This is a genomic window from Nitrincola tibetensis (assembly GCF_003284585.1).
Classification (GTDB): domain Bacteria; phylum Pseudomonadota; class Gammaproteobacteria; order Pseudomonadales; family Balneatricaceae; genus Nitrincola; species Nitrincola tibetensis.
In genome coordinates, this window is sequence record NZ_QKRX01000003.1 from 287,674 (window position 1) to 403,016 (window position 115,343).

Below are 115,343 nucleotides of genomic sequence, written 5' to 3' on the forward strand. Positions count from 1 at the left end.
AAGACTGGCCGAGCCAAAAGCTCGACTAGCCGTGGCCTGCGAAGCGTCAAAAAAGAAAAACTAGCGGCTTAGGTCGCTGGTTTGGAAGCTCTGCCGCTTTAGCGGCGAGTAGTTCACGTATCACCATACAGAAAACGATACTCTAGATCTGCGATAGTGCTAACCAGGCCGAGTTTGCGAAGCTGAGTAGCCAGTTCCTTCTGATCTACTAGTGCCCCCTTCGTTTCCATGGGTTCGTCCTCGGTTTATGCGCTCGGAAGTGAGAGGTGCTGTTCAGAATATAGATGCCTAGCTGATACGTTGGGCCATGGGCAAATACAAGCGCTTACGTGGCCGTAAGCGCCGTGCTTTTGTCTGGCTTGAAAGGATCAGAAAAGAGTGGGCTAGTCTATTTGTTCACTGGTCAGCAGGCTTCTCTCGATGGGCTGGATGATGGGAGCCGGATGAATCGAGAGGTTCACGTCCGGTTCTGAGAGCGGCCAAGGAGGAGGTTTCCTTGGCCGACTCACCTGTGGGGGGCTCAGTAATGGGTCGTTCTACCACGATTACCTGGCCGAAAAAAGAGGCATTGATTGGTACATTAATCAGTCATCTAATCGTTTCATTGCGCTACGGTAAACATCACTTCGCTCTCGTTTTCCAACTGCTAAGACCGTTACCACGATAACGTCATCTTTTACTTGGTAAACAAGACGGTAGCCAGACTGACCTAGCTTTATTTTATACATGTTATCAGCGCCAGAGAGTTTTGATGCTGGTACATGTGGGTTTTCTAAGCGTTCAATTAGTTTCTTTTTAAATTGCTGTTGTAGTGTAGAGCCAAGTTTTTTCCATTCTTTTAACGCGCTCTTTTTGAAATCAAGTTTATAGGTCATCGATGATTACCGAAATGCTTTCTTCAGACTCTCGTTCTCTTGCAATAGCTAATAGTTCGAGATCATCGAGTCGATCCATCATCATTTCGTATGCTTTTGCTGGAACACAGTAAAAAGCAGGTTCGTTTCGGTTAAGTACAGCGACAGGTTCACCATATGCACTTGTTGCAACTTTCATTGGATTAGCTTTTAATTCAGTAATACTTGCAGCCACATCGGCTAAGATTCTAGCGGTCATTTATTGAGTCCTTTAAGTGGTCTTTATAAAGGTCATTCTAGCGCTATAAGAAGGGTATAACAAGGCGTTCAAGGGGGACAGCCAACGCGTGGCATTTTTATTATGCGTTGGTTTTTGTGATTATGGTGTTATGCGGAAGCTTGGTTTATCAGCCTATGGAAATAGCGTTTAAGTAAACACCTTTATAAAAACTCAAACCATAAAACACATACGAGCCGCATTGAGTACAGGACAAGGAAATCGCCCAGTACTCAATCGACTCTAAATCAACAGTCGGCAAAGTGCGTATCCGCTAACCTCTTACACTGTCAAATACTGCTTAATCAATGCCTCATCAAGTGTTGGCATATCGCCTTCAGCCACCTTACGCCCACGGTCGAGAATGCAAAAGCGATCTCCAACTTTACGGGCAAAGGGCAGTTTTTGCTCGACCAGCAACACTGTGAGTCCCATTTCACGATTGAGCTTGCGAATGATATCGCCGATTTCCTGCACTACGTTCGGCTGTATCCCTTCCGTCGGCTCATCGAGAATCAGAAGTTTAGGGTTCACCACTAACGCACGACCGATGGCGAGCTGTTGCTGTTGCCCGCCGGATAAATCGCCGCCACGACGGTTCATCATCTGTGCCAGAACGGGAAAGAGGTCAAAGATATAATCGGGAATCTTGCGCTGCCCACGTGGCAATACAGGCAACCCGATTTGTAGATTTTCTTCCACGGTCATGAGTGGAAAAATCTGCCGTCCCTGAGGCACATAGCCGACCCCTAAACGAGGGCGCTGTTCGACTGAGACTTTCACCAAGTCATGTTCACCTGCGAGCACAATGCTACCGGTTTTGACTTTTTGATGGCCCATAATGCATTGCAGCAGAGTGGTTTTACCCACGCCATTACGACCCATTAATACGGTGCATTGCCCCTCGGGAATCTGCATGTCGACATCCCAGAGGGTATGACTTTGACCGTAAAATTGATTAAGTCCCTGAATTTTAATCATGTTTATTCTCCCAGATAGACTTCAATCACTTTGCGGTTATTCTGAACTTGATCCATGCTGCCCTCAGCCAACACGCTGCCTTGATGCAACACCGTCACGGTACGATCTTTGCCCGCTAAGTGACGAACAAAGTCCATATCATGCTCGACTACGACCACTGAGTGCTTACCCGAGAGCGAAATCAGCAGCTCCGCTGTGCGGTCCATTTCTTGATGCGTCATCCCCGCAACGGGTTCGTCGACCAACAAGAGGCGAGGGCGTTGCATCAGTAGCATGCCAATTTCCAGCCACTGTTTTTGACCATGAGAAAGGCTGCCCGCTTGCAAGAGGGTTTGCTCTTTTAAGCCAATAATCTCCAACACTTCATCAATGCGATCACTCTGTTCACCCGTTAAGCGCGCGGTCAGAATACTAAACACCTTACGCTCTTCAGGCATAGACAGAAGCAGGTTGTCACGCACACTCAAAAACTCAAATACGGTGGGTTTTTGGAATTTACGACCAATGCCTGCTTGGGCAATGGCCGGCTCATCCATCTCCAATAGGTTAATGGTTTGCCCAAACCAGGCAGACCCCGTATCGGGTTTGGTTTTACCTGTAATGATGTCCATCATCGTGGTTTTGCCCGCGCCATTGGGGCCGATAATGCAGCGCAGCTCACCATCATTGATATAGAGGTTCAGGTTATTAATGGCTTTAAAACCATCAAAACTGACTGACAAGCCTTCCAAGTAGAGCAGGACGTTTTTGCTGACGTTCAGCGTGGGCGCTTGTTGAGTGTGCATAAATGAGAAGACATGATTTTTGTCTTTTATTTCATCGAGTAAGCGTGCTTGGCTCATGCGCTGGCCTCCTTACGACGAAACAGACCAGCAATCCCCTTGGGTAAAAACAAGGTGACTAGCACGAAAATAGCGCCCAATGCGAACAACCAGACATCCGGTAATTCGGTGGTGAACCAGGTTTTGGCGTAGTTAATAAACAAGGCACCCGCGACAGCACCATAGAGTGTTGCACGGCCACCCACAGCCACCCACACCACAATTTCAATTGAGTTTAGGGGGGAAAATTCATTCGGGTTGATAATGCCGACTTGCGGAACATACAACGCGCCCGCAACCCCAGCAATCATGGCCGAGAGGGTGAATACCCACAGCTTGACGTTCTCAACACGGTAGCCCAAAAAGCGTGCGCGAGATTCGGCATCACGCACGGCGACACAGACCTTGCCCAGTCGGCTTTGGATGACCGCACGACTGATTAAATAGCCCAGTGCTAAGGCAACCGCTGAGGCGACAAACAGCCCAACTTTTGTTTCGCGAGCTTGTAAGCTAAAGCCTAAAATATCTTTAAAGTCCGTTAGGCCATTATTGCCACCGAAGCCCATTTCGTTGCGAAAAAAGGCCAACATCAGTGCGAAGGTTAAGGCTTGCGTAATAATCGATAAATAGACGCCAGATACACGTGAACGGAAGGCCAAGGCACCAAAGATAAACGCCAATAGGCCAGGCACCAGTATAATCAGAATGGCCGCGAACCAGAATTGGTCTAATCCCGTCCAGTACCAAGGCAAGCTGTCCCAGTTCAAGAACACCATGAAGTCTGGGAGTTCAGGGTGTCCATAGACACCACGCTCGCCGATCTGACGCATCAGATACATTCCCATGACGTAGCCGCCAAGTGCAAAGAAGGCACCATGACCTAGGGTGAGTATGCCTAAATAGCCCCACACCAAGTCAACGGACAGTGCCAACAGTGCTAAGGTCAAGTATTTGCCGAGCAGGGCCACCGTGTAGGTGGGAATATGCAAGGCATGATCAGGGGGTAAGGCATTGAGCATAGGGACTGCAATAATGGCAATCGCCAGTAGCAGTAGCAATATCTGCCCACCCCGATCTTCTTTAATAAGATTCCATAACATCATGGCTTAACCCTCTGCCGCACGACCGCGTTGCGGAAAGAGTCCGCGCGGTTTTTTCTGGATAAAGAGAATAATGAAGACGAGGACTAAAATCTTAGCCAATACCGCACCCGCCCAAGGCTCCATGATTTTGTTGGCAACGCCCAGCGTCATCCCTGCGACCAGAGTTCCCCAAATATTGCCGACACCGCCAAAGACCACCACCATGAAGGAGTCGATAATGTAGGCTTGTCCTAAGTTTGGTCCGACGTTTGTGATTTGAGACAGCGCCACTCCTGCAATGCCCGCCACCCCTGAGCCTAAGCCAAATGTCATCATATCCACACGCTCAGAACGCACGCCCATGGCACGGGCCATTGCACGGTTTTGAGACACGGCTCTGACTTGCAAACCCAACGCGGTACGTTTCAAAATCATTAAGAGTGCGAAGAAAACCAGTAAGCAAAAAATAATGATGTATAAGCGGTTGAGGGTGATGGCGAACACTGGGTTAAATTCCAACATGCCACTCATCCACGAAGGTGTTTCGACGGTTTTATTCAAGGGTGAGAAAATGGTACGCACAGCCTGTTGCAGGACAAGGCTGATACCAAAGGTTGCCAGCAGTGTCTCTAATGGACGGCCATATAAAAAGCGAATGACGCCACGTTCAATGGCAATGCCCACAAGACCTGATACTACAAAGGCTGCCGGTATGGCAACCAAAACAGACAGGCCAATGTGGTTGGGCATCAACTGTTGGATAACAAAGGTGGTGTAAGCACCAATCATGATTAACTCACCATGGGCCATGTTAATGACGCCCATTACACCAAAGGTAATGGCCAAACCTATGGCGGCTAATACCAAGACAGAGCCTAGGCTGAGTCCGAAGTAAACGGTTTCGAGGCCTTTATAAAATTTAATCTTTTGTTCAATGCCAATCAGTCCCTTTTCAGCCAACTCTTTTAAGGATGCATTATCGGTTTGGCTGACAAATTGATTTAAGGCGTTGCGCGCGCGGGGTTCTAACGAGGTAGATAAGGTGTCAATGGCATCTCGCTGTGCGGCTTCATCCGTCTGTGTCACTGTGTCAATGGCAATCGCAACCGCCATGAGTTCACGAACCTTCCCATTCGTTTCAGAGGTGTAGGCAGCACGAATCAGGCTTAGGGCTTCTGGATCGGGGTCACCCATCATTTGCCGAACGGCTTTCATTCGAATTTTGTTGGAGTCTGCTGTTAAGCCTGTTTGAGCCATGACTCTGCGAATCTGAGTACGTTGTGCATTGTTAAGTGCAACGCGACGAAAATCCCGAGGGCGCTCAATCGTAACATCGCGTTCATCTAAGAAATGTAAGGCGCTTTGTCCAGCCTCGGCACGATCAACTAAATAGAGTTGATTGTCGGTGCGATTAAAAAAGAACTTGCCCTCTAACAGTAAACCGTAAATGTCAAAGGCCAACTCATGTTGTGACTGTGTCAAAAGCTCAATAGCTTTTGTTCGGTCTTGGTTATTCGATGAGACCAACAGCGTCTGTAATTCAAGCAGCACGGGGTCGTCAGATTTGGCGAATGCAGGTTGTACAGCACAGAGCAGGAGAACCAGCAGGCCTAAAGCGCACATTAGGTGCTTAATCCGGCTTTTCATAATTGAATATCCCAGAAAAGTGGAGCGAGAAGTCGCTGCATGCATTGAGCGCATGCAGCGAAGTACACTTGCGATTATTCGAAGTTCTGACCTGAGCAGGTTTTGGTGACTACGTTGTAGTTACCGCATGAGAGTGGCTTGCGCCAATCTGAAATAATATCTTTTGAACCTTCTAAGAAATCAGACCACGCATCGCCAACAACGGTGCTAGGTGTTTGCCAAACCACTTCAAACTGACCATCGGATTGAATCTCACCGATAAAGACAGGCTTGGTGATGTGATGGTTTGGCATCATGGCGGCATAGCCACCTGTTAAATTAGGAACGGTGACGCCGATAATGGCTTCTTGCACGGCTGATGGATCCGTGGTGCCTGCTTTAGTAACGGCTTCAACCCACATGTTAAAGCCGATGTAATGGGCTTCCATTGGGTCATTGGTGACACGATTGGTGTCGCCCGTAAAGGCATGCCAAGTGTCGATAAACTCGTCATTCGCTTCAGTGTCGATGCTCATGAAGTAGTTCCAAGCCGCTAAGTGTCCGACTAGGGGAGCGGTATCTATACCCGATAGTTCTTCTTCACCCACCGAGAAGGCGATGACTGGGATATCTTCTGCAGACACCCCTTGTGCGCCTAACTCACGGTAGAAGGGTACATTCGCATCACCGTTAATGGTGGATACAACGGCTGTTTTCTTGCCTTCACCACCGAAGCGACGAACGTCAGAAACGATGGTCTGCCAATCAGAATGACCGAAAGGCGTGTAGTTAATCATGATGTCGGCTTCTGCAACCCCTTTGGATTTCAAGTAGGCTTCAAGAATGCGGTTGGTGGTACGTGGGTAGACATAATCAGTCCCAGCCAGTACCCAGCGCTCAATACCCAGCTCATTCATTAAGTAGTCAACGGCAGGGATGGCTTGTTGGTTAGGTGCGGCACCTGTGTAGAAAACATTTTTGGATGACTCTTCACCTTCATACTGAACGGGGTAGAACAAAAGTCCATTGAGTTCTTCAACAACGGGTAAGACGGATTTACGTGAAACAGATGTCCATGCACCAAAAATAGCCGCTACCTTATCGCGTTCAAGCAGCTCACGGGCACGCTCTGCAAACAATGGCCAATCCGATGCAGGGTCAACAACAACGGCTTCTAACTGCTTGCCTAAAACGCCGCCTTGCTTGTTTTGCTCTTCAATCAGCATCAACATGGTGTCTTTCAGTGTGGTTTCACTGATGGCCATGGTGCCGGATAAAGAGTGCAACACGCCTACTTTGATCGTGTCGGAGGCTTGAGCGGTGATTGCCGCAATTGACAGAGCTAGAGCACAGGTTGCAGTGGCCAGTTTCTTGTTCATCTGTTTCATCGGTCAAATCCTATCTGGTTTAAGGTTTGATGTGATACAGCATTAACTGTGCCAATTCTTTGAACTCCCTGTAATTGAAGGCTGTGGACCTCATTAGCGTTGATTGGATTATGATGCTTTTAAAAGGCTTGCCCTGTGTTGGTGCGAAAGAGATTTTAATGACGCTCAATTATAGAGCGGAGGCTGATCTCACTACTCATAGATGGTAGTGTATAAGGTTTAGGCTAAGTCTTTGAATAACATTATCTATTTAAAACGAAAGTGTTTAGCTTAGGCTTTTGGGTGTACTTTTTGGTTTAATCGGAGTATTACATATAGAGTTAGCGTATCTAAAATCGGTAGTGCTCAGAGGTGTTGGATGAAAATAGTTGGCTTCCGATTGGAGAATATCGCGGGCTTGAGTCAGTTAAACGTGACGATGCCTGCTTATTTAGAGGACTCGGGTCGTGTGACTTTGCTCAGTGGCGGTTGTGGTACAGGTAAGTCGGCCGCCCTTAGAGCGTTGGCTTATGGGCTGACCTGGTTTTCTGCACGACTAAAGAATGACAAACTGAACGGTAAAATGTTTCCGATTAGTGACCTAAAAGAGGGCGCGGATCATTGTTCAATTGAAATTCGAGCGGAAGATTCCAGTGTTGAAGGCACGTTGAGCTGGGCGCTGACGCGCAAGAAAAAGGGCGCTGGGTTTGCTGATCGAGCCGAAATCAGCGAGATGATTGCGGTGACACAGCACTATGCTCAGCAGCTTCAGCGCGATGCAGAGAGCGGTATACCTTTAGTGGCGTACTACCCGTCTGATCGTTCATTTAGTACGCCCAACTTTTTGCCCAAGGGGTCTTTGAATCACCCGTTAAATGTTTTGGATAATAATGTTCCGGATAGCGTCGATTTCGTCACTTTTTTCCATTGGCTGCGTGAGCAAGAAGACCTGGAGAATGAGTTGCGTGGTCGAGCGATGAGCTTAAGTTTAGCCAATGCTCGCCGTCAACACGCGCATCCTGAAATATCCACCCTGTATAAGGCTTTGGAAGTCGAGCGTTGTCAGTCAGCACATCCACCGATGACTGCATTGCGTCAGGTGTGGAAATACGTATTGCCTGAGTTGACGGATATTCGTATAGAGCGCCATCCTGCGCCACGCTTGCTGTTTGATAAACGAGGAGTCACCTTAGAGTTGCATCAACTTTCGAGGTCTGAACGTCAGTTATTGGCATTGAGCGGAGATATCGTTAAGCGTTTATGCCAAACCCATCCATTGAGTCTGACGCCTTTATTGGCCAACGGGATCATCCTGATTGATGATATTGATAACTCGCTTGATGTGAAGATACAGCCGACGATTCTAAAAGCCTTGGCGCATTTATTCCCGAATTGTCAATTTATCGTCAGCGGACAAGCCCTCGCACTTAAGCACACGGATTTACCTCTGGTTCACTATTGTCTGGACAAGAAGGCACAAGGAGAAGCGCAAGAGGGCGGTACCACGCGCTTGTTGGCCGCCCCCTTGGGTAAAATGAGTCAATCCCTGTCGGGAGAGGAGTCTTGATCTAAGATAAGGCGCCCGCGAGGCTGGTCTTGAACGCGTATTTGTTGGCGATCAAACCAGCCTTGATTCACCTCTAAGGCGTAGCGAACGGGTTTGTCTGAACAATGAGTTTCGTCAGACAAAGGCTGCATATCACTCATTTGCAAAAGCGTGAATTGCGCATCGAAAAAACCAATCGATAAGGGAATCAATGTATTACGCATCCAAAAGCAGAGTTGCTCTGGCCTTTCAAAAATGAACAGCATCCCCGCATCTTTTTCTAGGTGTTCGCGCCACATCAGGCCTCTTGAACGTTGCGCTGGTGTTTGAGCCAGTTCAATATTGAGTAGTTTCCCACTGATCTCAAATCTAGCCGTATCAAATGCGTATTGGTCTGCTTTTACCGACGCCGCAAGGCAAAAAAAACCGATCAGGCCTAAAAAGCGAATACGATTCCCTAACAACATTGGTCTTAGTCCTTTTGCTGGGCGACTTTACGTGCCTTTTTTTCGGCTCTGCGTCGTTCAGCGGTTTGAAGCGCATCGGCACCAATATGTGCCTCACCGCGTTTTTTGGCTAAATCCAATTGCTTTTGTCTTGATGCGTAGCGCTCACGCTGCTCCGGGGTTTGTTGATCAAAGCAATGAGGGCAGCTAATGCCTTCTTCGTAATGCGGGCTGAGCTTATCCTCTTCAGACAAGGGGGCTCGGCATCCGGCACAGAGCGAATAGTGACCCGGTTGCAGGTCATGATCAACAGTGACACGATTATCAAATACAAAGCATTCGCCTTCCCATAAAGACTCCTCTTTTGGCACCTCTTCAAGGTACTTCAGAATTCCGCCATGTAAATGATAGACCTCTTCAAAGCCTTGCTCTTTTAAATAGGCCGTGCTTTTTTCGCAACGTATGCCACCTGTACAAAACATAGCGACTTTCTTGTGTTGCTCAGGATCTAAATGTGTTTTGACATAGTCCGGAAACTCACGGAAGGTCTCTGTTTTCGGATTAACCGCTCCTTTAAATGTGCCTATGCCAACCTCATAGTCGTTACGTGTATCCACCAGGATGACGTTTGGATCGCTGATTAAGGCGTTCCAATCTTTCGGCTGCACATAGGTTCCGACGACTCTCTTAGGATCGATGCCTTCAACGCCAAGCGTGACAATTTCTTTTTTCAATTTCACTTTCGTGCGATAAAAAGGCTGTTCGTCGCTTAATGACTCTTTGTAGTCAATTCCAGAAAACACTTCGTATTGCGCAAACCAGTCTTTCAACGCATCAATGGCTTGGCGAGAGCCCGCAACCGTGCCATTAATGCCCTCGGCCGCCAGGAGTAATGTGCCACGTATGCCCTGCTGTTCAAGGGTGGCCTGTAAGGGGGCTCTTAGCGCTAGGTGATCTTCCAATGTGACAAATTTATATAGCGCACAGACAACGATTTTAGACATAGTTTCCTCCAGCTCAACAGTTCTAGCCTAACTGGGCTGATTAGCATAGGAAGACGTGACGTGCGGGCTAGGGCAAGTCTTCCAGAATGAATCGATAAATGAATTGGTCAATATTTTACCAGCTTTGTTTCGTTTGTGCTCGACTCCATAACGCATCTAACTGCGTTAACCATAGGCTCATCCGCGACCAGGCATTTTCGGCTGGATAGGTCGGCAAGTGGTGCATCAGAAATTGGCGTTCCGTTTGTGTTAGTTGCAGCATTCGTTGCAGTGCAATGGCATCTATCCACGGGTTTCCACGTGTCGCATATTCCCAATCGATTAAAATGACTTGTTTATTGCTTAGCAATAAATTTCCTGGATGAATATCTTGATGAATAAAGCACATCATCTCGTCACGCCAAAGATAAGACTCCGCCAAGAGTGATGACGCGAGCGCATCTGTGTCCGCACCATGTCCAGCTAAGTCCGCATAGTTTTTAATCAAGGCTGTGTAGTTCATCTGGTGACCCTGAAAGGGGATTTGCCATAGCTCTGTGATGCTGTGCAACAGATGTTGGCGTTGCGAAGGGGTTAGGGTCTGAGGATCAAATGTATGAGTAGCCTGATCGTAAAATAAAATACCTTCTTCCAGATACAAACACACTTTGGGCGCCCAGCTTCGCCCGTCGAGGCACTGCAAGGCAAGACGCTCGGCGATTTGTGAGCTGCCAGGTTGGTGATGAATACGCTCACGCCAGATATAGCGTTGGCTACCACAGGTTAAACGCCAATGCTGGTTAGCCGTACCTGCACCTATATAGTCGATGTCAGGCAGAGTCTTTAACCAAGTGATTAACTCAGTAGGGAGATGAAGGATGGGTTGGTTTGTCATTGAATGCGTTGGTATACTAAGTCGAGTCTCATCGGGGTGCCAAAACAGTGCAGGTTAAATCTGTAGATCAGTTGGCTGAGAGTATACACCCGTTGAACCTGATCCGGTTAGCACCGGCGTAGGGATTGAGCCATGCTTTGCTTTTAATGCTTGTCTTTGTCTATAGCCGGTAATCCCAACCTCCTTATTTTTGTGGATGCCGTTCGTTATGAAATCATCGTTACGATTATTGTCAGCACTGGGTTTATCACTCTGTTTCACGACCTTGTCAGCCAAAGAACTCACCGTGTATACCTATAGCTCATTTACCAGTAGCTGGGGGCCAGGGCCTCAACTTAAGACGTTATTTGAAGCTCAATGCGACTGTACACTCAACTATGTGAGCAGTGACGACGGGGTTAGTTTATTAAATCGGCTGAGGCTTGAAGGTGCTTCAACGCGGGCGGATGTAGTCTTGGGGCTGGATGATGCGTTAATGGAGCAAACCCGCTCACTGGGCTTAGTTCAGCCCCACCAGTTGGATTTGTCGAATTGGCCGCTTAATCCTGACTTAGCCTGGACAGATACCGACTTCATTCCGTTTGATTATGGCTATTTTGCCTTTATTTACGATACACATAAAATCGAAACTCCAGTGGACTCATTGGAGGCCTTGTTAAACAGCGATGCCAGTATTATATATCAAGATCCAAGAACCAGTACGCCAGGGCAGGGACTGATGCTCTGGATGCAAAAGGTGTATGGCGAAGATGTGCACCAAGCTTGGCAACGTTTAGCACGCAATACCGTGACGGTGACGAAGGGATGGTCGGAAGCTTATGGAATGTTTCTTCAAGGTGAGGCCGATTATGTGCTGAGTTATACCACCTCTCCGGCGTATCATGTGGTTGCAGAAGAGAGCGATCAATATCAAGCTGCTCTTTTTACAGAGGGGCACGTCGCTCAAATTGAATTGGCCGCTGTGACAGCCCCGAGTAACCAAGTGGAGTTGGCGCAGGCATTTTTACAATTTTTGTTAAGCGAGGAGGCACAAACGGTTATTCCAACAACGAATTGGATGCTTCCTGTGCGTACAGACATTGAGTTGCCTGAGGTGTTTTTGCAAACCAAACCTCAGCGGATAGGTTTCTCTCCCGAAGAAACGGAAGCTGGGCGTGAAACTTGGTTAAGGACTTGGCGCAATGCGGTCAGTCGCTAGCTTGATGGAGATCAATAGGTAGGCTCATTCAATGAGCCTTGTACATTATTTAAAAGGATATGTTATGTCTCAGAAGACTCGTCTTGCTTTACGTGGAATGCGTTGCGCTGCCTGCGTCGGTAGCGTTGAAGATGCACTTAAAAAAGTCTCTGGCGTGCAATCCGTTAGTGTCAATTTGGGCGATCGAAGCGCAAGTGTAGAAGGCGATGTTCCCGTTGATGCCTTAGTAATGGCCGTTGATGAGGCAGGTTTTAAGGCAACACCGATGAGTGCAGAGTATGGTGAAGCGGAGCGTCAGGCGGAAGAAGCACAACATCTTCAGGCCATTAAGCGTCGAACTTGGGTAGCATTACTGGTGGGTGTTCCACAGATGCTGTTCATGATGACAGGGCACCTTCCGATGTTAGACGAGGCGCGTCTACTCTGGGCGTTGATTGGGCTTGTGACCCTTGCAATGATGATCTACTCCGGTGGTCATTTTTTTGTAGGGGCTTGGACAGCTCTGAAGCATCGACACGCCACCATGGATACGCTGATTGCCCTAGGAACAGGGAGTGCTTGGCTCTATTCAACCTTAATGGTGATTTGGCCTGAAATCGTGCCAGCTGAAGGCCGACATGTCTATTACGAGGCTGCGGCATTTATCATCGGCTTGGTGAATTTAGGTCAGGTATTGGAGACTCGTGCACGAGGACAAGCATCGCAAGCCATTCGGGCGCTGATGCAGCTACAACCGGATACGGCGACATTGATTCTGAGTAATGGCGACGAAAAGCCCATGCGTTTGGCCTCCTTGCAAGCGAGTGATTTGCTGAGAGTGAAACCAGGTGAGCGTATCCCCGTAGATGGCGTTTTAGCCGAAGGCGAAACTCAGGTCGATGAGTCTATGTTAACGGGAGAGCCGCTTCCTCTACTTAAAGCCAAAGGGGATGTCTTGTCTGCAGGCACCGTCAATCTCTCTGGCAGTATTAAGATGCGTGTTCGAAAGGTAGGGGAGGAAACAACCCTTGCAAGAATTATAGAGCAAGTACGCCAAGCCCAAGCACAAAAACCGGCAATCGGTCGTCTGGCCGATGATATCAGCCGAGTCTTTGTTCCAGTGGTCATCGTGATTGCTCTGTTAACGGCTTTTATTTGGTGGTTAGTGGGTCCTGATCCATCAAGTGCTTATGCATTTACAACCGCAATGGCTGTCCTTGTTATTGCCTGCCCGTGTGCGTTGGGGCTAGCAACACCTATGTCGATTATGGTCGGTGTTGGACGTGCGGCTGGACGGGGAATCTTGATTCGAAAAGGGGACGCATTACAAGAGTCCTCGCGTTTAGATGTGATGGTGCTGGATAAAACGGGCACTGTAACTGAAGGCAAACCACGTTTAGTGCACTTGGAGTGCCTAGCTGAGGATGCATGGCCTGTCTCGCTTGATTATGACGTCGACAAAAACGATTGGCTGTTGGCACATGTAGCAGCGTTAGAGCGAGCATCCGAGCACCCGCTGGCCAATGCACTTGTTCAAGCATCTGAAGAGAAGGGCTTAACGCTTGCCCAAACAGGCATCCCAGAAGTGTTTGCAGGCCGAGGTTTGGTCTATGACGACCAGAATTTGACCTGGGTTGTGGGAAATTTGCGCTTGATGGATGAGCAAGGCATTCATGTAACATCAGCGACTAAAGAGAGAATTGATCTTCTTTCTGATCAGGGTAGTACAGTGGTGATGGTCGGCTTGCAAGGTCAGTTGGTGGCCTTGTTAGGCATTGCAGATCCTATTAAAAACGATAGTTCAGAGGCCATTGCTCGTTTGAAAAAGGCCGGCGTAAGAGTGATTATGATGACGGGCGATAGTGAACGAACTGCTTTGGCGGTGGCGGCTCAAACGGGGATTGACGAGGTGATTGCCAGTGTCATGCCTGCACAAAAATCGGACAAAGTACGAGAGCTACAAGCGCAAGGTCTGCGAGTGGGCATGGTGGGTGATGGTATAAACGATGCCCCTGCCTTAGCGCAAGCCAACGTTGGCTTTGCCATTGGCACAGGAACGGATGTCGCTATAGAAAGTGCTGACATTACTCTGATGCGGGGATCTTTGCAGGGGGTTGCCGATGCCATGATCATTTCACGGGCAACTTTGCGCAATATTCATCAAAATTTGTTTGGTGCGTTTATCTACAACTCATTAGGTATTCCACTTGCAGCAGGCATACTTTTTCCGTTGTCAGGATGGTTGATGAATCCAGCCTATGCCGCCGCTGCTATGGCACTATCATCTGTGACAGTGGTCAGCAATGCAAACCGTTTGCGTCTGATGAAACTCGATTAATCTTTAGGCTTTACCCTTTGCTCCGCCGAAGGGTATAAGGGGACCCTTTTGCCGCGTCTTGATCAACTGCTTGGCCCTCTTCTGCTGAGCTTTCTGCTAGCCGTTAGCGTCGTTGCCTTTTTGGCGTTAATGGGCTGGGGGCGCTCTGCCGCCGATATGAGCTTACTGAGTGAACCTTGGTTTTGGCAAGTGTTGCAGTTTTCTCTCGTGCAGGCTTTGTTAAGCAGTGTCTTGTCGGTGCTCTTGGCGATACCAGTTGCTCGTGCCTTGGCGCTGGATACGGGCTTAGTGGCGAAGGCTTGGTTTTTACGCTGGTGCCTGTTGTGCTTTGTGATGCCCTCCTTAGTTTTGATTACAGGGCTAGTGGCGTTGTTTGGTCGTTCGGGGTATTTAACCCCTTGGCTAGGAGAGCATTGGCGATTTTATGGGCTGAATGGCATTCTGCTGGCACATGTTTTTTTAAATCTACCCTTTGCAATACGGGTATTCTGCCATCGCTGGCAAATGATCCCTGAAACAGCTTGGAAATTATCGTCTCAATTGGGGTTTCGAGGCTGGCAGGCCTTTTGGTTGGTTGAGTGGCCTGTGCTTAGAGGTGTTATTCCGGCTGTGGCGGGCTTCATTTTCTTACTCTGCTTTAATAGTTTTGCAGTGGTCTTAGCCTTGGGGGGAGGACCATCGGCAAGCACCCTTGAAGTGGCCATTTACCAAGCCTTAAAGTATCAGTTCAATCCGGCAGAGGCGCTGTTTTTAGCTTGGACTCAGTTGTTGATTGTTGGCGTGTTGTACTTGCTATTTCGGCGCTTAGGAAAGCTGGAGTGGTTGTCACCTGCTCAGCATACAGGGTGGCGATCTTCTCAAAGTGCAGCGGTGATACTGACTGGGCGTTGCGCCTATGGAATGGCGATCTTGTTCTTGGTGCTGCCCATCCTAACGCTGGTGCCTGCAGCGATGCGTGTTAATTTGGAGACCTTTCCTTGGGGTGAACTGATGCAAGTCACCTTGCGCTCCCTAGGGTTTGCATCACTTGCCAGTCTTTGTTTACTTATCTGTGTAGTGGGCGTGTTTTCGGTGTGGAGACAGTCGACTTCAGAGCGGGTGCGTGGCGTCATTGAAGCCATTGCGCTTCATCATCTGATGATTCCGGGGATGGTGCTTTCCGTGGGTATTTATTTATTCTTTTTACCCTACTTGAGCTGGCATGAATGGGGGTGGGTCGCCATTATCCTTTTAAATACGCTTGTTGCATTACCCTTTGCGTTTACTCAGCTCAAGCCTGCCGTTTTTGAATATGATCAACAGTATCGACGGCTCGTTTCGGATCTTAAACTTGGTGCCTGGAGGCATTTTTATTGTGTATATTTGTCCTATTTACGGCCAACGCTTCAGCGTGTCCTCGGAATGAGCTTTGTGCTGGCGTTAGGGGATATGGCCATTTTTTCAATTTTTGGAAGAGATGAGTGGCGAACCTTGCCTTGGTTAATTTACAGCTTGGCGGGTTCTTATCGAATGGCCGATGCCGCTTTAGCCGCATTATTACTGATGGGGATTTCCATGTTGGTGTTACGAGTATTGGAGCCTAGTCATGAGTCCAAATAAGGTTGGGTTAGATGTGCGTGGCTTGCATATTCGACGCGAATCACTTTCTTGGTGCTATGATTTTCAAATTGCTTCAGGGCAAATTTTGGCGGTTATGGGGGAAAGTGGGTGTGGCAAAAGCACCCTGTTGGATACTCTTGGTGGCTTTTACCCAGCAGACCAAGGGCAGATTATTCTGGGAAAACAGTGTATTCAAACGCTAGATATTCGTTTGCGCCCAGTATCGACTTTATTTCAGCAGTATAATTTGTTTGAACATTTAAGTGTCGAGCAAAACCTTAAATTGGGATTTTCTAAAGCATCACCAACAGCGATTCAATGGCAACAAGTTGAGCAGGCCTTGGCACTATTGGGTGTCCAAGAACAACTTAAACGAAAGCCTTCTTTGTTGTCGGGAGGTCAGCGTCAGCGCATTGCTTTAATTCGAGTGATGCTGCGTGAACAGCCAATCGTTTTATTGGATGAGCCCTTTAGTGCGCTGGATGCTCAAACACGAAAGCTTTGTGGAAACTGGGTGAAACAGATATGCCAAGAGCAGCAAAAAATAGTGCTAATGGTCACACATGAAGCGATGGATGCTGAGGCATGGGCCGATCAGACATTGTGGGTTCAGCCTTTACAGAGAACTGATGCCTGATCGGTTCGGTCAAGAATAACGAACAAGGGACTATTTCCCAACACGCTCAATCGCTTGACCACCTCGTTGAACATCTTTACCAACGCCTTGAATGGTGTTGCAGCCTGCAAGGATGGAAGCGGTTAAAAGTACTAGACAAATTAAAGCCGCTTTTTTTGTATCTTTAAAAGACATAGAACTTTCTCCCAACTGAATCATTTATTTAAGCGATTATAAAGCGAGATAGGGGTAAGCTAAAGTCTTGACTATATTATTTGAGCCTAGACGCTTAGCTCAGGTATGTCTTGCAGGCAAAAGCATCGTGATCATAAACACCTTCGGCAAAAAGTGTGGCAATGCACCCACTTGTTGCCGAAGGATGTCGTTCCGATTACTTCAGTTCAACCGCAAAACCGATTTCAAGACCATAATCATCCGCTTTTATCCAAAGCTCTGTATTCTTATAGAGCGAAGAATAGCGAGATAATTCATTTCCGCTGAGCTCATCACCAAACGGACTCATTTGTTCAGCAAATGGAATCAGGGCTGAGTAAAAATGGTCGGTCAGGTGTCCGTAAAGCATCAGTGGTTCGCTGTTGGATGGAGCCTTCAATGCATCCGAAATGACGGCAGGTGTATCAATACCAAAGCCAACGGTCAGCGCATCTGAGCTCATCGCTGCACTAACACTTGGCATACCTGGTGGTAGCATTTCAGGACTTAGATTTTTGACTTCACCATTATTGCTTAAACCAAGGGCTGCAATTTGAGGAACAAACGAGCTTGCCATGGATAAAAGACCTTGAGCATTCGGTGATGCAAGAGTCAGTAGGCCCGTTCCAGAAGGCTCATAATTCTGGATAAACAGGCTGTCAATACGCAGTTTTAAGCCAGTGATAGCGGGTGCTGACATCAGCAGCATAGGGTTGTTTAACGAGTCGCTGATGTCTGCCCACATGCTGTTAATCCCTTGAAGGTCATCACAGTTAAAGGGAGCTTGTTGTACTTCTAACGCGTAGCGTTGGAAGGTTTGGATGAGGACGGGTAAGTTCAGTCCCAATCCAATACTGGCTAAGCTATCCGCTTGACCGAGCCCAGGAACATTGGCTGCAAAGGTTTTTAAGTCTGCCGCTAATGCCGAATCGGTTTCTAGGATGGTATTCATCTGGAAGCGATCAGGGCCATATTCTTTCATGCCAATCGTTAAACCAGGAAAGCGTTTGATCAGACGATCAATGTCTTGTTGGCACTCACCTGCATCTAAAGCTGGCATTTCGACTGCATTAAATAACGCTTGGGATGCAATGTGTTCAGGTTGCGACAACTCAGAGAATAAGCGAGCAGACGACACTTGTCCCGCACCGTAAGGTGTAAAGGAGTGACGCTGTTCCAATTGAGCGAGCACTTGATTGTTGGCTAGGTTATCCGTTGGTTTGATCTGACCTAAAAGCGTCGCCAGAACATCATTGTCAGCTGTGCTGGGCAGCAACGTAAAGATCGCCTGCTGCTCGTGAATTGCTAAGACCAGCTCAACAGGCCATTCGTCACTGCCACCTAAAGACCAGTACTGGATATCTTCAAAGCGTTTTTTGATAGGAGTGAGGTTGGCATCTGTTAGAACGCGCTGAATCATGGTTTCAAAAGCGCTTTCATCATGTAGCTCTATTCTGAGCACTGGTACTAGGCCTAAACCATAAATAGCGGAGTGAGCGTTAGGTTTTAGTCCCGCATTGTGGAAGTCTTCAAGCGTCTTCAGAGCGGTGAGTTCTTTACCAATGGAGAGAGCAATATCCAGAATCATCGCTTCTTCAGACGAGTTTACTTGATCACGATAGTCACGCAGGGTTGCTAAATCTTCATCTAAGTAGCGGAAATAGCCACTGCGTTCTATGAGTTCCAACGCATCCTTTTCGCTTAGAACTTCTCGGCTTGCGAAGAAGTAAGGGGAGCTGGATGGAATGTAGCTCAGCAACCCTTCTGTGGTTGCGACCGAACTCTGCGGTGTTGATGGAGTCGGAGCTGACGTTTGAGTGTCAGACTCATTACTGCACCCCACCAAAAAGGTTGCGCAAAAAACGGCAGTAGCGAGGGAGCGAGCGTGAAACGTTTTCATAAATGTCATTCCTGTGACCGAGTAAATGTTAAACAATCATTTTAAGATAGGTGCTATTTTAGCTTGCGCTCTGAATAAATCCATGTATTCCTGTTAAAACTATTTGAGAAGCCATCGCAGCTAGAATTAGCCCTGTGATTTTACTCAAAACGTTTAATCCCGTTCGTCCTAGAATTTTCTCCAGCCATGATGCCATGTGTAAACACACGAGGAGAAAGATTAAGGCTAAGAGTAGACCCGCTACTCCATATAAAATTTCAATGCCTTGCAGCTCTGCCCCGTAGACAAGAATGGCACCAATGGATGCAGGTCCGATAATGGTTGGAATGGCAAGTGGAACAACGGAAATATCGTCACGCTGCTCCTGTGGGACTTCGGCATTGGCTCGAACACCATCTCGAACGAGGCTTACAGCTGATAAAAACAGGAGAATGCCGGCGCCGATTCGAAAAGAGTCGAGTGTAATACCTAACACGGTAAATAGTTGAGAACCAAAAAATAGTAAGATTAAACTAATGCAAAGCGCTGCAAAAACGGAGCGATTTGCAATTGAACGTCTGGCTTTGATCGTGTCCATTCGTGTCAGAGATAAAAACATCGAGACGACAAAGAAAGGCGCAAATAGGAATATAAATTTAATCCAGATAGACAGGAGAATGGTCATAGGGGCTTTTAATAGTAAGGTCTGTTGTTAAGATGAGAGATCATCAGCATCTTGTCGATATGTTTGGATATTGACCATTTCAAAACGTGATTTTCCGCTTTTTTTGGCCTTATACATCGCAGTATCGGCTTTTTTGAGTAGATTGTGAAGAGGGATATCGGTTTGTTCAGTATAGACAACGCCTATACTGGCTGTGATGCTAACGGTTTGCTGGTTTGAAAGCGTATAGGGGTGTGCGATGGCATCTAAAATTTTACCTGTGACGCGGGCAGCCTTTTCATCAGAGAGTAAGTCATATAAAACGACAACAAACTCATCACCACCGAGCCTGACACAAATATCGCCTTTTCTAACTGCATTAATGAGTTGAGCGCCAACATGTATTAAAAGCTCATCTCCGGCATCATGTCCGTACTCATCATTGATGGGTTTAAAGCCATCGAGATCGATAAGTATTAAAGCGGTTCCGGCATTCTGAGATTCGGTGAGCAGTCGCTCAAATTTAAGCTCTAATCCTCTGCGGTTTAATAAGCCTGTGAGTTTGTCTACTTGAGCGGCTTCTAACGCCCGTTCTTCAGATAGTTTGGTATTGGTAATGTCGTTAATGACGCCCTGGATATAGCCTTCTTCAACGAGGCTAAGGACTAAGTGTAGCCAGCAAACCTTTTGGTTGGCGGTGAGTGTTCGTAGCTCAGTATGCACGGGCATTTCTGTTGATAATAGGGTTTCTATATTGTGTTGAAAGCGTTTGCTCTCCAGCTTTAATAAGGAATTTAGATGAATTTGATGATGGTCGATACCCTTAATACCAAAAATATTCGCAAACCAAGGGTTCCAGTCGATCAGCTCGCCAGTTTGCTTAAAGGTAAAAATACCGGTTTCTGCATTCTCAAAAATTAAGTGCCATTTACGCTCAGCCAAGGCATGGGTGTCTCTAAGTTCACGTTCAGTGTTTAATAGCTGGCGCATTTGGGTAATGATCAGATTAATATCCGATGAAAGCTTACCGATCTCATCTTTTTTATGCCCTGCAGGGGGAGTGATTTGCAGTTGGCTATCTATATTTAGCTCATGTAAAGCGATTGATAATTGACGGATGGGACGCGTCACAATAAAGGTGACTGCTAAAGCAACGGCGATCAGAAGGCTAGCAACCACAGAAATCAGAATGGCACCGATAAATCGAGAGAAGGTACGTGCATCTTCACGTAAGCGGTCAGCTGCTGGGAGAATTGATAACTCACCTATAAGTTCATTGGCATCAAAGGGGGAGTAAAGTGGCAATGAAATACGTTCCATCCCTCTTGAGGATCTAAGATGAGTTTCCTCAAGAAAAATTAACTGTATTGTCGAATCACGAAGTTCAACTTCCGCTACACTCCTGTTTTGGATGAGTCCTTCTGCGACTTCTTTAGCTAACTGAAAGTCTTGGGCAAAGGCCGCAACTTTTGCGGTTCCCTCTACGGCCAGCATCAGCTCAAAAAGACCTTGTTGCAGGCGTTGGTTTTCTCGATGTTCTATCATATTGTGGCTAATGAAAGCGACTACTAGACCAAAGACTGTTCCAATTAAAAATATGATGAGAGTGGTGCGAACCACGATGCTCGCCTTAAACGACAGAGGTCTATTTTGAGATGTAGAGGTGTCATTATTCAATCAAGGTTACCACTCTGAGTTCGTCAGCTACGAGATCGGCTGGGCTGTAAGAAATGGCATTGTTATATAGTTCTAGTTGATTTTTCAGCTCTTGGAAAGAAAAGACCTGTCTTGGTGGTCGAGTTTTTCCGGAAAAGCGCAATCTTGCCCAGTAGGCGTTGATTTCGGATATGTCTCTATCGACTAAGTCGCGATAAAATTCAGAACGATAGGGTTGAAAGTCGATAACCTCAATGATTCCAGTATGCGGAAGACTTTTAACACGACCAAAAAATAGGTGTACGGCTTGTTGTTTTGTGATTTCAGTAATTTGGCTATTCTTATGAACAACTAGCACGAGATTGTTCGACTCAGCCAATAGTGTCTTCATCGGAGCAGAAGCGATTAGTAGGATCAAAAATGTGTGCACCGCGAAGATCTTGGACTTCATTAGAAAATATAATCCAGTGAAAGAGAGTATAAATTCAGGTTTTTGTTACGCAGTAGTGGCGTGTCGAAATCTTTTAGCAGTGCAGATTTATCGGCCTCTATCCGATCGAATTGAAACTTTAGTGCGGCCGAGGGTGTGACATCATAACGTAAACCAAGGGTTAAGGTTTTTTTATCTGTGGCTAAATAACGCGTTGCCAAAGTATAGGTTGTTTCAGCTTGCGAAAGATCGGGTAGGCCGGGACCGCTAGGAAATGATAAGGGTTTATCTTTCGGAGTAATATTGATGTAAGAAAAGCCAACATATGGCTTAAACTGACCCACGCGATAACTGCTTTCCAACATTGCCGCCCAGCCATCATTGGATGGAAAGGTAGAATAATTAAACTTCGTGGCGATGAAAGTGTGTGAGTAAGGGCCTTTGTCCCATTTTCCACCGATTCCCAAAAAGCTAATCTTACTGTTGCGTTCAAGCTCGTCAGCATAGCCAGTCGCTGCCGACAACCCAGGAAATGGCAAGCGTCCAAGGGCTCTTAAGTCGTTGGCCGTATTTTCGTAATCGTTGGCGTTTCTTCGGTGTATTTGTCCAATAGCGAAGCGCATGGATACGTCGGCACTTGACCAATCGAAGGTTGCACCGTAAACGTATCCCTTACCCGCCGAAAAGGATCGATCTTGAAGAAAGTAATTGCCTCTAACTCGTCCCGCATATACTTTCGTTTTGAAAATAAAATCATTAATTGAAAGCGGGATAACATAATCAAACCCATCAAAATGGTCGTACATAATTTGACCATAGATATCGGGTGAGGGTCGAATGCTTGTATACGCGTAGCCTAAATGACGAGAGTCACCGTCTGTGTATATGTCAAGACTCAAGCGTCCTAATCGTAGTTCATGGCTGTTATCGAATTGATATTTAGTAAAGGCGAAAGGAATCATGGGTGCCCAGCGTCCTTTATCGTCCAGCCTCAAGACCGATTGAGCCATAAAATACAGCTTGGGGTGGGCTTCATATCCAATTTGCAGGCCTAAATTGCTATCGGTATTGGTGTTTAAATGACCACTGCGCGCATAACGAGCTTGCTCAAGATTGCGCCGATAACCCACCCCATCCTGAGTGTGATGTGTGATGCCAAGAGAGCCAAAGCCATTAATGTGCCAAGGACGTTCGTTGGCAGAACTTGCAAAGGAGGCCGTCATACAGAGGGTTGCAATAATAAAGAAAAAAGTCTTCATACGAACGGCCTTTGGTTGCTACAAAAACAGGAAGTTACTGATCAACTCTTTTCCGCCCTCCGTAGCAAATGACTCTGGGTGAAATTGTATACCATAAATCGGATAAGTCTTATGTTTTACCGCCATTATTTCAAAGCTTTCTGCAGAGATAGAGCGAGACGTATCTCGGAGTTCATCAAGTGAAATATCTCCTGTAATGGCCGTGATCTCCAGCTCATTCGGAAAACTGGCGTATTCAGCCATCAATGAATGATAGCGCATGATTTCGAGTTGATCAGGGATGTTACGAAAGAGATCTTGATGATGGTGAGAAATGGCGCTAATTTTGCCATGCATTGGGAGTGGTGCTTTGATGATTTTGCCACCAAAAACATGCACGATGCCTTGCATACCTAAGCATACACCTAATAACGGAATCTTAGGGCCTAGCTCTTTAATGACTTGCGCACAGACGCCAAAGTAGTGCTCATCATCCGGTGAGCCTGGGCCCGGTGAAATAATGATCCTATCCGGTTGCAGTGCTTGGATCTCTTCAAGTGTTATCTCATTGTTGCGTTTGACCCAAACGTCAAACTCACTGATCACTCCAGCATTGCAGGCACTGCTTAAAATCTCACCGATGTATTGGTATAGGTTGTAGGTAAACGAATCATAGTTATCAACAATCAATACTTTCATTTTGCGGATTCCTGGCTGCTCGTGAACATCTCTAATGCCTTACGTGTACCTGCAAACTTACGTCGAATTTCCTCATACTCATCTGCAGGATTCGAGTCATAGACATTGCCGCCACAGGTTTGAACATAGGCTTGGTTGCCTTTGGCAAAGACGGTACGAATTGGAATAGCAAAGGTACAATCACCATTGAATGAGAAGTTCCCCACGGCACCACCGTATGGACCACGACCATCGGTTTCGAGGTCGTCAATGATTTTCATGGCTTCAATTTTAGGGGCACCGGTTAGTGTACCTGCCGGGAAATTACTGGCCAGTGCTGAAAACATGTCTTCTTTTTCGTCGATGATCCCAACAATTTCACTGGAAATGTGTTGTACATGGCTAAAGCGTTTGATGTCCATCAGACTGCGGACTTTGACTGTACCAAAGCGTGCGACACGGCCAATATCGTTGCGGTGTAAATCAACGATCATATTGTGTTCAGCAATTTCTTTAGGATCGTTTAATAGCACTCGGGCTAGAGCTGTGTCCTCTTGAGCATCTTTACCACGTCGAGTAGTGCCAGCGAGAGGGAAGGTTTCCATCTCACCTTGGCGCAGTCTAAACAAGAGTTCAGGGCTGGCACCGATGAGTTTCTGGTCATCAAATTTTAGGTAGTACATCTGCGGTGAAGGATTGACCTCGCGCAGTTGCTCATACATATTGAGTGTGTCACCTTCAAAGCGTAGGTACTTTTTGAAGCCGACTTCGCACTGAAAAATCTTACCTTCAATAATATCCTGCTTAACCTTCATCACGGCCTGAGCATGCTCTTGTTCGGTCATGGTTTCATGTGTGAATTCAATGCGTAAGGGCCCCATACCTTCAAAAGGCGTTGCCATTATTTCGTGAATAAGTTGGATACGATTTTCGCTGTAGTAAAAATAAATGATCTCGCCCGTCATTTTGTCGAGAATCAGTCCATCTTTATAAAGCCCAAAGCGGAAGGATTCAAACCAATCGTTGGTTTTCAGCGATAATGAGGGTTCGAAGTAGCTCATCGCATCGTAGCTAATGTAGCCCGTTAAACCACCGGCATACTTTCGTGAAATGATGTCTTGCGGCATAATTTCGCGCAGCAAGTAGTATGGATTCTCACTCTCGTAGTGCTCTTTGTTGCCTAGGCGATCTTCGATTGTAAGCTGCTTACCCTTGGCGTAGAGCAATTGTTCTGGATCAAAGCCAATAATAGAGTGACGTGAAAAATGACTGTCCTCACCCAAAGACTCCAACATAAAACAATGAGTGAAGCGTTTTTCGATTTTGCAGAACAAATCAAAAAAATCGCAGTCAGTCGTTAGTGTGATGTAGTGTGGCTTACGAGGAAGCTCGATTTTTTTCGGTCGGTTAGACATGATGAACTCTTGTTAGTCACGTTTGAGCGCACGAGCGCCACGGGAAACGGTTGCGATACCCACACCGAGCTGCTCAGCAATTTTGCGCTGAGGAATACCCGCTTGCAGCATTTTTAGAATCTGGAGGCGTTTAGGAATTTCATTAAGTTCAGCGGGCGTGAGCAAACTTTCCAGTAGGCTCATCAGACTATCATGACTATCGGCCGCTAAAATCGCATTCAAAAACGCCTCGGTATAAGGGTCTTTTGTATTCATGTACTAGTACGCTATCACATTATTGTGCAGATTGGTAGCGTTGATGTAAGGTCGCGACGCGATCAACGTAGGCCCGTGTTTCAGGAAAGGGAGGAATGCCGCCATAGCGCTGAACAGCACCAGGGCCTGCATTATAAGCGGCAGTCGCCAGGCGAATATCGCCGTTATATTGACGCAGTAAGGCTGAAAGGTATTTAACGCCACCACCGATATTCTCGCGGGCATCCATGGCATTGCGAACGCCCATATCGGATGCTGTGCCCGGCATCAGCTGCATTAAACCTTGTGCGCCTTTTGGAGAAATTGCACCCGGATTAAATGCTGATTCGGCATGGATCACGGCTCGAATGAGTGCGGCATCGACCTGATGCGTTTGTGCGGCTTGATTGATTTCATCTTGGTAACGGTCTGTGAATAAGCGTGTGCTTCTCCAATTGATACCTGAGTCAACGCGACAGGCGTAACAGTCAAAGCGGAGGACGGTGTAATCAACGCCGTCTAAAGGTCGTTGATCGGTAAATGCAAGGCTACCATCGCGTGTCCTGTAGGAGAACACCGAGCGTGTTTGTGAGCTGCTCGCTTGACCCGAACGTCCGGTATTGGAAAATTCGACTCGGCCGTCAGGGTGGACGATGCGTTCGATGCTGCCGTTAGCGCTTGCCAGTGACGTGGTTAGACCAAGGCTTATGGCTAGGGTTAGTTGTGTAAAAAAACGAGTATCCATACGATAACCTTCAGCGAATGACCTGCCAATCAAAGATAGGAATCATACCTTCTGAGACTTTTGAAGACCATAGGTTTTCAGTCGCGAATACCCCCAACACCTCACTTCAGCTAGCCAATGTGAGCCTTTTTTATGTAGCGGGTTTCCGTCTGCATACGAGCATTCAGCGTCACTTGCCCTATGTAGATCAAGGTGGGCGATTGCAATGCCATTAAGGTCACGCATTCTGTCATTTCGGCCAGTGTGCTTTTGATCATGCGCTCATTTTTATGCGTTCCGTTTTCAACAAATAAAACAGGCCAGTGGGCGGGCAGTCCATGTTTTTGTAACTCTTGGCTGATGGTTGAGACCTTGGATAAGCCCATGTAAAAAACCAAGGTTTCATCGGTTTTCGCTAAGTCGGCCCAATTGATATCACGATCATCACAAAAATGGGCCGTGATCAGTCGAAGTCTGGGTGCGATTCCGCGCTCGGTCAGTGAAAAGCCTAATCCCGCCGCACACCCTGCCGCGGCCGTAATGCCAGGAATGATGCTGTAAGGAATATGAGCGGCTTGCAATGCTTGAATCTCTTCGGTGACGCGGCCAAAAATCAAAGGGTCGCCCCCTTTTAGGCGTACCACCTTAAGACCTTGCTGACCTAGCTCGACCAACAGCTGATTAATGTCGTGCTGTGACATCGAGTGATGGCCTTTGCGTTTGCCTACGTATATCCGTTTGATGTACGCAGGGATCTCGTCGAGCAATTCTTTGCTCACCAGCGCATCGTAAACGAGGATGTCTGCCTCAAGAATCCGTTGCCAGCCTTTGCGTGTGATCAGTTCTGGATCACCGGGGCCTGCTCCAACTAAGGCCACTTGACCTTTGCGCCCGTGTCCACGGAAAAATGATAAGAGCCCACTAAGACCCTTTTCCATCTTTATAGAGGAAAAACGGCTTTGAAAAGCCAAAGGGCTGAACGGATGTAGTGCTGGCATGGCTGACTCCTAAGCATAAAAAAACCCGCAGGTCGTTAGGACGTCAATCCTGTCAACCTGCGGGCTACGTTACCCAATTTCATTGAATGCTAGACTGAACAAGCATCTATGTTTACTTCATGCTTATTGCATATGCAATTTGTAGGCCATTTAATAAATGGCCAGATTTGAAGGTGTGTCGAGCATTTGGCTGCTTTTTTTGCGCTTTGCTGGGGCATTGATGGTTCACTTTGCTATAAATAGAGGCTTAATGCTAAAAGGATGGATCTGCCAAAAACGAGCAATTACGGTAGTATTGGTTTTTTATCTGTCGTTGAATTTAAATAATGTCCAGCACGCCCACTTCCTCCCCTCGAATATTGCTTCTTTCGGCTTACGATGCGGCCAGTCATAAGCGCTGGCGAACTCAGCTTATCACCGCTTTACCTGAAATGAGTTGGCATTCGTTACTCTTATCACCCCGTTACTTCAGTTGGCGTATTCGAGGAAATGCCTTGAGTTGGTTCCAACATCCGCAATTGCGAGAATCATGGGACCTATTAATCTGCACGTCTATGGTCGATCTTGCTGGGCTGCGCGGCTTACATCCTCATTTGGCCAAAACACCGGCCTTGCTTTATATGCATGAAAATCAGTTTGCCTTTCCAGACTCTGGTCGCCAGCATAAAAGTTATGAACCGCAAATGATCAACCTCTACAGCGCCTTGTCTGCCGAACAGATTTTGTTTAACAGTGAGTGGAACCGCCAAAGTTTTATTGAGGGAGCCAGTGCACTACTCAAAAAACTGCCAGATGAAATCCCTGTCGGTTTGATGGATCATATTTTCGAGAAATCATCGATTCTTCCTGTGCCGATTGAGGATGAACTCTTTGCGGCGCGAGAGTTGCCCATTAATCAGACTCAGCCACATCTCTTGTGGAATCATCGTTGGGAGTACGATAAGGGGCCTGATCGTTTAGCGTATTTTTTGGATGCGTTACTGGAGCGCAAGCAAGATTTTTCACTCAGTCTAGTGGGGGAGCAGTTTCGAAAGCAGCCGGAGGCTTTTCAGTGCATACGTGAGCGTCATGTGGAGCGAATCGTGAACTGGGGCTTTATGGCTGACGTATCAGAATATCGTAGGCTTTTAACGCAAGCGGACGTTGTGTTATCAACGGCGCTGCATGATTTTCAAGGATTGTCGATGCTAGAGGCCATGGCCGCAGGTTGTATTCCTTATGCACCAAAGCGCTTGGCGTATCCTGAGTATATCAAGGCACCTTTTTTATATGCGAGTGAGTTGAATGAACCAATAAAGGAGGCGGAGCAGGCGGCCGATCAATTTGTGCAATTATTGCAACAACCACTTGATGCTCAGATGCCAGATCCGTGGCGTTTATCGCAATTGCTGCCTTTATATCGTACCGCCATCAAGGCTTTACTTTAAGAGGAAGGTGGATGACGAGAGATTTATTTGACGATGAGTGTTCACCCGCCCCATGGGTACAAGAGATTGGCGAAGATGCCGTCATTTTAAGACATTTCGCTATTGCACAAGTTGACGCGCTGCTGGAGGATATTCATAACCTTCAAGATTTGTCTCCTTTTCGTCGACAGCAAACTCCCGGTGGGTTTTGGATGTCGGTGGGCATGAGCAATTGTGGTTCCTTTGGGTGGATCAGTGATCGCAAGGGGTATCGTTATGTTGCTATCGATCCTGTGACGGGGAGCCCTTGGCCAGCCATGCCCGATTTATTTTATCAAGTCGCGGTAGAGGCGGCAGAGCAAGCGGGCTTTAAAGACTTTGTGCCGGATGCCTGTTTGATTAATCGTTATGAAATCGGAACAAAGATGTCTTTGCATCAGGATAAGGATGAGCAAGACATGTCACAGCCGATTGTATCTGTGTCGCTAGGGCTGCCCGCTGTTTTTATGTTCGGTGGGCAGAGTCGTCAAGACCCCGTGCAGCGCTTTCCTTTATTTCAAGGGGATGTGGTGGTTTGGGGTGGTCGTTCACGACTCAATTTTCATGGAGTTAGGCCCTTAAAAGCAGATCTGAATGCTCCAAATGGACAGGGAGATGTTCGCTATAATTTGACGTTTCGTAAGGCTTTTTAACACATAGCACTTTCCTCACTAAATTAAGGCTCTCTCTGCTTGCGCCGTCCTTTATGTCCCTTCATGGCCATTTTACCTTGCATCTGCTCATTTTATTAGTAAAATCTAATTTAGATTGTTTTAACTTGCTTCGATTAACTCAATGTAAAAAGGAAGTTCAATGAAACGTTCAATTTTACCCGCTCTTGTTCTCGCATCTTCAGTGGTTTTGTCTCCACTCACTTTTGCTGAAAGTCAGACCGCTGAAAGTGCATTAATTCTACTTAACAGTGCAGATTTACAAACGCAAGGAATGGCGATGGTGCTGGGCAATGCTATGCAAGGTCAAGGAGCGCAAGTGGATGTTCTTCTTTGTGGGCCTGCAGGTGATCTTGCTTTAAAAGCGACGGAAAACGAAACACTTAAGCCTCGCGATGTGACGCCTGAGCAGTTGCTGATGAATTTACAAAAGGGTGGTGCAAAGGTTGAGGTTTGTGCACTCTACTTACCGAACAGCGGCAATACTGAAGATGCATTGCGTGAAGGGATAACCCCTGCGGCTCCACCAGAAGTGGCTACAAAAATGCTGAGCAGCACTAAAGTCTTCTCTTTCTAAGGCTTGCCTAATGCGATGGTCGGATGCGTTCGGTCATCGCCTTTTAATGCGCAAAACTCTTGCATAGATCCATCTGCGTATTGAATGCGCACGTTAAAGCCTCACTCTGGCAGTTCTTGAAAACATCTGATTCACAATAGCGAAAAAACAGTGAATGCTTTATCGTAAGGTGACTACCTTGCCTGATTGTTGAGAAAATTGCGATGAGTGAATTAAACGAAAAAACACTGCATGCCTTAAAAGTAGCCTTTACGTTTATGCCAAAGGCGATTGAAGTCACCCGCTATGAATATGGCGAAGACTACCAACGTATTATTGATGAAATAGAGTTGGTGCGCGAAGCATTGCTCCTCAATGACATCGACCCAGAAGAGGTCGATGGCGATATTCATCCAGATCAAACACCAAATTCGTGTTATTGATAATCCCCCTCTAATCACTTAGTCTAAGGCGTGGTTAAAAAGTGATCAATTTCTTGGCGGGAAATTGGATTTAAACTAGAATGCATCAATAGTTAAGATAAATGAAAAGGAATATTGAAATGTCTTTGTTGAAAAGTTTATTAAATCTAGCCAAAAAACAAGGCGATGTCATTAAAGGGACAAAGCAAAATGACGAGTTTGTTGTTGATGGCAATGTATCCAAAGCGAAATTAGGCGCTGGAGACGACACACTCACCGTAACAGGTGACGCATGGAAGATAAAAGCAGGTCATGGAGATGACACAGTCATTGTTGATGGAAATCTCTGGAAAGCCAACTTGGGTAAAGGCGACGATGTTCTTGAAGTCGGTGGTAGCGCTCATAAGATAAAAGCGGGTGCGGGTGACGATACGGTTGTCGTTGGCGGAGATGTTCATAAAGTCAGCTTGGGTAAAGGCGATGATAATCTCTGTGTAGAGGGCGATGCCAATAAAGTTCGCGCAGGATCTGGGGACGATGTCGTTTATATCGGTGGTGATCTAGGAAAAGCGTCTTTGGGTAAAGGTGATGATTGCCTAGATGTTGATGGAAATGCACAGAAGATAAAAGCAGGCTCTGGTAATGACGTCGTTACTGTGGGTGGTGATGTAGGTAAAGTCAGCCTAGGTAAAGGAAATGATCAGTTATACGTTGGCGGAGATGCCTCTAAGGTTACCGCTTTAGGTCGTGGTGAAAACCAAATCATGATTGAGGGTGATCTGAATAAAGCCTACCTAAGCAAAGGTGACAATGATTTATTTGTTGGCGGCGACGTGACCTCTAAAATTAAAGGCGGAAAAGACGACGATCTGATCTGGGTCAATGGCGATTTAGCTAAGGTATCTACGGGTAAAGGTGAAGACCAGCTGTATGTCGGTCAGAAAGCTGGAAAAGTTGATATGGGCGATGGTAATAATCTTGCCGTTATCAATACATTAGAGTCTTCTTTCAAATCAGGGTCCGGAAACGATCGTCTTGATATAGCTGTGAATAATGGCAAAATCGACACAGGTTCTGGCAATGATACGGTTTATATTGGCTTCCATGCTAAAGACGTTGATCTTGGTAAGGGTGATGATCATTTAATTCTGAACAGCTTTGCCGACGGTAGTTTTGCAGATGGTGGCAAAGGTTACGATGTTTTGACAATCGTTGGTGATGAGTCAAATTATTCGATTACGTCCCACAAAGGTTACAATTATATTACTGATTTAGTCAGTAATTCGACGCTTAAAGCGCGGAACTTCCAAGAAATTAATTTTGTAGAACAGTCTGAATCAGACTACCTTACTGAGTTTGATTTGGGATTTGTTAAGGATCTGAGCTCGCTTAATTGTGGCTGTGGCAAGGATGAGATAACGCTATAAACAAGGTCTATATAACAGCTCTCTAGGCTTAGAGGGCTGTTTTCTTTTTAAAAAAACTTAATTCTGCTGCTGTGCGATGTGTTCCAGTAGCCCGCGGCTTGCTGCTTCAATAATATCCACGACTTCGTGAAAGCCCATGTCTCCATCCGTGTAGTAGGGATCTGGAACCTCAATGCCTTGGAAAGGTGTTGTTGCGAAGTCTGTGAAGAGTGAAAGATGTCCCTTAAAGTCTTTCGGTGCCAAAGCCTTCAAATCATTTAAATTATTTGCATCCATAGCGAGCAGGTAGTCGAACTGTTTGAAGTCTTCTGAACTCACTTGCCTTGCTCTTAACCCACTTAGGTCGTAGCCACGCTTGAGCGCGACAGCCTGAGAGCGTGAATCAGGTGCCTTGCCAATGTGCCATGCGGCAGTGCCGGCAGAATCAATTGTCAATTGATGCGAGCTTTTGTTAGACATCACGCGAAAAACGCCCTCCGCTGTGGGTGAGCGACAAATATTGCCTAAGCAAATAAACAGAATCGATGTGTTTTTCTTCATTTCAAATTGTCTCTGTGAACCTGTTGGTGATACGTTTTGATGATGAATTAAATTGTCAAATTGCATGCCTATGTAGTTTACAAATATTTGGGATAATGTTCTTCTAAACTTCAAGCAAAGCCTCTTAAGAGATAAAAACGTGTTTGACCGACTGAGTTATTTTTTTATTTTGCAAGAGCGTTCTGAGACGTTGGTTGCGGGTCAATATAATGGCTGGCTAGTTGTGCTGTCTTTATTGATCGCGACGGGTGCTTCCATGATGGCATTTCGTGTAGCAGGTTTTGCTAAGCGCGAAAGTGATCCTTGGGCACGCCAGCGTTTTCTAATGATTGGAGCTTTTGCATTAGGCGGTGGAATTTGGTCGATGCATTTTGTTGGGATGCTCGCATTTGAGCTGCCTGCCGAGGTTCACTATCATGGTTTTACGACGCTGCTATCGGCACTTCCTGGTTTTTTTGCCTCTTGGGTAGCGCTGGATTTATTGGCACGTGATCAAGTCAGTAAGCGCCTATTGCTATACGGCGGACTGCTTGTAGGCAGTGGCATTGGGCTTATGCACTACACTGGCATGGAAGCGATGCGGACTGAATTGCAATTAGGTTATGACCCATATTGGTTCGCAGCCTCCATTGTGATTGCCGTACTTTTGGCTGTCCTTGCACTTTGGGTCCGCTTTGGTTTAGCGCGTATCACCAAAATGCCCTTTATGGCTCGTTTATCCATTAGTGGTTTAACTATGGGCTGTGCCATTGCTGGTATGCATTATACGGCCATGATGGCGGCACGCTTTGTAGGCGAGTCCCATACCCCAGCCTCACATGGCTTAACGGATCATATCGAGCTGGCGCTGTTAATCACCTTGGTCACGATTCTGATCAGTGGTGCTGTCTTCGGAACAGTATTGCTGATGCGCTATAAGACGCTGTATTGGCAAGGAAAGGAAACAGCAGCACGTTTATCCGCTATTTTTGATACGGCAGTTGACGGCATCATTACCATTGACCCTGTCGGTAAAATTAGTGCATTTAATCCTTCTGCCGAACGAATCTTAGGCTGGAAAGCCGTTGATGTTTTAGGTAAAAACATTAAATCCCTAATGCCTGAGGTACATGCGCGCCATCATGACCGGTATTTAAAAGATTACTTGAAAACAGGGCATGCGAGTATCATCGGCGTTGGCCGCGAAGTTGAGGCCTTACACAAAGATGGACATCTCGTCCCTATCCGATTAGCGATAGGTGAGACACAAGTACAAGACCAAAAGCTCTTCGTTGGCTTTATTACAGATTTGACGCAGCGTCGTGCCATTGAGCAAGCATTGTTGCAACGAGAGCATCAGTACCGAACCTTGATTAATAATATGCCGGGCGTGACGTTTCGTTGTCGTTATGATGAACATTGGACTGTCTTATTTGTTAGTGAGCAAATCAAAGAGTTAGTCGGTTGGTCCTCGCAGGAGTTTATGGATGCAAAAATTACGTTGGCTGCCTTGGTTCACTGCGATGATGTTGAGCATACTTGGAACGCCGTCTCTAACTCGATTCTAGATGATAAACCTTGGGCAGTTGAGTATCGGTTTGTACACCGTGATGGCAGTATCCGTTGGGTTTCAGAAAGTGCATCGGGCGTTCGTGATGAGCAAGGAGAGCTTGTATGGATAGATGGTGTCATCATTGATGTCACAGAGTCTAAACGCCAAAATGCAATCTTAGATGGGGTCTTATCGGCCGTGAATAAGGCCGTTGCAGTGTGTGAATATAACGAAAAAGGGCGTATCCAGCGGGTAAATGATAACTTTTTAGCCTTAACAGGCTATACAAAAGAGGAATTGTTGTCTCAGCCATATACTCTGCTTAATGATCATAATGAAAGTCAATTTAACTGGGATGAGTTGATAGAGCAAGGCCTCTTAGAAGGCGAGTATCATCGAGTTAGAAAAGACAAAAAGCCATTATGGGTGCGCTCATCCTTTCGTGTGATCCAAGATATCGATCATGGGCACGCTCGTGTCATAGAGCTCGCAACGGATTTGACTGAACGCAAAGATATGGAAATACGTTTACGCCAATCAAAAGAAAAGGCGGAGTTCGCCGCGCAAGTAAAAACGAATTTCTTAGCCAATATGAGTCACGAGATACGAACACCCATGAATGCCATTATTGGGTTTACCGATTTGCTGCTCGATACACCTTTACAGCCGACTCAGCAACGCCACTTAACGACCGTCAGAAGATCTGCCCAGTCCTTGTTATCACTTCTGAATGATATTCTTGACACGGCAAAATTAGAACAGGGTGCGGTTATCTTGGAGTCCATTGATTTTTCGTTACGGGATGTGTGTGATCAAGTGCTGGCAACGCTTGGGCTCTCAGCCTATAAAAAGGATCTTGAACTCATATGCGATTACCCTGAAGATCAGCCCACTTGGTTTAAAGGGGATCCGTTACGGATTCAACAGGTATTAATTAATTTGGTCGGGAATGCCATTAAGTTTACCCATCAAGGACGTGTTCTCGTATCGGTCAGGTATCAAAACGATCTCCTATCGATTAATGTACTTGATACAGGCGTGGGTATTGCCGCTGATCGTCTAGACGCTATTTTTGATCCCTTTTCGCAAGAGGATGCATCCACTACCCGTAAATATGGAGGGACAGGCCTTGGAACCAGTATTTCAAAACAATTGGTTGAGGCGATGAAAGGACATATAGGAGTCGAAAGTGAACTTGGTAAGGGCTCTTGTTTCGCGATAGGTTTGCCACTCCCCTTGGGGAAAAAGCTTACCTCCTCACGGATACGAGCAAGCCAAGCACAACTGCCTAAGTTACGGATTTTGATCGCCGATGATGTACCGCAAAATCTTGAACTCTTGGCTCTGAACTTTGAGAAGGAGCAGCATCAGCTTCAGTTAGTCACGAATGGCTATGAAGCGGTTTTGGCCTTTAAAGAGCATCTGTTTGATTTAGTACTGATGGATGTGCAAATGCCTGAAATGGATGGATATGATGCGACGCGAAAAATCCGCGAATGGGAAAGTGCTCATCAGCAATTGCCGACACCCATTATTGCGCTAACGGCCAATGTATTAGAGCAAGATCGATTAAATGCGGAAAGTGCGGGTATGTCAGGTTTTGCAATCAAACCGTTGAATATGCTGGCTTTACGTGAGGAAATTGTGCGTGTGTTGCAGTTGGAGATGTCTCAGGCTGAACCATCATCCGATGGACGTTTGGCACTCGATGCTGATGAATTAAGAAATGCAGATGTAATTGATTATGGACAGGGAGTGGCGCTCTGGGGATCTAAACATACGCTGCATGATGTGATTAGGCGCTTTTTGGCGCAGAATAAAGGGATGATTAACTCTTTGACGAGTCTAAATCCCGCTGATTTGTTGGATCAGGCACATCGCTTGAAGGGGGCAGCGGGTAATTTAGCGTTAAAATCACTAGCCCAAGCGGCAGATATTTTAGAAAAAGCCTTAAAACAGAGGGCATCAAACCATCATTTTGATGAAGAAATACATGCCCTAACTTTGGCTTTTAAGGAAGTTTATGATCTTTTTGATAGGTTGCCCAATGGCAAGATTTTTGAAAGTAAGATCGAGCTCAATACAAACTCCTTAAAACACGCAAATGCTCTGATTGAGCAGATGCTTGGAAGACTGGCTAAGGGTGAGTTACCCGATGACTGCCTAGATGCTTTGGCAGAATGCTTAGGCAGTCAGGCAGTGCTCGCTTTGACGGACTGTTTAGAGGATTTTGATTTTGAGTGTGCGCAATCTGCTTTGATTGCTTTGCAAAGCAGTCTGGATTCAAATCAGGAGGGGATAAGGATTCATGAGTAGTACCGATGTTCGCCCTAAACTTTTGCTCGTCGACGATGAGCCGACGAATCTACAAGTGCTTCGTCATATTCTACAGGACGAATACCGCTTGGTATTTGCGCGTGATGGCCAAAAAGCCATTAGCTTAGCAAGGGAGCAGAAGCCAGACCTGATCCTACTTGATATTATGATGCCAGATTTGGATGGGCTAGACGTTTGTCGTTGCTTGAAGTCTGAACATTCAACACGCTCAATACCAGTCATTTTTGTAACCGCTTTATCGGATGTCGATGATGAAGCGGTAGGGTTTGAAGTTGGGGGCGTTGACTATATTACTAAGCCTGTGAACGCTGCGGTGGTGAAAGCTCGAGTAAAAACGCATCTGAATCTAGTGCATCTGGATGAAATCCGCGAAACACGTCTGGCTATCGTGCAAAGACTCGGTCGAGCGTCGGAATACAAGGACAATGAAACAGGCATGCATGTGATTCGGATGAGTCATTACTCGCGAATCATTGCACGTGCTGCCGGGTTTAGTGAGCATGAGGCCGATGATTTATTGAATGCGGCCCCTATGCATGATGTTGGAAAAATAGGCATACCTGATTCGATTATTCGTAAGCCTGGTAAACTGGATGCAGACGAATGGCGCGAAATGCAGCGACATGCTGAAATAGGCGCCGAAATCATTGGGCATGATGCTTCTTCTTTGCTGCAAATGGCACGTCGTATTGCACTGTATCATCATGAAAAGTGGGACGGTAGCGGCTATCCAGAAGGGCTTAAAGGTGAGGCAATTCCAATTGAAGCTCGTATTGTTGCCATTGCGGATGTCTTTGATGCCTTAACCAGTGTCAGGCCGTATAAAAAGGCCTGGACCGTTGATGATGCCGTCAACTTGATCGTTTCCGAAAGTGGAAAGCACTTTGATCCAACCCTAGTGAGTGTGTTTGTTCAAGAGATTCCAGCGATCCTTGAGATCAAAGCTCGCTGGGTCGAAACAGAATAACGTTGGTTATACACTTTGTTCTTCAATTTTGAGCGTCACAATCTCCTCAGCCAAGAGTGATGAGAGTTCGGGAATACAAGAGCCACAGCCAGTACCGCAAGCCAGTTTTTCTTTGAGTGAATCCACTGTATGGCAGCCCTTTTCAATGGCTGCTTTAATTGATGCCTCGGTCACTTGGTGGCAACTACAGATGATTTGTGTTGCTTGAGCTCCTTGCTGTGAATTGAGCAACCTATTGCGCTGAGCTGGCGTTAACGCAGGTTTCGAAAAGAGCATATCCACCGATGTTGGATCTGATTGAATCGGGCTTGGACTTATCAATAACACCCAATGCAAGCGATCCTGATCGAAGGCCATAGCCCTCATCTCGCCCGAGGAGGTTTGCACCCAACTGTCGGGGGCTTGACCCAAGTGCTGACGACACCACTCCATCCATGAGTTAGGTTGTTCTGTGTCAGCTAGCAGAAACTGTGTTGAGTGGCGCATTGGAATCTTGGTCCAATAGCCTCTGAGACTTAATTCTGTGTGGTCTTTAATCAGTAACTGAGCGTGCCATTGTGCGGGATAGGCGCGAAGAGCGACGGCTCCCTGCTTGGATTCGGGTTGGCCAGATACGGGGTCACAAAAGCCTTCAAGTAGCGCATTGCAATAGCCATCACCACTGAATTGTTGGTTCCAGTGCATGGGAATAAATACTTCACCTTTTCGTTGCGCTGCGCTGATTCTAACACGACCAATATAGCGACCTTGGTGATTGCTTAATTCAGCCAAGTCTTGATCATATAAATTGTGATGCTTTGCATCCTCTGGGTGAAGGTCTAAAAAGGGCTCTGCACGATGATTAAACAATCTGGCAGCTCGTCCCGTACGAGTCATGGTGTGCCACTGATCGCGAATTCGTCCAGTGTTGAGTTGATAGGGCCACTGAGCCGATGGAAGGGTTTTTGGAGCTTTTGTCTCAGTGGCAATAAATTGCGCCCTTCCTGAGGGGGTAGAAAACTGGCCGTCGTCAAAGAGCCGTTTGCGTCCATACGGAAATTGTTGATTGATCGGCCACTGAACAGGTTGAAGTTGATCGTATTCTTGTTGAGACAAGTGGCTAAGTCCGCTGATATCAAAGCTCCTTTGCCCATGGTTTTCAAACCCGGACAAAGCCGCATGCTCAGCAAAAACTTGAGCGGGGTGGGTAAAGTTAAATCCTTCTTCAAATCCCAGTGCTTTGGCAACATCGCAGATGATTTCCCAATCATGGCGTGCCTCGCCTGGCGCTTTAATCAACCCTTTTTGCCTTGAAATTCGTCGTTCGGAGTTAGTGACTGTGCCATTTTTCTCACCCCAAGTGCTGCTTGGCAGCTGAATATCGGCAAATGTTAGCGTATCCGTCTCAGACATGGCTTCTGAAACAATAACGCAATCACAACGCTTTAAGGCTCGACGGATCAATGCAGTGTTGGGTAAGCTGACCAAGGGGTTGGTGGCCATGATCCATAAAACTTTAATTTCGCCACGGTCAATCGCTTGAAAGAGGTCCAAGGCTTTATGGCCGGGTTGCTGTGCCATACTAGGGGCATTCCAGAAGTCTTGAACTCTGTTGATTGCTTCGGGGGAAAACTCCATATGTGCGGCCAATTGGTTGGCAAGGCCACCGACTTCGCGCCCTCCCATGGCATTGGGCTGGCCCGTTAATGAAAAGGGAGAGCTTCCCGGCTTGCCTATCCGTCCTGTGGCCAGGTGGCAATTGATGAGGCTATTCACTTTATCTGTCCCGGAGCTGGATTGATTGACACCTTGAGAAAAGAGCGTGAGTGTGCGCGGTGTTTTGGTAAACCAATCAAAAAAAGTGTCTAGGTCCGCTAATGGAACATCGGTTAAGGTGGCCGCTGTTTTCAAATCGGGGATGTCTTGGTGCGCAATCGCAACTGCCCTTTTAAATCCTTCGGTGTGCTGGTCAATAAATGGCTGGTCGAGGGCGCCTGAGTGACTAAGATGGACGAGAAGGGCATTAAAAAGAGCGACGTCTGAGCCGGGTTTAATGGCTAAATGCAAATCTGCCAGCTCGCAGGTTGCCGTTGCGCGAGGATCGATGACAACGACTTTAACCTGCGGGCGCTGAATTTTGGTTGCTTGAATTCGTTGAAATAAAATTGGGTGATTCCAGGCTGCATTGGAACCAACCAGAATAATCAGATCAGCCAGTTCAATATCTTCGTAGCAACCAGGAACCGAATCAGAACCAAATGCTCGTTTATGCCCTGCAACGGTTGATGCCATGCATAAGCGCGAGTTGGTGTCGACATGAGACGAGCCTAAGAAACCTTTCATCAGTTTATTGGCAACGTAATAATCCTCTGTGAGCAGCTGCCCCGATAAGTACATTGCGATACTGCCAGGGCCATGGTTTTCTAAGCTATGGCGAATTCGGGATGAGACCGCTTTAATCGCGTCAGACCAGTGCACGTTTTGGCCATCTACGCGTGGCAGTAGTAATCGTTGCTCAGTTTGGGTGGTTTCATGAAGCGTTGAGCCTTTGATACACAGCCGCCCGAAGTTAGCGGGGTGTTGGCTATCGCCTGAGACTGCAATGATTCGTTGATCCGACAGTTCTGCGGTTACACCGCACCCTACACCACAATACGGGCAAGTTGTGTTTTGTTTCATAGTCACTCATCCAAAAAAAAAGCCCATTGCTTCACACACCAATCATGTGCAAAGAAATGGGCAGCATTGCCGATCTGGTCCATCAACCAGACGAGAAGATTCATAATTTGTTTAAGCAATAGATATGCCATGCTGGATGATATTCAAGCGTTAGGGTGCTGACAGTGGATAACGGAGGGTGTCAATAAAAGAATATTGCAACAAATTGGTGCGAAACGGGCGCGCGTTGCGTTAAATTGGTTTCTCAGTTGTGACGAATACAGCACAAAAGCGTTTGATGTTGGATTAAATCTGTTAAATTGCAGGGGAAAGGACATCCTGCGCCCCGAGTGCTATACGATGGTATAAATTTTGCGTTTTTATTGATGTGATGTAAGACCTATCAACCGGAGATTTCTATGCCTGCATGCCGTGCCGAAGATTTTTTATTGGCGTCTAAGCGCTGCGAGATATCCAATCTGCAACAACTCTTGATGACGGGCGAGCTGGTGAAGTCTATCAGTCAGTTGGTTCATACTCTGCAGCGTGAACGGGGTTTGTCGAATGTCTATATCGCATCATCAGGCCAACGCTTTGGCCCTCAGCGCTTAGCTCAAATTGAGCAGGGCGAACATCTCGAAACAGAGCTTAAGGCAGGGTTGGCGTCGATTAACCTTGATGCCTGCCATTTATCAGGTAGCGTGAGGCTGTATACGCGTATCGCTTACGTCGTTCATGGTCTGAATAGCTTGCCATCCATTCGTCAAAAAGCCTTGAGCCTTCAAATAAGTGTCAAAGAATTAACAGGTTTAATGAGTCGCTTGATTGCAGGGCTGTTATCGGTTGTCTTTGAGGCCGCTGATACCGCCACAGATCCCGATATTACCCGTGCTTTGGTGGCGATGTTCAATTTTATGCAAGGCAAGGAGTTAGCAGGGCAAGAACGTGCTTGGGGAGCCAGTGGTTTTGCAGCGGGTCATTTCGAGCTTGAGGATCAGCAAAAACTCCACGATTTAATCGATGCGCAATCCAGATGCTTTGAAGTGTTCACCGAGTTTAGCAGCGAGTCGCCTTTAATAAGTTGGCAGGCATTGCAATCAGACCCCTGCTCAGATGAATTGATCCGTTTACGGCAACTGGTTGCACGATCAGAAGAGGGGCAGGCTATTCCCTCAGCCTTCAGTGAAATTTGGTATGACGTCGCAACCTGCCGCATCGATGCCATGAGAGCGATAGAAAGCTTGCTGGCAGCTGATTTATTGGAGTTGTGTCAAACCAAATTAAAAGCAGCAGAGCAGGACTTACAAAACCATCGACGGCTGTTGGACGATTTAGCAAGGGAAGATGATGTAGGCTCGTCTTCATTAAGCTATTTAACGGATTCTTTGCATGCATATGAGCAGGATTTATCTATCACACCCAGGCGTTCCGTCTACGAGTTACTCAAAGCTCAATCAATGCGCTTACAATTAGTGAACGATGAGTTGCAACAAGCACGGCAAGCGCTGACTGAACGCAAAACTCTAGAGCGTGCGAAAGGGTTGCTGATGGAGTATCAAGGACTCTCTGAAGAAGCCGCTTATCGACAAATACGTCAAGCGGCAATGGAGCAAAACCTCCGTGTGATAGACATTGCTGATACGATCATCAAGCGCACTCAGGCGATTATTGGAAAAAATGACCGCCGTGTTTTGTTTTGAATGAATTCAGTGCACCTTGCCCAATCTCGGGGCAAAAAATTTCTACATATACCTATGTTTTCTACAATATTTTATATAGTTAATTGATTTTAATGATATAAATAAAGTTGGCATGAAATAAGCATCCTAATTCAGTAGACATTATATATCGGATCACAAACCTGTTTGTGGTCACTGAATCGGACAACGGCGTCCATCTCACATCTGATCTTTCGGATGTTCGAGATGACGCCGTTTTTTTTTGTTTAGGAGAAATTCCATGAAAGCTAAAAATTCAACGCTGAAAGCCATAACAGATACGCAATCTCTAAATATGGATCGACGTAAGTTTGTGGGTGGTATGGCGACATTAGCAGGGGCTGCTTCATTGGGTGGCTTCTTGCCTTTAGTGTCTTCTAAGGCTCAAGCGGCATCTGGCAAGCTTGAGACCACCTCGGCAAAACTTGGGTTTATTGCCTTGACGGATGCTGCCCCTTTATTTATAGCCTTGGAGAAAGGATTTTTTGCTAAGCATGGCATGAAGGATGTTGAGGTACTGAAACAATCCTCTTGGGGAACGACGCGGGATAACCTCGTATTGGGATCTCAGCGTAACGGTATCGACGGCGCTCATATCTTAACGCCCATGCCTTATTTGATCGCATCGGGGGCAATGACGGCCAATAATGTTCCAACGCCTATGTATATTTTGGCGCGTTTGAACTTGGCAGGTCAATGTATATCCGTGGGCAGTGAATACAACGATTTGAAAGTGGGTCTCGACACTCAAGCCTTTGCACAAGCATTAGCGGCCAAACGCGCATCGGGTCATGCTATTAATGCAGCAATGACCTTCCCAGGTGGAACACATGATATGTGGATGCGTTACTGGTTGGCAGCTGGGGGTATTGATCCGGATCAGAACATATCGACCATTGTTGTTCCGCCGGCTCAAATGGTTGCCAATATGCGTGTTGGTAGTATGGATACCTTCTGTGTATGTGAGCCTTGGAACCAGCAGCTAGTTAATCAGGGCATAGGCTACACTGCCAATACGACTGGCGAGTTGTGGCATAACCACCCAGAAAAAGCCTTTGCGATGCGTGCTGATTATGTTGATGCTAACCCAAACTCTACAAAAGCATTAATCATGGCGATCATGGAGGCTCAGATGTTCTGTGAGCAGCCTGAAAATAAAAAAGAAATCGCTGAAATCTGTTCAAGACGTCGTTGGATACATGCACCCTATGCCGACATTATCGACCGTATGGAAGGTAATTTTGATTATGGTAATGGGAAAGTAGTTGAAAACCATCCGAATCAGATGCGCTATTGGAAAGACAGCACATCTTATCCCTTTAAAAGCCATGACTTATGGTTCTTAACCGAAAATAAGCGCTGGGGATATTTACCCAGAGACTTCGATTCAAAAACAATTATTGACCAAGTTAACCGAGAAGATATTTGGCGTGAAGCGGCTGCTGCATTAGGTATCGATAAGTCGGATATTCCTGAAACGACCTCTCGTGGGTTAGAAACCTTCTTTGATGGAAAAGTATTTGATCCTGAAAATCCAGATGCCTATTTAGATAGCTTATCGATTAAACGTTTATAAATAATAAGCCCTTATCCTTAGGGGAGGATTTTTACTATGACTACCAAAGCAAATAGTATTGTTAAACCTTTATCTGCTGTGAGTATGCCTGTCTCAATGGACAAAACCTTATTTCGTTTTAAAAGAGTGGGTGAGAGCTTTGTTCAAAAAGTACTACCTGCACTTATTGTTGGTTTTTTATTAATACTTATATGGGAGCTACTGACATCCTCCCAGAGCGCAACGTTGCCTTCACCGTCCAGAGTCGTCACAGACACTTGGGAATTGATTATTAATCCCTTCTACAACAATGGAGGAACTGATGTTGGAATGGGGTGGCAAATTCTAGCAAGTTTAGAGCGAGTCGCTTATGGCTATAGCCTAGCGGTAATAGCAGGCATTAGCTTAGGAGTGTTGGTTGGACAATCAACGTGGGCTATGCGGGGTTTAGATCCTATATTTCAAATCCTACGCACCGTTCCACCACTTGCTTGGTTACCAATTTCTTTGGCCGCCTTTCAGGACAGTAATCCATCTGCGATATTTGTGATTTTCATTACGGCAATATGGCCAATTATTATTAACACTTCAGTGGGTGTTCGTAATATACCGGAAGACTATCGCAACGTTGCAAAGGTTTTATCACTGAATGGCTATGAATATTTTACCAAAGTCATGTTGCCTGCAGCCGCGCCCTACATATTCACAGGTCTTCGTATTGGCATCGGCTTGTCTTGGTTAGCGATTGTTGCAGCTGAAATGCTGATAGGTGGAGTGGGAATTGGCTTCTTCATCTGGGATGCGTGGAATGCATCAATGATCAGTGACATCGTGTTAGCACTGGTATATGTCGGAGTTGTTGGATTTTTACTCGATAAATTCATCGGATTTATCTCAAATTTAGTCACCCGTGGCACTAGTAACTAAGAGGAGTATATACGATGTCTAAACATTATTTATCGATTGAAGGTGTAAACAAGGTTTTTGGACAGGGTAATAAGCAGTCCTGTGTTCTTAAAAATGTGAATTTACATATTGAAAAGGGTGAGTATATTTCGATTATCGGCCATTCTGGTTGCGGAAAGTCGACCGTGTTGAATATCGTGGCGGGGCTTTTGCCAGCGACAGATGGCGTGGTGATTTTAGACGGTAAAGAAGTGAACTCACCTGGCCCTGATAGAAGTGTTGTGTTTCAAAACCATTCATTACTGCCTTGGTTGACGGTGTATGAAAATGTGGCGCTTGCCGTCAACAAAACTTTTAAAAAAACGAAGACAGCGAAAGAACGGCATGAATGGATACTTAAAAGCCTCGAAATGGTTCACATGTCTCACGCATTGGATAAGCGTCCAGCCGAAATTTCGGGGGGCATGAAGCAACGTGTTGGGATCGCCAGAGCTCTAGCAATGGAACCGAAGGTCCTGTTATTGGATGAGCCCTTTGGTGCGTTAGATGCACTGACTCGCGCCCATTTACAAGATGAGGTGATGAAGATTCAGGCTGAGATTAACAGCACCATCATCATGATCACACATGACGTCGATGAAGCCGTATTGCTCTCAGATCGAATTGTCATGATGACCAATGGTCCAGAGGCCACTATCGGTGAGATTCTGGAAATAGACTTACCAAAACCACGCAATCGCATAGAGATGGCTGATAACCCCAAGTACAACCGTTATCGTCAAGCCGTCTTGCGTTTTCTATATGAAAAGCAGCGTAAGGTGGAAGTGCTCGTATCGGCTGAGAAACCGAAGCCTGCCCAAGCAAGTCTTAAGAAAGCGGCCTCCGCTTAACGAGATCTTTCAAGTTGATAGAGGTCGAGGTGAACACCATGAAAAAACAACTAGTGGTTATTGGCAATGGGATGGTAGGCCATCATTTTGCTGAACAGTGGATGGCATCAGAGATGGCAGCCGATTATGAACTGCATGTGTTTGCAGAGGAAAATCAGCGTGCCTATGATCGTGTCCATTTATCTGAGTATTTTGAACAGCAAAGTTCGGCGCATTTGCAGTTAGGTGATGATGGATTCTACGCGTTACCCGGGATTCATTTACATCTAAATGAAGCAGTGATTACGCTGGATCGCGAAGCAAAATCTGTGACGACGGCACAGGGCCAGTATTCATATGACACACTGGTGTTTGCGACAGGCTCTTATCCATTTGTGCCGCCAATAGACGGGCGGGAACTGGATCATTGCTGTGTGTATCGGACACTTCAAGACCTGGACGTCATTCGCGCCAGTGCTCAAGGGGCTACGAGAGGGGTAGTTGTAGGAGGTGGATTACTTGGACTCGAAGCGGCCAATGCGCTCAGGATGCTGGGATTAGAGGCGCATGTTGTTGAGTTTGCACCGCGTTTGATGCCTGTTCAGTTGGACAGTGATGCGGGTTCACTTTTACGTACCAAGATTGAAGACTTGGGAGTCAAGGTTCACACCGAAAAAACAACGCGCAAGATTATTCCAGGCGATGAACAACGACTGCGCATGTGCTTTGCTGATGAAACCTATCTTGAAACAGATCTAATTGTATTTTCAGCCGGTATTCGCCCGCAAGACCAGTTGGCACGAGAGGCTGGTTTACGGCTGGGGGAGAGAGGAGGGATTGCCGTTGATCAGCATTGCCGGACCAGTGATCCGTCAATTTACGCAATTGGTGAGTGTGCGGTTTGGAACAATCAGCAATATGGCCTAGTCGCACCGGGCTACACCATGGCGCGGGTAGCGGCTGCCCATATGATTGGCAATGTGGGAACCACCTTTACCGGTGCGGACATGTCGACGAAGCTTAAATTATTGGGTGTCGATGTGGGATCCATTGGCGATGCACATGGCGCAACCCCCGGTGCACTGAATTATCGCTACAGTAATGAGATTGAGGGTGTGTATCGACGTTTGGTTGTCTCCGCTGACGGTTCTAAGCTGTTGGGTGCAATTCTTGTCGGTGATAACAGCTATTATGACACGCTATTGCAGTATGCGTTGAATGGCATAGAGTTACCTGAATACCCAGAGTCATTAATTTTACCCGAAAGCTCTGGCACTGGTGCACCTAGCTTGGGCGCATCGGCATTGCCTTATGAAGCCACTCTTTGTTCTTGTCACAATGTGACAAAGGGCGATATTTGTGAGGCCATGAATGATGGGGCCGTCAGCCTGTCAGATATCAAGTCGATGACAAAAGCGGCAACGGGGTGTGGTGGTTGCGCCGCGATGGTCAAAACTGTGTTTGAAAGTGAGCTAGAGGCCAGAGGTGTCCAGGTCGATAAGTCCATCTGCGAGCACTTTTCACATACACGACAAGAGCTGTTTCATTTAGTTAAAGTTGAAGGTATTCAAACATTCGACGAGTTAATTGAGCGGCATGGGCAAGGTGGGGGTTGCGAAATTTGTAAGCCAGCCGTGGCGTCTATTTTGGCCAGTGTTTGGAATGAACATGTCCATGAAACGAAGCATTTGCCGCTGCAAGACACCAATGACACCTTTATGGCGAATATGCAGAAAAATGGTACTTACTCTGTTGTACCTAGAATTCCAGGTGGAGAAATTACCCCTAAAATGCTGATTAAAATTGGTGAGGTGGGTGAGAAATATAATCTCTATACCAAAATCACGGGTGGCCAACGTATTGATTTGTTTGGCGCGACCTTAGACGAGTTACCCTTAATCTGGGAAGAGTTGATTGCAGCGGGTTTTGAAACTGGGCATGCCTATGGCAAGTCTTTGCGAACTGTTAAATCCTGCATTGGTGATACTTGGTGTCGGTACGGTGTGCAAGACAGTATGACGATGGCCATTCGCTTGGAGAATCGTTACAAGGGAATGCGCTCACCCCATAAGGTTAAAATGGCAGTATCCGGTTGTACACGTGAATGTGCGGAAGCGCAAAGCAAAGATATCGGAGTGATCGCGACAGAGAATGGCTGGAATCTGTATGTGTGTGGCAATGGTGGGATGAAGCCCCGTCATGCGGATCTATTCGCAACGGATTTAGATGATGAAACACTGATTCGTTATATTGACCGGGTGTTGATGTTTTATGTCTATACGGCTGACCGATTACAGCGAACCTCGGTGTGGCTTGAAAACCTCCAAGGCGGATTAAAATACCTGAAAGAAGTGGTGATTGAGGACAGCCTAGGTTTGGCTGAAGAGTTGGAAACCAGAATGCAGCACATTGTCGATACCTACCAATGTGAATGGAAAACAGCAATCAATGACTCCGAGAAGCGTAAGCGTTTTCGCAGTTATGTGAACGCGAGCGAGCCCCGCAAAGCGCGTATTCAACTGATTGAAGAACGTGGCCAATTGATACCCGCGCGCATGATTACAGAGGAGGAAGTCGCATGAATGCTGCATTGACCGCATCACTCCAATGGCAGAACGTTTGTCATCGCAAGGATCTAGTTCCACACTCAGGAATAGCTGTCATGCTTGGTAAGGAGCCTGTGGCTGTATTCTGGCTTCCAGGCCATGATACGGAGCTTTATGCGATTGGCCATACGGATCCTTTTTCCGGGTCTGAAGTCCTTGCTCATGGCATCCTCTGTGAAAGCCAAGGCATCTGGTCTGTTGCATCCCCCTTGTATAAACAACACTTTCGGTTGGATACAGGGCGCTGTATTGAAACGCCGGATGTTGGAGTGGATGTTTGGGCCGTGCGGATGGAGCAGGACTGGGTACAGATAGGTAAAGTTTTGATTGGATAGGATTTTCGTTAGTCATTTATGATTGGGTGAAAAATGTTGAACTCTGCCTGAGAGCAGAGCTCAACAACATCAAGCCATCGAGTATGACGCTGTCTGCTTTTGATCGGTCTTTAATGTCGAGCGCGAAAATGCCACTCTCCCGGTTGAATATCATTAGCAACGGCCTGTTTGATACTCTCGTCGATATCGGGTGAATCGAGATCATACAAACCACAAAGCTTGAAGGCTCGGCGTATATCAACGGATGGACCCAAGTATTCATACAACACGCGTGCGCAGCACGGCATACGCTCCCCACTGCCCGATACACCTAATTTCAATCCTGTCAAACGTGTGACGCGATTTTTAAAGGTTGGAAATAGTATGGTTTGAGTGATTTCTTGATCGGTGAGTGATTCGTAATCCACCATAAAAATGCGATCAATTAAGAAGGTTGCAAATCCTAAGTACTTGCCATGATAGACTTTGTCGCTAGGGCTCTCTTGCAGGCGTTCCGTGCGCTGGTAGTAAACTTTATCTTGCTGGCGCTCCAAACAAGTTAACATTCGGAGTAGTTTGCCAGGATAGGCCATGGATAGATGGTATTCAAAATAATAGCCTAAGTATTTATCAAGGCCTTGATGACCGAGTTGACCCAAGTGCTCTAAATGCTCAGTTTCGGGTGACGCTCTTAGATCATCGCTAGAGAGGCGTGGGCGGACTTGAATTAAGCGTATAAACTGGTTATGAGGGAGCAAGAGTTCATGTTCTTCCACACCAAAAAAGTCACAAAAACGTCGAAGTGTATTGGCGGAAGGTTTCGCATGCCCCCCTAAATAGCGGTTAAACTGAGGCCGATTCATTTTCATTCTACGACAGACATCAGCAATGGATTTATAGTAACTGCATAGAAGCCTTAGATTGCGAGAAAAGTCTTCAGTCATGGCATCTCTCCTATAAATCCACATCGGCTGATGTTAGCCGCTCAATCCTTGAGTGTAACCCGAAAGTCGGTATCAGCTAAAGATAGGTGTTTCCCCTAGCGTATCTAATTCACACCGTCATTTCTCCGGCTAGGGGAGTGATAAGTGCTTGGCGAACAGTATCGGTTGATTCGTGTTGGCTGAGCAAAAAGTGCAGTTTTGTAAAGGCGGCTTCAAGGGTTAAGTCCGCACCTGCAATTACGCCGATTCTATTTAGCGTGGCTCCTGTTGCGTAGGCACCCTGACTCACCGATCCATACGCACACTGTGTGATATTAAGTGTGATAATACCGGACGCTGATGCTTGCTCAAGCACCTCAATAAACAGTTTGTTCGCGTCAGGAGGGTTCCCTGCTCCATAGGTTTGTAAAATCAGCCCTTTCACGCCTGGGCGCTGAACAACGGCCTTAATAATCTCTGCAGAGATGCCAGGAAAGATTTGAATCACGGCAACGGCATCTGAATCAAAAGTAGGGGCAAGGTGTGAAGGCGCACGCTTTTTGAGTAACAACTGGCTTTGAATGTCGATATTAATTCCGACGCTGCCTAGCCAAGGGAAATTTGGAGAGTCGAAAGCGTCAAATCCTGAGCTTTTCACTTTTGTACTGCGATTGCCGCGCAAGAGTCGATTTGCAAAGAAAATACAGACTTCAGGTACATTGTAATTCCCTGCCAGCATCACGGCTGTAATCAGATTTTCTGGACCATCGCTTCTGGCTTCCATCATTGGGATTTGGGAGCCAGTGAGAATCACAGGTTTATTCATTCCTTGGAGCATAAAGGACAGCATTGATGCGGTGTAGGCCATGGTATCTGTTCCATGAAGCAGCACAAAGCCATCATATTCATCCCAATTTTGTATTAAGAGATGACTGAGCCGAGTCCAGTCATTGGGTAGGATATTTGAGCTATCAATCAGCTGTTGGCATTCGATGATGTCATAGTGAGGGAGATACTGTAGACCACGAGCACGAAAAAGCTTGTTGATTTGCCTATCAAACCCCTTCATTGGGACATAGCCCTGATCAGAGGATTGCATACCAATGGTTCCACCAGAATAAATAATGAGCACTCGGCGTTTCATGAACATCTGTCCTATTATGTTTTTATCTGAGTATTTCAACATAGCCTTAACCGAGTTGACATTTGACGATTAGATGATGATAGACGCTCTTTGTAAGATAATCAGCATCAAGTCGCATCACTATCCTTTTTAAAGTGCATTTCTTTTGCAACCATTAAATCTGAAATCACGTTAAAATAGTCAGATCAATAGATAACAACAATACATAAACAAAGTGCCCCTCATGATACAAGACTATTTAGACGATCTCGTGTTGGCTTTATCGACAGAAAAAAATCGTGGTAAGGTTGCGGATTATATTCCGCAACTCGCTCATGTAGATCCGAATCAATTCGGCATAGCAGTGTGTACCCCAGAAGGGCAAATGTATTCAGCAGGCCAGGCGGATACCTTATTTTCCATTCAGAGTATTTCGAAAGTATTTACGCTCACGATTGCCCTTGGCAAGCTGGGTGATGGCATTTGGACTCATGTAGGACGCGAGCCGTCTGGCGATCCCTTTAACTCGATTGTTCAGCTAGAGCATGAGTCTGGCAAGCCGCGTAATCCCTTTATTAATGCAGGTGCCATTGCGGTGGTTGATGCCATTATGATGGGTCATGAGCCAAAAGAAACACTCGCCGAAATTCTCAATTTTGTACGCTTTATTTCGAATGACAATAGTATTTGCTTTGATCATATTGTGGCGGCTTCTGAAATGGCCCACCGTGACCGTAATGCATCATTGGCGCATTTTATGAAAGCGTTTGGGCGTTTACGCCATGATGTGGATAAGGTGCTGGGAACCTATTTTCATCAGTGCTCCATTGCCATGAGTTGTGAGCAGTTGGCGAGGGCCGGACTGTTTTTGGTGTCGGATGGTGTGGATAAAACAACGGGGATTCGTGTGGTGTCGGCCCAACGTGCACGTCGTATCAATTCACTTATGATGATGTGCGGTCACTATGATGGTTCGGGCGAGTTTGCCTACCGGGTTGGCTTGCCCGGAAAAAGTGGTGTCGGTGGTGGTATTCTTGCCATTGCTCCCGGTAAGGGCTCCATTGCCGTTTGGTCTCCAGGGCTTGATAAACTCGGGAATAGTTATTTAGGAACCCGTGCCCTAGAGCGTTTTGTACAACACACAGGCTGGTCTGTGTTTGGACATTGATTAACGCGGCATGACTCTCACGCCGCCAATGGACTCTAGGGGTTCGGGGCGTGAGAGATAAAATCCTTGTGCATAGTCGACGCCGATGCGGGCGAGAATCGCTAGAGTTTCAGCATCTTCAACGCATTCAGCGATGGTTTTTAAGCCCATCAGATGACCAATGTTGTTGATCGAGGCCACCATGGCTTGGTCAATGGGGTTGTTGGGCAGATCTTGGATAAAAATGCCATCAATCTTCAGGTAGTTCACGGGCAGTTGTTTTAAGTACCCGAATGAAGACAAGCCACTGCCGAAGTCATCTAAGGCGAATTGGCATCCTAGAGACTTTAATTCTTCGATAAACGCAGCTGCATTTGATGGATCGGCAATGGCCGCTGTTTCGGTAATCTCAAAGCAGATGTATTGTGCGGGAACGGCGTGTTTCCGTATCTGGTCGCGGATGACATTTAAACAGTCTTGGCGTCCAATCGAGGCCCCGGATAAGTTGATTGCGCAGAAAACAGGTTGTTGATTTCGTTTGAGTTGATCGCCCATCCAGGCCAGTGTATTGCGGATGACCCATTGGTCAATTTTGGGCATGAGTCCAAAGCGTTCAGCCGCTGGGATAAATGCACCCGGTGGAATCACTTCGCCTTCTTCATCCACTAGGCGAGTTAAAATTTCATAATGTGGAATACCCAGGTGAGCAGTGTCAAACGGGACAATTGTTTGGAAGTAAAGCCGAAATTTGTCTCGGTCTAAGGCACTTTGAATGCGGCTAGCCCACTGAATTTGACCTCTTCGAAAATGCAATTCTTGATCGTCGAACTCAAATAGATGCACACGATTTCGGCCAAGGTCTTTGGCGGCATAACAGGCGGTGTCGGCATGACTGAGAACCTCATCGAGTGATCCGCAATCAGTCGAAATGATGACCATGCCAATACTCACGCCAACAGAAAAGACTTGTCCATCCCATGAAAAACGGAAGTTAGTGACGGTTCTACGTAATTGCTCCGCAATCTGCATGCCTTTTGCCAGTGGGCAGTAGGAAAGCAAAACCCCAAACTCATCACCGCCGAGACGTGCGAGTGTATCGCTTTGACGCAGGATGGGTTTGAGTAAACTGGAAAGCTGTTTGAGTAGGGCATCTCCAGCGCGATGACCGCAGGTGTCATTGACCAGTTTGAATTGGTCTAAGTCAAGATAGCATAAGAGATGTTCGGCCTCTTGTGTTTGCGCTTCTAAAATTAGACTTTCTAAACGCCGCTCAAATTCACGCCGATTGATAAGCCCCGTTAAGGTGTCGTGCACGGCCTGAAAGGTTAACATCTCTTGCAGTCGGTTGTTTTGAGTCATGTCTTGTAAAGCAATCACCCATCCCATGCTCTTTTTCTGTGCATCGAAAAGCGGAGAGCATTTAATTTGCACCTCGGCTGTTTTGCCTTGTTTATTCTTCAATTTGAAATAGGTGTAGGATGAGTGTGATGTATTATTAAAGTGGGTGTCTGAGCAAAGAGATGATAAGAGAACCCTGTCACCCTCACTGCCTTGTATTGGCATGAGTGTGTCAATGGGAAGACCAAAGGCAGCCTGAGCATCCCAGCCTAAGAGCGTGCAGGCCATTGGGTTTAAGTAGACCGTATTTTTTTGGGCATCGCAGGTAATGACGGCTTCGGTGATTGCTTCAAGTGTCACTTGGGCTAGTTCTGAGTGACGGTGAAGACGTGCTTCCATGCGTTTTCGCTCACTAATATCACGGATCAACGCGCTGTATTGTATGCCTTCCTCGGTTGGGCTTGCAGAAGTCGTCACCTCAATGGGGAAGGGCAGAGACGTATCTTTAATGGCAACCAGTTCATGAGGGCCTTCATCGGTGCTGCTGGCGAGCATTACGAATAGGTTATTTAAGTGGGTAGCGGGAAAGAACTGATGTGAGTCTTCGTGCAACAGTAATCCACTGGGCGTTCCGACCATCGCTTGAGCAGATCGCCCAAAAATCACCTCGGCTCCTGGGTTGGCGCTGGTGATAATGCCTTTGTCTGAAAAGGTGATAATGCCATCTTGCATATCTCGGACAATCAGGCGTGTTCGCATAATCATGCGATTGAGGTTTGACATCACACGATTGTATTGTGCGGCTATTTGACCCACTTCGGTGAAAGGCTCAACGGGGACGCGCTGTTTTAAGTCACCCGTGCGTTCTTGCTCTTGCATGCTGGATAGCAGTTCACTTAATTCTGTTCGTGCCCCATGCTCTGAAAAATTAAGGCCTTGGTGCTCAGCTTCTAAACTGACGCGCAAAGGTGTGAAGTGCTTGAGTAAGATCAATAAAACATAGGTGCTCGGAAAAACAAAGAGGCCGCATACTAAAATGCCAATGAGTTGGATACCCATCCATTCAATCCGACTAAAGGGCTCGCTTAAAGCATCCAAGTGACCGAAAAGCGCCACCGCCAGTGTGCCCCAAATACCAGCGGCGAGATGAACAGGAACGGCTGAAATGGCGTCATCGAGTTGGTAGCGCAGCATTAAACGGTCTGTGGTAAACATAACCAAGGCACCGATTGCACCAATCAGCGCCGCATGAGGGGTAGAGACTAAGTGGCAACCCGCGGTTATAGCCACCAGTCCGGCTAGCGTCCCATTGATGGTGAGGCTTGTGCTGCGAACTTTCTCTTTTTCGGCATTCGATAAAATCATCGCCATCATTCCACCCGCAGAAGCCGAGATGATGGTGTTTACAACAATGCCAGCAATATGCTCGTTGAACTCTAATGTGCTCCCACCGTTAAAGCCAATCCAGCCAATCATGAAAAATAACATTCCTAGAATGGCTAAAGGTAGGTTACTGCCGGGTATTTCTTGCGGTTTGCCTTGAACAAAGCGTCCGGTGCGGGGACCAATCACGATGACGGCCGCCAGTGCGACCCAGCCCCCTAAACTGTGGACAACGGTGCTGCCCGCAAAATCAGTAAAACCAAGTGCTTCCAGCCAGCCGGGGGACGAGTTAATGGCACCACTCCATGCCCAGTGCCCAAACGTGGGATAGAGAATCAAGCTAATGAGGGCGGTAATGAGAACGTAGACCCGAAAGCGGCTCCGCTCCGCAATGGCACCAGAAACAATCGTAGCAGCCGTGGCACAAAAGGTAAGCTGAAAAAGGAAAAAGCTCGCATGCCACAGACTTTCATCTGAAAAGTCAGCCGCTAACCAGCGCATATCAAGTGACCAAGCATCGTGTTGGCCAAACATAAATGTAAAACCAAGCAGCCAGAAGAGAAGCGCTGCAACGATTAAATCGAATGCATTTTTTAACGCAACATTGATGGCGTTCTTACTGCGTGTAAGGCCTGACTCTAGACACAGAAATCCACCTTGCATCATTAAAACCAAGACGGCGCCAATCATGATCCATAACGCGTCGAGTGCACTCTTATCTATCACAAATAGGCCCCCGTTTTTTGTCCTGCCCTAAATGAGTGCACTGAGAAAAACAGAGGTACTTCAAACAGGGAGTTAAGATAGTAGAGATTGACTACCATCTTAATCACTGCAGGAGTTGTGCCATAAAACAAAGGTTTAGTGGCTTTTAGCTACTTTGTATTTTATTAAAGACGACGAATTTTAAAACTACGGCCCTTTATCTTCCCTTCCTTGAGTAGCTCAAGTGCTCGTGGGGAGGCTGCACGTTCAATGGCAACATACGTCGAAAAGTCGGTTACGTTGATTTTTCCAATCACATCGCCCGTGAGTTCGCTAGATGCCGTTAGCGCACCTAAAATATCGCCAGGGCGCAGCTTATCTTTTCGGCCACCTGCGATGCATAAAGTGGTCATTTTCGCGGGCTCTGGCAGCTTATCAGGAGACGGTGAGGCGAGTTGCTTAAGTGCTTTGATCTCTTGCTTTTGCAATTCTTCGATACGCTTTAAGCGATAGGTTTCACGGTCCGAACAAAGGCTAATGGCCATTCCTTGTCGTCCTGCTCGTCCCGTACGCCCAATGCGGTGGGTATAGATTGCCGGGTCGGCAGGTAAGTCTGCGTTAATGACTAGGTCGACACTGTCAATGTCTAATCCACGAGCGGCTACATCTGTGGCGAACAGATAACGGCAACTGCCATTGCTGAAGCGAATCAGCACTTGGTCACGATCTCTTTGCTCTAGGTCACCATGTAAGGCTAGGCTTTTAAGTCCGTAATTACGCAATGCGGCCACCATGTCACTGCAGGTTTGCTTGGTGTTGCAAAAAATAATCGCAGCTTCTGGAGCAAAGTGTTGTAACAGTGCGGCGAGCGTTTCTGTTTTGTCTTGATTTTTGTATGTGATATAGGCTTGTTCGATGGTGGTGTCATCATGCTGACTTTCGACACTGACACGTAAAGGATCAAACTGATACTCAGCACTTATAGATACAATAGAGTCTGGGTAGGTGGCTGAAAAGAGAAGTGTTTGACGTTTATCGGGCGTAGCACCAATGATAAAACGGATATCTTCTTCAAATCCCATATCAAGCATACGGTCGGCTTCATCGAGAATCAGAGTGTGTAAAGACTCAAGGTTAAGCGTTTGCTTGCGTAAATGGTCTCGTAAGCGTCCGGGGGTGCCAATGACGATATGAGCTCCATGTTCGAGCGAGCCAATTTGAGGGCCAATGGGCTGTCCGCCACAAATTGAAACGATTTTAATATTATCGAGGTAGCGTGCTAGTTTTCGCAGCTCTGTGGCCACCTGCGTTGCTAATTCGCGAGTCGGACATAAAACGAGGCCCTGTACTCCGAAAAAGCGAGGATTGATTTTTTCCAACAGACCGATACCAAACGCGGCGGTCTTACCGCTACCTGTTTGGGCTTGAGCAATGATGTCTCGACCTTGGAGTATGACAGGTAAGCTTTGCTGCTGAATGGGTGTCATGGAGGTGTAGCCCATTTGAGCGAGATTCTCTAAGGCTTTAGGGGGCAGCGGGAGTTGGGCAAAATCTTCAGGTTTCACGGGATGTCCACATTTTAAATTTGAAGGGAAATTATAGCATGTGGCGAGTCGTGTGCGTGAAGGCTATGATCACCGAAGGTGAAAGTTGTGATTTATTCACTTGTTGACGGACAGAGCTTGGCAGGCTGTTGGGCGTTTGACATTTAAATCAAAGCTGATTAGCATAGCCTCCACTCTTAGGGGAGTAATCTCTTGGCTTTTTGTTGCCAAGGCGTCAGCCAACATACTTGAGCCACATGCTTATGGTTGTCGCGCTCACTGATTCATGCAGTGAGATTGATGAGACCTAAGGTATTAATACACCTACCGGGGCCGGACGTGTATTTGTACCTTATGGTTAATCGTCTGGCCCCTGGTGTTATCATGGAAGCGTTTCTTTTCTCAACTCTTGCCGTTGCTTTAGCCGAAGTGGGTGATAAAACCCAGCTTCTTTCTTTGCTATTAGTGGCGAAGTTCCGCAAGCCTTGGACAATCTGCTGTGCAATCTTAGTGGCAACTCTGATTAACCATGGCGCATCTGCTCTATTTGGTGATTGGCTGTCTAACCTTCTGTCCGGTAATTGGGCGATTTTGCTGCTAGCCTTAGGTTTTTTTGCGATGGCTGCTTGGATATTGATTCCTGATGAAGAGGAAGAGGTGGGCCAGCAGTATGCGCGTTGGGGGGCATTAGTTGCCAGTTTTGTCTTATTTTTCTTAGCCGAAATAGGCGATAAAACCCAGATAGCCACTGTTATGCTCGCCATAAAGTACGAAGCGATTGTAGCGGTCACACTTGGGACGACGCTTGGAATGATGCTGGCGAATGTGCCTGTCATTTTTGCAGGTCAATGGCTACTTGAACGCCTGAATTTCACCGTTTTTCGTCGTATTGCCGCAGGTGTTTTTGTGTTGATGGGCGTGTCTCTATTGGTTTCCTTGATTCTTTAGCAATAGCGGATGTTTTCGTCGAACGCTCTTTAGGTGTTAGGAAAGTAAATGCCACACCACTCTCTCGGTTAGACTCTCTGCGAGAGTGGCGTGGCTAACGCGATTAACGCGGTGGATCAATCTGGTCGCCGAGTGTGTTATTGACGCGATACCATCCTGCAATGCTGTATCTGTCTCGATACGCCGTGAGCACTTCATGCGGAAAGCGGTCACTTAAGAAGCACACTAATGTCCCTGACTCGGGGAGTACGCATTCGATAGGTGTATCGCCTGTTTCAGGATAGAGGATAAGCTCGCCGCCCTCTTCGTTCAGCCAATTCTTATTCAGATACAATACGGTGGTGAGTACGCGGTTTGTGCGCCCTTTGAACGCATCGACATGTCGCTTGTAGAAGGCCCCGATGGGGTAGTGGGCAAAGTGTGCCTCATAATCAAACAGCCCCATAAATAGGCGTTGGTTGAGCGCTGAACGAAGGGTGTCCATCCAGTTGAGATAAGCGTTTTCGATAGGGTTGTTTTGACTTAACCAGCGAATTTGATCTCGTCGTATTTGGCTGTTGATTTGATGGTCCTGCTCTCGCCCAATTCCTGCCCGTTTAAAATCCTCGTCATCGAGTTCTTTTATGCGTGAACGCAACTGACAGCAGAGATCAGTCGGAATACCTTGATGTAGAATTGAATAGCCACGATCGACAAGTTCGTCGGCCAAAGTATCGAAAAAGGCAGTGTTTTGATTCATGAAAGTGTGACCGAACATAGAGTGACAGAGCGCGATTTATACACTGAAGTCGATGTTGGGTCACGTGTTTTTACGACTGAATGATTTCAAGAGGAAATGCGTTGCCAGCAAGGTCATCTTCAATCAACTTCATGACGAGGTCGCTGCGCAAACGCCCTGCTAATTGCAGCTCTTTGATTTCAGAAAGCGTGAGCCAATGGCAAGCGATTATGTCTGGATCTAAAGGGGTTGATAGCTCTTCTAAGGCGTCTGCTCTATAGCCAAAGCGGTAATAGACCTTTTCAGGATGAAGGGTTAAAAGGTAGATGCCAATCAGGTGTTTGGGCTTTACACGCCAAGCGGTTTCTTCCTGGACTTCTCGTATGCAAGCGGCTTCTGGAGTCTCGCCCGCTTCAATGTGGCCTGCAGGCTGGTTAAAAACGCTGTTATTGGGATCGCCTTCTTCCACCATTAAATAACGATCATTTTGGCGAATTAACGCCGCTACGGTAACATGGGGTTGAAATGCCATTGATGCTTTCCTAAATTTTAACATTGTGAGAAGTATGTCATCCTGTTATACGTATTTTTAATTATAAGAGATGAACTTTGATTGACACTAATGCGGTGTCGAATATACAACTGTCATATTAGTTCATAATCATAGGTCTATAATAATAGGATACGAAGGATGAACCTATGACCATTTTGACTGAATCGCCCCTATTAAGCCCTTTTAATTCGGCATATAGCGACCAGAGGCCAGACTTTACGGCCTCAAGTATTCGCTCTGAGCTTGAACCCTTTGATCCTTCTCAACCAACACTTTGTGATCGTCAAGTGCGTGCTTATCGGCATCACTATGGCTTTGACTCATTACCTGATGATACAGACTATTCCATTGGCATGGAGTCAATTCAGCAGGCACAACTGGTTGTTCAGTTTTTTCAATCACGTTCTGCTATGGGTACTGTAGTGATTGTGCATGGGTATACCGATCATGCGGGCCTATACCGTAGCGTGATTGATTACCTTCTTCGGTTGAAATGGAATGTGCTGATATATGATCTACCAGGCCATGGCTTATCGCTCGGTGATCCGTTAGGTATTGATGATTTCAAAACCTACGTGACGCAGTTAAACCATTTACTACAAACCTACCGAGCGATCATGGGGAAGCGTTTGGTGTTGCTCGGACAGAGCACAGGGGCGGCCATTATCATGAGCCAGCAGATCATGCCTGTTATGCATCTGATGCAACCACTTCATATCGATCAGCGTATTCTACTCGCACCCTTACTTCGTCCGACACGTTTTGAACGAATCAAGAAGTTGTATCGGCTTGTGGGGTGGTTTCGTCGTCGTTATAAACGAGATTTTACGGATAACTCCGGTGATCCTGAGTTTCTGGCGTTTGTACGTCAGCGTGATCCATTGCAGTACATGCATTTTTCGATGAACTGGATTCGCGCTATGTTAAAATGGGTGCCTTTAATGGAAGCTCAGAGGGGAGTTGAGGGAGCGCCATTAATTATTCAGGGAGATGAAGATGTAACGGTGGATTGGCGGCACAATCTGCCTTTATTCGAGCAAATCTATCCTGAGGCTCAAACCTGTCTGCTTCAGGGTGGAAGGCATCATTTGGTCAACGATGCGCTCGACATACGCAAGCAGGTGTTTGTCAAAATAGAAGAGTGCTTGGCAAAACTGAGTTCGCCCCATCCCATTGACCGTCGCAGTCGATGAGATGGGGCGCGATGAAGCGCTCTATTAAAAGAGGCGTCTGCAGCGAATGGTTCCGTTAATTGTGTTGAGCTTGTCCAGTGCGATGGCAGAGTAGTCTGCCTCAACATCAATCACGACATAGCCAACCTTGTCATTTGTTTGTAGGTATTGGCCTGTGATGTTGATATTGTTTTCAGAAAAAACACTGTTGATTTGCGACAACACGCCAGGAATGTTGTTGTGTACGTGCAACAAACGGTGGCAGTTCGGGTGGCCTGGAAGTGCGACTTCTGGGAAGTTAACCGATGTGATTGACGAACCATTGTCACTATATTTGACCAGCTTTTCAGACACCTCAAAGCCGATATTTTCCTGAGCTTCCATTGTCGATCCACCCACGTGTGGGGTCAGAATGACATTGTCAAACTCACGCAGCGGGCTGATAAACTCGTCGTCATTCGTGCGGGGCTCTACAGGGAAAACATCAACAGCTGCTCCTAATAGTTTTCCTGACTTCAAAGCATCACAGAGGGCATCAATATCAACAACAGTTCCACGCGCCGCATTAATGAAAACGGAGCCATGCTTCATTTGTTCAAACTGAGGCGTTCCCATCATATTCTTAGTAGAGGGTAATTCCGGAACGTGTAGTGTCACGACATCACTGATTGACAAGAGTTCGGTCATTGAGCCGACAGGCTTTGCATTGCCCAATGGGAGCTTAGTGACAACATCATAGAAGTAGACATCCATTCCTAAGCCCTCAGCTAAAATACTCAGCTGAGTTCCAATGCTACCGTAGCCGACGATACCAAGTTTTTTCCCACGGATCTCATAGGAGTTCTTAGCCGTTTTTTGCCAGATACCTCGATGAGCTTTCGCATTTTTTTCAGCGACACCACGCATTAAAATGATGGCTTCTGCCAATACGAGCTCAGCAACCGAGCGAGTGTTGGAGTAGGGTGCGTTAAACACCGCGATACCCGCTTGAGTGGCGGCATCTAGATCCACTTGGTTTGTGCCAATACAGAAACAACCTACAGCGACTAATTTTTCAGCGGCTTCGAATACGCGTGCAGTTAGCTGGGTGCGAGAGCGTATCCCAACAAAGTGCACTTCTTTAATCCGCTCAATAAGCTCATCTTCAGGCAATGATCCACTGAGTGTTTCAATGTTGAGATAGCCATGGGCGTGAAGGGTGTCGATTGCTGATTGATGTATACCTTCCAGCAACAGAATTTTAATCTTGCTCTTATCTAGTGAGGTGACTTTGCTCATCTTCGACAGCTCGTAAGGTTTGTGCGACAGGCGCTATTGTGTTTAAGGCGACAAATCTTATCACAATAACGACGCAGTTGCTGCGTCACGTCTATGGATCTAAATGGTATTTACTCAACTCATCATGAAAAAATCTTTAAGTGAGCAATGAAATAGGCCTTCAATGAACTGTTCATCATCATAAAAACACCTAAACTGTGATATAACGCTATAAAGTTAGTGCCTTCAAAGAAGATGGGCTTGGAGTCGATTATGTTTGGTAAAGTGTTTGAATCAGTTCGCGGGTTGCAAGTAGTTACGCTTACTATTGCTCTATTAGCAGCTCCTATCGCGTTTGGAAAGTCAGAGTATTTGATTGTCTATGTAAGTGAAATGACTGAAATGGACAGTGAAACTAAAGGGAGCTATCCAAAGCTGGCCAGTCTGCTGAGTCAATACCGGAGTGAGTCTCCTGTGGCCTTTGTATCTGGAGGTGGAAATCTAGCACCTAGTACTTTATCGTCTCTTGATATGGGATCACACATCATTGATTTGTTGAACTCGCTGGAACCTGCGGCAATGGTGGTCGGGAAGCGTGAGTTTAGTTTCTATGAGGATCAGCTCTCATTAAGAGCTTATGAGGCTGCTTTTCCGTTTGTCTCTTCTAATTCAACAGATAAACTGACTCAGGGAAGGCTTGATGGCACGGTTGATCAGGTTGTGGTGGAATTGGGTGACTTGCAGTTAGGAATTTTGGGCATTTTACCGCCTAATACATTAGAAGAGTACAATGTAAAGCGTGTGGTTTTGGCGGAGGATCCTGTCGAACTAATCCGGCAAAAAGCCGAAGCGCTTAGGGCGTCTGGCGTTGATCTGGTGATGATGGCATATTCGTGCTGTTACCGTGATTATTTGAACCGTTACGCTGAATTTGATGAGTTGGTTACATCCGGTGTGCTGGACTTTGCATTGGGTAAAGACGAGCATTTACTTTTGACAGATAACCCAGAGATGGTGAAGCATCCTAATCATATTTGGATTGCGCAAGGGGATGAGGTTGCCATCATCCGCATCCATAAAGATGAGAATAATCACTTCTTGTTCGCGGCTTCGAAAGAGAGCATGAATAACTACGAAGCTGATGCAGACGTTTTAGAGCAGGTAGAGGATTACAATCGGCGCTTGGATACCCTGCTGAGTGAGCCGCTGGGAAGGTTGGAGACAGATTTCAGTACTCATTTGCCAAGCATTCGTTCACGTGAAAATCCATTTGGTAATTTTATTGCTGATGCTTTGCGAAACCATGCCGGAGCTGATATCGCTTTTTTAAACTCTGGATTTATTCGAGCCGAACGTGATTACGTTGCACCCATTGAGCTGACGCGCCGTGATATTTTAGCTGAGTTGCCCTTCCGGGATCATGTTGTTTTGCTTGAAGTAACAGGAGGACAGCTCTTAGCAGCTATGGAAAACAGTTTAAGCCAGATTGAGGATATGAAAGGACGATATTTGCAGGTTTCTGGGATGCAAGTGATCTATGACAGTTCATTGGCTGTGGGAGAGAGGGTGATTGCGCTTAAAGCCAATGGGCAAACAGTGCAAGAAAATCAAGTGTATCGTTTAGCTACGCGCCAGTTTATTGCGAATGGCGGTGATGGATTTGACATGTTTTTAGGATCAAAACCCGTTCCTTACGAGGGACAAACGACGCGATTGGTATCTGATCTAGTCATAGATGCAATACAGGTGGCGAGATCAATCGCACCCAAAGTTGAAGGTCGTTTGCAAGATGTTGCTCAAGTTGAGAGACCATGAGTGACAACTGCCTATGAGACAACCTATTTCGATCATTATCCTTGGTGCTTTATCGGGCTTCTTGTTTTTATTTAGTTTGCTCGCTTGGATGTCTTATGATCGCTCAGAGAAAACAACAGCGCTATTGTCTGACATAGGTCAAACGGCGTTGCCAAACATGCATAACGCGATGATATTAAATATGGGGATTCTAGAGATCCCTTATTTAAATGAACAGTTAGCACAGGCAAATAGCCAGGCAATGCGTCGAATTGTGAACCAGGAAATTTTGAATGTATCTGCTCGTATTGAACAGCATTTACTTGATAGCAAACAGGCTAATTTAGAGGTTAAGTTCCAGCTTATTGTTGATGAGTTAGCAAACTTAAATGCCTTAGTTCAACATAAGCTTAACCTTGCCGTCATTATTCAGCAGTATGAAACAGAACTTTATCGCTATCATGCAGAAGCATTGAGCTTGGCTAATGGCTCATCTGATTTATCAATTTGGTTGATGCATTTTTCTTCTGTTGTCACACAAGCGAACAGAAGCTTAGGTTTGACGGGCTTGCAGGATCTGCGAAATATGAGAGTCCAGCTTTCAGCTATGTTGAATGAGCAATATCAGCTTATTGAGGGACTGGATCCGAGTGTACATAAATTAGCCGAAACCTATACTCTAACACTTAATCATTTATTGCTGGCTGATAATGGCGTCATAGCCTTGCGTACGGAGCAGTTACGTGTTGCAGGACGGGTGGCAGGTCGAACGAACTTTATTCGAAGCCTAGTCTCCGACTTTATCAAAGAGACAGATTATGAAATGTTGGTCTTGCAACAGAGTTTACGCGGTCATATTACCCTTAATACTCAAGATGCCGAGAAAGATGCTCGAGTTTTTTTATTGGTTTATTCTGTAGCCTTTTGCTTCATTATTGTCAGTATTGTTTTTTTAAAGGTTCGTGTACTTAATCGACTAGCCCATTTGAAAAATAGAGTGTTAGCGCAAGTGGGGGGGCAGCCTCACGTTATTCAGATAGACGGAAATGACGAGATAGCCGACCTTGCCGGAGCGTTTAACTACTACGCATTAAAAGCCAAAGAGCATAATGAAAAAGTTGAAAAACTATCCTTAACGGATGCTTTAACGGGGATTGGAAATCGGCGCGCCTTTGATGAAGCATTGAAACACGATATAGAACTATCCGTAGCCTTAGATTCCCCCTTATGCATCTTAATGATTGATGTCGATTATTTTAAAAACTACAACGATTTTTATGGTCATCAAGCTGGTGATGAATGTCTAAGGAAAATTGCTAAGGTCTTGCAGTATACGGTAACTCGCAAGCAAGACTTTGTGGCGAGATATGGTGGTGAGGAGTTCATTTGTATTCTGCAAGATACTGACAGCAAGGCAGCACAGCAGGTTGCACAGAGAATTTTACAGGCGATTGAAGCGCTTCATATTGAACATAAAACCAGTAAAATTGCTAAGCATATTACTGTTAGTATTGGTATTAGCTGTCGTGGATCAGGAGGGGCTTTAAAAGTTGATAGTGTGATTAAAGAGGCAGATCAAGCGCTGTATCAAGCCAAAGCCGAAGGGCGTAATCGAGTTGTACTGCGCGAGACCTCAATGGGATTGGCCCTGGTTAATCCTGCCAATCCTTAGTATTGCTTAGCTGTAGTAGCAGAGATAAGCGGTTGCTGTTGCAACTTTCAAATCAAAAGATTGGTTGGCCGCAACTGAAAACTCTGTGCCAGCCGGAAAGGCTTGCCAAGAATCACTTCCTGGTAGTTTAACCACTAACTCACCGTGCACGACTTTCATTAATTCATCTTGACTGGTGCCAAAGGTGTATTCACCTGGTGCCATTACACCTGAAGTCACTGGGCCTTCGTTAGAACTAAACCCAATCGACATTACATTACCATCAAAATATTGATTTACACTTAACATGCTTGGCTCCAGATACCTAATATAAAAAATAGGAGACTATCATAATCCTCTTTTGCCAAACCTCCAATCTAACGGCTAAGTTTTTTGAGCTGCAACAAAATCAATAAAGCAGCGGTTGGCTTTAGAAAGGTAACCATTTTTACGCCAAGCAATGCATAAATCTAGAAGGACGGGTTCACTAAAGGGACGAGCGATCAATGCAGGCTCGTCCTTAATCACCATTTCAAGCAAGGTTGAAATGCCAAAACCTTGTTTAACGATCTGCTTTATTAACGGAATTAAATTGGTCTCAAAGCCAATGTGGGGTTTGATTCCGTGTTGAAGTAAAAGCTTATCGATCACTTCGCGATGAAAATACCCTTGTTTAAACAGTACCAACTCTTCTTCAGCAAGATCTTCTATATCGATAGATGCTTTCGTTGCCAAGGGATGGTCTGATGCCATAACGACCATCATTTGCTCCCGCAAGAAGGGCAGGGTGTCTAACTCTATTGAAGGACTGTCTTCCACTATCACGCCAATATCGATTTCGCCATTAATAAGCATTTGCTGTAGCTTACGAGTGCCAGCTTCAATTACCGAAAGTTGTAAGGCTGGGTGCTCATGCCGAAAGGCCATTAAAATGGGAGGAAAATAATAGGACCCCAGCATGCCTGGTATGCCAATTCGAACCTCGCCACGCTGCAATCCACTGAGTTCTTTCATCGCCAGTGTTGCTTCATCAGCGCTCATAATAATGCGCTTTGCCAAGATCAGCAGTTCATGCCCCTCATCCGTGAGACTGATTTGTCGTTCATGACGATGAAAGAGTTGGACGGATAGGCTGCGCTCCAATTTTTGAATGGCCATGCTGACGGCAGGTTGTGCTAAGTGAAGTTGCTCGGCTGCGGCCGTAAAACTTCCAAGCTCGGCAACTTTTACAAAATAACGTAAATGTTTTAAGTTCATATAAGTTTATATTATGGTTTTCATAAGTAGTATATATTTTTATGATGCATTATCCCCTGTTAAGATTCAAATCTCAATTCATTCCTTTTGGACACGCAGATGATCGAAACCACCAGCCCACAATTTTGGCGAGCCACCTTGGCTTTGTGTATAGCGTCATTCATGGTGTTTGCGAATCTGCATGGCATGCAGCCTTTATTGCCTTTGGTCGCAACCAGTCTAGAGTTGTCCGAGTTGGCCGTCTCTCGTACCTATACCATCGCAACACTGGTGTTGGGTCTTTCCTTGCTTTTTTATGGCCCACTTTCGGATGTGATTGGTCGTCGCAGCATTATTCTATTTACCCTTATCGGCGTGATGTTGGTTTCGGTGTTGTTGTTCTTCGCGAGGGATTACACATCGCTGTTTTGGTTAAGAGCGATACAGGGCTTTTTTCTAGCCGGAGTGCCTGCAGTTGCCATCGCGTATATGGGTGATGAGTTCACACCTAAGGCCATGATGACGGCAGTGGGTTTGTATATTGCGGGAAATTCGTTAGGAGGGGTCAGTGGCCGTATTCTCGGTGGGATTATCGGAGATTGGTTAGGCTGGCCTGCTGTATTTCTGATGCTCACTTGTTTAAGTTGTTGTTGTATTGCACTCGTCGCTTGGCTATTACCGCCCTCACAACATTTTAAGCCTAAGGCATTTAGTTTGCTGGGTATGCTTAAAGACTTAGCGCTTCATGTCTCCAATCCAAAGTTATTGATTGCCTATATTATCGGAGGGTTAAACTTTTTTATATTTTTGAATCAGTACACCTACATTACCTTTGTCCTAGCTGAGCCGCCTTATGCCTTACCCGCCAGTATTTTGGGTTTGTTATTTTTAACCTATTTAACGGGTACTGCAGGCTCTATGATTTCGGGGCGCATTGCTCAAAGATTTTCGTCTCCTCTTTGCATGAGCTTAGGCATCCTGATTTTGATGTTAGGAACCCTGTTGACTCTGCATGACTCTTTGTGGGCAATTGTTCTGGGGTTTTTCATTAATAGCTTTGGTTTTTTCTTCACTCATTCAGTGGCCAGCAGTTGGGTAAGTCGTCATGCGCAAACGGCCAGAGCCAGTGCTTCGGCCTTGTATTTGGTCTTCTATTATGTGGGCGCCAGTGCGGGGGGCTATTACTTGTATCCTTTCTGGCAGGCTCAGGGCTGGTCTGGTGTTGTGCTGGGTTCAATGATCGTATTTATCTTGACTCTTATCTGCTCATTAATCCTGTTATATTGGCAACGAAAAGAGACTTTTTCTCACTAAACTTTTTTCTTTGAGGAGCTTTGCATGCAATACAAACATCATTTTGTGGGTGCTCAAGCGTCGGATTTACCCGTTGGAAAAATCGTCTGTGTTGGGCGTAACTATGCTGAGCATGCAAAAGAGTTGAATAATCCCGTGCCGACTGAGCCTCTGCTTTTCATCAAGCCATCCACGGCTTTAGCGGATCTGAGCGCACCTGTTGAGCTGGCGGGTGATAAGGGCGATGTTCACTATGAAACAGAGTTGATGGTTTTGATTGGTGCGCCTTTAACTCAGGCTAAACCGGAAGAGGCGTTTGATGCGATTGCAGGCGTAGGTGTGGCGTTGGATCTAACTCTGCGAGATCTCCAGTCCAAGCTAAAAGAGAAAGGCTTGCCTTGGGAGAAAGCAAAAGCCTTTGATGCCAGTTGCCCTGTGTCTGAGTGGGTACCTATGACGGCGGATGTGGATCTTGCGAATTTAGAGTTGAAACTGATTATTAATGATGAAGTGCGACAGCAGGGTAATACGTCGCACATGTTGATGTCTGTGCCAGCCCTGTTGTCGCATATTAGCGAATGGTTTACCTTATTGCCTGGAGATATTGTCCTAACTGGGACGCCTGCAGGTGTTGGACGTCTAGCATCGGGTGATCGGCTGCAAGTGAGCGTATCTAACTTGATTCAGATTGAGACACAAGTCGTCTAATGATGGCCCAATGTAAATCAGTACTAAAGGCGTAAAATATCGCTGCCTTTGCATAATACGCAGGGTGGCGAATTAACGTCTATTATGAAGCCTGAAAGTAAACGACTGATCTGGAAATACCCTAATGTGATTCCAAAGCGGAGTCATTCCTCGTCAGTCAATTCAATAAAAACAAGAGGCTTCTATCATGATCTATATACAGCCAGGGCTTGAAGGCTCAGTAACTACCTTAAAACCACGTTATGAAAACTTCATTGGTGGACAATGGACTGCTCCTGTTAAAGGTGAGTATTTCAAAAACATCTCTCCTGTGACCGGCGAAGCCTTCTGCGAAATTCCACGCTCTAGCGCTGAAGACATAGAGTTAGCCTTAGATGCAGCTCACGCAGCTAAAGAAGCATGGGGCAAGACATCCGTTACCCATCGTTCAAATCTGTTACTGAAAATTGCGGATCGCTTAGAGCAAAATCTTGAGTCAATTGCAGTTGCTGAAACTTGGGATAATGGTAAGGCTGTGCGTGAAACCTTAAATGCCGATGTGCCTCTTGCCGTTGACCATTTTCGATACTACGCAGGCTGCATTCGTGCGCAAGAAGGCAGTATTGGTGAAATTGACAACAATACAGTGGCGTATCACTTCCACGAGCCTTTAGGAGTTGTGGGGCAAATTATTCCTTGGAACTTCCCGCTGCTAATGGCTGCTTGGAAGCTTGCACCAGCCTTAGCTGCTGGTAACTGCATTATTCTCAAGCCTGCTGAACAGACGCCTTGGTCTGTTCTTAAATTTATGGAATTGATCGAAGATTTGCTACCGGCTGGTGTTTTGAACATCGTGAATGGTTTTGGTGCTGAAGCAGGTCAAGCTCTAGCCACCAGCAAGCGCATCGCTAAAATTGCATTCACTGGCTCAACGCCAGTCGGTGCGCACATCATGAAATGTGCCGCTGAAAACATTATACCTTCTACCGTTGAGTTGGGCGGTAAGTCACCGAACATCTTCTTCAAGGATGTCATGAACTTTGAAGATAACTTCCTCAGCAAGTGTGTCGAAGGGGTTGTGTTGGCGTTCTTCAACCAAGGTGAGGTGTGTACTTGCCCATCGCGTTTGTTGATTCAAGAAGATATCTACGATGACTTTATTAATCTAGTTATTGAACGTACCAAGCAAATCAAGCGTGGTAACCCTCTTGATACTGAAGTCATGGTCGGTGCTCAAGCCTCTGAAGAACAGTTTACGAAAATCATGGGTTACTTCGATATTGGTCGAAACGAAGGGGCTGAAATCCTCATCGGTGGCGATAAAGAACAGCTTGATACTGGCTTGAATAACGGTTACTACATTCAGCCGACCTTGATTAAAGGTCATAACAAAATGCGCGTGTTCCAAGAAGAAATTTTTGGTCCAGTGGTGTCGGTCACTACCTTCAAAGATGAAGCTGAAGCACTCGCGATTGCCAATGATTCCGAGTTTGGCTTGGGCGCTGGTGTTTGGACGCGTGATATGAACCTTGCGTATCGGATGGGACGTGGTATTGAAGCCGGTCGTGTCTGGACTAACTGCTACCACCATTACCCAGCTCATGCGGCGTTCGGTGGTTACAAGAAGTCAGGTGTTGGACGTGAAACCCACAAGATGATGTTGGATCATTATCAGCAAACCAAAAATATGTTGGTGAGCTACGATATCAATCCATTGGGTTTCTTCTGATTTAATTGATGAATCTGCTCTGTCTGTTGAACCGGGCGTAGAGATACGCCCACCCCATGGTCGTTTGCACTGGCGGCCGCATGCTTTGCTTTGCCAAGCATCCCTTATATCCCCCTGCTGTAAAGCAGGGGGTATTTTTTTGCCACCTTCAACCTGCATGATCTTTGAATTGGCCCAATAAATGAGCACCTCTAGTATTTAGAGGCGCGATCAGACTAAATTTGGTTCAATCAGAACGCCATTAAACGAGTGTGACAAGACGAGCCATCGGGATGTGTTCTTGCTCAAGCGCTTCAGCCAATGCGAAGCCTTCTTTCGAAATAAAAAGGCCACGTGCTTTCCCGCTAGCCACTTTGAGGTAGCCTTTATCTTGAAGACTCATCACGTGTTGGAAGAAAACATTGTACTCCATGTCTTCAAACTGATTTTTAAGTGTCAGCATGATCGGTGGGAAAATACCTTCACGCTTACCGAGACGTTTTAGGGCCACAAGAATGGCCATTTCACTGGAATTTAGCATAGTCATAGCCCTGTAAAGTAGACTTAAGTTGAATCCATTATAGCTCATACATGTTGCACTGCAACATTATTCGCAAAAAACTGTGTAAAAGACTCAAGAATTATTGAGATGAGGATTTATTAAGTAGGAGAGGTGAGCTAAGAGATTGATTACCCAGCCTTGGCCGTAATGGTAAAGACTGGGTAGGATGGAGCCATTTGCTTGATTAGTGTGTGCTGTCGTGAAGTAAATGCTCAAAGCGAGCATCTGTTAAGGTCTTGAGAAAAGCAACTAATGCATCCACACGCTTATCATCGAGTGCAGGACCTGTTTGCAGTTCGGTTAATGAAATATTTTCAGGAACTTCGGGCAGGTCCCATTCTAAGCCCGTTTCTGGATTGATGCGCATTTTGGCGCTTCGCGAATTGTATTGATTATAGAAAAGGATGACCGTGCGTAAGTCCTGAAAAACACCGTTATGCATATAGGGCCGAGTGACGGCAACATTACGTAGGCTTGGCGTTTTGAATTTTCCAATACTGGATGGGTCATCCACTCCCGGATGAGCAAAGAGTCCGACGTCCTTATCCGTAACACCATTGATTTGTCGCAGCTTAGTGTTTACAGGGACACCAATATTGTGATATTCGAAATTGCTAAACACTTCGTTTTCACGGCCTGGCAAAGGGTTGAGCTGATGGCACAGATTGCAATTGGTGAATTGTTGCGAAAAGAACAGCGTCATACCCAGCTCTTCTTCAGGGGTTAATTCAGCGTTTCCTTGAAGATAGCGGTCATATTTGGAATCAAACGGATTAAATAGCTCAGTTCTCTCGAAATGAGCAAGGGCATCAGCCATGGCATTGTAGGCGGCCTGTGTATCCAGAAATATTGACTCACCATAAAGCCCTTTGAAAAGGGGTGGGTAGATTGGATTTTCCAATATCCGTTCAATGACTGACTCTTCATCGCTCATTCCCATTTCAATTGGATTTAAAGGCGGACCTTTCGCTTGCTCCGCTAAGTTGGCCGCACGTCCATCCCAAAAAAAACCACCTGCATAGATTCCTTGCGCATTTTGATGGAAATCGGGAGTCTGAGCTGCATACGTGATCATTGGTGTATTTCGGTCACCAAACGACTGTTCATCATCGCCAAGGGACGCTGCTGAATCGACACGGTTTGGGCGTGAATCTGCAAAGGCAGCTGACGGTGCGTGACAAGTTGCGCAGGACTGGGTGCGGTTGTGCGATAAATTGGTATCAAAAAATAATCTCTGTCCGAGTTCTGCTTTTGCAGTATCAAAGGGCTGTGCGCTTACTTGAAATGACATACCCAATAACAAGCCTATAAAAGCAGTTTTCAGCATTTGTATGAGGATGTATTTCACGAGTGAATCCTTATCCAGTCGAGATGAGAATATGAAGCCTAACGAGTAATTGAGCCATGTAACATTGATCGGGGTCAATTAATCTAGATATAATAAATAATTGTAATGATAATGACTATCAATTATATTATTCTGCATCTTAATTCATCAGATGGAGTTTGCAATGAACAAGCGGTTATCAGGCGTTTTGGTGGGAATGGCGCTAGGCTTAGGCGCTTCTAGTGTATTTGCTACCACACCAGCCCAAGTGCTTACCACCTATGCCAATATAGCTGAGGCAGCGTACAGTGACTCAGTCGCAAGTGCCATACAGCTAAAAGCCAAAATAGACGCTCTGTTGGAAAGTCCAACCGAGGCGAATTTAGAGGCGGCGCGGCAGGCTTGGCGCGATGCGCGTGTTCCCTACATGCAAACGGAAGTGTATCGCTTTGGTAATGAAATAGTCGATGAGTGGGAAGGGCGTGTCAATGCTTGGCCGCTAGATGAAGGCTTAATCGACTATGTCAGTGTTGAGCATTACGGCGAAGAGTCTGACGAAAACCCCTTCTACGCAGCCAATATCATTGCCAATCAAACGCTGGTGTTGGGTAACCAAGATGTAGATGCGTCAGAAATCACAGCAGAGCTTTTAAGCGATACCCTGCATGAGATTGACGATGTTGAAGCGAATGTTGCCATTGGTTACCACGCTATTGAGTTTTTACTTTGGGGTCAGGATCTTTACGGCACTGAACCGGGTTCGGGTGAGCGTCCAGCGACAGACTTCAGCTTGGACGAGTGCACGGGCGGAAACTGTGATCGCCGTCGCCAATATCTATCCGTTGTCACTGATCTACTGATCAGTGATTTGGAAGAAATGGCTGAGCACTGGACGCCTGAAGGCGATGCTCGACAAGCACTGTTAGAAAAGGGTGAGCAAGGTGGATTGGCAACTATTCTGACTGGGATGGGAAGTTTATCTTACGGTGAGTTGGCAGGCGAAAGAACTAAATTGGGCTTAATGCTGCATGATCCAGAAGAAGAGCATGATTGCTTCTCTGACAATACGCATTATTCACATTTTTACAATGTGGTGGGCATTAATAACGTTTTCCATGGTCAGTACACACGTATCGATGGCTCAGTGGTTGAAGGTCCTTCATTGGCTGATTTGCTTACGGAAAAATCACCGGTATTGGTAAATCAACTGACATTAGAGCTGGCTCAAACTCAGGCTGCTGCTCAAGCAATTGTCGATAAAGCTTATGCTGGACAACCCTTCGATGTCCTAATCGGTGCTGGCAATACAGAGGGTAATGCTATCGTACAGAATCTGGTGGATACACTCGTGACGCAGACACGTTCAATTGAGTCAGCAATTGGTGCACTTGAGTTGGATACCATTGAGCTTGAAGGATCGGATAGCTTGGATAATCCAGATTCCATTATTTAATATTCGATCAATATGAAATCTAGATGGAGTTGGCTTGGCTGCCTATTGTTGTTCATTCAAGGTCTTGATCTTAATGCTCAGGATATTCCGGTCCCCTCGCCGGAGGAGCAACGACCCGGGGGCGAAGCCACTCAATCTAGAGCTGTGAGCCGAGGTGTTTTACAACAATTCTCGGCCACGCTCCCCCTTGATGCACGCATGGACGTGACATTAGGTCGCAGTATTTTCAATAAATTATGGGTCTCTTCACCGTCATCGACCACGGCCAGTGATGGCTTAGGTCCTCTATTTAATGCACGTTCCTGTGCAGGCTGTCATTTACAAAATGGACGAGGACGTACACCAGATACTCACCAAAATGAAGATAAAGCGGTTTCTTTACTGTTAAGGTTGAGTGTTCCTCAACCTGAATCTATGTCGCCTGCACACGCTGAACAATATAAAACACTAGGGCTCATACCTGAACCAGTCTACGGCGCTCAACTGCAGAACTTTTCAGTGCAAGGATTGCCCGCCGAAGGGCAGTTGAAGGTGTCATATGAACCACTATCTGTATTCTTTGCGGATGGAGAAGAGGTCATTCTGCAAAAGCCGATTTATTCAATTGAGTCATTAAGTTACGGCGAATTGTCTACCGGGGTTCGCATGTCTGCCCGCATTGCTCCCCCTATGCATGGATTGGGTTTATTAGAAGCAATATCTGAAGACGATTTGCTGGCGAACGAAGCCTCAGAGGCTTGGCTGGAGCTGGGAATCAATGGTCATTTGAATCGGGTATGGGATCGTCAGCATCAACAAACTCGGATTGGCCGTTTCGGATGGAAAGCGCTGCATCCAAGTTTGCATCAGCAAAATGCAGCCGCTTTATTTGAAGACATAGGGATCTCGTCAACATTTTTTCCTGAAGGTTTTGGGGCTTGCACTCCAGCGCAGAGCCAATGCCTCGGTATGCCAGATGGCAATAGTCCACATCTTGATGGAGTCGAAGCCTCGAACGCCATGGTTGATCTTCTCACAGCCTATACACGTCACCTTGCCGTCGTTGACCGGCTTGAAAGTGACGATGAGACGCATCGGCAGGGACGCCAGCTTTTTTATGATGTTGGTTGTCATGCTTGCCACCGCCCTTCGTATCAGACCGCTTCTAGCGCCCCTGAAGGCTTGGCCGATTTGACGATCTGGCCTTACACTGATCTGCTGTTGCACGACATGGGAGATGGTTTGGCTGACGATCACGCAGAGTTTGATGCCAAAGGACGGGAGTGGAAAACACCTCCTCTTTGGGGAGTAGGTTTAGCGCCTGAAATCAATGGCAGTCGACACTTGCTGCATGATGGTCGAGCTCGAAACGTGCTCGAAGCCATTCTATGGCATGGTGGCGAAGCACAGATGGTTCGAGATAGGTTTTTGGCCTTGGACAAGACCTCAAGAGAAGCATTATTACTGTTTATAGAATCGTTATAACTATGAGAGCTTTATCATGAATCGATACAAGTCTGCGATTCGGCGTTCGGTTTGTGCCCTAGGGTATTTAGGAATTGTCTGTTTCTTACCTGTGATGGCGCAAGAGCCTGATTGGAGTTCAGTAAATGCAACGCTCGTTCATCAACATGTGATGCCACGCTATGCCTCTATGGCTGAGTCGTCTCTGCAATTACAGCAGAGTCTAGAGGCATTTTGCCAAATGCCCACAGAGTCGAATTTGGTCTTGGCTCAAACGGCCTATCGTCATGCCATGTCGGATTGGCAGGCAGTTCAACATATAGGCTTTGGTCCTGTGACGCTCTTTATGCGGAACTATGCCCTACAATATTGGCCAGACAGACGCAATACCACACCGAATCACCTACGCGCAGCATTGGCTGATCCAGAGGCTGTCTTTGATGATACGTTTTTTAGCAGTGTTGGTATCAGTTTGAAGGGATTTCCAGTAATAGAGCGCGTGTTGTTTACTGAGGAGGGTGTGTCTGTGTTTCAAGAGCCTCGTCCAGAATGTCGTTTTATTCAAGGTGTTTCTACATTGGTTGCGAAAACTGCGGATGAGATTTCATCCGAGTGGAAGATTTATTCTCAAACTCTTTTACAGCTAAATGAAGATACTCATTATCGTACAGCAGATGAAGTCGCTACGCTGTTTATGAAGTCTTGGGTCGAACCTGTGCAAGTCATTCTTGAGCAGAAAATTATAGCGCCCTTGGGTGACTCGCAGGATAAAACCCGATGGCAAAGGAGTGAGTCTTGGCGCAGCGAGCAATCGATAGAGAATCTACGTGTAAATGTGAAAGCCTTGCATCATTTCTACAGTCTGATTGGACCTTTTAGCGTAAAGGACTTACTCATTGAGCAAGAGCAAAAGTCATTGGCACAGGAAATCGACGATGCTTTTGTATCGATAATCACCAATCTTGATGCGTTGCCAGAGGTGCAAGAAACTCAAGTTAGCCTTGAACAGTTCGAGGCACTGTCGACTATTGCTCATGACCTATCCGCTCTGCAAGATTTGCAGGGCAGGGCGATGCAGGTATTAGGCATACGTTTGGGATTTAACAGCCGTGATGGAGATTAAGCGTCGACAACTTTTAGGATGGTTGCTTGTTGCTCCTTTGTTAGGGAGGGCGAGTATGTTAAGGGCCGAGTCTTTCGCCTTAGGGCAGATACATGCGCCCATACGGCTGCTATCGGCCGTTAAAACGGCTGAAGGCCATATGGGCTTAACGCTCTTCTCAAGCCAAGGTCAGTCGTTGTTGACCTACTTGTTGCCAGACAGAGCCCATCAAGTCATTGTCCATCCTTTTAAGCCTTGGCTATTTGCAGTGGCACGACGTCCTGGAACTTGGTTGGAGGTTCTTAACTATGAAACAGGTCAGCAGGTCGCGCGTATAGGAGCCGAAGCGCATCACCAATTCTGCGGTCATGCTCAAATTACACAGGACGGTCGTTGGTTGCTTACCACCGAGCAATCGGATCAACAGCCGATGGGCAGTATTGTGGTTCGTGATATTGAAAATGACTTCAGTGTTCATCAACACTGGTCATCTGGGGGGATTGGGCCTCATGAACTCAAGATCGCCCCAGATCAAAAGCGGTTGGTGGTGGCCAATGGCGGCATTTTGACTGAAGGTCGAGTCAACGTGAATGTCGACGATATGCAGCCTTCACTCAGTTACATAGATCTTGCCAGCGGTGAGTTGATTGAAACCATCGTAATGGAGGAGGTGTTTCATCAAAGTGGTATTCGTCATATTGATGTGTCGCCATCTGGGCAGGTGATTATCGCCATGCAGTACGAAGGACATCCAGCCGATCAGATGCCCTTGATTGCCAGCCATCAAGCCTTTCAACCATTAAGGGTCTTCGATATCCCCCCAGTCATCCATAGTCAGTTGAAGCAGTACGGCGGAAGTGCGTGTTTTGATGTTTCTGGTGGTTTTGCTGCCGTGTCTGCTCCTAAAGGGGGCTTAGTCACTTTTTGGAAAATGCCTGAAGGACGTTTTCAAGGAAGTGTTTCGATCGCCGATGCTTGTGGTTTGGTAGCAGATAATCAAATCGGACACTTTATTGTCAGCAGTGGTGCAGGCGGGCTCTATCGAGTGGATGCTGTTCATCTTCGCCGTGAATTGATTCAGTCAGAGGAAGCAATGAGTATGCACTGGGATAATCATTTGAGCCGCTGGGGCTAAGAGCAAGCGTCTCGTTTAGGACAGGGGGGGCTACACAGTCCGCTGTTGGACGTGTATTAGACGAAAAAAAACCGTAGAGGCGGAGTGGAGTTCGTCTCTACGGTCTAATGTGCTTTCGCACGTGAACTTGTACCTAAGCACGTGTTCAACCTGTCAATGAGGTTTTATAGTAGTGCTAATCATTATCATTTGCAACACTTTTATCAAATAATTACATCTGCGATTGCAAATAATTTGGTAAGCCAATTTTACTGATCAGGCCGAGTTGCTGCTCTAGCCAATGAGCGTGATCTTCTTCAGTATCTTTTAAGAGTACCATTAGCATATCGCGCGTTTGGTAATCCTGAACACTTTCGCAAAGACTGATAGCCGTTTTCAGCTGTGCGCCGACTTCATATTCAAGGTTAAGATCGTACTGAAGCATTTCAGGTACTTCTTTGCCTATGTGAACAGGTCCGCGCGTTGATAAATCAGGTGCGCCACCGAGCAGTAGAATACGATCGATAAGTAAGCTCGCATGCTCTTTCTCGTCATCAAACTCATGCGCAATACGCTCATACAGCTTGTTCAAACCCCAGTCTTGATACATTTTGGAGTGCACAAAGTACTGATCCATTGCGGCTAACTCGCTGCCAAGTAAGGTGTTCAGTGTTGTGATTACTTTTTCGTTGCCTTTCATCCTATGCCTCCGCTTACATCATCGACTGTAAATAGTTTTCAGTGCCCAGTGAATCAATCAACTGGAGCTGGGTTTCGAGCCAATCGAGATACTCTTCTTCGTATTCGAGGAGATCTTCGAGGAGTTCACGGCTCACATAGTCCGCTGCGGTTTCGCACACGAGAATGGCATCTTTCAACAATGTGAGCTCGTCGGTTACAAAACCTAGATCGGCTTCCAACATTTCTTTCGGATTTTCGCCGATACGTAAACGATCAAGATGCTGTAAGTTGGGTAAACCTTCAAGCAACAAAATACGCTCAATGAGCTTATCGGCTTGCTTCATATCTTTGATGGATTTTTTATAGGCTTTTTCGTTCAGCTGTTCGAAGCCCCAATTCCCAAAAATACGTGCGTGTAAAAAAAACTGATTGATTGAGGTCAGCTCGCAGGTCAGCACTTTATTGAGCTGCTGAATGACCGCTTTTTCACCTTTCATATTGGCGTTCCGTCTTTTGAATTAATCATCGAGAGCAGTGTAGAACTAATTGCAATAAAATGCAAAAAATTGATCTAAGTCATTGTTTTTTAAATTAAAGCTGAATGTTAATCGTTGTGATTAACATCGTTTGTTCAGTTGCCATTTCAGGCGTGTTATGGATTTCGTTCTGGCATTGAAAAAGACCATATATCCCGACAAACATCTAATGAAATTAGTTCCAAAGTACCATGTTGTCAGCATCCGCATCATCCTACTATCAAAAGGGTGCCAATTAAGACATCCATAACAACAAAAAGGAGTCGATTATGTGGACTAAACCTGCATATACCGATCTGCGCATAGGGTTTGAAGTCACTATGTACTTCGCAAACCGCTAAGCGCTAGGGGCGGCCCTCGTTGAGGGTCGCTTTTGCACCACTTCAGTATGAGATAATAATAACAATGCATATCCAGATTCTAGGTTCAGCGGCTGGCGGCGGCTTTCCGCAGTGGAACTGCAATTGTTCGAACTGCAACGGATTCCGTAAAGGAACATTAAAGGCGCAGGCCCGAACCCAATCCTCGATTGCCGTAAGTGCCGATGGCGAACGTTGGATTTTGTTTAACGCCTCACCTGATATTCGCGCTCAGCTTTCCGCGTTTGCCCCCATGCAACCCGCACGTGCCGTGCGCGACACAGGTATTCATGCCATTGTGTTAATGGATAGCCAAATCGATCATACCACAGGGCTATTAATGTTGCGTGAAGGTTGCCCACATCAGGTGTATTGCACTGATCGCGTGCATAAAGACTTAAGCAAAAGTTTCCCCATTTTCACGATGCTAAGCAATTGGAATGGCGGATTGGTTCATCATCCCATTGCCGTAGATCAATTTTCGAATCCGTTTGAAATTGCTGGCATTGAGGATCTTGAGTTAATTGCCCTTCCTATTCTATCGAGCGCACCACCTTATTCACCGCACCGCTTAGACCCTCACCCTGGTGACAATATAGCCGTCTTGATCCGCGATAAACGCAGTGGAAAATCACTTTTCTACGCTCCAGGTTTGCGTGATATCGATGCTGCGCTGACGCAGGTGATGGCCGAAGCTGATTGCTTGCTGGTCGACGGTACCCTCTGGCGTGAAGATGAAATGGCGTTTATGGGCGTTGGCGATAAGCTTGGCGTGCATATGGGACATTTACCCCAGTCCGGTGATGGCGGCATGATTCAGTTTTTAGAGCCGCTCACTAAACCCCGCAAGATACTGATTCATATAAACAACACCAACCCTATCTTGATTGAAGACTCACCCGAGCGAGCCGTGTTAGATGCCAAAGGCATCGAAGTCGCGTTTGATGGTATGCAGGTGCAGTTATAGAGCGGGACGAGATAGAACAGGTATTGAGAGTCCCGATAGTGATAAAACAGAATGCAACAGGATGAGGTGGTGATCTAGATGAAGCCCTTAGAAAAAGCCTTGAGTCGATCTGAATTTGAACAGGCCCTCCGTGACAAAGGTGCCTATTACCATATACATCATCCCTATCATAAAGCGATGTATGAAGGGCGGGCGACCCCCGAGCAAATCCGCGGTTGGGTGGCCAATCGTTTTTACTATCAAATCAGCATTCCGATTAAAGACGCGGCCATTATGGCCAATTGCCCTGATCGTGACGTGCGCCGTCATTGGATACAGCGAATTCTGGATCACGACGGTTATGACGGTGCCGAAGGGGGAATTGAGGCTTGGTTGCGTCTAGGTGAAGCAGTAGGGTTGTCACGTGAGGAAATACTCTCAGAAGAACATGTCTTACCAGGTGTGCGTTTTGCGGTGGATGCTTATGTTAACTTTGCTCGCCGAGCCACTTGGGAGGAAGCGGCAAGTTCATCTTTAACCGAGTTATTTGCACCGCACATTCACCAATCTCGGCTGGATGCTTGGCCAACACATTACCCGTGGATTAATGCAGAAGGCTATACCTACTTTCGTAATCGTCTGACGGAAGCGCGCCGTGATGTCGAACAAGGCTTAAAAATTACACTGGATTATTACCAAACGGCTGAGCAGCAGTCTCGTATGCTGGAAATCTTGCAGTTCAAGCTGGATGTTCTCTGGACGATGTTGGATGCCATGACCATGGCCTACGAACTGGACCGTCCACCCTATCACACTGTCACCGATCAAAGGGTGTACCATCGAGGGCTTTTTAAATGAACGCTGCCGTTCCTGCCATCAATCGCATGTTTCGTCTGCAATGGGAAGAAGCACAAGACGCGTGGGTGCTGCTCTACCCTGAAGGGATGGTGCAACTGAATGCCAGCGCGGCTGAAATTCTAACGCGGGTCGATGGCAAAAAAACGATTACGGAGATACAAACCGAATTGCTGACAAAATACCCGGAGGCTGAAGGGTTGGAGCAAGATGTAAACGATTTCTTCGTCCATGCGCAAACTCTTAACTGGATTCGCTATGTTTGAAACTGCCAAGCGTCGCCAACCCTTATGGTTGTTAGCTGAGCTCACGTACAAATGCCCTTTACAATGTCCGTATTGCAGCAATCCGCTTGATTTTGCAGCGGCTGGACAAGAGTTGACCACTGAACAATGGATTGATGTGTTTAGACAAGCGCGCAAGATGGGCGCGGCGCAATTGGGGTTTTCCGGTGGAGAGCCTTTGGTGCGTCAAGACCTCGAAATCCTCATTGCAGAAGCACGACGCTTGGGCTATTACACCAACTTAATTACGTCGGGTATTGGTTTGAATGCACAGCGGATTGCGCATTTTCATGATGCAGGATTGGACCATATTCAAGTGAGCTTTCAGGCATCGGATGAAGAGGTTAACCAGATGTTGTCTGGTTCGGCCAAAGCCTTTGCGCAAAAATTGAAAATGGCACGCGAAGTCAAAGCGCAGGGGTATCCCATGGTGCTGAATTTCGTGACACACCGCCATAATATCGATCAAATTGACCGCATTATTGAGCTGTGCGTAGAGCTAGAGGCCGATTATGTTGAGCTGGCGACCTGCCAGTATTATGGCTGGGCCTTTGAAAACCGTGAAGCCTTGTTGCCGACGCGCGCACAATTGGAACGTGCTGAACGGATCACCAACGAGTACCGTGAGCGTTTGGCGGCGCAAGGACATCCGATCAAACTTATTTTTGTGACGCCGGATTATTATGAGGAGCGCCCGAAAAAATGCATGAACGGCTGGGGTGAACTCTTTTTAACGGTGACACCGGATGGTACTGCCTTGCCTTGTCACAGTGCGCGTATGCTGCCCTTGACCTTCCCGAATGTGAAAGATCATAGTCTGTCTCATATTTGGAATGACTCTGAAGGGTTTAACTATTTCCGTGGTAAAGGCTGGATGAAGGAGCCCTGCCGCAGTTGTGATGAACAGGATGACGACCTTGGCGGCTGCCGTTGTCAGGCCTATATGTTGACAGGGGATATGCACAATGCGGATCCTGTCTGTTCTAAATCAGAGCATCATTCGCTTATTTTAGAGGCACGCTTAGCGGCGGAAGCTGATGTGTCAGCAACGGCGATGACGTTCCGTAATGAACGTAACTCCCGCGTGTTTTTAAAAGGGTAATACATGAAAAACGTGCCCTCAGCCGAGAAAGTCGTGCAGGGCTTTAAAGAATACCATTCGGTTTCAGCTACGCCCCAGGGGGTGGCATGGGTGGAGTTTAACCCTATTACGGGTCGTAACCGTCTTTTTCTGAGTGAGCTCGGTAGAATCGCCGCTATTACCCCTGAAGAGGCGAGCGTTCGCAGCCGAGTCAATGAGTATGGCGGCGTGGCTTGGACAAGGGTGGATAATGCCTTTGCTTGGGTCAATGCCGCGGATCAGCAAATTTGGATCAGCCCTTATCCCGCAGACGATTCTATCCTTTCGAGTCCTGAGGTGAGTGTCCCTTTAACCTCGACGCCACAGCGGCGCTTTGCTGACCTTGTCTATGATGCACAACACCAACGTCTGCTGGCAGTTTGTGAGATGGCGGTGGATGAAGCGTCCGAGCCGCAACAAAGTATTGTCTCGATTGACTGCACGACTGGAGCCGTTTTGGATATTCTGCAGGGTGCCGACTTCTATGCTTACCCGCGTTTGAGTCCTGATGGCAAGACGCTGGCCTGGATTGAATGGCAACATCCGCATCAACCTTGGTTGTCCACGCAACTTTATTCAATCCAATTGGAAGATGGCCTTCCTGTCATTTCCACTCAGACTCAGGTGGCCAATAACGCCAGTTGGTTGCAGCCACGCTTCTCACCTAAGGGCGACTTGGTGGCGTTGGGCGATCCTGACAACTGGTGGAATCCGTATGTATTTAAGCAAACAGAGCAGGGCTATCCCCAAGCTTCGCCTTTGCTGGATGAGATCCTGCCCGTCGAGTTTACAACCGCCCCTTGGGCACTGGGTTTGAGCACCTACGCGTGGGATGAGCAAGGGCATCTCCATGCGTTGGTGCAGGAACAAGGCTACAGTCGCTATTGGCGTTTTGATGCACAAACGAAGGCTAAGCATTCGGTCACCTCGCCCTTTTCACGTCTAAGCAGTCTGAGCCTAAGCTCAACCCATGCGTATTGTGTTGCAGAGAGTGAGGATCGTTATCCAGGTGTCGTCGCATTGGATCTTGTCGAATTGACTTGGCAGATCATCGTGGGTGCGGACACGCCCGAACATCCAGTGAGCTTACCTCTGCCGTATTGGATCAAAACCACAAACGCTTGTGACGTGCAAAGTTTTTACTATCCGCCCCTCACACCGCCTTCACAACTGACACAGGAGCCGAGCGCACCGCCTTTAATTCTGCTCACACATGGTGGCCCGACATCGGCAACCTATCCCGTGCTAAACCCCCGTGTTCAATACTGGACATCGGCGGGTTTTGCCGTGGCCGATATTAATTACCGTGGATCCTGCGGTTATGGACGCGAATTTCGATGCACCTTGGCGGGTTGCTGGGGGCAGGCTGAGGTTGAAGATGTTGAGCACTTGGTTGATCAGCTCGTGGCCAAGGGTATGGCTCACCCTGAAGCGTTGTTTATTCGTGGTCAAAGTGCGGGCGGCTATACCACCCTGATGGCACTGATTCACTCTGCGCGTTTTAAGGCGGGTGCCAGTCTCTACGGTGTCAGTGATCTGCTGCCTCTGCATGCGCATACCCATAAATTTGAGTCTCATTACTTGAGTTGGTTGGTGGGAGATGAGTCGGAAATGAGTCAACCGGAGCGTTCACCTGTCCACCTTGCACATGCCTTACAAGCGGAGGGGGTTATTTTCTTTCAAGGATTACAAGACCCCGTCGTGTTGCCTGAACAAACCCATGCCATGGTAGAAGCGCTCAAAGCAGCGGGTAAGGCTGTAGAGGCCATTTACTTTGCGGATGAAGCGCATGGATTTCGATTGGCTTTGCATCAGCAACAGGTTTTGGAGCGGGAGTTGGCGTTTTATATGGGGTTTCTGTTTTAGCTGCTGATAATCTTGATATTATCCAGCATCCTTGATTTAGTGATAGGGATTTTAAACAACTTAACGCTAGATTTATGCGATAAATTTATTTACCATAGCTTCCAGCAATGATTGCGCTCAGGAATGAAGTTTAAACGTTATTAGGAAAAGACATGGAATTTAATCCGAAAAAAGCCATATTGATTGGTTTTACCTGCTTTGTATTGGCTGGTTGTTCTGCAAATCCAGCTCAGCAAACCCCTCAAAATATAGAATCAGATCAGGTACAAACAACAACTGAAGTATTAGATTCTGTTGTTGATGCACTGATGATATCTCCCCATCTAGAACTTAAGAAAACAGATGATGAGGCTTTATTAATAGAGTTTTCAAACATCCAAGCATTTAATTTTGATGGTTCACGCTTAAGTCATGAGCTTCAGACGGCATTGATTGATATAAGTAAAGTATTAATGCCTATCCCTAATCTCAGGATTAATGTTATAGGGCACACTGATAATTTAGGCAATGCCGAATATAACCAGGTCTTGTCTGAAAATCGTGCTAAACAGGTTGCAGATTTTTTACGTGAGCAAGGGCTTAATCCAGCATTTCTGACGACAGCAGGTTATGGCCCCGCCCATCCGATTGCGGATAACCGAACCGCAAAAGGGCGAGCTGCTAATCGTCGGGTAGAGTTGATGGTGTCTTTTTAATTGAGTTCGATTTAAAGAGTCCCAATATCTTCTTGATAAAATGCGTCCTAATGAAGCTTGAAAGGAGTTCAAGATGCGGATGGAGCTGAGTGTCGTCAGCAAGCAGCAAGCAGAATTACAAAACAAAAGTGTTGTTTTTGTAGACGGAGAGCCTTTGTCTATTGGTCGTGGTGTCGATAATCATTGGGTCTTGCCAGATGAAAATCTATATCTATCGGGTAAGCACTGTATTATCAATCTGAAAAATAATCGTTTTATTATTTCGGATTTAAGCACTAATGGTGTTTATTTGAACCATAGTGAAACGCCAATTGGCCGAGGCCGCTGCGCTGTTCTAAATAACGGCACTTTAATACGTATCGGCGATTATACTATTCGCGCTTCGATTGATGAATCGACGGTCAGAAAAGCGGACTCTATGATAAATCCCCTATCTGAGTCAGCCCAAGGCAGTGCGCTAAGTGAAATGTTAGTGGGTCAAACTCCAGTGGACAGCGCAATTGAAGTGTCATCCTCTTTTGCGGCTGATCATATTAGTCCAGAGCGAGTGAGTTTGGCGAGCTCGAAGACATATAACGTTACAGAGCCCCATATGCACCTGCCGGAAAATTGGTTAGAAGAATCCTTAATAGAAGAACCTGTAAGCGAAAACTCTATTATAGAAGAGCCTAGTATAGAGGAATCTATTATAGAAAAATCTGTTGTGGAAGCGTTAGCGCTCGGGTCGCCGCTCTTAGAACAGCAGGTACTGCAAGAAACCGTGATAGAAGACCTCCTTATAGATGAATTGGTTAGAGTGCCACCGATAAAGCAGCCAGTAACAGAAGAGCTGGATCAGACAAAACAGAATGAAATGATTGAGAGTGTTGCTGTTAATCACTCAGAAGATCCGATGCCTTTTCAGGGAACCGTATTTCATTCTCTGACTGAGGACGATAATGCGCTATTGACGCAAATATTATCCACAGCAGGGATTGATCCTGCGTTGGTGACAAATCCTCAAGAGGTTGCGGATCGATTAGGCATTCTTATAAAGTATTTTGCAAATGGGATGATTCAAACCTTAGCAACTCGCTCGATGGTAAAGCGAGAGTTTCGTTTACAACAAACGATGATACAACCAACCGACAATAATCCATTTAAATTTTCACCAACAGGTCGTGAGGCGCTCAATATTGCTTTGTTTTCCTCCTCTTCAGCTTATTTAAGTGGAGATCAAGCGGTTTCCGATAGTTTTAGAGATATTCAGGCGCATCAATTAGCCATGATGTCTGGGGTTCAAGAGGCCTTAATGAAACTGATGGAGCGCATTAACCCAGAACTCCTTGAAGGACGGTTTAATCAAAAGCCTAGACATTTTTCAGGTGTTCCTGGATTGAAAAAAGTGAATCACTGGCAGGAGTACAAAGAGTTTTATGAGGATTTAAAAGTGAGTATGCGTGACGATATTCAAGGATTTTTCATCAAGGAGTTTGGGATGGCGTATGAGCAGCAGCTTAAAAAAATCAGCTCTGACAGTTAAGCATTTTCTTATATTTTCCATGATTCTTATTACTCTAACGGGCTGTAGTCCAATGGAGGTGTTGCGCGTAGTTAGTTCACAGGAGGGAAAGTTTTTTGTCGATATTGAACTAATCGCTTCAAACGAGCTTAACCCCAATCATTCAGGTTTATCTTTTCCCGTCGAAGTTCAGGTTTTTCTAATGACGAATGACCGAGAATTTAAGCGAGCTGATTATTTTGAATTTCATCAGTCGAATACCCGAAGCAAGACAGATTTAGAAAAGTCTGTTGTGTTGAGACCGGGTGAGGTTATGCCTGTTCGCTTCGAGATTAACGAAGTGATTCGTTATGTTGGTATTGTGGCTGCCTTTCAGGATATTGATCGTGCAGTTTGGCGTGATGTCGTACAAATAGGCGATAACCGAGGCTTCCTTGCTAAGTATTTGAGTTTTAATAATCGGGTTCAATTGCGCGTTCACCTTGATGGAACTGAGGTTTATTTTGAAAAATAAAGGGAAGTATTTTAATGAATTGGTATAAAAAGGTTGCATGGACCGAAGGGATGTTTATGCGTCCACAGCATTTTCAGCAGCAAGACCGTTATTTTGAAAAGTTTGTAAACTTGAAAACAACGTCGCTTGGTGGCTTTGCGTGGGGAGTTATGCACCTTATTCTCGATCAAGGAGCGTTGAAGATTGGTAAGGTCATGATTAGCGAGTGTTCTGGTATTTTTGAAGACGGAACACCCTTTGAAATGCCAGGCACTGATCCGCTCCCCGATGCGCTGGATATCAGTGAATTAAAAGAAGGTGATTTGATAAACCTCTGCTTACCCTTATGGAAGAATGGCGCAGTGGATATGGATCGGTCGCAGCAAGATGTCAGCCATGCACGGTATCGTATCGAAACCCATAACATTGCGGACTCTGTTGCTGGACGTGGTCAGGTGGCCGATATTGATATAGCCCATAAAAAGTTGAGGTTATTACCTGGGCGGTCGGTACACCAACACATGACAACGCTTACGATTGCTCAAGTCAGATCCGTATCAGGGAATAGCATTGAATTAGAGAGCGAGTTTGTACCACCAACGCTCCATACTCGTGGAAACTCGACTTTAAGTTCCTATGTACGAGAGATCGCAGGACTCTTGTCACTGCGAAGTCAGTTGTACGCTCAGCGAATCCTAAATGCGGGCACTGAAGGTGCCGCGGATATTTCTGATCTTATGCTGTTACAGATCTCAAATCGATATAAGGTCTTGTTTGATCATTATGGTCAACTAGAACACATTCATCCCTTGGTTGTATACGAGCAAGGCCTTAGCCTTGCTGCGGAGCTAGCGACGTTTACATCAGATACTCGGCTGCCAAAAGAGCTTAGAGCTTATGATCATAAGCAACTAAAGGTCTGTTTTGTGGAGTTGATACGAGAACTGAATCGATCGCTTAGCACTCTGTTGGAGCAAAATGCGTATCGTATCGAACTCGAAGTGAAGAGTTATGGGGTTCGTGTTGGCCAGATCCCGAGTAATGAGCTGTTTGACCGTGCGTATATATTGGTTGTTACCTCAGATATGCCGAAAGAAGACTTGAGAAACAAGCTGCCGACACATTTGAAAATCGGCCCAGTGGAGTACATTACGCAGCTTGTTAATCGTCATTTGCCCGGCATAAAAATTGAACCTATGCCGGTTGCACCGCGGCAAATTCCCTACTATGGGGGAGCTGTTTATTTCGAATTACAAGCTCAGGGTAAGCACTGGGATAGCATTAGCGCTAATCGGTCAATCGCACTTCATATTGGCGAGCAGTTTCCAAATCTTGAAATGGATTTGTGGGCGATTAAATATTAACTCAGGGATGATCAATGGCATTTATCAAAGATAGAACAGTTATGATTCCCACCCCAGGAGGGCGTGGACGATTTGACACGAGTCCAGAGGTTCAAATGGAAGTCTCGTCTTCAATCATCTCAGTTGAGGAGGTTTCACAACTATCGAGTGGTTTAAATGTGTTGGAGAACAGCGCATTTGAGATCTTATCTCTGTTGCCATCCATCCGAACCCAGACAACAGAGCTAAGTGCGGATCTCCTAAGAATGAAGTTGATCGCAATGGTGGAGTCCTTTGAAAAATCAGCCTATGAGGCCAATTTGGATTCAAAGGAAGTTGAAATTGCTCGTTATATTTTATGTGCAACTGTTGATGAGCTTGTCATGAACACACCCTTAGGTGAAGAAGCTCAATGGAGCCGACATTGCCTGCTAAGTCATTATCATGGAGAAACCTGGGGGGGCGAAAATGTATTTGTCATTCTTGGTAATTTAAATAAGAACCCACACAAAAATATAGATTTATTGGAGTTGATATACATTTGTATGTCCCTTGGGTTTGAAGGGAAGTATGCCGTAGAGCCTGATCGACTAAGCCAACTGTATGAGTTAAAAAAGAGTCTCTACCACACACTGACTCAAATTCGAGGAACGACACCTAAAGCCCTGTCCCCACATTGGAAAGGGGAAGATACACTTGCTAAAACTTTGCGTAGTTATTTACCTCTTTGGGTTGCGGCCGTATTTTTAGTTGCAATGGCTTGTATGGTGTATTTTTACTTGTTGATTCATATTAATGATCAATCAAGTATTGCGTTACGCAGTGCATCTAGGGTGCTTACCGAACAGCACAGTCAGTTTAAAGTGCAACTTCCGCAAGTGAATGAGTCTGTATTTATTCGAGTCAGCCGTTTGTTTGCCCCAGAAATTGAGAAAAATCAAATTCGTTTGTCTGATCGTTCGCAACAGATTCGCATTGTTATTAACTCAGATTTGCTTTTCCGTTCAGGGAGTGCTGAGTTAGAGCCTGAATATGCAGCTCTGATTTCCTATATGGGGAGAGAGTTGATGAGTGAGCAGGGACGGATTTTGGTCGAGGGTCATACGGATAGTATTCCTATTAACACCATCAGATTTCCATCCAACTGGCACCTATCTCAAGCAAGAGCGGAGCAGGTAAAGCGCTTGCTTGAACAAGCGGGTAAAGAATATGGACGTTATCAGATCGAGGCTAGAGCGGATACGCAACCGCTAGCAAATAATGCGACGCCTGAAGGGCGGGCACAAAATCGACGAGTTGAACTTGTACTTTTACCAGAAACGGATTGGCGATAATGAAAGGGAAATCTGAATGAAGATGTTTTTTGGCAGCTTTCTCAGTGTCGGGAGCTTATTAAGTTTAGTCGCACTGGGGTTGCTAAGCTTAATGATTTGGTTTGTTTTGCCTGCATTAACGATGGGGGGCGCCGAGCCTTTTCAATCAATGCTGACACGAGCGAGCATGATTGTATCGTTATTTGTGATGAGCTTTGCTTACAAGTTGCGGGGGTGGCTTGCTGATCGCAATCGTAATCAGAAATTAGAAAAGGCTGTCGTAGAAGACCCATCTCAGCCAGAAAGTGAGTCTACCGATCCTGCTGAGTTTAAAACCAAGTTTGAAGAGGCCATTAACCTATTAAAAAAACTAAAAAGTCCTTCTAGTAAGGGGCATTATTTATATAACTTGCCATGGTATATGTTAATTGGCCCCCCAGGGGTGGGTAAAACAACGGCACTGATTAATTCAGGATTACACTTTCCTTTGATGGATCGCTTTGGCGCTGCAGTTCGTGGCGTTGCTGGAACGAAAAGTTGTGATTGGTGGTTTACAGATCAAGCGATTCTGATTGACACGGCGGGTCGTTTTACGACCCAAGATAACCAGGTTGACCGAGACAAAAAAGACTGGAATACCTTTTTGTCGCTTCTTGTTAAGTACAGAAAACGTAAACCAATCAATGGCATTATCGTCGCTTACAGTGTTGATGATTTGGTGAGTAAGGACGAAGCGGATCTTATTGCTGACGCGAAGATGATTAAGCGTAGGGTGTATGAACTGTACGATACACTGAAAATTAAGTTCCCCGTTTACTTAGTCCTCACCAAACTCGATGTATTACCGGGTTTTGATGAGTATTTTGCCACCTTAGACAATGAAGGCCGAGAGCAAGTTTTTGGAACTACGTTCAAGTTATCGGAGCAGGATGTTGATCCCGTCAGTCGTTATTTGATTGAACATCGACTCTTAGTCGAGCGTTTGCAGGTCAAAGTATTGGATGTACTTAAGCAGGAGTCCGATCAGTCTAAACGAGATGCGGCTTATATATTCCCACGAATGATGGCATCCCTGCAGGATCGAATAGCACTATTGATTGATAGCAGTTTTACAGCCACTCGGTTTGAACAGCCGATTATGTTAAGAGGGGCTTATTTTACCAGTGGTAATCAAAACGGCAGTGTGTTGGATAAAGTCATTAGTGGGCTCTCTGCCCATTTAGGGCGAGCGCGATCATCGGAAAATCGCCCAGGAAAAAGTTTTTTTATAAAGCATTTGCTTCAAGAGGTTGTGTTTAAAGAAGGGGGTCTTGCGGAGCAGAACACTCGCTTTGAAAAAATACGATCAACACTCTACGTTACGATCTGTGTATCCATGTTATTGGCAACTATTGGTATGTCGGTTTTGTGGTATCAAAGTTATTTAAAAAATACGGAATATCTGCATCAGTTTGAAGTCGCCATTGTTGAAATTGAGCTGTTGAGCCAAAGCCTAGCGGAAAGTGACCATAGTTTAGAACGGATACTGCCCGTGCTGCATAAAGCCCGTGATTTGCCTTTTGGTTATGCAAAGTTAAATGAAAAGGAAAGTTGGCTTAAAGGGGCTGGATTAAACCAGACGGGGAAAATGCAGAGTGAGGCCGTTGCATTGTATGAGCGCTCTTTACTGAATGTATTACTACCAAGATTTATTTTCTTTATTGAAAATCGACTGCTTCATGCGCAGGAGACTACCTACGATGATTTAACGATGTATCAAATCTTAGAGGGGAGTGTTGAAAGGGATGATGATTTTATTCGGCGTTACCTACAGCGTGTTGTGTCTAAAGAAGGTCAAATGCCGGGAGACGGTTTAGGCCAGCATATTTTTCACCTGCTTGATATCTTGCCCAATCACTACGCGCCCTCGTTGAATCAGGAGTTATTAGAACATGCCCAACGTAGAGTCCTGCAGCAGCCTGCGGCGAATCGCTTGCTGGATCAGGTACAACACGAAGCGAAACGATTGCAGCTACGGCCTTATCATTTGTTGGATTTGGTCGGCAGTCAGGGGGTGTTGATTTTTTCCGTTCAGGGAAAAAGTATCCAAGATACGTTAATAGAGAGCCATTTTACACGTCAGGCTGCTCAGCTTTTTTTTGCTGAACAAACTGACCATCTCGCTCGAATCATTTCAAAAGATGCGCAGGTGCTAGGTTATGACTCAATGTTGGAGGAACGTTATAAAACGGATGTGTTTAGGCAGTATCTGCAGCAGTATCAAGAAGCGTGGTTACACGCTCTGCAATCCATTGAGTTAACGGATACAGCGGATTCACAAGCAAAAATTCGAACGATTGAAACCTTGACTCAAGCAGGGTCTCCGCTCACTCAGTTACTTAGCATGGTTCGAAGCAATACTGAGTTTTCGGCACTCTTTGTATCACCGGAGATACTGATAGAACAAGGGCTCGATCTTAATTCACTTGACGAGTTGGCATTGCTGAATCAAGACTATTTCAACGTATTATCTTTGGAGACGATGCCTGTTTTACTTCATCTCCATCAGTTAGCCAACCCCAATGACGCGGGCCAATTTGAGCGCTTGTCGCAACTTTACGTCCAGCTAAATGAATTGAGTGTTTTTTTGAAGGGACTGCAAGGCAGCATCAACTTAGAACGCGCAGCATGGATGCAAGCCAGTCAACATCAAGGGATGAGCGATGTGGTGACGCGATTGGAAAATGAGATGTCCCGTCTGCCTGAGCCTATCTCAGGGTGGGTTGCGCAATTGATCAACTCTGCAAAAGCACAAACTGGAGCGCAAGCGCGTAGTTATATCCAAAATCAATGGTCTAGCAATGTTGTACCTGCGTGTCGCGATATGATTGAAGATAGGTATCCCTTCTCAACACACGCGTCTCGCGAAATGACCCTAAGAGACTTAACCACCTATTTTGCAGCAGGGGGAATTGTCGATCGTTATTTTCAAGAGTTTTTATCGCCTTATGTTGACCGCTCACGCACGCCATGGCGTTGGCAGAAGATAACGGGCTTCGAGTCCGTGGGGGTGAATACCTTACTTAGGCAAATCGAATTAAGTCATCGAATTCAAAACATGTTTTTTGGCCCTGGTGGGCAAACGCCGTCTCTGAGCTTTGAGTTGGTGCCCAGAGATGTCGACCCTAGCATTTTAAAGGTCACTTTAGTTGTTGATAACGAAGAGTTGAGCTATTCGCACGGGCCGAAATTAGGACGTCGATTTACTTGGCCTTCTGCAAATCTGAGCACCCAGTCATTTGCGCGCTTGGTCATTGAAACAGCCGAAAACTCTGAATCGTTGACAGAGCGAGGCGAATGGTCATTGTTCAGGTTGTTTGATAAAGGACAGATCACGTCATTGGACAGTGAGCGTTACTTGCTTGAGTTCAGAACTCGCAAGGGCACTCCCTTGTCTTTCGAGTTGATTGCGGGAAGCGTCTACAACCCGTTTGATGCAAATTTATTTAAATCCATCAGGTGTCATTGATCATGAAATCTATTGGTATCTATGGCAAGTTGCCTGCTCATCGAGATTATGTGTTACTCAACTTGCCTGAATCTGTTGAGGCCACTTTATATGACTGGCTAGGGTCTCTTCTGTCTGAGGTACAAGCCACTATGGGCTATGAACAGTGGTTGAGTGCGTATTTAAATGCCAGCCCTTGCGGCTATGCTATAGTGTTTAAACAACCAGAACCGATGGTGTATATCGGGGTTATGATTTCCAGTGTTGATGCGGTGGGCCGTTATTTTCCATTATTGAGCGGTGTTCTGCTAAGGAATGAAGAATCCTTATCTTATTTTAATCCCATGGGGATGCAAGATCTTCTCAATAGCCTTGTTGATGAGCAGGTAACTGCACTGCATCAGCAGCAATCCATAGAGACGCTTTATCAATCCATAGTCGCTTTATTATCAAATCATTCCCTTACTCCATGGCATGAGAAACCACTAACTCACTTGCCAACCTCTGCTCAGTCAAATGACGTCATTCCTTTGCATGGCGTTGTTCAATCTTACTGGTGGGCTTTGGATCAGCCGAGCCTAGAGGTGATGTGCGCTGGTCTACCCTCGGCTGATTTTTATCAATCCCTTTTAGGCCAGGAGCCGGCAACTCATGACTGATAAACCATTTTTCTCTAATCAGGTATCCGAGACAAAAACCTATGAGTCTAGATGGATTAGCGTCGGAGAAAGTCTGGCAGGTCCAGTAAGAGCATGTAACGAAGATCGGATATACGCCGACGATGCCTTGGGCTTGTGGTGTGTTGCTGACGGTATGGGAGGTCATTCTGAAGGGGGAGTCGCAAGTAGCTTGATTACTCAATCCTTAGAAGATTTGCGCGCTGCTCAGATAGACAATATCGAAGATTTACTCAGTAAAGTAATCGATATTTTAAAAACAACGAATCAAATCATTTACTCGCTTGCCAACGAGATGTTTGAGTCCAAACAGATTATGGGGTCAACATTTGTTCTTTTGCTGTTATCCAAGGATAAAGGGTATGCGCTATGGGCGGGAGACAGTCGTCTGTATCGCATGCGGGATGTGTATTTTGAGCAAATCACGATTGATCACACGCAGTATGAGGCGCTGAGATCCCAGCATTTGCTTGATGAAATGAGCGAGTACAGTACAACAACGCATCCTGCTAGTCATATATTGACACGTGCAGTGGGGGTGAGCGAGCAGATAGAGATCGATATCCAACCCTTAGATGTTAAACGAAATGATGTTTTCTTACTTTGTACGGATGGACTTTACAACGTTATGGATCAAATGGAACTAGGTAAATTGTTGTATTACGCCGATGACTATTCCTCTGCATTGAAAACATTAATTCACACAGGAGTAGTACGTGAGACCTCTGATAACCTGAGTGCAGTGATAGTTGGAGATCGTGATGCGTAACGTCTGGTTGCTAAGTTGTATTTGTGTATTGGTGGGCTGCAATACGATTCCTGAAAAGGAGCCAGAAAGAGTCGATGAGGTCACCATTACGGACGAGGATTTGATGGAATTCTATAAGGGGTTTCATCAAGTAGGTGTGCGCTTGTTAAGCGAAAATGCCGGAGCGGGTGGACGCGCTAACCTGAGTCAGTTTTATTCGCTTTATTTCAATGAAGAACCTGAATCAGCTTTAGAATACTTAGGTATGGCGTTGTTCGCAGACCCGTTTAATGAAAACAGTCGAGTGGTTGCAGCGCAGGTTGAGTCTCAAAGCTTATTTGGTTTATTGAGCCAAGGCAATCACGAGCAAATCGAAGTCAAGACCCATCTTGTTAATGGACAGGAAAGCTTTCTCGAACTATCAAAACGTATTTATGGTACTGAGCACTACGCGGTATTGCTGCAACGTTACAACCAGGCCTTTAATGAAAACTACCCTCAGATTAGCCTTGTCCTTGCACCTGAGCTGTCATCGCTTCCGGTCATTGGTGAGCATTTGCAAAGTGTTAGGTCAGCTCGTCAAGTATCCAGAGTGGTGAGGGCAAGGTGTGAAGAGGTTCGATCTCAGCCAGTAAGCCTGCCCGTTGCGACTCCAGAGCCTGTTGCAGTTGTACCGGATGTGACCTCTACGAGTGATCGTGTTGATATTATTGTACCACCTCTCACCCCAGAGCAGTTGTATCAACAGGGCCGATCATCTTTAGCCTACCAGCGATTACGCGCGCAGAGTGAAGCTGAGCGCAATACGCGCTTATATGAACAGTTACGAGAGGAGTTGATTGACCAGCCTTATCGAGAGGGAGTCAGTCATTTTCACGATCAGGAGGTTGAGCAAGCGATTTTGCGGTTCAAGCAAGTCTTGCGCCTAGAGCCCAGCCATCAACGTGCTCAGCATTATCTGGAACGGGCGTTAAAGTTGAGTGAACGTTTAATTAACCCATAAGAGTGTTTTTAGGGGTTAAGAAAGGTGAAAGGATACAAATCCTATTTTTTAAAATTAGGGTTATTGAATGGAGTTGGATATGGACATAACAGGATTGCATAAACCTATTTCAGATGAGTTCCCACAAGGCGAGGATCTACGTTCAGGCCATTGGCGTGAAGAGGTTTATGCGTTAAAAGATTTAAGAAATCTATTGCGAAATAAAGAACGTCAAGCCCTGAGTGTTGAAGATATTTATGCAGGCTATCCGGCATGGCAGCCCTTATTCGAACGCTCAGTTTTTCTTTTAGAAAACGTCAGTAAAGATTTAGAGGTGATGGCATGGGTAATTGAGTCGGCCTTACGGCTTGATGGCTTTAAGGGCCTTTCTGAAAGCCTTAATCAATTAGAAGCGTTACTCACGCTGCATTGGCCGAATATATTTCCTAAAGATGAAGATGGGTTTGAATCAACTTTATTTCCCTTAACGGGTTTAAACGGTTTGTCTTCAGAAGGGGCTTTGATCATGCCCTTGCGAATGGCGCATTTGTTTATGGGAAGCCCAGCTATTTCATTGCTGGATTGTGTGAAAGCCTTCGAAGTATCGGAAACCAAAGACCCTCAAAAAAAGGAAGCACTTAAACAGAAGGGAATGTTGGATTATGAGTCTGTGCAAGCTCAGGTTGCAGAGCTTAGTTATGAGCGTCGGCAAGGGGCCCTGTCTTTTATAGAGCAATGTGTGGAAACATTTACTCGAATTGAACAGTTTTTGTATGAACACTGTGGTCATGAGTCTCCACCTTCGTCGCAAATTAAGGGCATATTACAGCAAGCATTCGATCGGGCTTCGCATCTTGCCGCTTTATCTGACCCCTTAGAATCCCTCGAATTACCGAATGATCTAATTGAGTCTAGACAGGAAAATCTAGAGATAGCGAGCCCTCTAGCGGCGATTAAGGCAAACCATGTCAGTATTCGAAATAGACAGGATGCCTTTATTCTCATTCGAAAACTGATTGTCTTTTTTAAAGAGACAGAACCTCATTCGCCGATTGCTTATAACTTAGAGCGTATCAATCGATGGGGGGATTTGAGCTTACCTGAACTGATCAGCGAGCTTATCACAGATGAAAATGCACGTTTGAACTTTAAAAAAATCACTGGCGTTGAAGACATCAACTAATAAGGGAATAGTAATATGAGCGATAGTATTCACAATAAACTTGAAAAAGTGCGCAAGCCTAGGGTTCACATCAAATACGATGTTGAAACAGAGGGCAAGATGGTTGAAAAGGAACTGCCTTTTGTTGTTGGGGTGATGGGGGATTTTGTTGGAAATACGTCTCAGCCTAAAAAACCTTTGTCAGAACGCAAATTTGTTCAGGTTGATCGTTACAACATGAATGATGTGATGAAAAAAATGGAACCAGGGCTGAATTTAAAGGTGAAAAATACCTTAGCAGATGATGATAGCCTGATGTCTGTTGATCTGAAATTTACCTCTATGCAGGATTTCGAACCGGGCAGTTTGGTTGAGCAAGTCGAGCCTTTAAAAAAACTACTGGATACTCGAAATAAACTGCGTGATTTGTTAACTAAGTCGGATCGTTCGGAAGAGCTAGAGTCTATTTTAGAAAGCGTCTTGCAGAGCACTGATGAAGCTGGGCGTCTCGCGTCACGTTTAAATGAAGAAAACAAGGAAGGTAATGATGAGTAGTACTAATTCACAAGCAGTATCAACGCAACAAGGTTGGTTAGATGACCAAGGCGATATACTGGACCGTGTGATTTCTGCGACTAAGCAGACCAGTGCAGATGATACGAAAGATTTGATTCGCAACCTATTGGAAGAAGTTCAAGAAGGAACGGTTGTTTGGGATCGCAATATTGCGAAAACCATTAACCAAGCAATAGCACTTATTGATAGCCGAATTTCATCGCAACTGTCCGAAATTATTCATGATGAATCCTTCAAGAAACTAGAAGGCAGCTGGCGTGGTTTAAACTATCTGGTGAACAACTCAGAGACGAGTACCAACCTTAAAATTCGTGTTCTTAATGTAACTAAACGTGAAGTGTATAAAGACTTAGATCGAGCTGTTGAATTTGATCAAAGTGACACGTTCAAAAAAGTCTACGAAAATGAATTTGGAACGCCAGGTGGTGAACCCTATGGGGCATTGATAGGTGATTTCGAATTTACCAATCATCCTGAAGACATCGAACTCTTGTCAAAAATGTCGAATGTGGCCGCCGCCGCTTTCTGCCCGTTTATTTCGGCTGCAGACAATAGTTTATTTGGTCTTGAAAGCTGGCATGAGTTGTCACGCCCAAGAGATCTTGAAAAAGTATTCGATTCAAAAGAATACAGCAAATGGCGTAGCTTTCGTGAGTCTGAAGATGCACGTTTCATTAATCTAACCTTGCCACGTACATTGGCTCGGCTTCCTTACGGTTCTGACACACGTATCGTTGAAGAGTTTAATTATGAAGAAGGAGTCACTACCCCTGAAGGTAAGGCGGGCGCACTGGCCCATGATGATTACTGCTGGATGAATGCGGCTTATGTTATGGGTGCTCGCTTAACTCACTCATTTGCAACGACCGGCTGGTGTACATCGATTCGCGGAGCGGAAGGCGGCGGAAAAGTTGAAAATTTACCCGCGCATATTTTCACCAGTGATGATGGTGATTTAGATCTAAAGTGTCCGACAGAGGTTGGCATTACAGATCGTCGAGAGTCTGAGTTGTCTAAGCTTGGCTTTTTGCCGCTGTGTCATTATAAAAACACAGATTTTGCTGTATTTTTCGGGGGGCAATCGGCCCAAAAACCACAGAAATTTGACCGTCCAGAGGCCTCTGCAAATGCCGCTATTTCAGCGCGCTTGCCTTATTTAATGGCCACGTCACGTTTTACCCATTATTTGAAAGTCATGGCTCGCGATAAAATTGGTAGTTTTATGGATGCCGATGATGTTGAAGCTTGGTTGAATCGCTGGCTTATTCAGTATGTAAATGATAACCCCAACTCAGGACCGGAGATGAAAGCCCGTTATCCATTAAAAGAGGCGCGAGTCCAAGTGACGGAGGTACCTGGGCAGCCTGGTGCCTATAATGTTGTGGCTTGGTTGCGTCCGTGGTTACAGTTAGAGGAATTGACGGTCTCTATGCGTATGGTCGCTAAGATTCCTCAGCTAGGACAAGACTGATTTAAGGGGATGAAAACATGGAGTGTACAGGGATGAGTCAGGTTGCTTTTTTAACATCGAAGCAGATGGAGTTAAGTACTTTCATTGCTGCGATTGATGATCAGATAAACCAGTTACTCCATGAAATCTTATCGCACCCGGACTTTAAAGCGTTGAAGTCTGGGTGGTATGGACTCGCCTATTTGTTAGATGAAACTGCAACTACGTCTGTGGTTGTTAGAATGTTAGACATATCTTACAAGGAGTTACTGAAAGACTTTGAGTGCTCAATGGAATTCGATCAAAGTCATATCTTTGACAAGATTTACAGTCAAGAGTTTGGCAGTGCAGGTGGAACGCCGTTTGGTGTTATGCTCTGTGACCATCAACTTCATCTTCCAACTCAAGCGGCTCTTAATACCTACATTGGGTATTTGCACTCCTTATCTCAAATAGCCGCTGCAGCCTTTTGTCCCTTTATCCTTGGTGCTAACCCTGAATTGTTAGACCTCGACTCTTTCAAAAATCTATCAGTGCGAATTAACGCTTACAACACCTATCAACAGCATAAGTTTGTTAAGTGGAATGAATTTAGAGCGCATCCCGATGCTCGATTTATCGCAATGGCCTTACCAAGGATGATGATTGATACGCCTATTCATTGGCAGTCCAAAAATGGCTTTATGCTGAATGAAACGCTTGCATCTCGTCAGACAGATGATATCACTTGGATGAGTGCGGTTTATCCGATCGGGAAAATTCTAGCCAAATGCTTTGAATCGACAGGTTGGTTGGCTGAAATCTGTGGAATGAGGTTTCACAAGGCTGCGTTGCATCCACATGTCAGCGGATTAAAAAGTTTGGTTGATGATTACCCCTGTTTACAAACAGAAACGCTGATTTACGATGAGTTGTCATTAATGCTGGCAGACATAGGTTTTATCAGCTTAACGTCGACAACAAACAGCGATCAATCAATTGTGTACTCGGCTCCTAGTCTCCACAGTCCACCCACCTTAGAGGCTAGAGTGTCGAATGAGAGTGCCAAGTATGCCGCTCAGCTTCAGTACGTTCTTTGTGTTTCACGCTTCTCGCACTACCTGAAAATTTTGATGCGAAACAAGGTGGGCAGTTTTACTTCAGCTGAAGAATGTCAGTCTTTTCTTAAAGGATGGCTGCTCAATTATACCATGTCAACGAGCGATGCTTCTGAGCATTTATTGGCTAAATATCCGTTGCGTGAAGTGGATGTTAAGGTGTTTGAGCTTGCTGGACAGGCGGGAGTGTTTAAATGTGCTGTGAAACTATCACCGCATTACCAACTGGAATGTGTTGAGACAGAAGTGTTTTTCTCAACTGATATTTCGAAACCTATTTAACGCGTTATCACATCCAGCAACAGAGGACGTTCATGTCGCAGACGTTTTTAACCAGCTTTTTTGATGATGATTCTGACCAGTTAGTCGAACAGGCTCTGTCCCCGAGGCAGCAAGCTCAAGCATACATAGATTCCGTTTTGTCGGATGTTGATCGATTGTTGAACTCGAAAATGAACATAGAGTTTTACGAGTCCGTTGCATTTGATCAATTGCTCAGCTTTGGTGTCGTTGATTTTTCAACGATTAACATCGCTTCAAAAGAGAGCTTAGAGCACCTGCGTCAAGTACTGATTAAAACGCTTGCTACGAACGAGCCACGCTTAACGGGTGTGAAAGTGGCCATCAAAGAGTCGGCTTTTAGCCAGGCACAAATAGCTTTTCAAATTGATGCGATGCTTCTTCTCAGCGATGGGGCCGAGCTGATCATGTTTAATGCGGCGTTCGTTCCTGTAGTGAAAAGGTTTAGGCTTAGTCGATCATGATGAAAAAAGAACTTATTGATTACTATCAAAAAGAATTGCATTACCTTGAACGTGTTGGGCAGACCTTCTCTCAAAAATACCCAAAAATCGCGCATCGATTGCAAATGACGGATCAAGGGGGGCGTGATCCACATGTTGAGCGCCTGATTCAAGCGACGGCACTGCTGAATGCTCGTATACGAGCCAAGCTTGAAGATGATTATCCTGAGCTCACTCAATCAGTATTTGATCTGATTTATCCGCATTATTTAAAACCAATACCTAGCCATTCGGTTGTTTGCTTCGATCCCGACCTCGAGACGTCAGCGCCAGTGAGCATTCCACGAGGTAGTGCGTTAGATAGCAGTGCTTCTGAAATGAAAAGCTGTCGTTTTACCACACTCTATGACGTCGATGTGTTGCCACTCAGACTCTGTCGGGCCTCTTTGCAATCGGCCCCTTTTGATGCTCCTCAAATTGCGCAGCTTCAACAGATTTCTGGTTTATTGCATCTCGAATTTGACCTAGGAAGTTTGGATTTTCAATCGTTAGACTCAATGCCACTAGAACGAGTGCGTGTGTATTTGAATGCACCTAAGCATATTGCGTATCCTCTTTACGAGTTGCTGTTTAACCAGGTCCATTCATGGGTGATGGCTGAGTCAGAAGTAGACGTTCGGCCTATCAGTCTGGATTTATCAGGTATACAAGCTGTGGGTTTTAAAGATGAAGAAGCGGCGTGGGCGTACTCAGAGCAGTCTTCACCCGGCTATCGGTTATTGTCGGAGTTTTTTGTTTTTCCTGAAAAATTTCTATTTTTTGAACTCGATCTTTCTGCATTGCGACACATGCAACTTAAGACGAAGCGCTTTAGTCTGTTCTTTTATCTTAAGAGTGCTTACGACGAAATCGCGCCTCACGTCAAGGCATCGCATTTTCAACTCTACGCCACGCCAATTATCAACCTTTATTCACAATTGGCAGAGAATGTTCGTCTCACCCATACGCGCACGTCTTATCCAGTTGTGGCTGATTCAAGAGATCCGGAGGCTGTGCAGATCTATTCAGTAAAAACAGCTACCCTTTCCAGTGATCAAAGCGCGCCTGTACGGCTAAAACGTTTTTTTGACTTCGATGCGAGTCTCGATATTGATGATTTAAGTCGTCCCTTTTGGCATTTGCACCAAGAGACGTCAACGAGTGAATCGCAGGGAGTCGAGTTGTCGATATCACTGCATAATCTTCCGCTTGATATCCTAACGAAGGATACGACTCTTCTGTTTTTAGACTGCTTAGTTACGAATGGAAACTGCCCTCATCAACTATGGAAATCTGGCAAACTCAAAGAGTTAGAGTTAGCGGAAATTAAGCCTGGTATTGAAAAGGCAAGAACACTTTTGGCTTTTAAGCCCGCGAGTTTTGATCATCAAAAGGGACAGCATTGGAAGTTAATATCTCACCTTAACCTGAACTATTTGAGTCTAAGTAAAGAAGGAACAGCAGGGCGTGTGTTAAAAGAAATCCTATCGCTCTATGATTTCAAGAACAGTCCTGAGACACGGAAAATGATTGATAGTTTGTCGGTAGCATCTGTCGATATGGAAATGAGACGTGTTGTATCTGCATCGGGAGTCTTTTTTTTCTGCCGGGGACATCGTTTTCATGTAAAGCTTGATGCTCATGATTTTCCGGGCGCGAGCGCATTTCTCTTTTGCTCAGTGCTTGACCGATTTTTGGCGCTGTATACTCAAATTAACTCCTTTACTCAATTAGATGTCAGCTTCAACCAGCATGAGGAGTGCGTCTACTCCTGGCCGCCAAGGACGGGTGATCAATGTTTGATTTAAGTTTTTATTTGCGCTATCGCCCAGTAGAGTATGATTTTTATCAGTTTATACGTCTTGCAGAATGTGTATATGCTGAGATAAACGGCCCTAACCCTGGATTTGCACCCTCTGATCAGCCATTAGAGGATGAGTTTATTCGGTTTTCTCAGGTTTCAGAATTGTGCTTTCGAACGCAGAGCGTGCATGAAGTTAAAGTAGAGTCAGAGCAGCCAAAACAACTTCATCTATTGGTCAGTGCTTTCGGACTTTATGGTGCGAATGGAGTGTTACCTCCTTTTTATACCGAACTTATTCAGCAGCGAGCTAGGCAAGGAGATTCTGCCTTAAAGTCGTTTTTAGATGCTGTTAACAGCCGTACCCTAAGTTTTCTTCTAGCGGCTTGGAATCGGAATCGATATCCCTTTATTCATGAGAGGCGGCAACGGCTTGCTCAAAATTCGTCTTTTCGTGGAGAAGACCTTATTGCTGGTTTTGCAGGAGCTCATTCTCATCTCATTGAAAATGAGCCTATTCTAAATCAAATATCAAATTTTTTTTGTGGCTATTTTTCACACCAGCGAAAAACTCTCGTTGGCTTGAATGCAATATTAACTAAGGTCATTGGTGTTCGTGTCCAAACAACACAATTTTATGCCCAGTATTACTCTTTATCTAAATCTGAGCGTAACCAGTTAGGAAAGAAATCAGTATGCTTAGGGCAAGACTGTGTTTTAGGTGCAGAGATCATGGATGGTAATCGAAGCGTATTGATTACAACTGAACCACTTGATTATCAAGTGTTTGAGTCTTTGCAGCCAGATGCTATTTTATATCAGAGAGTCTTTAATGTATGTCTGCAGTATTTAGGTATCGGTTATGATGTTTCATTACAACCCATTCTTAAAGCGAAAGAAGTTCCTCCTTTAAATTTAACAAATAAAAGGGTTACCAACCCAATTAGATTAGGCTATAATTCATGGCTCAAAAATAAGACGCATGCATCGGATGCTGCTAACGTAGTCTTTATGTTAGCAAATTAACTTTAGGGAATGAGTTGAGAAATGGAGTCATTAGGACGATACCAGCTTATAAGGATGTTAGGTGAAGGCGCCATGTCACAGGTGTATCTGGCGTATGACCCTAAACTCCAGCGAGAGTTGGCTATTAAACTCTTGAAGCCTGAATTTTCTCATGAAAATCAGCGAGTTGATTTATTTCTAAACGAGATACAACTATCGGGTCGGCTGCATCATCCCAATATTGTTTCGATCTTTGATATTGGTCAAATCGATCAATTACATTTTATATTAATGCAATATTTTGCATCTCAGAACTTAGAATCTTGGCTGATCGATAATCCAGACCCACCTATAGAAAAGTTACTTGATATTGTATCACAGCTACTTAAAGCGATTGAACATGCGCACTCAAAAGGCATTTACCATCGTGATATAAAGCCAAGTAATATATTAATTAATGAAGAGGGTCATGTTCAGCTTACCGATTTTGGTGTAGCATATTTCAATGAGTCAGATGCAATAGAGGATGCCTTTGTCGTGGGTACACCTCTATATATGGCACCAGAACAATTAAAGGGCGAAGTCCCTACCGTTCAGAGTGATTTATATTCAATTGGTGTTTTGATTTATTATTTAGTGTTTGGGAAGTTGCCCTTCCAAGCAAGTACGCTAAAAGATTTAGATGCACTGATTCAAGAGTCTGATGTTGATCTTGGCTCTAAGCAAATTCCTCCGACACTTAAAAAAATAATTCGAAAGCTGCTTCACAAAAATCCTGCATTCAGGTATCGATCTGCAACGGAACTACTAAAACAAGTTGAAGCGTTACGCGTAGAAATTAAAACAAAGAGCCAATCCTTTTTTAATATAAAAATGAGCACAACTTGGCGCCATACTTGCCTGATTACCAGTGCTATCGGACTTTTGTGTGCCGTCTTGCTTTATTTTACGTTAAGTCAATTAACGAGTAGTTTGCAAAGTACTTTGATTGCTTATGGTGATATGTACGTATCGCAGATGCATGACCACCTTTCCGAACCTGTATTGTTAGACGACAGGGACTCTATGAATGCCATTATCAATCGTTTTTCAAGTGCAGATGAAATTGTTTACCTTCATCTACTTGATAATAAAGGTATTATTATAGCCTCTACCGATGCAGAGCTTGTCGGCAATCCGCGATCTTTTCCTGAAGGAGTGGTTAGGCTCACCTCACCCTCTAGAAATGATGTATATCATTATCGATTAGGTGAATCAAACGCTGATTTGTATTTGTTTTCAACTCAAATTGACTATGCGCAAAGGACGCTAGGGCGTATACAAGTAGGGATTCAACCCAGTCAAATTAAGCATATAGCGAATAAAACATTAACCTATTTGATTGGTTTTGTTGTGTTAATTTGCCTACTGGTAACCTCCGTGCTGTATTTGGTCTATAAAAACTTCTTCAATAAAGTTCAGTCTGTGAGTTCAGCGATACAAAGTCTCTATGCAGGAAATTTTTACACGCGCTTGCCTGTTGATTCCTCTGAAGAAGTTGGTGCTCTGAATATGCAGTTTAATGATCTTGCCGAGCAGTTAGAGAATTTTTTTGAGAATAGTCTGAATCTAGAAACATCAAATCGGTCTCCAAGGGCGAAAGAGAGTTCTCAAGCTGTTCAGGATGAAACCGCTCCTGAAATAGCCGTAGATAAAACCGTGATCATCAACCTCGATAAAGGGAATTAAATATGGATGCAAGGGCTTTGATTGGTAAACTCTCGGATACAGCACGCCAAGGTGTTGAGACGGCGGCCTCTGTCGCGGTCGGACATCGGCATTATTCCGTGGAGCTTGAGCATTTAGTGATTGGTTTGCTGCGGACTGAAACCAATACCTTAGCCATCTTGTTAGCCCCTTATCAGTTGAATGCAACGCTAATGATCGAAGCCATGGAGCATTCCATCGCTCACTTTGATCAAGGCAATCACCATGCACCATCATTTTCTTCACAAGTCATTGATGTGTTTAAAAAAGCTTGGATGCTTTCTAGCTTAGAGTATGGTTTACCAGCTATTTCTTCTGCAGCCTGCCTCGTTGTTTTATTTCGAGAGGAGTCTCTGCGTTTATTGATGCTCTCCCGCTGTCGTTTTCTAGAAAAGGTGGATTTAGATCGAATTGTGAGAGAAGGGCAATGGCTTGCGCGGCAAGAGTTAGAGCAAACTTCGTCAATTGATCCAGAGGTACCCGTTGCAGAAAATGACTCAATTAATATGCCGGGACTGCCAAAAAAAGCATCAGCGTTGGAACGATATACCCTAGATCTCACTGAGCGGGCGCGTGCTGGTGAAATAGACCCTGTCACAGGGCGAGAATCCGAAGTGCGACAAGTCATTGATATTCTGTGTCGCCGTCGACAAAACAATCCATTACTGGCGGGTGAGGCTGGTGTTGGTAAAACGGCCATTGTTGAAGGCTTGGCGCTGCGTATTGTTGCCGGACAAGTGCCTGATTCTTTAAAACAAGTTGTCATCAGAGTCTTGGACTTAACCCTCTTGCAAGCTGGAGCGGGTGTCCGAGGAGAGTTTGAGCAACGTTTGAAGTCTGTTGTTGAAGAGGTTAAACAATCATCGGTGCCGGTGATCTTGTTTATTGATGAAGCACATACGTTGGTTGGTGCTGGTGGATCTAACGGACAGGGTGATGCTGCCAATATTTTAAAGCCAGCGTTAGCACGTGGTGAGTTAAGAACATTAGCAGCAACCACTTGGGCGGAGTATAAAGGGTTTTTTGAAAAAGATGCGGCGCTCACTCGACGTTTTCAGGTGGTTAAAGTCGAAGAGCCGTCGATTGAGGTTGCTTGTGCAATGTTGCGAGCGGTTGCCAGTCGATTTGAAACACACCATGGAGTTGTTGTGTTAGCCGAGGCGATAGAGGCAGCCGTAACACTTAGCAAGCGCTATATTAGTGGTCGACAGCTTCCTGATGTCGGTATTTCATTGTTGGATACGGCTTGTTCGCGGGTGAGTATGCAGTATCAGCGTCATCCTTCTATTCTTGAAGACCTGCAGGGTGAAATGGAAGCGCTGCGAGTCCAAGTGCAGCGCCTTGAGCGTGAGCAGGTCCTGTATGGTACAGAGCAGCAAGCACTTGCGGGTTTAAATGAAACCCTGGCACATTTAGAAATACGTGAAACTGAAATTCTACAGCGCTGGCATGATGAGCGTACGCGTGTTGATCGTATTATTTCAATTCGCAACTCGTTGCTGGAAGATGGGCAGGAGAAGGCATCACTGTTGAAAGAGTTGAATCACCTGCAAAATGAATTGAACGAGATTCAGGGTGAAGCTCCATTGGTTCGTCCTCATGTTGATAAACAAGTTGTTTCAGAGGTTGTTTCAGCCTGGACGGGCATACCTGCGGGCAAAATGCTATCGGATGAACTCGTGAGAGTGATGTCTCTACGCCAAGAGTTAGGGAAACGTATTATTGGACAAGATCATGCATTAGATCGTGTCAGCGAAAGTATTCGTGTTTCCAAAGCCGGACTGGCCGATCCGAATCAGCCGCTAGCCGTGTTTATGTTTTGTGGAACGAGTGGTGTTGGTAAAACTGAAACCGCGCTTGCACTGGCTGATTTGATTTATGGAGGCGAACAAAACCTAACGGTCATTAACCTATCAGAATATAAAGAAGAACATAAAGTATCCTTGTTGATGGGTGCCCCGCCGGGATATGTCGGTTACGGGGAAGGTGGAGTGTTAACAGAAGCCGTCAGACGCAAACCTTACAGCGTGATTTTGTTAGATGAAGTTGAAAAGGCTCACCCAAGTATCCAAGATATATTTTATCAAGTGTTTGATAAAGGGATGTTAAAAGATGGGGAAGGACGTGATATCGATTTTCGCAATACGTTAATTATCATGACCTCCAATGCGGGCACAGAAACACTTTCTGCTTGGCATCATGACTCGGAAGCGGATCAGGATTTAGCCAGCATTGATCGCTTGATCAAACCCGAATTGCTGCACTATTTCAAGCCTGCTTTCTTAGGACGTATTAGCATTGTTCCGTATTTACCGCTGCGGGATGAGGCGATGCAAGGAATCGTGGCACTGCAGTTAGATCGGGTGGTTCAGCGCATGCACATGGAGCATGGCATTGAGTTACGGTACGGTGCTGATGTTGTCAATGCTATCGTTTCTCGCTGTCAAGAAGTGGACACGGGTGCGAGAAATGCTATCCACATTATTAAGAAACAACTTTTGCCACAACTTTCATTGGCCATATTGAATCACCTTGGTAGCGGTGTTGAGCTAACTTCCTTGCTGATTTTGGTAGATGATCATGGGCAGTTGGGTCTTTCTGTGAATGGGGGTTCTCAATGAAGACTCGTTGGCTAAGTATGGTATGGATAGCGCTATCTATATCAGGTTTTGCAGGTGCAGATACGACCTTGATCTCGGCAAAGGATATTAAACACAATTTTAGATTTGCGTTACCTGAGAACTATCAACCGATGGGTATGCAATCGCATCCACGTTATCACGGTAATGTGTTGGTGTGGGCTCCCGTTCAGTCGGCATCTCAGTTGAATCAATTCAGACAACTGCGTTTACTTGTCCTGACTGATTCAGCTGCCAGTCAAGGTTACGACTCGAACATTCAAGGATTGAGAGCCTATGCACAATCCATTTTGCAGACCTTAGAGGCTGGATGTGATCCGAACTCAATACACCTCACCGCTCAGGTTAAAGTTAATCGGGGTGTAGCATTTGATTGGCGTCAGACCTGTGTTAGCGGGGAAGGAGGTACTGCTTATCGAGTTGAACAAGGCCGCTTATTTATGTCCGAACTGGGTGTATTTGGATTAAGTCAGTTTGGCTACAGTACACGTCAGATTAATCAGGTTCCAGAAGCGGATCGGAACTGGTTTGCAAAGTTCTCTTTTAACTCGGATTTTTGTCATCATCAGATGGATTGTGGGCACGAAGGATACTTTCAAGAGGTCATCACGCTTCAATCTGATCAATAGTAAAGATTCAACATATGTTAATCCCATTGCTAGGCAAGTCCTTAGCAATAGAAGGATCTATAGGTGAAAAATAACTCCGCTCTGTAATGCAAATCGCACGACAGGGTGGGTTTTAGGAGGGATACATGTTGTGAGTAGTCGTGTATCTGTTATCAATGACGTTACTGACTCATAAATGAGTACAAGTAACACCATTTTAAATGTGAAACTATAAGGATGTTTACATGGCTATATATTTAAAGATTGACGGTTTGGCAGGTGATGTAACTGAATCCACTCATAAAAATTGGGTTGAGTGTGATTCGATGAACTGGAATGTTAGTCGTACCCTGTCCACTAAAACAGGCCAAGGTAAAGATCGTGAGTCTACTTCTCCTCACATCAGTGAAATTACCCTGACTACAAAAATGGATAAAACGTCCCCAGTTTTTTTCTCTGAAGCCTGTGTTGGCCAAGGGAAAACAGCGCTGATCCATTTGGTGCAGACAAGTCCGAATGGTGTAGAAACCTATATGGAATATACACTTACGAATACACTTGTAAGTGGGTACAGTGTTTCGGCGGATGAAGACAATCGCCCTCAGGAGTCTATTACGCTCAACTTTACTAAGATTGAGATGAAGTACACGCCATGGAATGAAGCACATCGTCCAGAAGGCAGCGTACCAGCGGGCTACGACATCGCGTTGGGCATCAAGCTTTAATCAATTGGCTCTAGCGTGCGTCTATTGACGTGACATAGATAGATGCACAATAGAATACATGAAAGGTTTTGGAGCTTAGGTTTCAAAGCCTTTATTAAAGATGTGGTTATTTATATATGACCGATATTGTCGAGAGAGAATCTTCATAATAGAACAGCTCTAAGCGATAGGAATGAAACCCTTCTATCGTATCAGCTCTATCACGAATTAGGGATGAAGCTAACAGAGCTCTTCGACATAGAGCAATCTTTATGGGAGGCTTTTCGTGATGCAAGTTGCGTTAGAGAAGCATTTGAAATAGAACGTAGCTCAATAGTGTACTTGACTACTGTAAATCGCTGTAAAATAAACCTTAATAAAGCAAGAACAGAGTATATTAATTTAGTTATGTTATTTAGTTGATCTTAAAGAGTGATGTCTCAATTTTGAAGCACCGTTTTACCCAGTCTGACAATAACCCAGTAATTTAAAATCATCGTTGATGGTTGTCAATAATGCAGATCTTATCGACATTAAAAATAAGCTGAAACATATCAATGTTGATCTGGTCAGTCTAAATAGCTATGAAAATCGTGATCATAACCTACAAAACATAAAAGGATTTATTATGTCTAGAATACCCACTGAACTTTCCGAATCACACGGTAAAAATATTTCCGATCTATGTCCTTTCAGTATTGCTGAGGATAGTCGTCAAAATCATTGCGCGCATTATGTATCTCATATGATGGGGTATGAACTGCCGGGCGCGACATGCAAAAACTTTACTTGGGATGACAGACAAAGGGAAGAAAATGGCGCTACACTCAGAGTGGATGATGTATTTAAAAGCTCACCAGAAACTGATGCATGGGCTGATAAGCCTGCTACTGTGAAGGAATGCCTTATTTTTGTCACGCTTTCATCCAATGTGCGCAACTTTGGCGGTAAATTGCAAATGGGTAACCATCCAAGAAAGCATATTGGAATTTTCACAAATGGAGAGGTATGGCACTATAGCAATACAAATAACCGCGTGGTTTGTCATTCACTAGAACATTTTAAAAATACGTTTAGATCGGTTTATGCCACTTCAGGCTCGACTGTTGAGTTCTACTATGGGAGGTTTTTATGAAAATTTTCTTATGCTTGATTTTTATAGTGACCTCTTGCGCAGCTTATTCCACTGAGCAAGATATTTACTCGGACAATAATGCTAAAAAATTATCAGGTGTCGATTTGTTTGACATACTGCTAAAAAATTTAAACCATCCCTTGAAAAATGAGCCGCTATGTCAGCCTCCTGAAACGGTTACAGATCAAAAAAACTATACGCTTGCTGATCAGCTATCATTATTGCTTGCGACAGGGCATTACAAAGATACTAGCGCAAAACTGGAGTCAATTTGCACCGCTGGCACGTTTGAGCAGCCGTCTGGTGGCTTAGTTGATGTCTGGGATTGTCAAATCACAATAGTTGAAACACGTGCAAATGATGAGTTTGTCTCTAGCTCGACAATTGCTGTCGCCATCAGCAACTCTCAAAAGCAAATGATGGCAGGGTCGCTAAGGTGTATGTAGTATTCAAGAGCCGTGTTGGCATTGCTGACACGGCTCTTGATGACTGTACGAACGATATCACTTCTACAACCTAGCCTCTCCCTGCCTCCCTACTTAGGAGGCTCAATCACTCGAATCCCAAACAACAAACTATACAAGGCCGGCACCGCCAAGAGTGTTAATAAGGTCGCAAAGGCAAGGCCACTCATAATAGTGATCGCCATATCTGCAAAAAACACATCAAACGCAAGGGGCAGCATCCCCAAGATTGTTGTCACGGCGGCTAAGACCACGGGGCGCAAGCGTGACACGCTGCCATCGATCAGGGCCGTTGCTGGGGCTTCTCCATTTAAAATACGCTGATCGATTTCGTCAACCAGCACGATGGCATTCTTTATTAACATGCCAGATAAACTGAGTATCCCCAACAGTGCCATGAATCCAAAGGACATGCCGGATAGGAGTAAGCCCCATGTCACACCGCAGATAGCCATAGGCACACAGAGCCAGATAATCAGCGGTTGTTTGATCTTGGCAAACAAAAGCACAGAAATGACCATCATGGCCAAAAGGCTTAGAGGCAATTGGCGGGCGAGGGCGTGTTTGGCATCCCCTGAGCTTTCATGTTCGCCTCCCCATTCCAAATGATACCCAGGTGGTAATGGAAGGGCTTCTATATGAGCGCGCACCTCACTAAAGGCCGATGCGATGTTGACGTTCGCTAAGGGGTCCGCACTAACCGTGATCATGCGTTGCATGTTACGACGTAAGATCAAAGCTTCTTCATGCCGGGTTTCAAAACCATCCACGACTTCACTGGCTGGAACAAAATGCTCCATTGCACGGCTCCAAATCATCCGATCCTGCAATTGCGTCGCAAGCCCTCGCTCGTTACTAGGTGCACGCAGCAGCAAAGGAATTAAACGATCACCTTCTCGATAGAGCCCCAAGGTTTGCCCAGTGGTCAGGAGAGAAAGGGATTCGGCTAAGTCCTGTCGACTGACACCCAAGACACTTGCACGATCATCCGCGAGGGTTGGAACAATGATTTGTTCGGGCTGACGCCAATCCGTGCGTAGATTGTCCAATAAGGCGGTGTCGCGCAAAATTGTCAGGGCGTCTTCGGCTAGCGCTCGAAGCACACGGGGGTCATCGCCATAAAAACGTGCCTGAATAGGGGCCCCCTTGCCAGGCCCCAGTCGCACGCGTTCTATCCAAGCTTGCGCCTGTGGATAGGTTTCTAATTCCATCTTGATTTTTTCGGCGATCTGGGGGATCTCTTCAATTGTGCGTGCGGTGACAATGAGTTGACCGTAAGCCGGATTGGTCCGCTCAGGTTGGTACACCAGCATCATTCGTGATGCTCCCATCCCCGCAACACTGGTGACCTGCTCAACGCCTTCTAATTGCGTGATAAATTCACTTAACTGCTTCAAATCTCGGTCGGTTGCCCGGATATCCGTGCCTTGCTCGCGCCAGTAATTAACATAAAACACCTGGGTTTGAGCATGAGGAAAGAACATTTGCGGAACCTGCTTAAACGCCACCATGCTGATACCTGTTAGAACAAGCAGTGTCAGGAGTGTCAGGCGTCGGTGATGCAAGACTAAGGTGAGTAAACGTCGGTATCCACCCTGGTTTGTTTCTTCGTTGCTGGCTGTCTTAGCTGTGATAAACAGCAAGCTGGCGAGTAAAGGCACAACCGTAATGGCCAAAATCCAGCTCAAGAGTAAGGACAAACCTATGACAAGAAATAACGAAAAGGTGTATTCACCTGTGACATCTTGAGACAGGCCTATTCCAGAAAAGGCAAGCACACCTATGACGGTAGCCGCCAACAAAGGGATTTGTGTTTGACTGGTGATGTCTGTCGCCGCTTCTCGCGCACTACGGCCTTGCTTCATACGAACTAGCATGCCTTCAGCAATCACGATGGCGTTGTCGACCAGCATGCCCATGGCAATAATCAAGGCTCCAAGCGATACACGTTGCATCTGCAACCCTGTGACTTTCATTAAAAAGAGAGAGCCTGTCACGGTGAGCAACAATGCGCTGCCGACAACAACACCTGCACGCCAGCCCATAAACAGGCAGAGCACCAAGATGACAATCGAAACGGACATGACCAAGTTAATGAGGAAAACCTTTAGCGCCTCTTCAACGAGTGTGTGTTGTTGATAAATAGGCGAAAGCTGCACGCCAAGGGGCAGTTCAGACATGCGCGCTCTGAGAGCGGCTTCGACGGCATGACCCACCTCGACAATATTACTGTCCCCGGTTGCGGAAATACCCAGAGTGACAGCATCCTGTCCGGCAAAGCGTATCAACTGTCTTGGTTGCTCATGGTAGTCACGTGAAATTACGGCGATATCACCAAGACGCAGCGTATCGCCTGAAGGCGTGGTAATAAAGAGATTGCGAATATGCTCAAGACTGTCAAAATCCCCAGTGGGAACCACGCGTATAGCAAGGTCTCCCAGTGTTTTGCGCCCTGCATCCACAACGGCATTCTGCAGTTGCAAACGACCTGCTAATTGTTGAGGGCTCAAACCCAGTTGAATTAAAACGGTCTGCGGGATTTCGATCAAAATACGCTCTTCACGTTCCCCTTGAATGGCAACTTTGGCAACGCCCGGTACTTGTAAAATGATGCGTCGAAGGTCTCTGGCAAAGTCACGGAGTTCTGAGGCTTCAAACCCCGGTGCCGTTAGGGCATACAGCAAGCCAAAGACATCCCCAAAACTGTCATTCACCAAGGATGGACCCGCACCCGGTGGAAGATAAGCTTGTGTGTCGTGAATGCGACGGCGTAGCTCATCCCAGACTTGTGGCAACTCGGCCGAACGGTAGGCATCTTCAATCTCTACCGTAATTTCAGATAACCCGGGCATGGATCGAGAGGTTAAACGTTTTAGTTGAGGCATCTCTTGCAGGGCAATTTCGAGCTGTTCGGTGACTTCCAGCTCAACTTCTAACGCAGATGCACCCTTGTAAGGGGTTAAGATGATGGCTTCTTTGATGGTGAATTCAGGGTCTTCTAATTGGGGTAAGGTTAAAACAGCCCAGATTCCGCCAAGGAGGCAAATGAGAATTAACACCCAAGTGTTGACGGGTTTTTCAATTGAGGCACGTGCAATATCCATTAACGAGACTCCTTTAGTTCCCGATCACTGCGAACACGCATGCCTTCACTTAAAAATCCTGTACCAGCCGCGACGACCCATTCACCCTTATCGATACCCGATACAATTTCGATACCGTCTGCTAACAAGCGACCCAACTCAACTTGTCGTAAAGATACTGTTTCCGTTTCAGGGGAATACACAAACACTTGGGTTTGCTCACCTTGTCCAAGCAATGCGTGCAAGGGCAATATGGGGCGCTGGACATCATTTGGCTTTAGGGCAACTTTTACGGTCGCACTCATTCCGGGCAATAGGCGTAGATCGCCCGGATTATCCATCTCAAACGTCACGCGATAGGTTCGAGAGCGAGGGTTGGGTTCGGTCGAGTATTCTTTAAAGGATAAGTCGAAAGGACGCTCAGGAAGTGACGGTAGGGTTGCCGTGACCGTATAGCCGTTTGGGTCTTCAACCTCAGGTAAGAGAATTTCGGGGACGGCAATTTCAACCTCTAAACGACTCAGGTCTTGAATACGCACCACAGGCGTTCCCGCAGACACTTGAGTAAAGTTTTCCATCATGCGGTCAGCGATAATTGCATCATAGGGCGCAAAAATTTCGGTATAAATCAAGTTCTGACCTGCACGGTCCTTTTCAACTTTTGCGCGATCATAGGCTGTACGTGCTTCATCTAATTGAGCTTGAGACACATGATTTTGTTGATGAAGCTGTTGCAACCTTCTCAAATCCCGCTCAGCTTTTTCAAAACTAACGCGTGCAGACTCCAACAGAAGTTGATAATCCGTTTGCTCTAAGCGCGCGATTAATGAGCCTTCCTCTATTTTGTCACCTTTTATGACAGGAATGTGCACAAGCTTTCCTGGAACCTGAAAAGAGAGATTGGCTGCCCGTGAGGCTTCTATACGGGCAGGAAAGTAACGTTCAGCAACTATGGCCTCTGGGTCCAATTGTAAAAGCCTGACCACGGGTACAGCAGGAAGGGGGGGCTCATCATTTGACGAACTGCATCCTAACAATACCAAGCTTACAAACAGTACGAGGCTTTGTTTTAACATTTGATAGATCCTTTAAAAATTCGTGTCTTCAGTAAAAGGCAATTGAGGAGAGCTGTAGTAAAAAAGAAGGTAATAAGTATATATACTTATTATGATGAAGGTTTGGGTATTTTCAATGACATTTTTCGTCATGTGCTGTATCGAAGTCGAGTAATTTTCTCAGATTGATTATGATACACTTATCACCTTCATTGATTGGACGGAGCATTGCGCAACATGGCCGATTTATTAACGATTACACGCCCAGATGATTGGCACTTACATCTTCGAGATGGCGAGGTGTTATCGCATATTGTCCCTGCGACAGCATTGCAAATGGGGCGTGCCGTTGTTATGCCTAATTTAAAGCCACCGGTAACGGATGTGCATCAAGCATTGGCCTATCGTGAACGTATTCTCGCGCATGTTCCCAAAGGGCGACAGTTTGATCCCTTGATGACGCTCTATCTTACGGATAACACCACACCACAAATAATTGCAGAGGCTGGGGCGAGTGAGCACGTGAAAGCCGTCAAACTCTACCCTGCAGGTGCCACCACCAACTCTGATTCGGGACTCACGGATTTAGGTAAGCTCGATGATATTTGTGCGGCATTAACCGAAGCGAATATGCCACTGTTAGTGCATGGTGAAGTCACGCATAACCATGTCGACATCTTTGACCGAGAGAAGCAGTTTTTAGACGATATCCTTGTGCCTTTGGTTGCGCGTCATCCGCACCTTAAACTGGTGGTTGAACACATCACCACGAAAGAGGCCACTGAGTTTGTGAATGCACACGGCGATCATGTCGGTGCCACCATTACCGTGCAGCATTTGGCCTATAACCGCAACCACATGTTGGTGGGAGGAATACGGCCACATCTATTCTGCTTGCCCGTCCTGAAGCGCAACACCCATCAACAAGCCCTTCAAGATGCCGTTATCAGTGGCAGTGCCAAGTTCTTTCTAGGAACTGACTCAGCGCCTCATGCTAAGGGTGCAAAAGAAAGCGCTTGTGGTTGTGCAGGCTGCTACAGTGCTTACGCGGCGATTGAACTCTACGCTGAAATTTTCGAAGACCTAGGGGTTTTAGACAAACTTGAAGGTTTCGCCAGCTTTTATGGCGCTGATTTCTACGGTTTGCCCCGTAATACAGACACCATCACCCTAGTCAAAGAAGACTGGCAAGTGCCGATGGAAATGGCGTTTGGTCAGGATGTGATTGTACCTCTGCGCTCGGGTGAAACCCTGCGTTGGAAATTGCGCCAATAACGGAACACGTAAATTCCCCGCATGGCTCATTAGAGCCATGCATCCAAACCTGTCTGAGCCATCGAAAGATGCTCAGGCAGGTAAATGGTTCAGTAGCGCGCGTCGAATGCGTGAGACGGCTTCTTCCAGCAAGGCTCTCGGACAACCGAAGTTCAGTCGCATAAAGCGATCATCGCCAAAGTCTCTTCCTGGCGATAGACCAACGCCAGCACTTTCAAAAAAATGAATGGGATTGTCCAAACGAGCAGCACTGATATCGATCCAGGCTAAATAGGTGGCTTCGATGGGATCAAGTTGTAGGCCAGGAATAGCATTAATTTCGTGTATCAGGTAATCACGGTTGCCTCTCAAATAATCAAGCTGGGCTTGGTTCCACGCATCGCCATCTTTGAGTGCAGCCGTCGCCGCCGTGAAACCAAGCAAGTTGACATCAGGCACAATCCCTTTGCGTACGCATTGAAAGTCACGGCGCAGTTGCGGATTTTGGATGATGGCATAGGAGCATCCGAGTCCTGCAATGTTATAGGTTTTGCTCGGTGCCATTAGCGTGATTGTGCGTTGTGCGATCTCGGGGCTCAGGCTGGCAATTGGAATGTGCTTTAAACCCGGTTCGAGAATAAGGTCGCAATGAATTTCATCGGAGCACAGAATAAGATTATGCTTGAGTACCAACTCGGCTAGACGTTCGAGCTCATTTTGTCGGTAGAGGGTGCCACCCGGATTATGTGGGTTGCAAAACAGGATCAGTCGCGTGTCTTGTGTGATGGCCGCTTCCATAGCATCAAAATCGATAATGCTGCGTTGGTTTTCCCGTTTCAGTGGCACTTTGATCAAACGCCGATCAGACAGATGTGGAGCCGTCATAAAGGGAGGGTACACCGGAGCAGGGGATAAAACACTGGAACCCGATTCTCCGGTGACACGGCAGGCTAAATGTAAGCCGCAGACAAGACCGGGGAGCCATTCAATATCATTGGCGTGGATGGGCCATTGATAGAGGGACTGCATACATGCAATGACCAACTCAATGAGTTCGGCAGGTGGATTGGTATAGCCAAAAATTCCATGATCAATACGTTGATGTAAGGCCTCTAATACAGCAGGTGGAGCCATGAAGTCACTATCGGCTACCCACATGGGCAACACGCTGGTGTTTTTGTAGCGCTCCCATTTTTGGCTGGCGGTGTTCGAACGGTCAATGAGTCGATCAAAGGCTTGAGTGGGCATCGTCTATCCTATGGCTAGTATCAGCTGAGTAGTTAAAATTATGACGTCTTTGGCTTGCAAATCAACCAATCGCTCGTTTAACTGACGAATGAATTTAAATCGGTAGCTTTTTGTTAAGAGTTGGCGCTGATTTTGTTATAAAATAGGCCATTATTTCAGTGAATTTCGTTTTTTCGAGTATGCGGAGCGCATTATGAACAATAACAGAGTCATTATTTTCGATACGACC

The 115,343-nt window shown here is 45.9% G+C and carries 100 protein-coding genes and 1 riboswitch (1 of these 101 running past the window's edge); of the genes, 61 read left to right on the plus strand and 39 right to left on the minus strand.

Annotation, left to right across the window (positions count from 1 at the left end):
• Positions 1–584: 584 nt before the first annotated feature.
• The 7 genes from DN062_RS05695 to urtA all read right to left on the minus strand — a co-directional run bounded on the left by DN062_RS05695 (position 585) and on the right by urtA (position 7,020).
• A complete protein-coding gene (locus tag DN062_RS05695) occupies positions 585–875 on the minus strand; it encodes a type II toxin-antitoxin system RelE family toxin (RefSeq protein ID WP_112158353.1) in 291 nt (96 codons plus the stop codon).
• Complete coding sequence (locus DN062_RS05700; protein WP_112158354.1) at positions 865–1,113, minus strand: type II toxin-antitoxin system Phd/YefM family antitoxin; 249 nt, start codon at positions 1,111–1,113, stop codon at positions 865–867. Before DN062_RS05700 ends, DN062_RS05695 begins: the two co-directional genes overlap by 11 nt.
• 300 nt (positions 1,114–1,413) lie before the next feature.
• Positions 1,414–2,112: an urea ABC transporter ATP-binding subunit UrtE gene (urtE, locus tag DN062_RS05710; protein ID WP_036510854.1), complete on the minus strand. Its 699-nt coding sequence runs from the start codon at positions 2,110–2,112 to the stop codon at positions 1,414–1,416.
• Positions 2,113–2,114: 2 nt separating this feature from the next.
• Complete coding sequence (urtD, locus tag DN062_RS05715; RefSeq protein ID WP_112158355.1) at positions 2,115–2,954, minus strand: urea ABC transporter ATP-binding protein UrtD; 840 nt, start codon at positions 2,952–2,954, stop codon at positions 2,115–2,117.
• The gene (gene urtC / locus DN062_RS05720) at positions 2,951–4,036 is read right to left on the minus strand and encodes an urea ABC transporter permease subunit UrtC (protein WP_112158356.1); all 1,086 of its coding nucleotides are present in this window, start codon (positions 4,034–4,036) and stop codon (positions 2,951–2,953) included. The genes urtD and urtC overlap by 4 nt, the downstream gene beginning before the upstream one ends.
• A 3-nt stretch (positions 4,037–4,039) precedes the next feature.
• Positions 4,040–5,662: an urea ABC transporter permease subunit UrtB gene (gene urtB, locus DN062_RS05725; protein WP_112158357.1), complete on the minus strand. Its 1,623-nt coding sequence runs from the start codon at positions 5,660–5,662 to the stop codon at positions 4,040–4,042.
• Between the two features lie 74 nt (positions 5,663–5,736).
• Positions 5,737–7,020 carry an urea ABC transporter substrate-binding protein gene (urtA, locus tag DN062_RS05730; protein ID WP_420811663.1) on the minus strand — a complete coding sequence of 428 codons (1,284 nt, stop codon included), beginning with the start codon at positions 7,018–7,020 and terminating at the stop codon, positions 5,737–5,739.
• 367 nt (positions 7,021–7,387) lie between these two features.
• Between urtA and DN062_RS05735 the strand changes: the two genes are divergently transcribed.
• A complete protein-coding gene (locus DN062_RS05735; protein ID WP_112158359.1) occupies positions 7,388–8,575 on the plus strand; it encodes an AAA family ATPase in 1,188 nt (395 codons plus the stop codon).
• Here DN062_RS05735 and DN062_RS05740 read toward each other — a convergent pair.
• From DN062_RS05740 to DN062_RS05750, 3 genes are all read right to left on the minus strand, one after another.
• Positions 8,548–9,021, minus strand: a complete 474-nt coding sequence (locus DN062_RS05740; protein ID WP_112158360.1) for a DUF192 domain-containing protein — start codon at positions 9,019–9,021, stop codon at positions 8,548–8,550. The genes DN062_RS05735 and DN062_RS05740 overlap by 28 nt on opposite strands.
• A gap of 5 nt (positions 9,022–9,026) precedes the next feature.
• Positions 9,027–10,004 carry an oxygen-dependent tRNA uridine(34) hydroxylase TrhO gene (trhO, locus tag DN062_RS05745; RefSeq protein WP_112158361.1) on the minus strand — a complete coding sequence of 326 codons (978 nt, stop codon included), beginning with the start codon at positions 10,002–10,004 and terminating at the stop codon, positions 9,027–9,029.
• Positions 10,005–10,119: 115 nt separating this feature from the next.
• A complete protein-coding gene (locus DN062_RS05750) occupies positions 10,120–10,878 on the minus strand; it encodes a phosphotransferase (RefSeq protein WP_112158362.1) in 759 nt (252 codons plus the stop codon).
• A 22-nt stretch (positions 10,879–10,900) separates the two neighbouring features.
• A riboswitch (TPP riboswitch) is annotated at positions 10,901–11,020 on the plus strand.
• 66 nt (positions 11,021–11,086) lie between these two features.
• On the opposite strand from DN062_RS05750, the gene thiB reads away from it, so the two are divergent.
• From thiB to DN062_RS05770, 4 genes are all read left to right on the plus strand, one after another.
• Entirely contained in the window at positions 11,087–12,076 is a 990-nt protein-coding gene (thiB, locus tag DN062_RS05755) for a thiamine ABC transporter substrate binding subunit (protein ID WP_112158363.1), read from the plus strand.
• Between the two features lie 64 nt (positions 12,077–12,140).
• Positions 12,141–14,393, plus strand: a complete 2,253-nt coding sequence (locus DN062_RS05760) for a heavy metal translocating P-type ATPase (protein ID WP_112158364.1) — start codon at positions 12,141–12,143, stop codon at positions 14,391–14,393.
• Between the two features lie 48 nt (positions 14,394–14,441).
• Complete coding sequence (locus tag DN062_RS05765) at positions 14,442–15,992, plus strand: ABC transporter permease family protein (protein WP_112158365.1); 1,551 nt, start codon at positions 14,442–14,444, stop codon at positions 15,990–15,992.
• On the plus strand, positions 15,979–16,629 hold the full coding sequence (locus tag DN062_RS05770) for an ATP-binding cassette domain-containing protein (protein WP_112158366.1): 651 nt from the start codon (positions 15,979–15,981) through the stop codon (positions 16,627–16,629). The genes DN062_RS05765 and DN062_RS05770 overlap by 14 nt, the downstream gene beginning before the upstream one ends.
• Positions 16,630–16,659: 30 nt before the next feature.
• On the opposite strand, the gene DN062_RS05775 is transcribed toward DN062_RS05770, so the two are convergent.
• From DN062_RS05775 to cobA, 11 genes are all read right to left on the minus strand, one after another.
• Complete coding sequence (locus DN062_RS05775) at positions 16,660–16,803, minus strand: entericidin A/B family lipoprotein (protein WP_112158367.1); 144 nt, start codon at positions 16,801–16,803, stop codon at positions 16,660–16,662.
• A 196-nt stretch (positions 16,804–16,999) separates the two neighbouring features.
• Positions 17,000–18,721, minus strand: coding sequence for a hypothetical protein (locus DN062_RS05780; RefSeq protein WP_112158368.1), 1,722 nt, complete (start codon positions 18,719–18,721; stop codon positions 17,000–17,002).
• A gap of 58 nt (positions 18,722–18,779) precedes the next feature.
• On the minus strand, positions 18,780–19,385 hold the full coding sequence (locus tag DN062_RS05785) for a MarC family protein (RefSeq protein WP_112158369.1): 606 nt from the start codon (positions 19,383–19,385) through the stop codon (positions 18,780–18,782).
• A gap of 27 nt (positions 19,386–19,412) precedes the next feature.
• Positions 19,413–20,984: a sensor domain-containing diguanylate cyclase gene (locus DN062_RS05790; protein WP_112158370.1), complete on the minus strand. Its 1,572-nt coding sequence runs from the start codon at positions 20,982–20,984 to the stop codon at positions 19,413–19,415.
• Positions 20,985–21,033: 49 nt separating this feature from the next.
• Complete coding sequence (locus DN062_RS05795) at positions 21,034–21,471, minus strand: hypothetical protein (protein ID WP_112158371.1); 438 nt, start codon at positions 21,469–21,471, stop codon at positions 21,034–21,036.
• A complete protein-coding gene (locus tag DN062_RS05800; protein ID WP_112158372.1) occupies positions 21,471–22,709 on the minus strand; it encodes a hypothetical protein in 1,239 nt (412 codons plus the stop codon). Before DN062_RS05800 ends, DN062_RS05795 begins: the two co-directional genes overlap by 1 nt.
• An 18-nt stretch (positions 22,710–22,727) precedes the next feature.
• Positions 22,728–23,387, minus strand: a complete 660-nt coding sequence (locus tag DN062_RS05805) for an anthranilate synthase component II (RefSeq protein WP_112158373.1) — start codon at positions 23,385–23,387, stop codon at positions 22,728–22,730.
• The gene (locus tag DN062_RS05810) at positions 23,384–24,781 is read right to left on the minus strand and encodes an anthranilate synthase component I family protein (protein WP_112158374.1); all 1,398 of its coding nucleotides are present in this window, start codon (positions 24,779–24,781) and stop codon (positions 23,384–23,386) included. The genes DN062_RS05805 and DN062_RS05810 overlap by 4 nt, the downstream gene beginning before the upstream one ends.
• A 12-nt stretch (positions 24,782–24,793) precedes the next feature.
• Positions 24,794–25,036: a Trp family transcriptional regulator gene (locus DN062_RS05815; protein ID WP_112158375.1), complete on the minus strand. Its 243-nt coding sequence runs from the start codon at positions 25,034–25,036 to the stop codon at positions 24,794–24,796.
• A 19-nt stretch (positions 25,037–25,055) separates the two neighbouring features.
• Positions 25,056–25,760: a lytic transglycosylase domain-containing protein gene (locus DN062_RS05820; protein WP_112158376.1), complete on the minus strand. Its 705-nt coding sequence runs from the start codon at positions 25,758–25,760 to the stop codon at positions 25,056–25,058.
• Positions 25,761–25,870: 110 nt separating this feature from the next.
• A complete protein-coding gene (gene cobA, locus DN062_RS05825) occupies positions 25,871–26,737 on the minus strand; it encodes a uroporphyrinogen-III C-methyltransferase (protein ID WP_112158377.1) in 867 nt (288 codons plus the stop codon).
• A 326-nt stretch (positions 26,738–27,063) separates the two neighbouring features.
• Here cobA and DN062_RS05830 point away from each other — a divergent pair, with 326 nt between their 5' ends.
• From DN062_RS05830 to DN062_RS05850, 5 genes are all read left to right on the plus strand, one after another.
• On the plus strand, positions 27,064–28,164 hold the full coding sequence (locus DN062_RS05830) for a tRNA-queuosine alpha-mannosyltransferase domain-containing protein (RefSeq protein WP_112158378.1): 1,101 nt from the start codon (positions 27,064–27,066) through the stop codon (positions 28,162–28,164).
• A gap of 11 nt (positions 28,165–28,175) precedes the next feature.
• Complete coding sequence (gene alkB / locus DN062_RS05835; protein WP_112158379.1) at positions 28,176–28,835, plus strand: DNA oxidative demethylase AlkB; 660 nt, start codon at positions 28,176–28,178, stop codon at positions 28,833–28,835.
• A gap of 160 nt (positions 28,836–28,995) precedes the next feature.
• A complete protein-coding gene (locus DN062_RS05840; protein ID WP_112158380.1) occupies positions 28,996–29,430 on the plus strand; it encodes a DsrE family protein in 435 nt (144 codons plus the stop codon).
• Positions 29,431–29,633: 203 nt separating this feature from the next.
• On the plus strand, positions 29,634–29,852 hold the full coding sequence (locus DN062_RS05845; RefSeq protein ID WP_036510820.1) for a hypothetical protein: 219 nt from the start codon (positions 29,634–29,636) through the stop codon (positions 29,850–29,852).
• Positions 29,853–29,971: 119 nt separating this feature from the next.
• Positions 29,972–31,258, plus strand: coding sequence for a calcium-binding protein (locus tag DN062_RS05850; protein ID WP_112158381.1), 1,287 nt, complete (start codon positions 29,972–29,974; stop codon positions 31,256–31,258).
• A 57-nt stretch (positions 31,259–31,315) separates the two neighbouring features.
• On the opposite strand, the gene DN062_RS05855 is transcribed toward DN062_RS05850, so the two are convergent.
• Positions 31,316–31,798 (minus strand): low molecular weight protein-tyrosine-phosphatase, encoded by a 483-nt coding sequence (locus DN062_RS05855; RefSeq protein WP_112158509.1) that lies wholly within the window; start codon positions 31,796–31,798, stop codon positions 31,316–31,318.
• A 139-nt stretch (positions 31,799–31,937) separates the two neighbouring features.
• Between DN062_RS05855 and DN062_RS05860 the strand changes: the two genes are divergently transcribed.
• A complete protein-coding gene (locus DN062_RS05860) occupies positions 31,938–35,645 on the plus strand; it encodes a PAS domain S-box protein (protein WP_112158382.1) in 3,708 nt (1,235 codons plus the stop codon).
• Entirely contained in the window at positions 35,638–36,633 is a 996-nt protein-coding gene (locus tag DN062_RS05865; RefSeq protein ID WP_112158383.1) for a response regulator, read from the plus strand. The genes DN062_RS05860 and DN062_RS05865 overlap by 8 nt, the downstream gene beginning before the upstream one ends.
• A gap of 6 nt (positions 36,634–36,639) precedes the next feature.
• Here DN062_RS05865 and DN062_RS05870 read toward each other — a convergent pair whose 3' ends face one another.
• Complete coding sequence (locus DN062_RS05870; RefSeq protein ID WP_112158384.1) at positions 36,640–39,291, minus strand: nitrate reductase; 2,652 nt, start codon at positions 39,289–39,291, stop codon at positions 36,640–36,642.
• A 398-nt stretch (positions 39,292–39,689) separates the two neighbouring features.
• On the opposite strand from DN062_RS05870, the gene DN062_RS05875 reads away from it, so the two are divergent.
• From DN062_RS05875 to nirD, 6 genes are all read left to right on the plus strand, one after another.
• The gene (locus DN062_RS05875) at positions 39,690–40,970 is read left to right on the plus strand and encodes a nitrate regulatory protein (protein ID WP_112158385.1); all 1,281 of its coding nucleotides are present in this window, start codon (positions 39,690–39,692) and stop codon (positions 40,968–40,970) included.
• A gap of 259 nt (positions 40,971–41,229) precedes the next feature.
• Positions 41,230–42,564 carry a CmpA/NrtA family ABC transporter substrate-binding protein gene (locus DN062_RS05880; RefSeq protein WP_112158386.1) on the plus strand — a complete coding sequence of 445 codons (1,335 nt, stop codon included), beginning with the start codon at positions 41,230–41,232 and terminating at the stop codon, positions 42,562–42,564.
• 36 nt (positions 42,565–42,600) lie between these two features.
• The gene (gene ntrB, locus DN062_RS05885) at positions 42,601–43,470 is read left to right on the plus strand and encodes a nitrate ABC transporter permease (protein ID WP_112158387.1); all 870 of its coding nucleotides are present in this window, start codon (positions 42,601–42,603) and stop codon (positions 43,468–43,470) included.
• 14 nt (positions 43,471–43,484) lie between these two features.
• Entirely contained in the window at positions 43,485–44,339 is an 855-nt protein-coding gene (locus tag DN062_RS05890; protein WP_112158388.1) for an ABC transporter ATP-binding protein, read from the plus strand.
• Positions 44,340–44,377: 38 nt separating this feature from the next.
• Positions 44,378–46,900 (plus strand): nitrite reductase large subunit NirB, encoded by a 2,523-nt coding sequence (nirB, locus tag DN062_RS05895; RefSeq protein WP_112158389.1) that lies wholly within the window; start codon positions 44,378–44,380, stop codon positions 46,898–46,900.
• Positions 46,897–47,259: a nitrite reductase small subunit NirD gene (nirD, locus tag DN062_RS05900; protein ID WP_112158390.1), complete on the plus strand. Its 363-nt coding sequence runs from the start codon at positions 46,897–46,899 to the stop codon at positions 47,257–47,259. Before nirB ends, nirD begins: the two co-directional genes overlap by 4 nt.
• Before the next feature lie 110 nt (positions 47,260–47,369).
• Here nirD and DN062_RS05905 read toward each other — a convergent pair whose 3' ends face one another.
• Both DN062_RS05905 and ansA read right to left on the minus strand, forming a co-directional pair.
• Complete coding sequence (locus DN062_RS05905) at positions 47,370–48,182, minus strand: helix-turn-helix domain-containing protein (protein WP_112158391.1); 813 nt, start codon at positions 48,180–48,182, stop codon at positions 47,370–47,372.
• Positions 48,183–48,291: 109 nt separating this feature from the next.
• The gene (gene ansA, locus DN062_RS05910) at positions 48,292–49,305 is read right to left on the minus strand and encodes an asparaginase (RefSeq protein WP_112158392.1); all 1,014 of its coding nucleotides are present in this window, start codon (positions 49,303–49,305) and stop codon (positions 48,292–48,294) included.
• A 226-nt stretch (positions 49,306–49,531) separates the two neighbouring features.
• On the opposite strand from ansA, the gene DN062_RS05915 reads away from it, so the two are divergent.
• The gene (locus DN062_RS05915; protein ID WP_112158510.1) at positions 49,532–50,452 is read left to right on the plus strand and encodes a glutaminase; all 921 of its coding nucleotides are present in this window, start codon (positions 49,532–49,534) and stop codon (positions 50,450–50,452) included.
• Here the strand turns inward: DN062_RS05915 and amt are convergent, their stop codons facing one another.
• Together amt and dbpA are read right to left on the minus strand one after the other, a co-directional pair.
• Complete coding sequence (gene amt, locus DN062_RS05920) at positions 50,453–53,878, minus strand: ammonium transporter (protein WP_205126667.1); 3,426 nt, start codon at positions 53,876–53,878, stop codon at positions 50,453–50,455.
• Positions 53,879–54,042: 164 nt separating this feature from the next.
• Positions 54,043–55,422, minus strand: coding sequence for an ATP-dependent RNA helicase DbpA (gene dbpA / locus DN062_RS05925; protein WP_112158393.1), 1,380 nt, complete (start codon positions 55,420–55,422; stop codon positions 54,043–54,045).
• 363 nt (positions 55,423–55,785) lie between these two features.
• Between dbpA and DN062_RS05930 the strand changes: the two genes are divergently transcribed.
• The gene (locus DN062_RS05930) at positions 55,786–56,349 is read left to right on the plus strand and encodes a TMEM165/GDT1 family protein (RefSeq protein WP_112158512.1); all 564 of its coding nucleotides are present in this window, start codon (positions 55,786–55,788) and stop codon (positions 56,347–56,349) included.
• Between the two features lie 103 nt (positions 56,350–56,452).
• Here DN062_RS05930 and DN062_RS05935 read toward each other — a convergent pair whose 3' ends face one another.
• Both DN062_RS05935 and DN062_RS05940 read right to left on the minus strand, forming a co-directional pair.
• Entirely contained in the window at positions 56,453–57,088 is a 636-nt protein-coding gene (locus tag DN062_RS05935; protein WP_112158394.1) for a 2OG-Fe(II) oxygenase, read from the minus strand.
• Positions 57,089–57,158: 70 nt separating this feature from the next.
• Positions 57,159–57,599 carry an NUDIX hydrolase gene (locus DN062_RS05940; protein ID WP_112158395.1) on the minus strand — a complete coding sequence of 147 codons (441 nt, stop codon included), beginning with the start codon at positions 57,597–57,599 and terminating at the stop codon, positions 57,159–57,161.
• 167 nt (positions 57,600–57,766) lie between these two features.
• Between DN062_RS05940 and DN062_RS05945 the strand changes: the two genes are divergently transcribed.
• Positions 57,767–58,813, plus strand: a complete 1,047-nt coding sequence (locus DN062_RS05945; protein WP_112158396.1) for an alpha/beta hydrolase — start codon at positions 57,767–57,769, stop codon at positions 58,811–58,813.
• A gap of 24 nt (positions 58,814–58,837) precedes the next feature.
• On the opposite strand, the gene serA is transcribed toward DN062_RS05945, so the two are convergent.
• Positions 58,838–60,070, minus strand: coding sequence for a phosphoglycerate dehydrogenase (serA, locus tag DN062_RS05950; RefSeq protein ID WP_112158397.1), 1,233 nt, complete (start codon positions 60,068–60,070; stop codon positions 58,838–58,840).
• A gap of 252 nt (positions 60,071–60,322) precedes the next feature.
• Here serA and DN062_RS05955 point away from each other — a divergent pair, with 252 nt between their 5' ends.
• Entirely contained in the window at positions 60,323–61,864 is a 1,542-nt protein-coding gene (locus tag DN062_RS05955; protein ID WP_162301254.1) for a bifunctional metallophosphatase/5'-nucleotidase, read from the plus strand.
• A gap of 13 nt (positions 61,865–61,877) precedes the next feature.
• Complete coding sequence (locus DN062_RS05960) at positions 61,878–63,515, plus strand: GGDEF domain-containing protein (RefSeq protein WP_112158399.1); 1,638 nt, start codon at positions 61,878–61,880, stop codon at positions 63,513–63,515.
• A gap of 6 nt (positions 63,516–63,521) precedes the next feature.
• Here the strand turns inward: DN062_RS05960 and ppnP are convergent, their stop codons facing one another.
• Both ppnP and DN062_RS05970 read right to left on the minus strand, forming a co-directional pair.
• On the minus strand, positions 63,522–63,803 hold the full coding sequence (gene ppnP / locus DN062_RS05965; protein ID WP_112158400.1) for a pyrimidine/purine nucleoside phosphorylase: 282 nt from the start codon (positions 63,801–63,803) through the stop codon (positions 63,522–63,524).
• 75 nt (positions 63,804–63,878) lie between these two features.
• Complete coding sequence (locus DN062_RS05970) at positions 63,879–64,751, minus strand: LysR family transcriptional regulator (RefSeq protein WP_112158401.1); 873 nt, start codon at positions 64,749–64,751, stop codon at positions 63,879–63,881.
• 99 nt (positions 64,752–64,850) lie between these two features.
• Here DN062_RS05970 and DN062_RS05975 point away from each other — a divergent pair, with 99 nt between their 5' ends.
• The 3 genes from DN062_RS05975 (at position 64,851) to exaC (ending at position 68,439) form a co-directional block, all read left to right on the plus strand.
• A complete protein-coding gene (locus DN062_RS05975) occupies positions 64,851–66,044 on the plus strand; it encodes an MFS transporter (protein ID WP_112158402.1) in 1,194 nt (397 codons plus the stop codon).
• A 24-nt stretch (positions 66,045–66,068) separates the two neighbouring features.
• On the plus strand, positions 66,069–66,731 hold the full coding sequence (locus DN062_RS05980; RefSeq protein WP_112158403.1) for a fumarylacetoacetate hydrolase family protein: 663 nt from the start codon (positions 66,069–66,071) through the stop codon (positions 66,729–66,731).
• Positions 66,732–66,918: 187 nt separating this feature from the next.
• Positions 66,919–68,439 carry an acetaldehyde dehydrogenase ExaC gene (gene exaC, locus DN062_RS05985; RefSeq protein ID WP_112158404.1) on the plus strand — a complete coding sequence of 507 codons (1,521 nt, stop codon included), beginning with the start codon at positions 66,919–66,921 and terminating at the stop codon, positions 68,437–68,439.
• 241 nt (positions 68,440–68,680) lie between these two features.
• Here exaC and DN062_RS05990 read toward each other — a convergent pair whose 3' ends face one another.
• Both DN062_RS05990 and DN062_RS05995 read right to left on the minus strand, forming a co-directional pair.
• Positions 68,681–68,959, minus strand: a complete 279-nt coding sequence (locus DN062_RS05990) for a hypothetical protein (protein WP_112158405.1) — start codon at positions 68,957–68,959, stop codon at positions 68,681–68,683.
• A gap of 205 nt (positions 68,960–69,164) precedes the next feature.
• Entirely contained in the window at positions 69,165–70,328 is a 1,164-nt protein-coding gene (locus tag DN062_RS05995; protein WP_239995718.1) for a cytochrome-c peroxidase, read from the minus strand.
• A gap of 163 nt (positions 70,329–70,491) precedes the next feature.
• On the opposite strand from DN062_RS05995, the gene DN062_RS06000 reads away from it, so the two are divergent.
• From DN062_RS06000 to DN062_RS06015, 4 genes are read left to right on the plus strand one after another with little or no spacing between them, the layout of a single operon-like run.
• Entirely contained in the window at positions 70,492–71,760 is a 1,269-nt protein-coding gene (locus tag DN062_RS06000; RefSeq protein WP_112158407.1) for an imelysin family protein, read from the plus strand.
• 12 nt (positions 71,761–71,772) lie between these two features.
• Complete coding sequence (locus DN062_RS06005; protein ID WP_112158408.1) at positions 71,773–73,224, plus strand: di-heme oxidoreductase family protein; 1,452 nt, start codon at positions 71,773–71,775, stop codon at positions 73,222–73,224.
• A gap of 16 nt (positions 73,225–73,240) precedes the next feature.
• Entirely contained in the window at positions 73,241–74,326 is a 1,086-nt protein-coding gene (locus tag DN062_RS06010) for an imelysin family protein (RefSeq protein ID WP_112158409.1), read from the plus strand.
• Positions 74,316–75,440, plus strand: coding sequence for a DUF1513 domain-containing protein (locus tag DN062_RS06015; RefSeq protein WP_112158410.1), 1,125 nt, complete (start codon positions 74,316–74,318; stop codon positions 75,438–75,440). The genes DN062_RS06010 and DN062_RS06015 overlap by 11 nt, the downstream gene beginning before the upstream one ends.
• A gap of 211 nt (positions 75,441–75,651) precedes the next feature.
• Here DN062_RS06015 and bfr (DN062_RS06020) read toward each other — a convergent pair whose 3' ends face one another.
• Together bfr (DN062_RS06020) and bfr (DN062_RS06025) are read right to left on the minus strand one after the other, a co-directional pair.
• On the minus strand, positions 75,652–76,119 hold the full coding sequence (gene bfr, locus DN062_RS06020; protein ID WP_112158411.1) for a bacterioferritin: 468 nt from the start codon (positions 76,117–76,119) through the stop codon (positions 75,652–75,654).
• 13 nt (positions 76,120–76,132) lie between these two features.
• Positions 76,133–76,597, minus strand: a complete 465-nt coding sequence (gene bfr, locus DN062_RS06025) for a bacterioferritin (protein ID WP_112158412.1) — start codon at positions 76,595–76,597, stop codon at positions 76,133–76,135.
• 308 nt (positions 76,598–76,905) lie between these two features.
• Here bfr (DN062_RS06025) and pqqA point away from each other — a divergent pair, with 308 nt between their 5' ends.
• The 29 genes from pqqA (at position 76,906) to DN062_RS06170 (ending at position 108,456) form a co-directional block, all read left to right on the plus strand.
• On the plus strand, positions 76,906–76,977 hold the full coding sequence (gene pqqA / locus DN062_RS06030; protein ID WP_003243383.1) for a pyrroloquinoline quinone precursor peptide PqqA: 72 nt from the start codon (positions 76,906–76,908) through the stop codon (positions 76,975–76,977).
• Between the two features lie 64 nt (positions 76,978–77,041).
• Positions 77,042–77,962, plus strand: a complete 921-nt coding sequence (gene pqqB / locus DN062_RS06035) for a pyrroloquinoline quinone biosynthesis protein PqqB (protein ID WP_112158413.1) — start codon at positions 77,042–77,044, stop codon at positions 77,960–77,962.
• A 78-nt stretch (positions 77,963–78,040) separates the two neighbouring features.
• The gene (pqqC, locus tag DN062_RS06040; RefSeq protein ID WP_112158414.1) at positions 78,041–78,799 is read left to right on the plus strand and encodes a pyrroloquinoline-quinone synthase PqqC; all 759 of its coding nucleotides are present in this window, start codon (positions 78,041–78,043) and stop codon (positions 78,797–78,799) included.
• A complete protein-coding gene (pqqD, locus tag DN062_RS06045) occupies positions 78,796–79,062 on the plus strand; it encodes a pyrroloquinoline quinone biosynthesis peptide chaperone PqqD (protein ID WP_112158415.1) in 267 nt (88 codons plus the stop codon). The genes pqqC and pqqD overlap by 4 nt, the downstream gene beginning before the upstream one ends.
• Positions 79,055–80,182, plus strand: coding sequence for a pyrroloquinoline quinone biosynthesis protein PqqE (pqqE, locus tag DN062_RS06050; protein ID WP_112158416.1), 1,128 nt, complete (start codon positions 79,055–79,057; stop codon positions 80,180–80,182). Before pqqD ends, pqqE begins: the two co-directional genes overlap by 8 nt.
• 3 nt (positions 80,183–80,185) lie before the next feature.
• Positions 80,186–82,066, plus strand: coding sequence for a S9 family peptidase (locus tag DN062_RS06055; protein ID WP_112158417.1), 1,881 nt, complete (start codon positions 80,186–80,188; stop codon positions 82,064–82,066).
• 152 nt (positions 82,067–82,218) lie between these two features.
• Positions 82,219–82,761, plus strand: coding sequence for an OmpA family protein (locus tag DN062_RS06060; RefSeq protein WP_112158418.1), 543 nt, complete (start codon positions 82,219–82,221; stop codon positions 82,759–82,761).
• 73 nt (positions 82,762–82,834) lie between these two features.
• Entirely contained in the window at positions 82,835–84,283 is a 1,449-nt protein-coding gene (tagH, locus tag DN062_RS06065) for a type VI secretion system-associated FHA domain protein TagH (RefSeq protein WP_112158419.1), read from the plus strand.
• Entirely contained in the window at positions 84,246–84,776 is a 531-nt protein-coding gene (tssJ, locus tag DN062_RS06070; protein ID WP_112158420.1) for a type VI secretion system lipoprotein TssJ, read from the plus strand. Before tagH ends, tssJ begins: the two co-directional genes overlap by 38 nt.
• 14 nt (positions 84,777–84,790) lie before the next feature.
• Positions 84,791–86,119: a type VI secretion system baseplate subunit TssK gene (gene tssK, locus DN062_RS06075; RefSeq protein ID WP_112158421.1), complete on the plus strand. Its 1,329-nt coding sequence runs from the start codon at positions 84,791–84,793 to the stop codon at positions 86,117–86,119.
• Between the two features lie 14 nt (positions 86,120–86,133).
• Positions 86,134–87,432, plus strand: coding sequence for a type VI secretion system protein TssL, long form (gene tssL, locus DN062_RS06080; RefSeq protein ID WP_112158422.1), 1,299 nt, complete (start codon positions 86,134–86,136; stop codon positions 87,430–87,432).
• A gap of 16 nt (positions 87,433–87,448) precedes the next feature.
• A complete protein-coding gene (gene tssM, locus DN062_RS06085) occupies positions 87,449–90,919 on the plus strand; it encodes a type VI secretion system membrane subunit TssM (RefSeq protein WP_112158423.1) in 3,471 nt (1,156 codons plus the stop codon).
• Between the two features lie 2 nt (positions 90,920–90,921).
• Entirely contained in the window at positions 90,922–91,557 is a 636-nt protein-coding gene (gene tagF, locus DN062_RS06090) for a type VI secretion system-associated protein TagF (RefSeq protein ID WP_112158424.1), read from the plus strand.
• Complete coding sequence (locus DN062_RS06095; RefSeq protein WP_112158425.1) at positions 91,550–92,344, plus strand: PP2C family protein-serine/threonine phosphatase; 795 nt, start codon at positions 91,550–91,552, stop codon at positions 92,342–92,344. Before tagF ends, DN062_RS06095 begins: the two co-directional genes overlap by 8 nt.
• Positions 92,337–93,326, plus strand: coding sequence for a hypothetical protein (locus DN062_RS06100; RefSeq protein ID WP_112158426.1), 990 nt, complete (start codon positions 92,337–92,339; stop codon positions 93,324–93,326). The genes DN062_RS06095 and DN062_RS06100 overlap by 8 nt, the downstream gene beginning before the upstream one ends.
• Positions 93,327–93,405: 79 nt before the next feature.
• The gene (gene tssA / locus DN062_RS06105) at positions 93,406–94,488 is read left to right on the plus strand and encodes a type VI secretion system protein TssA (RefSeq protein WP_162301255.1); all 1,083 of its coding nucleotides are present in this window, start codon (positions 93,406–93,408) and stop codon (positions 94,486–94,488) included.
• A 15-nt stretch (positions 94,489–94,503) separates the two neighbouring features.
• Positions 94,504–95,022: a type VI secretion system contractile sheath small subunit gene (gene tssB, locus DN062_RS06110; protein ID WP_112158428.1), complete on the plus strand. Its 519-nt coding sequence runs from the start codon at positions 94,504–94,506 to the stop codon at positions 95,020–95,022.
• On the plus strand, positions 95,015–96,514 hold the full coding sequence (gene tssC, locus DN062_RS06115; RefSeq protein WP_112158429.1) for a type VI secretion system contractile sheath large subunit: 1,500 nt from the start codon (positions 95,015–95,017) through the stop codon (positions 96,512–96,514). Before tssB ends, tssC (DN062_RS06115) begins: the two co-directional genes overlap by 8 nt.
• Positions 96,515–96,546: 32 nt before the next feature.
• Positions 96,547–97,872, plus strand: coding sequence for a type VI secretion system contractile sheath large subunit (gene tssC, locus DN062_RS06120; protein WP_205126669.1), 1,326 nt, complete (start codon positions 96,547–96,549; stop codon positions 97,870–97,872).
• Between the two features lie 32 nt (positions 97,873–97,904).
• Positions 97,905–98,354 carry a type VI secretion system baseplate subunit TssE gene (tssE, locus tag DN062_RS06125; protein ID WP_112158431.1) on the plus strand — a complete coding sequence of 150 codons (450 nt, stop codon included), beginning with the start codon at positions 97,905–97,907 and terminating at the stop codon, positions 98,352–98,354.
• Positions 98,351–100,180 (plus strand): type VI secretion system baseplate subunit TssF, encoded by a 1,830-nt coding sequence (gene tssF, locus DN062_RS06130; RefSeq protein ID WP_112158432.1) that lies wholly within the window; start codon positions 98,351–98,353, stop codon positions 100,178–100,180. The genes tssE and tssF overlap by 4 nt, the downstream gene beginning before the upstream one ends.
• Entirely contained in the window at positions 100,168–101,199 is a 1,032-nt protein-coding gene (tssG, locus tag DN062_RS06135) for a type VI secretion system baseplate subunit TssG (RefSeq protein ID WP_112158433.1), read from the plus strand. The genes tssF and tssG overlap by 13 nt, the downstream gene beginning before the upstream one ends.
• Before the next feature lie 21 nt (positions 101,200–101,220).
• Positions 101,221–102,906: a serine/threonine protein kinase gene (locus tag DN062_RS06140; RefSeq protein WP_112158434.1), complete on the plus strand. Its 1,686-nt coding sequence runs from the start codon at positions 101,221–101,223 to the stop codon at positions 102,904–102,906.
• A 2-nt stretch (positions 102,907–102,908) separates the two neighbouring features.
• Complete coding sequence (gene tssH, locus DN062_RS06145; RefSeq protein WP_112158435.1) at positions 102,909–105,545, plus strand: type VI secretion system ATPase TssH; 2,637 nt, start codon at positions 102,909–102,911, stop codon at positions 105,543–105,545.
• Positions 105,542–106,192, plus strand: coding sequence for a hypothetical protein (locus DN062_RS06150; protein ID WP_112158436.1), 651 nt, complete (start codon positions 105,542–105,544; stop codon positions 106,190–106,192). The genes tssH and DN062_RS06150 overlap by 4 nt, the downstream gene beginning before the upstream one ends.
• Positions 106,193–106,416: 224 nt before the next feature.
• Positions 106,417–106,896, plus strand: a complete 480-nt coding sequence (locus DN062_RS06155; protein ID WP_112158437.1) for an Hcp family type VI secretion system effector — start codon at positions 106,417–106,419, stop codon at positions 106,894–106,896.
• Positions 106,897–107,109: 213 nt separating this feature from the next.
• A complete protein-coding gene (locus DN062_RS19190) occupies positions 107,110–107,298 on the plus strand; it encodes a lysozyme inhibitor LprI family protein (RefSeq protein ID WP_112158438.1) in 189 nt (62 codons plus the stop codon).
• A gap of 205 nt (positions 107,299–107,503) precedes the next feature.
• Complete coding sequence (locus DN062_RS06165; RefSeq protein WP_133256749.1) at positions 107,504–108,010, plus strand: hypothetical protein; 507 nt, start codon at positions 107,504–107,506, stop codon at positions 108,008–108,010.
• Positions 108,007–108,456 carry a hypothetical protein gene (locus DN062_RS06170; protein WP_112158440.1) on the plus strand — a complete coding sequence of 150 codons (450 nt, stop codon included), beginning with the start codon at positions 108,007–108,009 and terminating at the stop codon, positions 108,454–108,456. The genes DN062_RS06165 and DN062_RS06170 overlap by 4 nt, the downstream gene beginning before the upstream one ends.
• An 89-nt stretch (positions 108,457–108,545) precedes the next feature.
• Here DN062_RS06170 and DN062_RS06175 read toward each other — a convergent pair whose 3' ends face one another.
• A complete protein-coding gene (locus DN062_RS06175; RefSeq protein ID WP_112158441.1) occupies positions 108,546–111,578 on the minus strand; it encodes an efflux RND transporter permease subunit in 3,033 nt (1,010 codons plus the stop codon).
• On the minus strand, positions 111,578–112,633 hold the full coding sequence (locus tag DN062_RS06180; protein WP_112158442.1) for an efflux RND transporter periplasmic adaptor subunit: 1,056 nt from the start codon (positions 112,631–112,633) through the stop codon (positions 111,578–111,580). The genes DN062_RS06175 and DN062_RS06180 overlap by 1 nt, the downstream gene beginning before the upstream one ends.
• A 216-nt stretch (positions 112,634–112,849) precedes the next feature.
• Here DN062_RS06180 and pyrC point away from each other — a divergent pair, with 216 nt between their 5' ends.
• On the plus strand, positions 112,850–113,887 hold the full coding sequence (gene pyrC, locus DN062_RS06185) for a dihydroorotase (RefSeq protein WP_112158443.1): 1,038 nt from the start codon (positions 112,850–112,852) through the stop codon (positions 113,885–113,887).
• Between the two features lie 72 nt (positions 113,888–113,959).
• On the opposite strand, the gene DN062_RS06190 is transcribed toward pyrC, so the two are convergent.
• A complete protein-coding gene (locus DN062_RS06190) occupies positions 113,960–115,114 on the minus strand; it encodes a MalY/PatB family protein (RefSeq protein WP_112158444.1) in 1,155 nt (384 codons plus the stop codon).
• A gap of 193 nt (positions 115,115–115,307) precedes the next feature.
• Here DN062_RS06190 and DN062_RS06195 point away from each other — a divergent pair, with 193 nt between their 5' ends.
• Positions 115,308–115,343: the start of a 2-isopropylmalate synthase gene (locus tag DN062_RS06195; RefSeq protein ID WP_112158445.1), read on the plus strand. The gene runs 1,503 nt beyond the window's last position; only the first 36 of its 1,539 coding nucleotides appear in the window; the start codon lies at positions 115,308–115,310; the stop codon falls past the right edge of the window.

What these genes read in the sequence shown, in the direction of transcription:
- DN062_RS05695 (WP_112158353.1), bottom strand. Translation starts at nt 875, where the DNA reads ATGACCTATAAACTTGATTTCAAAAAGAGCGCGTTAAAAGAATGGAAA.
- DN062_RS05700 (WP_112158354.1), bottom strand. Translation starts at nt 1,113, where the DNA reads ATGACCGCTAGAATCTTAGCCGATGTGGCTGCAAGTATTACTGAATTA.
- urtE (WP_036510854.1), bottom strand. Translation starts at nt 2,112, where the DNA reads ATGATTAAAATTCAGGGACTTAATCAATTTTACGGTCAAAGTCATACC.
- urtD (WP_112158355.1), bottom strand. Translation starts at nt 2,954, where the DNA reads ATGAGCCAAGCACGCTTACTCGATGAAATAAAAGACAAAAATCATGTC.
- urtC (WP_112158356.1), bottom strand. Translation starts at nt 4,036, where the DNA reads ATGATGTTATGGAATCTTATTAAAGAAGATCGGGGTGGGCAGATATTG.
- urtB (WP_112158357.1), bottom strand. Translation starts at nt 5,662, where the DNA reads ATGAAAAGCCGGATTAAGCACCTAATGTGCGCTTTAGGCCTGCTGGTT.
- urtA (WP_420811663.1), bottom strand. Translation starts at nt 7,020, where the DNA reads ATGAACAAGAAACTGGCCACTGCAACCTGTGCTCTAGCTCTGTCAATT.
- DN062_RS05735 (WP_112158359.1), top strand. Translation starts at nt 7,388, where the DNA reads ATGAAAATAGTTGGCTTCCGATTGGAGAATATCGCGGGCTTGAGTCAG.
- DN062_RS05740 (WP_112158360.1), bottom strand. Translation starts at nt 9,021, where the DNA reads ATGTTGTTAGGGAATCGTATTCGCTTTTTAGGCCTGATCGGTTTTTTT.
- trhO (WP_112158361.1), bottom strand. Translation starts at nt 10,004, where the DNA reads ATGTCTAAAATCGTTGTCTGTGCGCTATATAAATTTGTCACATTGGAA.
- DN062_RS05750 (WP_112158362.1), bottom strand. Translation starts at nt 10,878, where the DNA reads ATGACAAACCAACCCATCCTTCATCTCCCTACTGAGTTAATCACTTGG.
- thiB (WP_112158363.1), top strand. Translation starts at nt 11,087, where the DNA reads ATGAAATCATCGTTACGATTATTGTCAGCACTGGGTTTATCACTCTGT.
- DN062_RS05760 (WP_112158364.1), top strand. Translation starts at nt 12,141, where the DNA reads ATGTCTCAGAAGACTCGTCTTGCTTTACGTGGAATGCGTTGCGCTGCC.
- DN062_RS05770 (WP_112158366.1), top strand. Translation starts at nt 15,979, where the DNA reads ATGAGTCCAAATAAGGTTGGGTTAGATGTGCGTGGCTTGCATATTCGA.
- DN062_RS05775 (WP_112158367.1), bottom strand. Translation starts at nt 16,803, where the DNA reads ATGTCTTTTAAAGATACAAAAAAAGCGGCTTTAATTTGTCTAGTACTT.
- DN062_RS05780 (WP_112158368.1), bottom strand. Translation starts at nt 18,721, where the DNA reads ATGAAAACGTTTCACGCTCGCTCCCTCGCTACTGCCGTTTTTTGCGCA.
- DN062_RS05785 (WP_112158369.1), bottom strand. Translation starts at nt 19,385, where the DNA reads ATGACCATTCTCCTGTCTATCTGGATTAAATTTATATTCCTATTTGCG.
- DN062_RS05795 (WP_112158371.1), bottom strand. Translation starts at nt 21,471, where the DNA reads ATGAAGTCCAAGATCTTCGCGGTGCACACATTTTTGATCCTACTAATC.
- DN062_RS05800 (WP_112158372.1), bottom strand. Translation starts at nt 22,709, where the DNA reads ATGAAGACTTTTTTCTTTATTATTGCAACCCTCTGTATGACGGCCTCC.
- DN062_RS05805 (WP_112158373.1), bottom strand. Translation starts at nt 23,387, where the DNA reads ATGAAAGTATTGATTGTTGATAACTATGATTCGTTTACCTACAACCTA.
- DN062_RS05810 (WP_112158374.1), bottom strand. Translation starts at nt 24,781, where the DNA reads ATGTCTAACCGACCGAAAAAAATCGAGCTTCCTCGTAAGCCACACTAC.
- DN062_RS05815 (WP_112158375.1), bottom strand. Translation starts at nt 25,036, where the DNA reads ATGAATACAAAAGACCCTTATACCGAGGCGTTTTTGAATGCGATTTTA.
- DN062_RS05820 (WP_112158376.1), bottom strand. Translation starts at nt 25,760, where the DNA reads ATGGATACTCGTTTTTTTACACAACTAACCCTAGCCATAAGCCTTGGT.
- cobA (WP_112158377.1), bottom strand. Translation starts at nt 26,737, where the DNA reads ATGCCAGCACTACATCCGTTCAGCCCTTTGGCTTTTCAAAGCCGTTTT.
- DN062_RS05830 (WP_112158378.1), top strand. Translation starts at nt 27,064, where the DNA reads ATGTCCAGCACGCCCACTTCCTCCCCTCGAATATTGCTTCTTTCGGCT.
- alkB (WP_112158379.1), top strand. Translation starts at nt 28,176, where the DNA reads ATGACGAGAGATTTATTTGACGATGAGTGTTCACCCGCCCCATGGGTA.
- DN062_RS05840 (WP_112158380.1), top strand. Translation starts at nt 28,996, where the DNA reads ATGAAACGTTCAATTTTACCCGCTCTTGTTCTCGCATCTTCAGTGGTT.
- DN062_RS05845 (WP_036510820.1), top strand. Translation starts at nt 29,634, where the DNA reads ATGAGTGAATTAAACGAAAAAACACTGCATGCCTTAAAAGTAGCCTTT.
- DN062_RS05850 (WP_112158381.1), top strand. Translation starts at nt 29,972, where the DNA reads ATGTCTTTGTTGAAAAGTTTATTAAATCTAGCCAAAAAACAAGGCGAT.
- DN062_RS05855 (WP_112158509.1), bottom strand. Translation starts at nt 31,798, where the DNA reads ATGAAGAAAAACACATCGATTCTGTTTATTTGCTTAGGCAATATTTGT.
- DN062_RS05865 (WP_112158383.1), top strand. Translation starts at nt 35,638, where the DNA reads ATGAGTAGTACCGATGTTCGCCCTAAACTTTTGCTCGTCGACGATGAG.
- DN062_RS05870 (WP_112158384.1), bottom strand. Translation starts at nt 39,291, where the DNA reads ATGAAACAAAACACAACTTGCCCGTATTGTGGTGTAGGGTGCGGTGTA.
- DN062_RS05875 (WP_112158385.1), top strand. Translation starts at nt 39,690, where the DNA reads ATGCCTGCATGCCGTGCCGAAGATTTTTTATTGGCGTCTAAGCGCTGC.
- DN062_RS05880 (WP_112158386.1), top strand. Translation starts at nt 41,230, where the DNA reads ATGAAAGCTAAAAATTCAACGCTGAAAGCCATAACAGATACGCAATCT.
- ntrB (WP_112158387.1), top strand. Translation starts at nt 42,601, where the DNA reads ATGACTACCAAAGCAAATAGTATTGTTAAACCTTTATCTGCTGTGAGT.
- DN062_RS05890 (WP_112158388.1), top strand. Translation starts at nt 43,485, where the DNA reads ATGTCTAAACATTATTTATCGATTGAAGGTGTAAACAAGGTTTTTGGA.
- nirB (WP_112158389.1), top strand. Translation starts at nt 44,378, where the DNA reads ATGAAAAAACAACTAGTGGTTATTGGCAATGGGATGGTAGGCCATCAT.
- nirD (WP_112158390.1), top strand. Translation starts at nt 46,897, where the DNA reads ATGAATGCTGCATTGACCGCATCACTCCAATGGCAGAACGTTTGTCAT.
- DN062_RS05905 (WP_112158391.1), bottom strand. Translation starts at nt 48,182, where the DNA reads ATGACTGAAGACTTTTCTCGCAATCTAAGGCTTCTATGCAGTTACTAT.
- ansA (WP_112158392.1), bottom strand. Translation starts at nt 49,305, where the DNA reads ATGAAACGCCGAGTGCTCATTATTTATTCTGGTGGAACCATTGGTATG.
- DN062_RS05930 (WP_112158512.1), top strand. Translation starts at nt 55,786, where the DNA reads ATGGAAGCGTTTCTTTTCTCAACTCTTGCCGTTGCTTTAGCCGAAGTG.
- DN062_RS05935 (WP_112158394.1), bottom strand. Translation starts at nt 57,088, where the DNA reads ATGAATCAAAACACTGCCTTTTTCGATACTTTGGCCGACGAACTTGTC.
- DN062_RS05940 (WP_112158395.1), bottom strand. Translation starts at nt 57,599, where the DNA reads ATGGCATTTCAACCCCATGTTACCGTAGCGGCGTTAATTCGCCAAAAT.
- DN062_RS05945 (WP_112158396.1), top strand. Translation starts at nt 57,767, where the DNA reads ATGACCATTTTGACTGAATCGCCCCTATTAAGCCCTTTTAATTCGGCA.
- serA (WP_112158397.1), bottom strand. Translation starts at nt 60,070, where the DNA reads ATGAGCAAAGTCACCTCACTAGATAAGAGCAAGATTAAAATTCTGTTG.
- DN062_RS05955 (WP_162301254.1), top strand. Translation starts at nt 60,323, where the DNA reads ATGTTTGGTAAAGTGTTTGAATCAGTTCGCGGGTTGCAAGTAGTTACG.
- DN062_RS05960 (WP_112158399.1), top strand. Translation starts at nt 61,878, where the DNA reads ATGAGACAACCTATTTCGATCATTATCCTTGGTGCTTTATCGGGCTTC.
- ppnP (WP_112158400.1), bottom strand. Translation starts at nt 63,803, where the DNA reads ATGTTAAGTGTAAATCAATATTTTGATGGTAATGTAATGTCGATTGGG.
- DN062_RS05970 (WP_112158401.1), bottom strand. Translation starts at nt 64,751, where the DNA reads ATGAACTTAAAACATTTACGTTATTTTGTAAAAGTTGCCGAGCTTGGA.
- DN062_RS05975 (WP_112158402.1), top strand. Translation starts at nt 64,851, where the DNA reads ATGATCGAAACCACCAGCCCACAATTTTGGCGAGCCACCTTGGCTTTG.
- DN062_RS05980 (WP_112158403.1), top strand. Translation starts at nt 66,069, where the DNA reads ATGCAATACAAACATCATTTTGTGGGTGCTCAAGCGTCGGATTTACCC.
- exaC (WP_112158404.1), top strand. Translation starts at nt 66,919, where the DNA reads ATGATCTATATACAGCCAGGGCTTGAAGGCTCAGTAACTACCTTAAAA.
- DN062_RS05990 (WP_112158405.1), bottom strand. Translation starts at nt 68,959, where the DNA reads ATGCTAAATTCCAGTGAAATGGCCATTCTTGTGGCCCTAAAACGTCTC.
- DN062_RS06000 (WP_112158407.1), top strand. Translation starts at nt 70,492, where the DNA reads ATGAACAAGCGGTTATCAGGCGTTTTGGTGGGAATGGCGCTAGGCTTA.
- DN062_RS06005 (WP_112158408.1), top strand. Translation starts at nt 71,773, where the DNA reads ATGAAATCTAGATGGAGTTGGCTTGGCTGCCTATTGTTGTTCATTCAA.
- DN062_RS06010 (WP_112158409.1), top strand. Translation starts at nt 73,241, where the DNA reads ATGAATCGATACAAGTCTGCGATTCGGCGTTCGGTTTGTGCCCTAGGG.
- DN062_RS06015 (WP_112158410.1), top strand. Translation starts at nt 74,316, where the DNA reads ATGGAGATTAAGCGTCGACAACTTTTAGGATGGTTGCTTGTTGCTCCT.
- bfr (WP_112158411.1), bottom strand. Translation starts at nt 76,119, where the DNA reads ATGAAAGGCAACGAAAAAGTAATCACAACACTGAACACCTTACTTGGC.
- bfr (WP_112158412.1), bottom strand. Translation starts at nt 76,597, where the DNA reads ATGAAAGGTGAAAAAGCGGTCATTCAGCAGCTCAATAAAGTGCTGACC.
- pqqB (WP_112158413.1), top strand. Translation starts at nt 77,042, where the DNA reads ATGCATATCCAGATTCTAGGTTCAGCGGCTGGCGGCGGCTTTCCGCAG.
- pqqC (WP_112158414.1), top strand. Translation starts at nt 78,041, where the DNA reads ATGAAGCCCTTAGAAAAAGCCTTGAGTCGATCTGAATTTGAACAGGCC.
- pqqD (WP_112158415.1), top strand. Translation starts at nt 78,796, where the DNA reads ATGAACGCTGCCGTTCCTGCCATCAATCGCATGTTTCGTCTGCAATGG.
- pqqE (WP_112158416.1), top strand. Translation starts at nt 79,055, where the DNA reads ATGTTTGAAACTGCCAAGCGTCGCCAACCCTTATGGTTGTTAGCTGAG.
- DN062_RS06055 (WP_112158417.1), top strand. Translation starts at nt 80,186, where the DNA reads ATGAAAAACGTGCCCTCAGCCGAGAAAGTCGTGCAGGGCTTTAAAGAA.
- DN062_RS06060 (WP_112158418.1), top strand. Translation starts at nt 82,219, where the DNA reads ATGGAATTTAATCCGAAAAAAGCCATATTGATTGGTTTTACCTGCTTT.
- tagH (WP_112158419.1), top strand. Translation starts at nt 82,835, where the DNA reads ATGCGGATGGAGCTGAGTGTCGTCAGCAAGCAGCAAGCAGAATTACAA.
- tssJ (WP_112158420.1), top strand. Translation starts at nt 84,246, where the DNA reads ATGAGCAGCAGCTTAAAAAAATCAGCTCTGACAGTTAAGCATTTTCTT.
- tssK (WP_112158421.1), top strand. Translation starts at nt 84,791, where the DNA reads ATGAATTGGTATAAAAAGGTTGCATGGACCGAAGGGATGTTTATGCGT.
- tssL (WP_112158422.1), top strand. Translation starts at nt 86,134, where the DNA reads ATGGCATTTATCAAAGATAGAACAGTTATGATTCCCACCCCAGGAGGG.
- tssM (WP_112158423.1), top strand. Translation starts at nt 87,449, where the DNA reads ATGAAGATGTTTTTTGGCAGCTTTCTCAGTGTCGGGAGCTTATTAAGT.
- tagF (WP_112158424.1), top strand. Translation starts at nt 90,922, where the DNA reads ATGAAATCTATTGGTATCTATGGCAAGTTGCCTGCTCATCGAGATTAT.
- DN062_RS06095 (WP_112158425.1), top strand. Translation starts at nt 91,550, where the DNA reads ATGACTGATAAACCATTTTTCTCTAATCAGGTATCCGAGACAAAAACC.
- DN062_RS06100 (WP_112158426.1), top strand. Translation starts at nt 92,337, where the DNA reads ATGCGTAACGTCTGGTTGCTAAGTTGTATTTGTGTATTGGTGGGCTGC.
- tssA (WP_162301255.1), top strand. Translation starts at nt 93,406, where the DNA reads ATGGACATAACAGGATTGCATAAACCTATTTCAGATGAGTTCCCACAA.
- tssB (WP_112158428.1), top strand. Translation starts at nt 94,504, where the DNA reads ATGAGCGATAGTATTCACAATAAACTTGAAAAAGTGCGCAAGCCTAGG.
- tssC (WP_112158429.1), top strand. Translation starts at nt 95,015, where the DNA reads ATGAGTAGTACTAATTCACAAGCAGTATCAACGCAACAAGGTTGGTTA.
- tssC (WP_205126669.1), top strand. Translation starts at nt 96,547, where the DNA reads ATGAGTCAGGTTGCTTTTTTAACATCGAAGCAGATGGAGTTAAGTACT.
- tssE (WP_112158431.1), top strand. Translation starts at nt 97,905, where the DNA reads ATGTCGCAGACGTTTTTAACCAGCTTTTTTGATGATGATTCTGACCAG.
- tssF (WP_112158432.1), top strand. Translation starts at nt 98,351, where the DNA reads ATGATGAAAAAAGAACTTATTGATTACTATCAAAAAGAATTGCATTAC.
- tssG (WP_112158433.1), top strand. Translation starts at nt 100,168, where the DNA reads ATGTTTGATTTAAGTTTTTATTTGCGCTATCGCCCAGTAGAGTATGAT.
- DN062_RS06140 (WP_112158434.1), top strand. Translation starts at nt 101,221, where the DNA reads ATGGAGTCATTAGGACGATACCAGCTTATAAGGATGTTAGGTGAAGGC.
- tssH (WP_112158435.1), top strand. Translation starts at nt 102,909, where the DNA reads ATGGATGCAAGGGCTTTGATTGGTAAACTCTCGGATACAGCACGCCAA.
- DN062_RS06150 (WP_112158436.1), top strand. Translation starts at nt 105,542, where the DNA reads ATGAAGACTCGTTGGCTAAGTATGGTATGGATAGCGCTATCTATATCA.
- DN062_RS06155 (WP_112158437.1), top strand. Translation starts at nt 106,417, where the DNA reads ATGGCTATATATTTAAAGATTGACGGTTTGGCAGGTGATGTAACTGAA.
- DN062_RS19190 (WP_112158438.1), top strand. Translation starts at nt 107,110, where the DNA reads ATGAAGCTAACAGAGCTCTTCGACATAGAGCAATCTTTATGGGAGGCT.
- DN062_RS06165 (WP_133256749.1), top strand. Translation starts at nt 107,504, where the DNA reads ATGTCTAGAATACCCACTGAACTTTCCGAATCACACGGTAAAAATATT.
- DN062_RS06170 (WP_112158440.1), top strand. Translation starts at nt 108,007, where the DNA reads ATGAAAATTTTCTTATGCTTGATTTTTATAGTGACCTCTTGCGCAGCT.
- DN062_RS06175 (WP_112158441.1), bottom strand. Translation starts at nt 111,578, where the DNA reads ATGGATATTGCACGTGCCTCAATTGAAAAACCCGTCAACACTTGGGTG.
- DN062_RS06180 (WP_112158442.1), bottom strand. Translation starts at nt 112,633, where the DNA reads ATGTTAAAACAAAGCCTCGTACTGTTTGTAAGCTTGGTATTGTTAGGA.
- pyrC (WP_112158443.1), top strand. Translation starts at nt 112,850, where the DNA reads ATGGCCGATTTATTAACGATTACACGCCCAGATGATTGGCACTTACAT.
- DN062_RS06190 (WP_112158444.1), bottom strand. Translation starts at nt 115,114, where the DNA reads ATGCCCACTCAAGCCTTTGATCGACTCATTGACCGTTCGAACACCGCC.